Genomic DNA, 115,343 nt, shown 5'->3' with positions numbered 1-115,343 from the left:
GTCGGCGGCTCCAGCTCCGCGCCCAGCCCGACGGCCCGCGCCAGCTCGACCGCCTCCGGCCGCCGGGCCAGCATCGACTCGGCCCCCAGGTCCACCCGGACCCCGCCGACCTCCCCGCCGAGCAGCTTCCCGCCGAGCCGCTCCGACGCCTCCAGCAGCGTCACCCGCGCCTTCGCGGGCTCCCCCGCCGCCCCACCGAGAAACGCGGCCGCGGCCAGCCCCGCGATACCCCCGCCGATCACCACGACCTGTGCTTGCGCCATGCCCCGCAGTCTCGCAGGTCCTTACACCATTGCCTCAATCCGCCCGCTTCGACCGATGCGGCGCCGGTACGAACGCGTCGAGGTCGATGTCCACGGGGAACGGGACGGGCCGCTCCAGCCGGCCCCGGAAGATCCCGGCGGCGGCGTAGGCGGCGGTGGGCTCGTCCAACGCGTTGACGTGCACCACCGGTCGTCCGTCCTCGCCCTCTATCACCCGGTCATGCGGAATCCCGGCCTCGGCGTACTTGCGCACCTTGACGATGCGGTCCCGGTCTGCGGGGGCGGACGGCACGGAGGAGTTCCTGGACGGGGCGCGGCAGGCGCTGCCACCGCCGAGGCGGCCGGGGTGCGGCGGGCGCTGCTGATGGCGCGCAGTCCGTCGTGCGGGTGCGGTCGGATCTACGACGGCGGCTTCGGCGGGCGGCTGCGCGTCGGCGACGGGGTGACGGCGGCGCTGCTGCGGCGGGCGGGCACCGAGGGGACGGCGGGGCAGGCCGGGTAGCGCCTTGTCCGGGCCGCTGCCGAGCCGTGATCGAGTTGCGATCTCCGGGGCGGGTCCGATCCGGCGATTCCGCCGTCCCATGGTCGTGGCATCCCGATCCGGGTGCCGCACAGGGGACTTGGGGAGGATCGATCGTGGTGCGAGGACGGCGCGGAGCAGGGCGCAGAGCGGGGGCGGCGGCGGTGGTGGTCGCCGCCGTGGTGCTGGTCGGGGGGTGCGGCGCCGGCGGCGCCGAGCGTGGTGCGGACAGTGCGGCGGCGGCCAAGCGGGACGCGGCCGCCCCGGCGGCGGGTGCGCCCGCGGTGGGCGCGGCCCCCGCCCAGCCCTCGGCCCCCGCCCAGCCTTCGGCCGCCGAGAAGCCGGGCGGCGCGCCGGCGACCGGCGGAGCGGGGCAGCCGGGCGCCGTCCCGGTGGCCGACACCAGGCTGATCGCCTACACGGCGCAGCTGTCGCTGCGGAGCAAGGACGTGCCCGGGGTGCTGGCGAAGGCGCGCGAGCTGGCGTCCTCGGCCGGGGGCTACATCGGCGCGGAGACGGTGAGCGGCGGGGGCGACGAGAACGCCGGGCAGAGCGGCCAGATCACCGTCAAGGTGCCGTCGGCGGCCTTCCCGCAGACGCTGGACCAGCTCGCCGCGCTCGGCGAGGTGCTGTCGCGCAGGAGCCAGGCGGACGACCTGACCCAGCAGGTGGCGGACGTGTCGAGCCGGGTGCAGACCCAGCAGGCGAGCGTGGACCGGGTGCGGGCGCTGATGGCGCAGGCGAAGTCGCTGGGCGAGATCACCAGCCTGGAGAGCGAGTTGAGCCGGCGCGAGGCGGATCTGGAGTCGCTGCAGAAGCAGCTGAAGGAGCTGTCGGCGCGGACGTCGCTCTCGACCGTCACGCTGGACGTGCGGCGGGAGCCGAAGCCCGTCGACGACCGGCCGGACGCCCCGGCGAAGAAGGACGAGGGCTTCTGGGGGTCGGTCCGCTCCGCGCTGGGCGGCGGCTGGGACGTGCTGGTCGCGGTCGTGCGCGCGGTCGCCGTGGCGATCGCGGCGGTGACGCCGTTCCTGCTGCTGCTCGCCCCGGCGGGGCTGGTGTTCCGGCTGGTCCGGCGGCGCCGGACCGCCGGGCCCGGTACCCCGGTGCCGCCGATGCCCGTCCGTCCGCCCTTCCGGCGGCAGGGCGGCGAGGAGCAGGCCGGGGATCAGGAGCAGGCCGGCCGGGAGGTGCAGGACGACTGACCGGACAGGCGGCGGGCCCCTTCCGCCCGGAAGGGGGCCGCCGCGAAGTCCTGCGCCGGCGTCAGCGCGCGCTGGCCTCGTGCACGAACGCGACCAGCCGGCTGAGCGCGTCCGGGTCCATGCTGGGCAGCACACCGTGGCCGAGGTTGAAGATGTGGCCGCTGCTGCCGAGCGCCTGGGCGGCGTGCAGCACCTCGCGGGCCTTGGTCTCGACGGCCTTGGTGGGCGCGAAGAGCACCGCCGGGTCGAGGTTGCCCTGCAGCCCCTTGCCGGGGCCGACCCGCTCGGCGGCGACGTTCAGCGGCACCCGCCAGTCGACGCCCACGATGTCCGCGCCGGCCTGGCCCATCAGGCCGAGCAGCTCGCCGGTGCCGACGCCGAAGTGGATGCGCGGCACGCCGTAGCCGGCGACCGCGTCGAAGACCTTGGTGCTGGCCGGCATCACCGAGCGGCGGTAGTCGTCGGGGGCGAGCGATCCGACCCAGGAGTCGAAGAGCTGGACGGCGGAAGCGCCGGCCTCGATCTGCACCTTGAGGAAGGCCGAGGTGATGTCGGCGAGGCGGTCGACGAGGGCGGCCCACAGCTCGGGCTGCCCGTACATCATGGCCTTGGTGTTCTCGTGGTTCTTGGACGGGCCGCCCTCGACCAGGTAGCTGGCGAGCGTGTAGGGGGCGCCGGCGAAGCCGATCAGCGGGGTGGAGCCGAGTTCGTCGACGAGCAGGCCGACCGCTTCGGTGATGTAGGGGACGTCGTCGGGCTCCAGCGGGCGGAGCCGCTTGAGGTCCTCGGCGGTGCGGATCGGGTCGGCGATCACCGGGCCGATGCCGGGCTTGATGTCGACGTCGATGCCGATGGCCTTGAGCGGCACCACGATGTCACTGAAGAAGATCGCCGCGTCCACCTTGTGCCGGCGCACCGGCTGGAGGGTGATCTCCTTGACCAGCTCGGGCCGCATGCAGGACTCCAGCATGGGGATGCCCTCGCGGACCTTCAGGTACTCGGGCAGCGAGCGGCCCGCCTGGCGCATGAACCACACCGGGGTGTGCGGCACCGGCTCGTGCCGGCACGCGCGCAGGAAGGCGGAGTCGTGCGCGGCCCCGCGGCGCGCGGGGGACTGCTGACCGGGGGTGGTACCAGCCTGGGTGGCTGCCGTGGTGTCTGCCGTAGTCTCGCTCACGGTTCAAATCTTCGCACGCGCTCCGGACCGGACTCCCCGGGCGGGCTCGTCGGTTCCTCCAAGATCTGGCCGGTTTGCCGTCCCGGCACGCCGCGCAGGCAGAAGTTACGGCGATTACCCAGGTTTTCGACCTAGTCTTCGGGTCATGGCAGCGGTCGGCGGGCACCCCGCACAGGGTGGCGGAACAGGTGGCGGAACGAATCGGGAGGCGGCGCCGAGTGAGTTCCGTGCCGCGGTCGAGGCCCTGACAGGGGCGCGGCTGCGCCCCGAGCTCGAACTCTCCCCCGCCCCGGCGCCGCGCCGGCTCGCCCCGCACGCCTTCGCGCTGACCGCCTCGGTGGAGGTGGACGGCGAGGAGCTGGCCGACGGCCGGCTGGTGCTGCTGTACGACCCGGCCGGGCAGGAGGCCTGGAACGGGGACTTCCGCGTGGTGACGATGACCCGGGCGGAGCTGGAGCCCGAGATGGCCGGCGACCCGATGCTCTCGGAGGTCGGCTGGGCCTGGCTGCTGGACGCCCTGCAGACGCACGGCGCCGGGTACGCGGAGCCGTCCGGCACGGTGACCAGGTGCGCCTCGCAGTACTTCGGCGCGCTGGCGGACCGCGCGTCGTCCACCGAGATCGAGATCCGGGCGTCCTGGACGCCGGCCGACGGCCGCTTCGAGCGGCACCTCGCGGCCTGGGGGGACCTGCTCTGCATCAGCGCCGGCCTGCCGCCGGCCGCTCCGGCGCCGCAGCCGCCGGCCGACGTCCCGTCACTCGGTGGGGTGGTCCCGATGCCCGCCCGCCGACGCCCGCGTTCGCACTGACGAGTGGTGTCCGGGCCGGTCGGCCCCCGCGGGCCCGGCGCCACCCCCAGGACTGACGGAGTGTGACTTCGGATCCGCTCTGCGTCAATTAACCGGTCGAAACGGACCGATCTGCGCTGGATCTGATCGATTTTGTGCGATTTCAAGGCATGTCGTAATCAGTCACCTGCGCGATTTGTCCGTATTGTTACTCACTAGATCGTGATCTTTCGCTAAAGCCGGGCACGGTTGCTGCCGAAGCAGACTGTGACCCTTTCCAAACGCGGAACACTCCGACCGCCCCCATCGGGGTTCCGTCCGCCACTCCCCGCAGGAGGCCTGGTGTCGGTCCTTCTTGAGCACCCCGCAAACGTGGTCGCCTATCGGCCGACCAAGCCCACCGCCATGGTGGTCATCGCCGATCCCCGTGTCCGAAACACCGTCACCCGGCACCTCTGGGCGCTCGGCGTCCGCGACGTGATCGAGGTGTCCTCGATCGCCGAGGCCCGCCCCCGGGTCTCCACCCCGCGCGACATCTGCGTCGCCGACGTCCACCTCCCGGACGGCTCCGGACTGACCATCCTGGCCGAGACCCGCGCCGCGGGCTGGCCCAACGGCCTGGCCCTCTCGGCCGCCGACGACATCGGCGCGGTCCGCAGCGCGCTGGCCGGCGGCGTCAAGGGCTACGTGGTCACCGGGACCAGGACCAACGTCGCCATGCCGGGCCGACCCGGCCTGCCGATCGGCGCCGGCGGCCTGGCCGGCCGGATGCGCCGTCCCGGCATGCCGGGCGTGCCGGGTGCGGCCGGTGCGCCGGGCGCCCCCGGGGCCCCCGGTGCGCCGGGCACGCAGCAGGCCGCGTACCGGGAGCTATCCGGCCGCGAGGTCGAGGTGCTGCGCCTGGTCGCCGAGGGCCAGTCCAACAAGGCGATCGGCGTCGCGATGGGCCTCTCCGCGCTCACCGTGAAGAGCCACCTCGCCCGGATCGCCCGCAAGCTGGGCACCGGCGACCGGGCCGGCATGGTCGCGGTCGCCCTGCGCACCGGCATCATCCACTGACCTGTCGGTACGACCGCTGCGGCGGTCCTGGAGGAACGTTCCTCCAGGACCGCCGCAGCCGCTTCCGGCGCCGCACCACGGCGAGCGGCGCCCCCGCCCCGAGCGGGCCGGACACGAGCGGGCACCCCGCCGCGAGCGCCCCGGAGGCGAGCGGGCGGTCATACGGGCATATTCACCGACCCGGTCTGACCAGTCCGACAACACTCCCGGCTGCGAGGTCCGTCGTACCCTTGGTGAGTGACCGACGCCGTAGCAGCCATCCCAGAAGAAGCAGCCCCGGTCCCGCTCCTCGAACCGAAGGAGGGGATCCCGCCAGTCGTGGCGGACGAGCGGGCGCTGGCCGCCGTCGTCGCCGCCTTCGCCGCGGGTACCGGACCGGTTGCCGTCGATGCCGAGCGGGCCTCCGGCTACCGCTACGGCCAGCGGGCCTACCTCATCCAGCTGCGCCGCGCCGGCGCCGGTACCGCGCTGATCGACCCGATCGCCTGCCCCGACCTCAGCGGGCTGGGCGCGGCCCTCGCGGACACCGAATGGGTGGTCCACGCCGCCACCCAGGACCTGCCATGCCTGGCCGAGGTCGGCATGCGGCCCCAGCGCCTCTTCGACACCGAGCTGGCCGGCCGGATCGCCGGGTTCGCCCGGGTCGGCCTCGGGCCGATGACCGAGAGCGTGCTCGGGCTGAGCCTGGCCAAGGAGCACTCCGCGGTCGACTGGTCCACCCGCCCGCTGCCCGAGCCGTGGCTGCGCTACGCCGCTCTGGACGTCGAGGTGCTGGTCGAGCTGCGCGACGCACTCGAACAGGAGCTGGACGCCCAGGGCAAGCTGGACTGGGCGCTGGAGGAGTTCGCCGCGATCGCCGCCGCGCCCCGCCCGGCACCGCGCACCGACCCCTGGCGCCGCACCTCGCAGCTGCACAAGGTCCGCCGGCGCCGCCAGCTGGCCGTGGTGCGCGAACTCTGGCTCACGCGGGACCGCCTCGCGCAGGAGCGGGACGTCTCGCCGGGCCGGGTGCTCCCGGACGCGGCGATCGTCAACGCCGCGCTGGCCATGCCCCTCAACATCGCCGCTCTGCAGGCCGTCCAGGGCTTCGGGCCGCGGGTGCACCGCCGTCAGCTGGAGCAGTGGCTGGCGGCCGTGCAGCGTGGCCGGGAGGTCCCGGAGAACCAGCTGCCGCCGGCCTCCGCGCCGCACGACGGACCGCCGCCGCCGCGCGCCTGGGCCGAGAAGGACCCGGTGGCGGCCGCCCGGCTCTCCGGGGCGCGGGCCGCGGTGAGCGAGCTGGCGGAGGCGCACAACCTGCCGGCCGAGAACCTGATCACCCCGGACCTCGTCCGCCGGGTCTCCTGGGAGCCGCCGGCCGACGCGAGCGCCGCCAACGTGGCCGCCGCGCTGCGCCGGCTCGGCGCCCGGCAGTGGCAGGTCGACCTGGTCGCGCCGGTGGTCGCCGCCGCGTTCGTCAAGGCGGCGACGGAGCCGGGCCCGGCCAGGACCGAGCAGTAGGGCCGAGCCTCGGGCAGGCCCGGGCGACGGGGCCGCGCAGCAGGGCTGAGCAGCAGGACGCGGAAGGGGATGCCGTTTCGACGACGGCATCCCCTTCGTCGTACCCGGACGGGGCGACGTGTCGCGGGACACACGTGGAGATCGGGCCGTCGGGCCTGGGCAGTCTGGTTACCGACCGGTAGCATGGCGGTGAAGCGGCGCCGCTCACGTCCTCTCTGCGACGGACGGCGGCAGCCTGCCCACCTCAACCTGTTGGTCCCTGGGAGGAGAGCCCCCGTGCCTCGTACCGCGAGGGACGTCGTCTTCGTCGATGGCGTCCGCACCCCGTTCGGCAAGGCCGGCCCGAAGGGCATCTACCACGAGACGCGCGCCGACGACCTCGTCGTCAAGTGCATCCGGGAACTCGTGCGCCGTAACCCGAACCTGCCCGTCGAGCGCATCGACGAGGTCGCCGTCGCGGCCACCACGCAGATCGGCGACCAGGGTCTGACGATCGGCCGCACCGCCGCCCTGCTGGCCGGCCTGCCGAAGTCCGTCCCGGGCTACTCGATCGACCGCATGTGCGCCGGCGCGCTGACCGCCGTCACCGCCACCGCCGGCGGCATCGCCTTCGGCGCGTACGACATCGTCGTGGCCGGCGGCGTCGAGCACATGGGCCGCCACCCGATGGGCGAGGGCGTCGACCCGAACCCGCGCTTCGTCTCCGAGAAGCTCGTCGACGAGTCCGCCCTGTTCATGGGCATGACCGCGGAGAACCTGCACGACCGGTTCCCGCACATCACCAAGGAGCGCTGCGACGCCTACGCCGTGCGCTCGCAGGAGAAGGCCGCCAAGGCCTACGCCAACGGCGACATCCAGCCGGACCTGGTGCCGATCTCGATCCGCAACACCAACCCCGCGGTCGGCGAGACCGGCTGGGGCCTGGCCACCGTGGACGAGCCGCTGCGCCCGGGCACCACGATGGAGAGCCTGGCGGGTCTGAAGACCCCGTTCCGCCCGCACGGCAACATCACCGCGGGCAACTCGGCCGGCCTGAACGACGGCGCCACCGCGTCGCTGCTGGCCGCCGAGGACGTCGCCGAGGAGCTCGGCCTCCCGGTCAAGATGCGCCTGGTCTCGTACGCCTTCGCGGGCGTCGAGCCCGAGGTCATGGGCATCGGCCCGGTGCCGGCCACCGAGAAGGCCCTGGCCAAGGCCGGCCTGACGATCGACGACATCCAGGCCTTCGAGGTCAACGAGGCCTTCGCCGTCCAGGTGCTGGCGTTCCTGGACCACTACGGCATCGCGGACGACGACGAGCGGGTCAACCCGTTCGGCGGCGCGATCGCCTTCGGCCACCCGCTGGCCTCCTCCGGCGTGCGCCTGATGAACCAGCTGGCGCGCCGCTTCGAGCAGCGCCCGGACGTCCGCTACGGCCTCACCACGATGTGCATCGGCTTCGGCATGGGCGGCACCATCATCTGGGAGAACCCGCACTTCGAGGGTGGTAAGTGAGCATGAGCACCACTACTGAGCTGCTGCAGCACGGCGCCGAGCTGTTCCCGGGCGAGGTCGTCACCACGGCCCACGTCCGCCACCTGGACCTGCCGCTGCAGGCCGGCAAGCTGGCCCTGATCACCCTGGACAACGGCTTCGACCACACCAAGCCGACCACCTTCGGCCCGGGCTCGCTGCTGAAGCTGTCCGTCGCGCTGGACCAGGTCGAGGCCGAGGCCGCCGAGGGCAAGATCGTCGGTGTCGCCGTCACCGGCAAGCCGTTCATCTTCGCGGTCGGCGCCGACCTCAAGGGCGTCGAGCTGCTCAAGGAGCACGCGGACGCGCTGGCCATCGGCAAGGGCGGCCACGAGGTCTTCAAGCGGATCGCCGCGCTGCCCGTCCCGTCCTTCGCGTTCTACAACGGCGCGGCGATGGGCGGCGGCGTCGAGGTCGGCCTGCACTGCACCTACCGCACCGTCAGCGCGGGCGTCCCGGCGTTCTCGCTGCCGGAGGTCTTCCTGGGCCTCGTCCCCGGCTGGGGCGGCTGCACCATCCTGCCGAACCTGATCGGCCCCTCGAAGGCGATCAAGGTCATCATCGAGAACTCGATGAGCCAGAACAAGCAGCTCAAGGGCAAGGACGTGTTCGAGCTGGGGATCGCCGACGCGATCTTCGAGCCGGCCGACTTCCTGGAGCAGTCGCTGCTGTGGGCCGCCAAGGTCCTCAAGGGCGACGTCGTCGTCGAGCGCGAGGCGATCGACCGCGGCAAGGCCTGGGACGACGCCGTCGCCTGGGGCCGCCTGGTCGCCGACGCCAAGGTGCACGGCGCCGCTCCGGCCGCCTACAAGGCGCTGGACATCATCCAGCAGGTCAAGGACCAGGACCTGCAGGCCGGCTTCGACGCCGAGGACGCGGCCCTGGCCGACCTCATCATGAGCGGCGAGCTGCGCAGCGGCATCTACGCCTTCAACCTGGTGCAGCGCCGGGCCAAGCGCCCGTTCGGTGCCCCGGACAAGTCGCTGGCCCGCCCGGTCAGCAAGGTCGGCATCGTCGGTGCCGGTCTGATGGCCTCCCAGCTGGCGCTGCTCTTCGCCCGCCGGCTGGAGGTGCCGGTGGTCCTCACCGACATCGACCAGGAGCGCATCGACAAGGGCGTCGGCTACGTCCACGCCGAGATCGACAAGCTGCTCGGCAAGGGCCGGATCGGCAACGACAAGGCCAACCGCCTCAAGGGCCTGGTCACCGGCTCGCTCGACAAGGCCGTCGGCTTCGGCGACGCGGACTTCGTGATCGAGGCCGTGTTCGAGGAGATGGGCGTCAAGCAGACCGTCTTCGCCGACCTCGAGAACGTGGTCTCGCCGACCTGTGTGCTGGCGACCAACACCTCCTCGCTGTCGGTCACCGAGATGGCCTCGAAGCTGAAGCACCCCGAGCGGGTCGTCGGCTTCCACTTCTTCAACCCCGTCGCGATCCTGCCGCTGCTGGAGATCGTCCGCGGCGAGCAGACCGACGACGCCTCGCTGGCCACCGCCTTCGGCGTCTCGAAGAAGCTGAAGAAGACCTCGGTGCTGGTCAAGGACGCCCCGGCGTTCGTGGTGAACCGGATCCTGACCCGCTTTATGGGCGAGATCCAGAACATCATCGACGAGGGCACCCCGATCGCCACGGTCGAGAAGGGCGTCGAGCCGCTCGGCCTGCCGATGTCCCCGATCGTGCTGCTGGAGCTGGTCGGCCCGGCCATCGCGCTGCACGTCTCGGAGACCCTCCACGGCGCCTTCCCGGAGCGGTTCACCGTCTCCGAGAACCTCGGCAAGGTGGTCAAGGCCGGCAAGCGCGGCTTCTACACCTGGGTGGACGGCAAGCAGGTCCTCGACCCCGAGGTGCTGGAGCTGCTCTCCTTCGGCGACACCGTGCTGACCGAGGAGCAGGTGCTCAACCGCTCCCTGGAGGCCGTCGCGCAGGAGATCGGCCTGATGCTGGAGGAGGGTGTCGTCGCCGAGGCGCAGGACATCGACCTCTGCATGATCACCGGTGCCGGCTGGCCCTTCCACCTGGGCGGGATCACCCCGTACCTGGACCGTGAGGGCGTCTCGGAGCGGGTGACCGGCAAGCGGTTCCTCGCCCCGGGTGTGGCCTCGGTGCCCGCCTAGCAGTGACGCGAAGAGCCCCGGTGACCTTGGAGGTCACCGGGGCTCTTCCGTATGTGCCGCGTGGGACGGGGTCCGTACGGGGGCGGCTCCGTACGGGCGGGGACGTCCGCGCGGCGAGGGGGCCGTATGGGCCGGGTCCGGGCTCTTCACGGGCCGGGACGTCCGCGCGGGGCGGGACGCCGGGGCTCAGTGCTTGAGGCGGTAGACCACGGTGTCGGCGAAGACGCCGACCATCTCGTAGTGGGTGTCCAGCAGGTTCTCGATCCGCGGGATCTGGGTCGGCTGGTACGGCGCCAGGCCCGAGTCGTCCACCACGACCTCCGGGAGGCCGTTGGCGAGCAGCTCCTTGTCGAAGGTCTGCCAGGCGTTGCTGACGCTGTACTGCTCTCCGACGTTGGGGCTGCTGTCCTTGCCGCCGCTGTAGTTGGTCAGGAAGCCGGCCGTCAGGTAGCGGGTGGCCGGCTTGCGGTCGGCCAGCCAGTACAGCTCCGGGTGCATGCCCCAGACCAGCACGGTGTCCTTCGGCGTGGTCTGCGCGGCGACGGCGGTGGCCACCTCGGTGGTCTGGTTGAGCCGCTCGCCCGGCCAGGCCAGCGCCAGCGCCCAGAACACGGTGGCGGCGGCCGTCGTGTACGCCAGGACGGGCTTCCAGCGGATCGCCGAGGTGGCGACCGCGCCGGTGCCCAGCAGGACCAGCGGGGGCATCAGCTGGAGGTAGTAGTGGCCGAAGAAGTGGAAGCCGACGCTGACCGCGACCACCGAGGAGAGGAGCCAGACCCAGAGGTCGGCGGTGGAGCCGTGCTCCTCCCCCGCGACCGGCAGCGGGCGGTGGCGGTACTTCAGCCAGAGCCTGCGCCCGACCGGCAGCAGGAAGCCCAGGCCGGCCCCGACCAGGATCGCCGAGTTGCCGAGCGCCCGGCCGGTCATCTGCAGCCAGGCTCCGCCGAACGAGGCGTAGTCGCCGCTGCCGGTGACCACCCAGAACAGGAAGCCCTTGGGCTTGGTGAGGATGACCGCGACCAGCGCTATCGGCAGCGTGAAGCCGAAGCCGATCTTGAACAGCGCGGGCGGCCAGCGTACGCCGCGCCGGCGGGCGTCCTGGAACAGCATCCAGAGCACCGGGAGCAGCACCGCGCCGCCGGTCTGCTTGGTCAGCGAGCAGAGTGCCACCGCGATGCCCGCGGCCAGCCAGCGGCGCCGCTCGGCGTACCGGAAGGCCGCCACCATGGCGGGCAGCATGAACACCTCGAAGGTGGCCGCCTGGGTGTCCTCCGGGGAGAGCCCGATGGAGACCAGCAGGTAGAGCAGGCCGGCGCCCGCGCCCGCCCGGTTGCCCCAGCGTCCGCGGGCGATCGAGGCCAGCAGGATCGCGGTGCCCAGGTGCGCGACGACCGCCAGGGTGCGCAGCGGCCAGAGCGAGGCGGAGCCGAAGACGGCGAAGCAGGCCTGGTAGAGCCAGGGAAGCAGCGGGGGCTTCCGGTCGACGACGGTGTCGTAGAGGACACCCCCGTCGGCCAGCATCCGGGCCTGGGTGGCCAGGAAGCCCTCGTCGGGGCTCCAGACCGGCCGGACGAAGGAGGGGATGTGCGTGGTGAGCGCGACCAGGGCCAGCACCGGCACCAGCCTCGCCCAGTAACGCCCTCCTTGCCCGCCGACGGGCATGAGGAGCCCCGTACGGACGCGGTCGGGCAGGCGCTCGGCTAGCCCGGCGAGGCGGGGGCGGGTGGGGGTCGGCACGGAGACAACCTACCGGGCGGGACCGGCGCGGGCAGCGCCGGTCCCGCCTTTCGGTGCGATTATCGGCTCGCCCCCGGGTGGACTGTTGCGAAGTTGTCGCAAACGGACGCCGCGGGAGCGGGCCGGGGTGGCCCGGGGCCGGGCTCAGGCCTCGACGGTGGCCACGTCCAGCTTGGCGAGCCGGGAGACCAGCGCGGTCACCTGGCGGGCGATGTCCGGCGCGTTGAGCCCGATCTCGGCGAGGATCTCGCCCCGGGAGGCGTGGTCCAGGAACTCCTGCGGGATGCCGAAGTCACGCAGCGGGACGTCCACCTCGGCGTCGCGCAGCGCCTGCGCGATCGCGGCGCCGACGCCGCCCACCCGGCCGTTGTCCTCGATCGTGACGACCGCCCGGTGCTCGGCGGCCAGGCCCGGCAGGGCCGCGTCCACCGGCTTGACCCAGCGCGGGTCCACCACGGTCGCGCTGATGCCCTGGGCGGCCAGCAGGTCGGCCACCTCCAGGCTGGTCGGGGCCATCGCGCCGACCGAGACGATCAGCACGTCGGCGCGGCGGCCGTCGGCCGGGCCCGAGCCCTCCGGGGCCTCGCGCAGCACGTCCATGCCGCCGATCCGGCCCACCGCGGCGACGGCCGGGCCGACCGTGCCCTTGGAGTAGCGGACCACCGTCGGGGCGTCCGTGACCTCGACGGCCTCGCGCAGCTGGGCACGGACCTGGTCGGCGTCACGGGGCGCTGCCAGCCGCAGGCCCGGGACGACCTGGAGGATCGACATGTCCCACATGCCGTTGTGCGAGGCGCCGTCGGTGCCGGTGACGCCGGCCCGGTCCAGGACGAAGGTGACGCCCAGCTTGTGCAGGGCGACGTCCATCAGGACCTGGTCGAAGGCGCGGTTGAGGAAGGTCGCGTAGACCGCGAAGACCGGGTGCAGGCCGTTGGTGGCCAGGCCGGCCGCGCTGGTGACGGCGTGCTGCTCGGCGATACCGACGTCGAAGATCCGGTCCGGGAAGGCCTTGGCGAACGGGGCCAGGCCCACCGGGTGGAGCATCGCGGCGGTGATGGCGACGATGTCCTCGCGCTCGTGGCCGAGCGCGACCATCTCCTCGCCGAAGACCGAGGTCCAGTCCTTGCCCGAGCTCTTGACCGGCAGCCCGGTGTCTGGGTGGATCACGCCGACCGCGTGGAAGCGGTCCTCGTCGTTGTTCTCGGCCGCGTGGTAGCCGCGGCCCTTCTCGGTGAGGCAGTGGACGATCACCGGGCCGCCGAAGCCGCGCGCCTTGGTGAGCGCCGACTCCAGGGCGGTGAGGTCGTGGCCGTCGATGGGGCCGATGTACTTGAGGCCGAGGTCCTCGAACATGCCCTGCGGGGCGATGAAGTCCTTCAGGCCCTTCTTGGCGCCGTGCAGCGTGTCGAACAGCTGCTGGCCGACCACCGGGGTGCGCTGCAGGGCGTCCTTGCCCCAGGAGAGGAAGCGCTCGTAGCCCTGGGTGGTGCGCAGCGTCGCGAGGTGGTTGGCGAGGCCGCCGATGGTCGGCGAGTAGGAGCGCTCGTTGTCGTTGACGACGATGACGACCGGCAGGTCCTTGGCGTCGGCGAGGTTGTTGAGCGCCTCCCAGGCCATGCCGCCGGTGAGCGCGCCGTCGCCGATGACCGCGACGACCGGGTCCGTCTTGCCCTTGATCTTGTTGGCCTTGGCCAGGCCGTCCGCGTAGGAGATGACGGTCGAGGCGTGCGAGTTCTCGATCACGTCGTGCTCGGACTCGGCGCGGGACGGGTAGCCGGAGAGGCCGCCGCTCATCTTCAGCCGGGAGAAGTCCTGGCGGCCGGTGAGCAGCTTGTGGACGTAGCTCTGGTGGCCGGTGTCGAAGAGGATGCGGTCGCGCGGCGAGTCGAAGACCCGGTGCAGCGCGATGGTCAGCTCCACGACGCCGAGGTTCGGGCCGAGGTGGCCGCCCGTCTTGGAGACCTCCGTCACCAGGAAGGTCCGGATCTCCTCGGCCAGCGTGGCCAGCTGTCCGGGCGTGAGCCGGTCGAGATCGCGCGGTCCCCGAATGCGGGTCAGCAGGGCCACCCGTTCCTCCTCGTTCAAAGTCGCGGACCGCGGGCGGTCCGACGGGCGTCGCTGCCCGGTGTGCCGGCGCGGTCCGACGAACTCGGTCGGTGCCGACCGGTCGAGTCTAATGTCCACTTACCGGACGCCGAGCGGGGCGCCCACCACCACCCGCCGGCAATCGCCGTACGGGGCGCGCAGACGGCCACGGAGGGTCCCCCGGCGGGTACTCACGGTCGGGCGACGGACGCCTGTACGGATCTGCCGAGCGTCCCGGAGTCGTCCATCTCGCTCATCACCAGCGCCAGCGCGCCCAGCACCTCGGCCCGGCCGCCCAGGGTGCCCGGGACCACCGACAGCTGGCGGGCCGCGCTCGGGATGGCGTAGCGGGCCACCGAATCCCGGATCGGGGCCAGCACCAGCTCGCCGGCCTCGGCGAGATCGCCGCCGAGGATCACCCGGCGGGGATTGAGCAGGTTGCAGAGGGTGGCGACGCCGGTGCCGATCTGCCGGCCCGCGTCGGCGATCACCCGGCGGCAGCCCAGATCGCCCTGGTGCGCCAGCTCGACCACCCGGGGCAGCGAGAGGTCCGGGCCGAGGGTGGTGGAGAGCAGGCCCAGCAGGTAGCGGGAGCCGACGAAGGTCTCCAGACAGCCGCGGTTGCCGCAGCGGCAGACCGGGCCGGCCTCGTCCAGGGTGATGTGCCCGATCTCACCGGCGGTTCCGCCGGGGCCGCGGTAGATCTGACCGTTGACCACCAACCCGGCACCGACACCGCTGGCCACCTTGATGTAGGCGAGGTCGCTCAGGCCGCGTCCCGCGCCCCAGACCAGCTCGCCCAGCGCGCCCAGGTTGGCGTCGTTGTCCACGTGCACGGGCATGCCCAGGCGCTCGGCCAGCTCGCGGCCGGGGGCGATGCCCGTCCAGCCCGGCAGGATCGCGGTGGAGCCGAGCGCGCCGGTCTCCACGTCGATCGGGCCGGGGACCCCGAGCCCCACCCCGATCACCTTGTCCGGGCGGAACCCGGCCTGGGCCAGGAGCCGCTCCACCAGCGCCTCGGCGCGGTCGAACCCCTGGGCGGCGGAGACGTCCACGTCGATCGGGGCGCTCTCCTCGGCGAGCACCCGGTGCGCGAGGTTGCCGACGGCGACCCGGAGGTGGGTGTGGCCGAAGTCGATGCCCACCACGATGCCGGCGTCGCCGCTGAGCGAGACGCTGCGGGCGCGGCGGCCGCCGGAGGAGGTGTCGGCGACCACGACGGTGCCGCTCTCCTTGAGTTCCCGGACGATGTTGGACACGGTGGCCGCGGAGAGCCCGGTGCCGCGGGCGATCTCGGCCTGGGTCAGCGAGCCGGCCATCCGTACCGCCCGGAGCACGCGCTCCAGGTTCGCCCGGTGCAGTGAGGACTGCGAGCCCGGTGTGTCCGTCGACATGATCCACCCTCCCAAGGGCGAGGGAACCCCTCCGCCGGGCGATCCCTTCAACTCCTGAAGCCTAGGCCCTGAAGGGGGTCGGGGGTGCGGCGACGGGCGACGTGGGTGGAACGGCGGGTGACGGGGAGGCGGCGCGAGGGCGTCCGGGTGGCGCGGCGGGTGGCGCGGCGGGGGGCGGACGGCGGGGGTCTGGGAAGCGGGGGTCTGGGAAGCGGCGACGGGCGACGGGAGGGGCGCGTGCGGTGGGGAGGGCAGGTGAGGGGGTGGCGCAGTGTCCGTGCGGGTGAGGTGGGGGGCTTCGACACGCCGGGGCGGGGGCGGCGGTGGGCTGCGGGAAGGCCGGGCAGCTCAGGGGTGCGGTGCGCGGGGTTCGGGGCTCCTGGGGCGGGCCAAAACGGGCCACCCGTACGATGGTGCCCAATCTCACCCGTCCCACCGGCCTCGGACGTGACCCGGCCGGGGGACGCTTCCAGACATGACGGGGCATCAGATGGCAGGGGATCACCCTACGCCGGGGGCAGGCGACACGACCGGCAGCGGTCCGCAGGACAACCGGGGCGTCTCGCTCGGGCGCACGCCCGGCGGCGCGCCCGACCCGGCCGCCATGGCGGACCAGATGACACAGCTCGACGGGGCACCGGTCCCCGGGCAGGGTGGACCGGCCGCGCCGGCCGCGCCCGGCACGCCGCCGGGACAGCCCCCGGCCCAGCAGCCGGGCAATGACTACGCCTACGCGCCCACCGCCGCCGCCTTCCCCGCGCAGGGCACGCCGCCGCCCCCGCCCGGCGCGCCGGTCGGCCCGTACGACCCGGCCCAGCCCCAGTTCGCCGCCCCCAACAGCGGCCAGCAGTACGGCTACACCGCCCCGCCGACCGACGGCGGCGGGACCGGCTACGCCTACCCGCAGCAGCAGGCCGGGTACACCTACCCGGGTGCGCCGGTGGCTCCGGCGCCCAAGCAGCGCAACCCGGTGATGCTCTGGGGCGGCATCATCGGCGGTGTGCTGGCGATCGCCATCGTCGCCGGCCTGATCGTGCTGTTCCAGGGCAGCCCCGACGACCCCGGCGGCAGCAGCACCAGCGCCGGCGGCGTCACCGGCGGCAGCACCACCGACCCCACCGCCACGAACGGCTCGGGCGGTCCCACCGGCGGTGGCGCCGGCAAGGCCGGCGCCTACAACCTCGCCTGGGCCGCCGCCAAGCCGGCCAACGCGACCAGCGGCTCGCAGATGCTCGGCATCTGGGGCGCCGACAAGACCATCGTGCGCGCCGACAGCTACGGCATCCGCGGCCTCAACTCGGCCGACGGCAAGGAGCTGTGGACGATCGCCCCGCCCGCCGGCAGCAAGGAGTTCTGCGCCGCCTCGTACGGCGTGAACTCCAAGCACATCGCCGCGGTCGCGCTCAACACCGGTGACAGCGACTGCTCCACCGTCGGCGCGGTCGACGTCAGCACCGGCAAGCTGCTCTGGACGGCCAAGGTCAGCCAGGACCGGATGTCCTCGCCCACCCTGAGCGTCACCGAGAAGGTCATCGGCATCGGCGGCAACATGGTCGGCGCGGTGAACATCAGCGACGGCTCGCCGGCCTGGCAGTTCCAGCCGCGCGAGAAGGACTGCAGCGTCTACGGCAAGGCGGCCGGCGCCCAGATCGCGGTCAGCGACCGCTGCTACGGCCTCAACACGACCACCAAGTCCCAGCTGGTCCTGGTCGACACGGACACCGGCAAGACCACCAGCGGCGCGCCGATCCCGCTGACCGGCAGCATCGAGCGGGTCGACAAGGTCGTCTCGGACCAGCCGCTGGTGCTGCTGGTCACCAGCGGCCCGAACGGCGACTACATCCTGCCGTTCGACAAGAGCAACAAGCCGATGAACCCGATGTCGGTGAAGGAGCCCGGCGCCGACAGCCTGCGCCTCTCCGGCCAGGCCGACGCGTTCACCCAGAGCGTGGTGAGCGGGACCACGCTGTACGTCCAGACCAACCCGAGCAAGCCGGCCATCAACGCCTACGACCTGACCAGCGGCAAGCGGCTCTGGTCGTCCACCGGCAGTGCCAGCGACGGCATCCGGCTGGTCTCCGGCACCGACAAGGACGGCAAGATCCGCGCCGTGCTGGACATGGGCTACAACAAGGACTCCAAGCTGGTGACGCTCTCGCCGGCCGACGGCTCGGTGAGCGAGCTCGGCAACCTCACCCAGAACAAGGCCGCCGACAGCATGTACGCCAGCTCCACCGAGTACGTGGTGCAGTCCGACGGCTCGCTGTTCGGCTTCTCCCGCAGCTCCGGCTCGGACAGCCCGGTGATCAAGTTCGTCAAGAAGTGACGCGCCGGCCCTGAGGGGCTGACCACCCGTCGGCACGGCCGGGCGGGGCGGGAGCGGGCCCACCGGCCCGCCCCCGCCCCGCCCGGTGGCGTTCCCCCGGGAATTCCCCCCGGCGCGGACGACCGGACATGGGAGGATGCGAGGCATCAAGCCTGACGAAGGAGTCCTGCGAGTGCCCGGCACCAACCTGACGCGTGAGGAGGCCCGCACCCGGGCCGACCTCCTGCACGTGGACGCGTACGACATCGAGCTCGACCTCGGCTCGGCCCGCGAGGGAGGCACCTTCCGGTCCACCACGGTGGTCCGGTTCACCGCGCGCACCCCCGGCGCGGCCACCTTCATCGACCTGGTCGCCCCGAGCGTCCGGGAGATCACGCTCAACGGCGAGCGGCTCGACAACGCCAACTTCGCCGACAGCCGGATCGCGCTGCCGAACCTGGCCGCCGAGAACGAGCTGCGCGTCGTCGCCGACTGCGCCTACACCAACACCGGTGAGGGCCTTCACCGGTTCGTCGACCCGGTCGACGGCGAGACGTACCTGTACACCCAGTTCGAGGTGCCGGACGCCCGCCGGGTCTTCGCCGCCTTCGAACAGCCCGACCTCAAGGCCGCGTTCACCTTCACCGTGACCGCCCCCAAGGGCTGGGTCGTCGTCTCCAACTCCCCCACCCCGGCCCCGGCCGGCGACGGTGACACCCAGGTCTGGAAGTTCGAGCCGACCGGCCGGATCTCCACCTACATCACCGCGCTCGTCGCCGGCCCGTACGTCGGCGTCTTCGACACCTACGAGAACGGCGACCAGAAGGTGCCGCTGGGCGTCTACTGCCGCCCCTCGCTGCGCGAGTTCCTGGACGCCGAGGCGATCTTCGCGGTCACCAAGCAGGGTTTCGACTACTTCCAGGAGAAGTTCGACTACCCGTACCCGTTCGCCAAGTACGACCAGCTGTTCGTCCCGGAGTTCAACGCCGGCGCGATGGAGAACGCGGGCGCCGTCACCCTGCGCGACCAGTACGTGTTCCGGTCCAAGGTGACCGACGCCGCGTACGAGTCGCGGGCCGCGACCATCCTGCACGAGCTCGCCCACATGTGGTTCGGCGACCTCGTCACCATGGAGTGGTGGAACGACCTCTGGCTGAACGAGTCGTTCGCCACCTTCGCCGAGGCCGTCTGCCAGGCCGAGGCACCCGGTTCGCAGTGGCCGCACTCCTGGACCACCTTCGCCAACCAGATGAAGACCTGGGCGTACCGGCAGGACCAGCTGCCGTCCACCCACCCGATCATGGCCGACATCAACGACCTGGAGGACGTCCAGGTCAACTTCGACGGCATCACCTACGCCAAGGGCGCCTCGGTGCTCAAGCAGCTGGTGGCGTACGTCGGCCAGGACGCCTTCTTCCAGGGCGTGCAGGCCTACTTCAAGCAGCACGCCTGGGGCAACACCCGCCTGAGCGACCTGCTCGGCGCCCTGGAGAAGGCCAGCGGACGCGACCTCAAGGCCTGGTCCAAGGCCTGGCTGGAGACGGCCGGCATCAACGTGCTGCGCCCCGCGCTCACCCTCAACACCGACGGCGAGATCGAGTCCTTCGCCGTCCTCCAGGAGGCCCCCGCGCTGCCGGCCGGTGCCAAGGGCGAGGCGGTGCTCCGCCCGCACCGGATCGCCATCGGCCTGTACGAGCTGACGGACGGCTCGCTGGTGCGCACCGACCGGATCGAGCTGGACGTCGACGGCCCGCGCACCGACGTCCCGCAGCTGGTCGGCCGGCACCGCCCGGCCGTCATCCTGCTCAACGACGACGACCTCTCGTACGCCAAGGTCCGTCTGGACGAGGACTCGCTGGCCGTCGTCACCGAGCACCTCGGCGGCTTCACCGACTCGCTGCCGCGCGCCCTGTGCTGGGCCTCCGCCTGGGACATGACCCGCGACGGCGAGCTCGCCACCCGCGACTACCTGGCGCTCGCCGTCTCCGGCCTCGGCCGGGAGTCCGACATCGGCGTCGTCCAGTCGGTGCACCGCCAGGTCAAGCTCGCCCTCGACGCCTACGCCGACCCTGCCTGGCGCGAGCAGGGCCTGGCCCGCTGGGCCGAGGCCGCCGAGGCGCAGCTGCGCGCCGCCGAGCCCGGCAGCGACCACCAGCTGGCCTGGGCCCGCGCACTGGCCTCGGTCGCCCGTACCGACGGTCAGCTCGGCCTGCTCGCCGGCCTGCTGGACGGCTCGGTCGAGCTGAAGGGCCTGGCCGTCGACACCGAGCTGCGCTGGACGCTGCTGGGCCGGCTCTCCGCCACCGGCCGCGCCGACGAGGCCGCCGTCGCGGCCGAGCTGGAGCGTGACAACACGGCCGCCGGCCAGGAGCACGCCGCCACCTGCCGCGCCGCCCGGCCGACCGCCGAGGCCAAGGCGGAGGCCTGGGCCTCCGTGGTGGAGTCGGACAAGCTCACCAACTACGTCCAGGAGGCCGTGATCGCCGGCTTCCAGCAGGCCGACCAGCGTGAGCTGCTGGCGCCGTTCACCGCGAAGTACTTCGCGGCCGTCAAGGGCATCTGGGAGACCCGCAGCCACGAGATCTCGCAGCAGATCATCGTCGGCCTGTACCCGGCCGTCCAGGTCGAGCAGGCCACGCTGGACGCCACCGACGCCTGGCTGGCCTCGGCCGAGCCGGCGCCGGCGCTGCGGCGGCAGGTCATCGAGGCGCGGGCCGGGATCGAGCGCGCGCTGAAGGCCCAGGTGGCCGACCGCGCGGCGGGCGCCCGGGAGCTGGGGCACTGACGCACCGCCGGGGGTCGCGGGTCCGCCTGCGGCCCCCGGTACCCGTGCCCGCTGGGCACGGAGAAACGCCCGAGGGGGCGCCGGACGGTGTCCGGCGCCCCCTCGGGCGATGTACGGGGTGGGTGGAGAGAGCCCCCTCGGCTACTTCTTGCCGCCCTTGCTGCCGTACGGCATCGCGGCCAGGGCGGCGATGATCACGAACGACGCGATCGGGATGAAAACGTACAGGCCGAGGACCTGGGCGACGCTCAGGCCGGCTCCCGGGTCGTCGCCGTCGTCCGGGGTGAGGGCCATGGCGGGCGACGACAGCAGCATCATCAGCGTGACCGTTGCGGTGACCGCACCGGCTCGCAAAGCGTTCCTCTTGTCCACGTCGCCCAACTTACCCGCCGCTTACGTCACCGCGCGCGGCGGGGTCGGCCTTTCGGGCTGCTCCCGCGGGACGCTGCCCCAGCACGGCGGCGAGCGTCGTCGCCGCCGGGTCCGCGGCGATCCCGTCCAGCGTCACCGGGTCCCCCGCGCCGTCGGCGACCGGCAGCCGCCAGTTCGGGTACTGGTCCCAGGTGCCGGGCAGGTTCTGCGGGCGCGGATCGCCCACCAGATCCGGCAGCCAGACGCCCACCAGCTCGGCCGGGGTGGCCCGCAGGAACCGGTACAGCGCCTGCGCGGAGAGCGGCTCGCCCTCGGCCAGCAGACCCAGCCGGGCCAGCTCGGCCCGCCAGTCGGCCCGGTCGGCCGCCGCCTCCGCCTGCTCCTCGCCGAGCGAGCGCGCCAGCAGACCGAGCCGGTGCCGCAGCTCGACGTGCTCGCCGGAGAGCCGGGCCGCCGTACTCGGCAGGTCATGGGTGGTCAGGGTGGCCAGACTGCCCGGCCGCCACCGCTCCGGCGCGAGGATCTCACCCTTGGCCTGCCAGTCCCGCTCGAACCAGAGCACGGACGTACCGAGGATGCCGCGCGCCGCCAGCTCCTCGCGGACGCCCGGCTCCACCGTGCCCAGGTCCTCGCCGATCACCGCCGTCCCCGCCCGGTGCGCCTCCAGGGCCAGCACGCCGAGCATCGCCTCCGCGTCGTAGCGCACGTACGCGCCCTCGGTCGGCGCATGGCCCTCCGGCACCCACCAGAGCCGGAACAGGCCCATCACGTGGTCGATCCTGATCGCCCCCGCGTGCCGGGCGGCCGACCGGAGCAGCTCGGCGTACGGGGCGTACCCGGCCGCGGCGAGCGCGTCCGGACGCCAGGGCGGCAGGCCCCAGTCCTGGCCGTGGGCGTTGAAGGCGTCCGGCGGGGCGCCGACCGAGATCCCGGTGGCGAGGACGTCCTGGAGCGCCCAGGCGTCGGCGCCGTCCGGGTGCGCGCCGACCGCGAGGTCGTGGATCAGGCCGACCGGCATGCCGGCCGTACGGGCCGCCTGCTGGGCGTGGGCGAGCTGCTGGTCCAGCTGCCAGGCGAGCCAGCGGTGGAACTCGACCGCCTCCCGGTGCTCCTCGGCGGCGAGGGTGACGTGCGGGCTCCCCGGGTGGCGCAGCCCCTTCGGCCAGGCGTGCCAGTCGGCGCCGTGCGTCTCGGCGAGAGCGTTCCAGAGGGCGTACCGCTCCAGCCACTCGCCCTCCCGCTCCCGATAGGCGTCGTACGCGGCCTGGCGGCCCGCGCCGCGCGGCACCTCCTGCAGCAGTTCCAGGGCGCGGCGCTTCAGTGCCCAGACCGCGTCCCGGTCGATCAGGCCGTCGTGGCCCAGCACCTCGGCACGCAGCCGCGCGGCCCGGCGGCCCAGCTCCTCGGCCTCCGCGCGCTGCTCGCCCGTCAGGTACGCGTACTCGGGCACCGCTTCGACCCGCAGGTGGACGGGGTCGGCGAAGCGGCGGGAGGAGGGGCGGTAGGGGGACGGGTCGGAGGGCGTCGAGGGGAGGGCGGCGTGGAGCGGGTTGATCTGCACGAACCCGGCACCGAGGCCCGCTCCGGCCCACTGGGCCAGCTCGGCGAGGTCGCCGAGGTCGCCCATGCCCCAGGAGCGGTCGGACAGGACGGAGTACAGCTGTGCGAGGAAGCCCCAGCTGCGGCCGGGCAGCTGCGGCAGCCGCTCGGGTGCGACGATCAGGTGTGCGCGCTGCACCTTCTCCGCTGTCTCCGCTTTCAGGGTGTGCCGCCCCAACGGCAGATCGGCCGGCAGCCAGTGCGAGTGCCCGCGCGGCAGCTCCCAGACCCCGCCGTCCTCCAGCTCGACGCTCAGCCGCACGTCGGCCGGCGCGTCCAGCGCCGTCCTGCGCCCCTGCCGGACGACGACGCACGGCGGCAGCAACCGCGCCCGCTGCCCGGCCCGGTGACGCTCCAGCGCCTCCCGCGCCGCCTCCGGCGTCCCCGCCTCCACCCCCAACGCACCCAGCACCGCCACCAGCGTCCGTGCCCCCGGCTGATACGCCTGGTCCACCCCGTACGCCTGTGCCAACGCCACCAGCTCGGCCGGAGGGGCCGGCGCGTCCTGCGCGGGCACCTCCAGGCCGTCGGCTCCGTCACGGTCGAGATAAGCGGCCACTCGCGGCTCCTGCGATGTCTCGGGAAAGCCCGGTCAGAACAGCCACAGTCCTACCCGCGTAACGGCCCGGTGACCCCGCGCGACACACGGTGAACGGGCGGCCGGGCGCGCGGCCGGCGGCGGGGCTGCGACGCGGACCGGTACGGGATCAGGAGGGCGGCGGCGTGCGGGTCCACGGCTCCGCGGGGTGCGGGGCAGCGGACGGCCGGGACGCCGGACCGGCACGGCGGGAGCGCTTCGGGCCTCGTACCGGGTGTGCGGCCACGGCGGAACGACGGGTGTCCCGGTGGTGACCAGGTGGCCGCCGCGTGAATAGGGAGTGGCGGCCTCAGTCGGCAATAAAACGGACAAACTAGTCATAGCCGTCGACGGCGTTGACACCGGCTGGGCCAACTGGTGGGCTTTGGCGCGATGTGGTCGTTGCCTGGCGAGGAGGCTCCTGTGCAAGCCCGAGTGTCCGTCGCTGCAGGGCGTCGGTTGCGGCAGCAGTTGGAGCAGAGCCCGGCGCTGCGTGACGTGTTGTACCACCCGGCCGCGATCGCGGCGCGTCAGCTGACGGCGCGGACGTGCCGTCAACTGGCCCCCAGGACCGCCGACCGGCTGATCGCCGACCTCAAGGGGACGCAGCCGCTGCTCGCCTCGGTGCGGGCGGAGCGGGCGCTGGCCGAGCGGCCGGGGGCGCCCAGCCGCAGGACGCTGCAGATCGCGGCGACGCTGTCGGCGGCCGCGGTGGTCGGCGGGCTGCTGGTGAGCGGGCCGGTGGCGTACGCGTACGGCCCTGGGCCGGACGTGGTGAGCACGGCGACGCAGACGCCGCTGGGGAGTGTCACCAACCCTCAGGTGTTCCCGCGGCCTCAGGAGCAGAGCGTGGCCGGGAAGCCGGTCGCGGTGCCCTCCGCCGTCACACTGGTGCCCGCGCCGAAGGCGGACCTCGGGGCGGTGGACGCCGTCCACGAGGTGCTGGGCGTGGCGGGGGCGACGTCGGTGACGCCGCAGGAGGACGCCGGAACGCCGGCCGCCGGGTCGTTGGTGGTCTACATCGGCGGGCCCGCCGAGGGGGCGGGCGGCGAGGTGGACCGGGTGCTGCGGGAGCTGACCGCGGCCGCGGGCGGCAAGGACGGTGCCGCGCCGTCCACCGCCGGGATGCCGGCCGGCGGCTACGTGCTGTCGGCGGGCCAGCTGCCGGCGCAGGGCGGCGGGACGTACGGCGTGGTGGTGCTGGCCGGGACGGACGCGGCGGGCACGTTCTACGCGGCGCAGTCGCTGCGCCAGCTGCTGGCCGCGGTGCCGGCCGGCCAGGGGCAGGCGCCGGGCGCGGCGGGCCTGGGGCTGCCGGGGATCACGCTGCGCGACTGGCCGTCGGGCGCCCCGGTGCGCGGCACCGCGGAGGCGTTCTACGGCACGCCGTGGAGCCAGCAGCAGCGGCTCGACCAGCTGGACTTCCTCGGCCGGTCGAAGCAGAACTTCTACCTGTACGCACCGGGCGACGACCCGTACCGGCTCTCCCGCTGGCGGGACGGCTACCCGCAGGCACGGGCCGAGGAGCTGAAGGCGCTGGCCGCCCGGGCCCGGAAGAACCACGTGGGGCTCGGGTACGCGATCGACCCGGGGCAGTCGCTCTGCTTCAGCTCGGCCAAGGACGCGGACGCGCTGGTGGCCAAGCTGGACGGGCTGCGCAAGCTCGGCTTCACCGCGTTCCAGCTGCAGTTCCTGGACGTCTCCTACGACGAGTGGCACTGCAGCGAGGACCGGTCCAAGTACGGCACCGGGCCGGCCGCCGCCGCCAAGGCGCAGGCCGAGCTGGTCTCCAAGGTGCACGACCGGCTGATCGCCAGGAACCCGGGACTGGCCCCGCTCTCCGTGGTGCCGACCGAGTACCACCAGCAGGGCAGCACGCCGTACCGCAAGGCCCTGGCGGCGGCACTGCCGGAGGGCGTGCAGGTGGCGTGGAGCGGGGTCGGCGTGATCCCGGAGAAGATCACGGGCGCTCAGACCGCCGACACCGGCAGCCTGTACGGGCATCCGCTGGTCACCATGGACAACTACCCGGTCAACGACGCCGACCCGGACCGGCTCTTCCTCGGCGCCTACACCGGGCGGGACGCGGAGGTCGCCACCAGGTCGGCCGTCATGCTGACCGGCGCGATGCAGCAGCCCGTCGCCTCCCGGATCGCGCTGTCCACCGCCGGAGACTTCGCCTGGAACCCCGCCGCGTACAAGCCGGAGGAGTCCTGGCAGGCCGCGCTGCGGTCGCTGGCCGGTCCGACCGGCGCGGCGACCACCCCGGCCGGGGCGGCGCTGTCGGCCGTCACGGCGCTCGCCGGCAACAGCTCCTCCTCGCCGCTGTCCAAGCAGGAGTCCGGCTACATCGCCCCGCTGCTGGAGCGGTTCTGGGCGACCGCCGAGCCGAACGCGGGGGCCGCGCCGGACCTCGCCAAGCTGATAGAGGCGGCGGGCCCGCTGCGCGACGCCTTCGCCGCGATGGCCGCCGCGCAGCAGACCCTGGCCGCGACCCCGGCCACCGCGCCGCTGGCCGCCGAGGCCGGCCCCTGGCTGGCACCGCTGCGCGACTACGGCCTCGCCGGCCAGGCCGCGCTGGACATGCTGCTGGCGCAGCGCGGCGGTGACGGCGCGGCCGCCTGGAAGGCCCGGGTGGAGCTGAACAAGCTGCGCGAGCAGCTGGGCCAGAGCCCGGCGACGGTCGGCGCGGGCGTGCTCGGCCCGTTCCTGGAGCGCGCCGTCCGGGCCGCCGACAACTGGGCCGGCGTGGTCGGCGGCGGGATCACCGCGACCAGCACGCTCGGCACCGCGCACGACCACCTGCCGGCGCTGATGACCGACGGCGTGGCCGACACCTTCTACTGGAGCTCGGCGCCGCCGCAGCCGGGCGACTCGGTCGGCCTGGACCTCGGCGGCGGCCGCCCGGTCGGCAGCGTCACCGTGCTGATGGGCTCCTGGGGCAGCGGCCCGGACGGCGGGACCGCGGTGGACGACTACATCCGCGACGGCGTGCTGGAGTACACCACCGGCGAGGGCGGCTGGAAGCAGCTGACGCAGGTGAGGAACCAGAAGAGCGTCACCGCCCAGCTGCCCGCCGGGACGGTGGTCCGCGGGGTGCGGCTGCGCGCCACCGCCGCGCAGAAGACCGCGGTGGCGGTGCGTGAGTTCACCGTGACCGCGCCCGACGAGGCCCCGGCCAGCGTCACCGGCGGTCCGGCCGCGCTGCCCGGCGCCTCGGCCACCGCCGTGCTGGACGGCAACCCGGACACCGCCTACCGGGCGGCCACCGCGCCGACCGCCTCGGACGAGCCGCTCACCGTCGAACTGGGCGCGGCCCGGCCGCTGGACCGGCTGACCATCCTCACCGACCCGAACGTGCGGGCGTCCGCCACCGTCGCGCTGCGCCGCGGGGACGGCACCTGGGTGGAGATCGGCACCGTCCAGCCCGGCTACAACGAGCTGCCGGCCGGCGGCCAGAGCGCGGACGCGTTCCGGCTGGCCTGGAAGCCGGGCGGGGAGCCGCCGGTGGTCAACCAGGTGATCCCCTGGTACGCGGACGTCCCGGCGGCCCGGCTCAGCCTGGCCGACGCGGCGGTGGACGTGGTGACCGGAGCGACCGCACCGGTGCAGGCCCGGGCGATGATCGAGGCGGGCCGCCCGGAGGGGGTGAACGGCGAGCTGCGCACCGAGGTGCCGGCCGTCGCCAAGGGCCTGACCGTGGCCCCGGTGTCCGGGGTGAACGTGCCGCGCGGCGGCCGGGTCGGCGTTCCGCTGCTGGTCAGCGCCGCTCCGGACACGCCGTCCGGGACGTACCAGGTGCCGGTGCTGTTCGTGGCCGGGTCGGCCACCGTCCGGCAGGTGCTCCAGGTGCACGTGGTGCCGCCGACCGGCGGGCCGGACCTGGCCACCACCGCACAGGCGACCTCCTCGGCCGACGAGACGGCGAACTTCCCCGCCTCGGCGGTGGCCGACGGCGACCCGAAGACCCGCTGGTCCTCGCCGGCGAAGGACGACGCCTGGGTCCGGCTGGAGCTGCCGCAGGCCGCCCACCTGGGGTCGGCGGTGCTGCACTGGCAGGCGGCGTACGCCTCCGCGTACAAGATCCAGACCTCGGCGGACGGCGTCGGCTGGACCACCGTGGCGACGGTGGAGGACGGCAAGGGCGGCAACGAGACGGTGCGCTTCGACGCGCCGGGGGCGAAGTTCGTGCGGGTGCAGGGCGTGGCCCGGGCCACCAAGTACGGCTACTCGCTCTGGGGCGTCGAGCTGTACGCCGTCACCCCGGCGGCCCCGCCGGCCGGGCAGACCCCGCCGCCGGTCACCCCGTCCACGCCGCCCGCCACGGCCCCGGCCACCCCGCCGACCGCACCGGCCGCTCCGGGCACGACGCCGCCGAAGCCGTAACGCCCCGTCGCTCGGCGGCGGGCGGGCCCCGGCGACGCCCGGGGCACCACGTCCCGGGGCGGGCGGGCCGGCCACGAACGGCGGGCCGCCGCGCTCCCCGGGGCGGGGTGCGCGGCGGCCCATGAGGCGTACCGATGGTGATGACGGGCAAGCCCTTGTGGAGCGGGGTCAGGCGGAGAGCGGTTCGGGCTGCTCACCGCGGCGGACGGGGGCTGGGTGGGCGGCGTGCGCCCGGCCGAGCGGCACCGTGTGCCCGGCCTCGGTATGGTCGTGATGTTCGTACTCGCCCCACTGCGGGGCGCGCAGCAGGTCGCCGCCGCCGTACGGCTCCAGGTAGGGCCGCCAGCGCGGGTCCCTGATCCCGGTGCCGATGATGCGCCAGGCCAGGCCGCTCGGCGGGGCCGGTGGGCGCTTCATCCGCCAGCCGAGCTCGGTCAGGTGGCGGTCGGCCTTGGTGTGGTTGCAGCGGCGGCAGGCTGCCACCACGTTGTCCCACCGGTGCTGGCCGCCGCGGCTGCGCGGGATGACGTGGTCGACGCTGGTGGCGGCGGCCCCGCAGTAGACGCAACGGCCGTGGTCACGGGCGAACAGCGCCCGGCGGGTGAGCGGGACGGGCCCGCAGAACGGGACCCGGACGAAGCGGGTCAGACGGACGACGGACGGCGCCGGAAGGGCGCTGGTGGCGCTGTGCAGAGTGACTCCCGAATCCTCCAGGCTGACCGCCTTGTGGTTGAGGACCAGGATGAGTGCGCGGCGCATCGATACGACGCCGAGTGGCTCGTAGGACGCGTTGAGGACCAGGACATGCGGCACGGATGCCTCCTTGGACGCCTGCGGCGCGTGGCTCGCGCCGGGACGAGCGGTTGGACCACGCAACGGGTGCGTGATCTCCCCCAGTGTCGCCTTACGCCTTTGTACGGCGCCACCACTCCTGTGTAACGGACCGGGGATGAACTCCGGGTGTGGTTTCTGTCATACCCGGTATGCCCGGGCGTCGGACGGGTTGCACCCGGGTGCCCTTCCGGGGGACGGCTCGGCCGGTCGGAGCAGCCGGAGCGGCGGGCGGTGCGGCGCCGGTCGGGGGCGTTTGCCGGGGGCGACGCGCAGGCGGTTCGGGGGCGGAGCGGGGGCGTGCCGGGTCGTTGACGGGGCGTCCGGACGGTTTCCGCACGCCCGGCGGCGGCGCCTCCCCGCCGGCCCGGGGGCTCCCCTGCGTGTCCGGCGGGTGGTCCGGCGGCCGATAGGCTGGGGCGGACGGTCCGCAGGCCAGGGGCATGCTTCCGCGCCGGCGGGCTGTGCCACACCCCCTGCAGGAAGGTCCCGCACGTGTTCTGGTCCGGTGCCGCCGGCCTCCTCGCCGACGCGTCCACGACGCTCACGACCACGACGACACTCCCGGCCACGTCGGGCTCGGCCGCGCCCCCGAGCCCGTCCCCGAGCCCGACGGCCCCCGGAGTGCCCCAGCTCGACCTCAGAATCCCGACCAGCGCGCAGGAGGTCAGCGACACCACCAGGCAGGCGGCCGGCTGGTTCGACTCGCACTGGCAGGAGTGGCTGGCCGGCGGTGTGCGGATCGTCTTCATCATCGTGCTGGCGCTGGTGCTTCGGGCCGTGGTGCGCAAGCTGATCACCCAGCTGATAGCGCGGATGACCAGGCCGCACGAGAGCGAGGACGAGCCCGGCCGGCTCGGCGGGCTGCTGGCCAACACCGGCGTGGTCAACCCCGAGCGGCGCCAGCAGCGCTCGGAGGCGATCGGCTCGGTGCTGCGCAGCGTCGCGTCGTTCACCATCCTGGGCACGGCCGCGCTGATGGTGCTCGCGGCGCTCGGGGTGAACCTGGCCCCGCTGCTGGCGAGCGCCGGTGTGGCCGGTGTGGCGATCGGTTTCGGCGCCCGAAACCTGGTCACCGACTTCCTCTCCGGGGTCTTCATGATCATGGAGGACCAGTACGGCGTGGGCGACGAGATCGACACCGGGGTGGCCACCGGGACGGTGCTGGAGGTCGGCCTGCGGGTGACCAAGCTGCGCGGGGCCAACGGCGAGATCTGGTACATCCGCAACGGCGAGGTGAAGCGGATCGCCAACATGAGCCAGGGCTGGTCGACCGCCTCGGTGGACGTCCAGATCGGCTACAAGGAGGACCTCGTCCGGGTCGAGGCGCTGATCAAGGAGACGGCGGAGACGCTCGCCAAGGAGGCGCCGTTCGACGAGCTGGTCTGGGCGCCCGTGTCGATCCTGGGCGTGGAGTCGGTGGCGGCGGACTCGGTGGTGCTGCGGGTCGAGGCCCGGACGGCGCCGGGCAAGTCGCTGACGGTGGCGCGGGCGCTGCGGCAGCGGCTGAAGGCCGCGTTCGACCTGGCCGGGATCAAGGTCAAGGAGGAGGTCGTGCCGGCCGGCGCCGCCGCGGGCACGGCCGCCGGGACGGCCGCGGCGGCGGTGGTCCTGACGACGGCCACGGCGCCCGCACCCACCGACGCCGCCCCGCCGTCCGCGCTGGCCGACCCGGCCTCGCCCCGCTACCTGGCGACGGCGCCGATACCGGCACCGGTCAGGCCGGCCGACGACGCCGGCGTCAAGTCGCCCTGACGCCGGGGCGGAACCGCGCCGGCCGCCGGGCCGAGTCGCCTGACGGCCGGCCCGAGTCGCCCTGACGGCCGGCCCGAGTCGCCCTGACGCCGGGGCCGAGTCGCCCTGGCGGCCGCTCCCGGGTCACCCCGACCGCCGGGGAAGCAACCCTAAAACGGATGAAAGCCCCGCCTCCCGGACACCCGGGGGGCGGGGCTTCGTTCCGCCCGGTAACGAGTCGGCATCCACCGCCGTGACGACCATTGACACCCTCCTGACGAGGACCGTACGGTCCTGTCTCAAGCGACTGGAAAGTTTCCTAACAGTTCGCGCCGGGCGGGCCCGGCGGCCGCCGGCGCCCCACCCGGCGACGGCCACCACCTGCAGGAAGAGGAGGATCTTCGCGTGACCAAGACGACCGCCAAGGCCCCCCTCGCCGGCACCCCCAGCCTGCTGCGGGCCATCAACGACCGCGCCGCCCTCGAACTGCTGCTGGAGAACGGCCCGCTCTCCCGCACCCAGATCGGCACCCTGACCGGGCTCTCCAAGCCCACCGCGTCCCAGCTGCTGGCCCGCCTGGAGGCGGCCGGGCTGGTCCTGCCGGTCGGCACCACCGCAGGCGGCCCGGGCCCCAACGCGCAGCTGTACCAGGTGAATCCGGCAGCCGGCCACGTCGCCGGACTGGACGTCACCACCAGCCACGTCCGGGTCGCCGTCGCCGACATCACCGGCACCACGCTGGCCGAGCACGTCGCCCTCACCAAGGGCTGGCCGGCCGCCGAAACCGTCGCCCGGGTCGCCGCCGCGGTCGCCGAGACCGTCCGCGCCGCCGGGCTCCCCGAGGGCAGCCTGCACACCGTGGCGATCGGCGTCGGCGGCGCGCCCGACCCGGTCACCGGCAAGCTCCGCTACGCCTCCCACCTGCCCGGCTGGCACTCGCCGCGGCTGGTGCAGGAGCTCTCGGAGGCGGTCGGCGCCCCGGTGTCGATCGAGAACGACGTGAACCTCGCCGCCGTCGCCGAGCAGGCCTCCGGCGCCGCGCGCGGGTTCGAGGACTTCGTCCTGCTCTGGGCCGGAGAGGGCACCGGCGCCGCGATCGTGATCGCCGGCCGGCTGCACCGCGGCTTCACCGGCGGCGCCGGGGAGGTCGGCTACATGCCGGTGCCCGGCTCACCGGTCGTACGGGACGTGCGCCGCCGCAACTCGGGCGGGTTCCAGGAGCTGGTCGGCGCACCCGCCGTCCGCGCCCTGGCCCGGGAGTACGGGCTCGGCGCGCCCACCGCGGAGGAGTCGCTCGCGAGGGCCCTGGCGACCCCGGGCGCCGGCGACGAGTTCCTCGCCGCGCTGGCCGGCCGGCTCGCCGTCGGGCTGGCCGTCATCGTCGCCGTCGTCGACCCCCAGCTCGTGGTGGTCTCCGGCGGCGTGCCGAGTGCGGGCGGCGAACGGCTGCGCGCACTCGTCGAGGAGGAGCTGGCCAAGATCTCGATCGCCCGGCCGGAAGTCCGCAGCAGTGCCCTGCCCGGTTCGCCCGTCCTGACCGGCGCGCTGCAACGCGCGCTGGCCGCCGCCCGCGAGGCGGTCTTCTCCACCCACTGACGCTCCCCGCGCACCACCCGCCGCACCGCACCTGACACCTCTCCCCCAACCCCCAACGCGGGACCAGAGGCAATGACGCCTGCCCGCGCACCCCCAGGAGGACCTCGAAGTGCTCTCCACCACCTCCCGCAGAGGCCGCCGCACGCTCGCCGCCGTCACCGGCAGCGCCGTCCTGGCCCTGCTCGCCACCGCCTGCACCGGCACCAACGACGCCGGCGGCAACGACGACTCGGCGAGCGGCAAGGACGTCACCATCACCTTCTGGCACGGCTGGAGCCAGGACTCCGAGGTGAAGGCGATCAACGACAACATCGCCGCCTTCGAGAAGGCCCACCCGAACATCCACGTCAAGGCCGTCGGCAACATCGCCGACGACAAGGTGAACCAGGCCCTGCGGGCCGGCGGCGCCGACGCCCCGGACGTGGTCTCCTCCTTCACCACCAACAACGTCGGCATGTTCTGCTCGACCAAGGCCTTCGCCGACCTCAAACCCTTCCTGGAGAAGGACAAGATCGACGCCGCGAAGACCTTCCCGGCAGCCATGCTCAACTACACGCAGTACCAGGGCAACCAGTGCTCCCTGCCGCTGCTCGGCGACGCCTTCGGCCTGTACTACAACAAGGCCGCCTTCGCCGCCGCCGGCATCACCAGCCCGCCGAAGACCTTCAGCGAGTTCGCCGACGCCGCCGCCAAGCTGACCATCGCCGACGGCGACGGCTACAAGCAGCTCGGCTTCATGCCGCTCTACCACGGCTACGAGTCCACCACCGAGCACTTCCTCGGCCAGTACGGCCCCGCCTACTTCGACGGCTCCGGCAAGTCGAGCCTCGCCACCGACCCCAAGGTCGCCTCCATGCTGACCTGGCAGAAGGGCCTGGTCGACAAGCTCGGCGGCTACGACAAGCTGGACAAGTTCCGCTCCGCCTTCGGCGAGGAGTTCAGCGCCAAGAACCCCTTCCACACCGGCCAGGTCGCGATGGCCATCGACGGTGAGTGGCGCACCGCCTCGCTCGCCGAGAACAAGCCCGACTTCGAGTGGGCCACCGCACCGTTCCCGGTGCCGGACGACCAGGCCGCCACCTGGGGCCGCGGCTACCAGACCGGCACCATCGTCGGCATCGCCAGCAGCAGCAAGAAGCAGGCCGCCGCCTGGGAGCTGGTCAAGTACCTGACCACCGACACCGACGCGGTGGTCGGCTTCGCCAACGCGATCCACAACGTGCCGAGCACCTTCGAGGCGCTCAACTCGCCGAAGCTGATCAGCGACGCGAACTTCAAGACGTTCCTGGACATCGCCAAGAACGCGGACTCGGGCACCACCCCGGCGAGCGTCAACGGCGGCGCCTACATCGTCTCGCTGCAGAACCTCGGCTACGCCTACGAGTCCGGCCAGCAGAAGGATCTCGCGGGCGGCCTCGCGGCCACCGCCAAGGAGATCGACGCCGCCATCGCCCAGGCCAAGTAGCCAGGGCACCACGGAGCTCCCATGTCACTCGCGTTCGGCACCCGCAAGGGCACCGGATCGACCGACCCGGCGGCGCCCTCCACGCAGCACCTGCTGCGCCGGAAGCGCCGCCGGGAGGCGGCCCGCACCCTCGCCTTCCTCTCCCCCTGGCTGATCGGCTTCGGCGTCTTCTTCCTGTACCCGCTGATCTCCACCGCCTACTTCTCCCTGATGAAGTACAACGGCTTCACGGCCCCCACCTTCAACGGGCTGAAGAACTGGGACTACGTCTTCAACGACTACCCGTCCTTCTGGCAGGGCCTGCGCAACACGCTCTGGCTCGTCGTCGTCATGGTGGCGCTGCGGGTGACGTTCGGCCTCGGCATCGGGCTGCTCATCACCAAGGTCAAGACCGGCGCCGGCTTCTTCCGCACCGCGTTCTACCTGCCCTACCTGGCACCGCCGGTGGCCGCCACCGTCTCCTTCGCCTTCCTGCTCAACCCCGGCACCGGTCCGGTGAACCACTTCCTCGGGGAGATCGGTCTGCCCCAGCCCGGCTGGTTCGCCGACCCCACCTGGTCCAAGCCCGCGCTCACCATGCTCGCCATGTGGGGCATCGGCGACCTGATGGTCATCTTCATGGCGTCCCTGCTGGACGTCCCGAGGGAGCAGTACGAGGCGGCCGAACTCGACGGTGCCGGCCCGCTCCAGCGGTTCCGGTACGTCACCCTGCCGAACATCTCGCCGATCATCATGTTCGCGGTGGTCACCGGGGTCATCCAGACCATGCAGTACTACACCCAGGCGATCGTCGCCGGGAAGGTCGCCGGCGGCATCGCGGGCAACTCCGGTCAGCAGTTCGAGCCCGGCTTCCCCCAGGGCTCCACCTGGACCCTGCCGCAGATGGTCTACAACCTCGGCTTCCAGCGCTTCAACTACGGCGCGGCCTGCGTCGTCGCCCTGGTGCTGTTCGCCATCTCGATGGCCGTCACCTCGCTCCTGCTGCGCCGCAAGTCCGGCTTCATGGCGAGCGACGACTAGCGGACCAGTGAGGACACGATCATGACTCTCAGCACCACGCTCACCAAGGCCCCCGCGGGCACGTCCGGCACCTCCGGCTCCGGCCGGCCCGGCAGCCCCGCCGCCCGGGCCGCCCGCCGGCGGGCCGCACTCAACTGGGTGGCCGTCCACTCGCTGGCCATCGCCGCCACGCTGTTCTTCCTGCTGCCGTTCGTCTTCGCCTTCCTCACCTCGGTGATGACGGACAACCAGGCCCTCACCACCGACTACTGGCCCGCCTCCTGGGAGTGGGGCAACTACGCCAAGGTCTGGGACACTCCCGGGTTCCTCACCTGGTGGCGCAACACGCTGCTGTACGCCGGCCTCGGCACCGTGCTGACCGTCGTCTCCAGCCTCCCGGTGGCCTACGCGCTCGCCAAGTTCCGCTTCCGGGGCCGCAATCTGGCGCTGATGGCCGTCATCGCGATGATGATGCTGCCGCCGCAGGTCACCGTCATCCCGATGTACCTGTTCTGGTCGAAGCAGATGCACCTCACCGGCTCGCTCTGGCCACTGATCATCCCGATGGCCTTCGGCGACGCGTTCTCGATCTTCCTGCTGCGCCAGTTCCTGCTGACCATCCCCAAGGAGTACATCGAGGCCGCCCGGATCGACGGCTGCGGCGACCTCCGCACCCTGGTGAGGGTCGTGCTGCCGATGGCCAGGCCGGCCATCGCCGCCGTCGCCCTGTTCCAGTTCTTCTACGCCTGGAACGACTACTTCGGCCCGCAGATCTACGCCAGTGAGAACCCGGGCGCCTGGACGCTCTCCTACGGCCTGGAGTCCTTCAAGGGCGCCCACCACACCAACTGGAACCTCACCATGGCCGCCACCCTGCTGGTGATGGCGCCGGTGATCATCCTCTTCTTCTTCGCACAGAAGGCCTTCATCGAAGGCGTGACACTGACAGGGGTCAAGGGCTGATGTCCGCACTCAAGCTGGCCATCGTAGGCGGCGGTTCGACGTACACCCCGGAGCTGATCGACGGCTTCGCCCGGCTGCGGGACACCCTGCCGATCGGCGAGCTGGTGCTCGTCGACCCGGCCGCCGACCGGCTGGAACTGATCGGCGGGCTGGCCCGGCGGATCTTCGCCAAGCAGGGGCACGGCGCGGTCGTGTCGACGACGACCGACGTCGGGGCCGGCGTCGCCGACGCCGACGCGGTGCTGCTGCAACTGCGGGTCGGCGGCCAGGCCGCCCGCAACCAGGACGAGACCTGGCCGCTGGAGTGCGGCTGCGTCGGCCAGGAGACCACCGGCGCGGGCGGCCTCGCCAAGGCACTGCGCACCGTCCCGGTGGTGCTCGACATCGCCGAGAAGGTCCGCCGCACCAACCCCGACGCCTGGATCGTCGACTTCACCAACCCGGTCGGCATCGTCACCCGCGCCCTGCAGGCCGCGGGCCACAAGGCCGTCGGGCTCTGCAACGTCGCCATCGGGTTCCAGCGGCGGTTCGCGGGGCACCTCGGCGTCGACCCCGAGCTGGTCCGGCTCGACCACGTCGGCCTCAACCACCTCACCTGGGAGCGCGGCGTCACCCTGCTCGACGCACCCGGCGCGGCGGGCGGGCGCGAGGTGCTGCCGGAGCTGCTCTCCGGCTTCGGCAAGGAGATCGCCGAGGACCTGCGCCTGCCGCAGCGCGTCATCGAGCGGCTCGGCGTCGTCCCCTCGTACTACCTGCGGTACTTCTACCAGCACGACCTGGTGGTCGAGGAACTGAAGGCCAAGGGCTCGCGGGCCGCGGAGGTCGCCGAGATCGAGCGGCAGCTGCTGGAGCTGTACGCCGACCCCGCCCTGGACACCAAGCCGGAGCTGCTCGGCAAGCGCGGCGGTGCGTTCTACTCCGAGGCCGCGGTCCAGCTCATCGCCGCGCTGCTGGGGACGGGCGGCAGCACGTCCGTCCAGGTGGTGAACACGAGGAACGACGGCGTGCTGCCGTTCCTGCCCGACGACGCGGTCATCGAGGTCCCGGCCGAGGTCGACGCCGCCGGCGTGCGCCCGCTGCCGCAGCGGCCCGTCGAACCGCTCTACGCCGGCCTGATCGCGGGCGTCACCGCCTACGAGCACCTCGCCCTCGACGCCGCCCTGCACGGCGGCCGCGACCGCGTCTTCGACGCCCTGCTCGCCCACCCGCTGGTCGGCCAGATCGAACTCGCCGACCAGCTCACGGACCGGCTGCTCGCCCACAACCGCGAGCACCTCGCCTGGGCGTGACCCGCCCACCGCGTCCGGCCCGCCGCGCGTCCGTCGGCGCCGGCGGGCCGGGCCGCGAGGAGACCGACCATCCCCGGCCGGGGACAACGGCCGGGCCACGTACGAGCCGCGGGGACCAGATGACCCACCAGCCCGAACCACTCCTGCCCGGCGTACTCGCCATCGACGCCGGCAACTCCAAGACCGACGTCGCCCTCATCGGCGCCGACGGCACCGTCCGCGGCACCGCCCGCGGCGGCGGCTTCGCCCCGCAGAAGGTCGGCGGCGCGGCGGCGGTCGCCGGCCTCGCCCCGCTCGTCGAGGAGGCCGCCGCGGCGGCCGGCCTCTCCTTCCGCAGTGGCGTCCTCACCACCCACGTCAGCGCCTGCCTCGCCAACGCCGATCTCCCGGTGGAGGAGGAAGCCCTGCGCACCGCCCTGGAATCCCACCCCTGGGGCGTCACCAGCACCGTCGCCAACGACACCTTCGGCCTCCTCCGGGCCGGCACCGACGGCCCGCGCGGCGTCGCCGTCGTCTGCGGCGCCGGCATCAACTGCGTCGGCCTGCTCCCCGACGGCCGCACCGCCCGCTTCCCCGCCCTCGGCGAACTCACCGGCGACTGGGGCGGCGGCAGCGGCCTCGCCCTCAGCAGCATGTGGCACGCCGTCCGAGCCGAGGACGGCCGCGGCCGGCCCACCGCCCTCGCCCGGGCCATCGCCGAGCACTTCGGCCTGCCGAACACCGGTGCGGTCGCCGAGGCCATCCACCTCGGGCACCTGCCGTGGGCCCGGCTGCACGAGATCGCCCGGGTGCTCTTCGCCGTCGCGGAGACCGGGGACACGGTCGCCCTGGAGCTGGTCGACCGGCAGGCCGACGAGATCACCCGGCTCGCGGTCGTCGCGCTGGCCCGCCTGGACCTGCTGGACGAGCCCACGCCGGTGGTGCTCGGCGGAGGCGTGCTCTCCTCCCGGCAGCCGCTGTTGCTCGACAACCTGACCGCCCGGCTGGCCGCGGCCGCCCCGCTCGCCGAGCCGCGCGTCGTCGTCGCACCGCCGGTCCTGGGCGCGGCGCTGCTGGGCCTCGACCACCTCGGCGCGGGCGACGCCGCGCAGGCGCGGCTGCGGGCGGCCTACGACCCGTCGCGGCGAATGGCGGCGTAGCCCCCCGGCGCGGCGTAGCCCCCGGCGACCCGCGCCCGGCTCCGGGTCGAGCCGCTGCCGAGCCGCTGCCGATCCCCCGGTGGTCCCTTTCCGAGCTCCGCCCCCGCCGGGCCCGCACGCCCGGCGGGGGCGGGAACCGACAGCGCCGCCGCGTGTACGCGGATGCTGCCGTCCGGCCACGCCTCGGGGGACGTGAGCCATGACCACGCAGGCGTCCGGCCGGCAGACGGCTCTGCCGAATCCCTCATTCATCTGATGAGCTGCCCGGCATGGACGACTCACAGGGCGACCGGCGGCGCTGGCTCGTGCTCGCCGTCGGGATGTTCGCGATGACCTCCGGGTGCGCGTTCCAGTTCGGGCTGCCGTACCTGATCCCGGCGCTGCGCGACGAGGGGCTCACGCTCTCGCAGGCCGGTCTGCTGGCCGCCTGCCCGACCGTCGGACTCGTCCTGACGCTCACCGCGTGGGGAGCCGCGGCGGACCGGTTTGGCGAGCGGTGGGTGCTGGCGTCCGGGCTCGGGCTGGGCGGGCTGGTGCTGCTGGGGGCGACGACCGTACGCGGGACGGCCGGGCTGGGGGTGTGCTTCCTGCTGGCGGGCGCAGCCGGGGCGTCGGCGCACGCGTCGAGCGGGCGGCTGATCCTCGGCTGGTTCCCGGCGCGGGAGCGCGGGCTGGCGATGGGGTTGCGGCAGACTTCGCTGCCGCTGGGGGTCGCGGTGGCGGCGCTGCTGCTGCCGCCGCTCGCGGTGCACGGCCGGGCGACGGCGCTGGCGGTGCTGGGCGGGCTGAGCGTGGGGGCGGCGCTGCTGGTGGCCGTGGCGGTGCGGGATCCGGCGCGGGGCGGCGGCCGGGCCGGTGTGCGGGCGGAGAACCCGTACCGGACACCGGTGTTGTGGCGGCTGCACGGTGCGGCGACGCTGCTGGTGGTGCCGCAGTTCACGGTGTCGGTGTTCGCGCTGGTCTTCCTGGTGGACGAGCGCGGGTGGTCGCCGTCGGCGGCCGGGCCGCTGCTGGCCTGCGTCCAGGTGGCCGGGGCGGGCGCGCGGTTGGCGGCCGGGCGCTGGTCGGACGTGGCCGGCAGCCGGGTCGGCCCGATGCGGCGGCTGGCCTGGACGGCGTCCGGGGTGCTGGCGGTGCTCGCGGCGGGCGCGTTCGCGGGGTCGGGGGTGGCGGTGGTGGCCCTGATGGCGGCGGGCGTGGTGACGGTGTCCACGAACGGGCTGTCGTTCACCGCCGTGGCCGAGTACGCCGGTCCGGCCTGGGCGGGCCGGGCCCTGGGGGTGCACACCACCGTGCAGAACGCCGTCGCGGCGTGCGTCGCCCCCACGGTGGGCGCGCTGATCGGGGCGGCCGGGTACGGGTGGGCGTACGCCCTCGCGGTGGCGTTCCCCATGGTGGCGGCGACGCTGGTGCCGTCGCTGCCGGCCGGCTCGCACTCCGCCGGCCCGCCCGCGTACCGACGCACGCTCCGGGCGGGTCGGGCACGTGGCAGGTCGGGCAAGTAGGTCGACAGGCACGGCACGGAGGGCGCAGAGTCGCGGTATGACTCGATCTGCTCTGGTGTCCCTTCCGGCCCGGTACCGCGCCCGGGCAGCGACCGTCGCCGATGCTCCGGCGGTTCATCGGCTGATCACCGCCCGCGCGCGCGAGCTGCTCGGCAGCCCGGAGACCGCGCCCGAGGACGGGCCCGACGGTGTGGCCGCCGACCTCCGACTGCCCGGGCTGGACCCGGCACTAGACACGCTGCTGGTGGAGGACGCGACCGGCGAGATCGTCGGGCGGGCCTGGGTGTACGGGCGGCGGAGCAAGGTGGACGTCCACCCGGCCCACCGGGGCGGGGGGTTGGGCGGCGCACTGCTCGACTGGGCCGAGGGCCGGGCGCGGGAGGCCGGCAGCGAGCGGCTCTCGCAGACGCTGCCGGACGGCGACCGGGCGGCCGCCGGGCTGTTGCGCTCGCGCGGGTACGAGCCGTTCGTCACCGAGTGGTTGCTGGAGATCGCGCTGCCCGCCGCGGCCCGGGTGCCCGCACCCCCGGACGGGGTCACCGTGCGGCCGTTCCGGCCCGGGGACGAGCGCGCCGCGTACCGGCTCACCGAGGACGCGTTCGACGAGTGGCAGCTGCGGCGGAAGCCGTACGAGGAGTGGGCGCTGCGCACGGTCGGGCGGGACACCTTCGCGCCGGAGCTCTCGCCGGTGGCGTTCGCGGGCGGGGAGATGGTCGGCGCGGTGCTGTCACTGGACCGGCCGGGCACCGGCGAGGGCGGCGAGGGCTACGTCGAACGGCTCGCGGTACGACGGGACCACCGCAACCGGGGGATCGCCCGGGTGCTGCTGCACGAGGCCTTCCAGGCGTTCCACCGGCGCGGACGGTCGGCGTGCACGCTGTGGACGCACTCGCAGACCGGCGCGCTCTCGCTGTACCAGCGGGTCGGCATGACGGTACGGCGCAGCTCGTCCGTCTACGGCAAGGCGCTCGGCGGCGCCACGGACGGACGGACGTGAGCGGGCCTCGGGTGAGCCGGGGCCCCGGGTGAGCCGGCCTCAGACCGGCCGGCCGCCGCGGGCGAGCGGTTTTCCGGCGCCGAGGCGGGCGGGGGTGGGGCCTGCCCCGGTGGGGGGCCGGCGGGGTGGGGCTACGGGGTGGGGCGTGGCGGCGCCGGTGGGGTGCGGTCGCGGCGGCGCCCCGTCCGGGCCGGATGGAGTCCGCAAAAACGGGGTCCGGTAAAATCCGCCCCCGGAACCCGGGACGACGGGTTGTTTCGGGGGCGGAGCAGAGCGACATGACGACGGGAAGAGATCAGGACATTTCCGGCATACCCGCCGAGCTGGGTCTGCGCTGTCGCGACCTGCTCGGTGACGTCTCCCGGACCGGACGGCTGCTCCGCCGCGCCGAGTTGGAGAGCCTGCAAGCCCTCGGCGAGCGCGCCGCCGAGGCCGGGCATGGGCTGCGCGAATTGGTCGCGCACTGCCTGGGCACCACCCGGCAGTCCTGGCGGACGCTGCCCGGGATCACCGCCGCCGTGTCCGTCGCCGACCTGCGCCACACCGGTGACGCCGTGCTGGCCGCCACCGACGCCGCGCTCGCAGCACTGGGCGAGGGGCACGAGCGGGCGCAGCGGATGGCGGTGCGCCAGGAGGAGGCGGCGCGGCGGGAGTTCATCGACGATCTGCTGTACGGGCGCAGCGACCTCGGCCTGCTCGCCGAGCACGCCGAACGGTTCGGGCTACGGCTGGCCGGCGGGTACGCCGTGGCCGTGGCGGTCGGCGACGAGCCGTACGCCAACGTCCACCCGCTGGTGCACCGGGTGGAGCGGGAGCTGGTGGGCCGGTTCGGCGAGCGGGCCGTGCTGCTGGCCACCAAGGACGGGCGCATGGTCTGCATCGCCTCCGACAACGACCGCGCCGTGGTGGAGGCTTTCACCGAGCTGACATTGCACCCCGGCGCCGGCTACCACCCGGTGCTGCGGGTGGCGACCGGCCGCCGGCACTCGGGGGCGGGCGGCGTGGTGCACAGCTACGAGGAGGCGCTGGGCGTGCTGGACTACGCGGAACGCCTCTCGCTGCCCGCGCAGCAGTTGAAGGCGGAGGAGCTGTTGGTCTTTCCGGTGCTGATGCGTGACCGGGAGGCCATGGCCGACCTGGTGCGCAGCGTGCTGGGCCCGTTGACCGCGGCCCGGGGCGGCGCCCGGCCGCTGCTGGACACCATCACGGTGCAGGCCGAGACCGGGTACGTGAACGCGGAGGCCGCCCGCCGGCTGGGTCTGAGCGTGCGGACGCTCGGCTACCGGCTGGAGCGGATCCGGGCGCTGACCGGCTACGACACGGCGGACGCCCTGCACCGCTACACCCTGGAGACCGCCGCGATGGGCGCCCGGCTGCTGAACTGGCCCGAACAGGCGCTCTGACCGCCCGTTCCGCCGGCGGGCGGAGGTGGAGGAGACCTGGCGGCGGCCACGCGCTCTCCCCGGGCAGGAAGTTACCCTTCGGTAGCATCTCGGGGACGACAAACGGGCCGAGGGGGCGCGATGGAGCGGCAGCGGACTGCGGTGGTGTCCGGGGGCGGGACCGGGATCGGGCGGGCAATCGCCGCCGAACTGGCCGGGGAGGGCTGCCGGGTGGTGATCCTCGGCCGGCGGGCCGAGGTGCTGGAGAAGGCGGCCGCGGAGATCGGCCCGGGCGTGGTGCCGGTGGCGGCCGATCTGACGGCGGCCGCCGAGGTGGCGGAGGCGGCACGGGCGATCACGGCCTTCGGGCCGGTGGACGTGCTGGTCAACAACGCGGGTGCGGTGATCACCCCGCCCGCCGACGCCGGACTGGCGGCGCTCGCCGACGCCTGGCGGCGCGACCTGGACACCAACCTGCTGACGGCCGTGCTGCTCACCACCGCCCTCGCCGACCACCTCCGCCGCCCCGGCGGCCGGGTGATCCTGATCAGCTCGGCCGCCGCCCAGCGCGGCGGCGCGGGCCCGCACTCGGCCGGCTCGTACGCCGCCGCCAAGGCCGCCCTGCACGGCTGGGCCTTCGGCCTGGCCCGCCAGTTCGGCCCGGACGGCATCACCGTCAACGTCCTGGCGCCCGGCTACGTCGCGGACACCGAGATCTTCGGCGACGGCTGGTCGGAGCAGTTCCACGCCGACAAGGTCGCCGCCACCCTGGTCGGCCGGGCCGGCACTCCCGGGGACGTCGCCGCCGCCGTCTCCTACCTGGCCTCGCCGCGCGCGGGCTACCTCACCGGCCAGATCATCGGCCTCAACGGCGGCGCGGTCCTGGGCCGTTGAGGCGGCCGGACGGCGAACGGCGCTCAGCGGCCGACGGGCGGGCAGCGCTCAGCGGCGCGCCGCCGCCAGCAGGTCGGACACGGTGGCGAACTTGACGCGGGGGCGGCCGGCGGCCTCGCCGAGGCTGCGTTCGGTGCGGTCGATGGCGCGGAGCTGCCGCAGGCCGATGGCGTCCGGGCGGCGGGTGCGGACGAGGCGGGCGAAGTCCTTGGCGGTGCCGGTGGGTTCGGGGAGGGTGCCGGCGGTGGCGTCGTCGAGGAAGGCGTCGACGGTCTCCTGGGCGCAGGCACGGTTGGCGCCGATGCCGCCGGAGGGGCCGCGCTTGGCCCAGCCGACGACGTAGGTGCCGGGCAGCGCGCGGCCGGTGGACGGGTCGAGGACGCGGCTGTCGCGACTCGGGACGGCCGCGCTGCCTTCGTCGAAGGGCAGGCCGGGGACGGGCACACCGCGGTAGCCGATGGACCGCACGACCAGGCCCGCGGCGATCGTGGTCCCGCCCGTCTCGACACCCGTCACGCGGTCCTCGCCGGCGAGCGCGGTGGGCGTGGCAAGGAAGCGCAGCACGATCCGCCGGCCGGGGCGCGGCGGCCGTCCGGTGTCGGCGGTCTCCAGGGGCAGCCCGGCGAGCAGCGCGGCCTTGGAGCCGGGGGCGGCGGCGTCGATGGCGGCCCGGACGTCCGGGTGGTCCTCGACGACCAGCTCGACGCCGGGGAGGTGCCGGAGGGCGAGGAACTCGGGCCGCGTCCAGGCCGCGTCCTCCGGTCCGCGCCGGGCGAGCAGCACCACCTCGCGCACCCGGCTGCCGCGCAGGGCGGCGAGGGCGTGGTCGGCGATGTCGGTGGCGGCGAGGGTGCCGGGGTCGAGGAGGAGGATCCGGGCGACGTCGACGGCGACGTTGCCGTTGCCGATGACGACGACGCGTTCGGCGGTGAGGTCGACGGCGTCGGCGGGCACGGTGGGGTCGGCGTTGTACCAGCCGACGAGGGTGGTGGCGGGTAGGCTGCCGGGGAGGTCCTCGCCGGGGAGGCCGAGCCGGCGGTCGGCGGCGGCACCGACGGCGTAGACCACCGCGTGGTGGTGGGCGGCGAGTTCGGCGTGGCTGAGGTCGCGGCCGATCTCGACGTTGAGGTGGACGGTCAGGCGCGGGTGGTGGAAGACGGACGCGAAGCTCTCGGCGATCCGCTTGGTGGCCTGGTGGTCGGGGGCGACACCGTGCCGGAGCAGGCCGCCGGCGACCGGCAGGCGGTCGATCATGGTGATCTCGGCGCCGGTGGTGCGCAGCAGCGACTGGGCGGTGTAGCTCGCCGAGGGGCCGGTCCCGACGATGGCGATGCGCAGTGTGCCGAGGCCGTTCGGCAGGCTGCGGGGGAAGACGGGCGCGCCCCAGGCGTGGTCGTTCGGGTGGTCGCGGAAGTAGTCGCGGTTGAGGTCACCGAAGACGGCGTCGGGCCCGGCGAGCCGGTCGACGGGGTGGACGGCGTCGACCGGGCAGGCGTCGGCGCAGGCACCGCAGTCGATGCAGGCGGCCGGGTCGATGTACAGCATGTCGGTGCTGCCGAAGTCCGGCTCCCCGGGGGCGGGGTGGATGCAGTTGACCGGGCAGACGGAGACGCAGGAGGCGTCGTTGCAGCAGGTCTGGGTGATCGCGTAGGCCATGGCCGGGGTGGGGTCCTCGCTGCGTGGGGGGTTCGGTCGGGAGCAGGTCAGAGCATGTGGACGCGGCGGTAGACCGCCGCGGAGGCCTTGGTGAGCAGGCCGCACTCGGCGAGGAACGCCATCAGGTGCCGCGAGCTGGTGCGCATCATCGCCTTGCGGTGCTCGTTGGCGCGCACCTCGGCGACCGCCCGCTCGCGGTCGAGGCCGGCGGCGGTGTAGACGCCGGGGTGCACCATGCTGCTGACGATGACGAAGGCGCCGGCGGCGATACCGGTGGCGGCGGCCCGCCGGCGTGCGGGCGAGGCGTGGCGCATCCGCTCACGGATCTGCTGCCGGGCGAACTTCATGTGCCGGGACTCCTCGACCACGTGGATCCGGGAGGTGCCGCGGACGATGTCGAGGACGTTCTCGCCCCGCATCCAGTCGCGCTGCATGACGTCGAGCACCTCCTCGGCCACCAGGATGCCGCCGTAGGCGAGTTCGCCCTTGGCGGTGGCCTTGAAGAGGCGGCCGGCCTGCGCGATCACGCTGTTCGGCCGGTACTGCGGGACGCCCATCTTCTCGCAGGCGCGGGCGAACATGATCGAGTGCCGGCACTCGTCGGCTATCTCGGTGAGGGCGAAGCGGAACCCGGCGTCGGCCGGGTTCTTCAGGTACTGGTCGCGCAGCACCATCTGCTGCAGGATCATCTCGAACCAGATGCCGGTGGTCATGATCGAGCAGACCTCGTGCCGGGTCAGGGTGACCCGCTGCCCCTCGGTCATCTCGTGCCAGAGCCGGGTGCCGTAGAGGGTGCTCCACTCGGGGTTGAGCCCGTACTCGCCCGCGGGGAGCGGGGCGTCCCAGTCGATCTCGGTCGCCGGGTCGTAGGAGAGGGTCGCGGCCGAGTCGAGCAGCCTCTGCGAGACGTCGTCGTCGGCCGGGCTGTGGCCGTGGGCCTTCGTGGTGTGGGCCTTCGTGGTGTGGGCCTTCGGGGTGTGGGCCTCGGTGGTGTGAGCCTCGGTGGGGTGGGCCTTGTGGTGGCCGTGGGTTCCTGTCGCCGAGCCGGTCGCGCCGGTCCGAGCCATGGCTGCCTCCAGGTGCATGCCCTGCGCGGGGTTCCCGCCGACCCCGCTTATTAGACGGAGAGTACAATAAGAGCTCCATGGCGAGAAGCCCTCGCGCACGCCCGCCCCGTCCGCCCCGCGCCCCCGGCCGCACACGGCCCCGCGCCCACCGTGCCCGCCCCGCACCCGCACCTCGCACCCGCCCGCGCCGACGTCCCTGCCCGGCCGAGTCATGACGGCCGAGGGATGATGGCGGGGGCGGGTGCGAGAGGCCCGCCGACGGCCCAGGCGGCGAGAACACACCCGAGGTGCGCAACATGGACAGCCGGAGGTTCCCCTTCGTCGACAGCGCGGCCGGGGTCCTGCTCGACGCGGACGGCAGGATCACCAGCTGGACGCCGGCGGCCGAGCAGCTGCTCGCGCTGCGCGCCGACGAGGTCTGCGGCCGGCCGGCCCGGGAGCTGCTCGCCGACCCGGCGACCTGGCCCGCGCTGCTGGCGGGGCGGACGGCCGACGCCTGGTCCGGGCGGGCCGTGGTGCGGTCGGGGCGGGGCGAGGAGCTGAGGATCGTCTTCCAGGTGCTGCCGCTCGCGGACGGCGGGACCGGCCCGACCAGCGGGACCGGCCCCGACGACGACAACGGTCCGAACGACGACAACGGCCGGAGTGGCGACAACGGCGACGACGGCGCATCCCGGTACTTCGTACTCGCCGCCCCTGCCGGCCTGGTAGCCCAGTGGCGGCAGGACCAGGCCTTCACGCAGGAGCTCTTCCTCCAGGACCGGGTCGGCCTCGCCGTCTTCGACGAGCGGCTGCGGCTGGTCAGGACCAACACCCACCTGCTCCCCTACACCGGCCTCCCGCCGAACCTGAACGGCCACCGCCTGGGCGACTTCCTCCAGCCCGACGACGCCGCGACGGTCGAACGCCACCTCCACGAGGTGCTGGAGACCGGCCGTCCGCTGGTGCTGGCCGAGGAGGTGGTCCGGACGATCGAGGACCCGGGCACCGGCGCGGTGATGGCGGTCTCCGCGTTCCGGCTCCAGGCCCCCGACGGGCACACGATCGGCGTCACCGCGCTGTTCACCGACGTCACCGAACTCCACCGCTCGGGCGAACGCCTGGCCGTGCTGCACCGTGCCACCGCGGCGGTCGGCGGATCGCTCTCCGTCACCGGCACCGCCGAGGAGCTCGCCGCCGTCCTCGCGCCCGGCCTGGCCGACCTGGCCGTGGTCGAGATCGCCGAGGCGGTGTTCAGCGGCGAGGAATCCGCTCCCGACCGCGACGGCCGGCCCGCGCTCCGCCGGACCGCCGTCGCCACCGGGCCCGACGACGTCGCGCCCGACCCGTCCGACCCGTCCGAGGTGCTCGACCCGCCCGGGGGGCCAGGCCCGTCCGAGCAGCCGGACCGGCGTGGCCCGGTCTCCGGCCCGCCCGCCGCCGAATCCCCGACCGCCGAACCCCCGACCGCCGAACCCCCCGCCACCGACGCCCCCGCCCTCCCCCCGGACCTCTCCCCCGCCCTGTCCCCCGCCGCCATGACCGCCCCGCTCCGGGCCCGCGGCGTCCTGCTCGGCCGGGTGACCGTCCGGCGCGCCCCGCACCGCCCGCCGTACGAGCCGGCCGACCTGGACCTGCTGCGCGAGATCGCCGCCCGCGCCGCCCTCGCCCTGGACAACGCCCGCCGCTACACCCGCGAGCGCCGCGCCGCCGTCGGCCTCCAGCGCAGCCTGCTGCCGCCGTCGCAGACCGAGACCGCCGCCGTGAGCACCGCCAGCGTCTACCTGCCCACCGACACCGCCACCGGCATCGGCGGCGACTGGTTCGACGTGATCCCGCTCTCCTCGGCGCGGGTCGCGCTGGTCACGGGGGACGTCGTCGGCCACGGGCTGGAGGCCAGCGCCACCATGGGGCGCCTGCGCACCGCCGTCCGCACCCTCGCGGACCTGGACCTGGAACCGGACGAGCTGCTGGTCCACCTGGACGACCTGGTCTCCCGGCTGCTGGTCGAGACCGACGAACCCGACGCCGAGCCGGACGACGAGCACGGCGGGAGCCCCGGCGGACCGCCGGGCGCAAGGCCGGGCGACAGACCGGGCGGGAGGCCGGGTGACGAGGGGTGGCCCGCCCACCGCCGCGCCGTCGCCTCCGGAGCGACCTGCGTGTACGCGGTCTACGACCCGGTGTCGCGGCGGTGCGCGATCGCCTCCGCCGGCCACCCACCGCCCGCCGTCGCCGCCCCGGACGGCACCGTGGAGTACGTGCCCGTACAGCCGGGCCCGCCGCTGGGCGTCGGCGGTCTGCCTTTCGAGGTGACGGAGGTCGAGCTGGCCCCCGGCAGCCTCCTCGCGCTCTACACCAACGGACTGATCCACGGCCGCGGCGGCGACCTCGACGACGGCATGGACGAACTGCGCCGCCGCCTCGCCCTCCCCGGCGCCGTCACCGCGCCGCTGCCCGAACTCGGCCGCGCGCTCGTCGCCGGCCGCCCCGCGAACGCGCGCGCCGACGACGTCACCCTGCTGCTGGCCCGCACCCGCGCGGTGCCGGCGGAGGCCACCGCCGCCTGGCCGGTGGACGCCGACCCGGCCGCCGTCGCCCTGGTCCGCGAGCGGGCGACGGAGCGGCTGCGCGCCTGGGGGCTGGAGGATCTGGTCTTCACCACCGAACTGGTGCTCAGCGAGCTGGTCACCAACGCGATCCGCTACGCCGGGGGCCCGGTCGAGGTCCGCCTCATCCGCGCCGAGTGCCTGACCTGCGAGGTGTCCGACCCCAGCGCCACCCAGCCCCGTATGCGCCGCGCCCGCCTCACCGACGAGGGCGGCCGCGGCCTCTACCTGGTCGCCCAGCTCACCAGCCGCTGGGGCAGCCGCTACACCCGTCAGGGCAAGACCATCTGGGCCGAGCAGGAGCTGCCCTGAGCTTTCGCGTCTCCACCGTGGAGCAGGGCCCGTCCATCGCCCGATCCGCGATCGGTTTCGCCGGCGCCGACCAGGGCACGTGCAACGACCTCGGGGCGGCACGGCCGACGGGAGCCACGGCCGACGGTCAGCCGATCTTCCAGACCACCTCGGCGGCGGCCTTCTCGTCGCCCTTGTAGGCGACGAAGACCGGCTGGACGGTCTCCGGCACGAGGAAGATCTCGCAGGTCGTGACGGTCTTGCCCGGGGTCAGCTTGCGGGCGGCGTCGCTGCCCTCCTGGCAGGGCGGGAAGTCGACACCCCAGGCCGGCGCGTTCTGGTAGGCGTGCTCGGCGTCCGAGTGCACCGAGAGCTTGGCGGCGTAGGCGCCGATGTCCTCCGGGCCGCCCTTGTGGGTGTAGGTGGCGGTGACGTAGTACGGCGTCTTTCCGGCGAGAAGCCCGATGCCGAGCTTCTCCACCTCGGCCTTGTCGCCCTTGACGACGGAGACCGGGGTGACGCTCACCTGGATCCTGTCGTTCAGGTACCCCGCCACCGTAGCGTCGGCCGGCGACTTCAACGGGAACGGGTCGGCGTACGTTCCCGTGCCCTTCCCGTTCGAGGCCGGCTGCTCGTTGTTGTCCGGCCCGCAGCCGGTCAGCGCCAGGGCCAGCGCGGCGAGCGCGGCCAGCGGTGGCATGGTCCGGCGCAGAGAGTTCGTCAACATGGCGTACACATCCCCCGTTGATCTTGAATCGGAGATCAGCATAGGACACGGCGCCGACCGGATCCGCTTGTCCGGCGGGGAAGGCCGCTGACATGATCCACGCCATGCCCACCTTCTCCGCGCCCGACGGCACCCTGCTCTCCTACCGTGTGCACGGGGAGGGCGAGCCGCTCGTCTGCCTCCCCGGCGGCCCCACGGACTCCGCCTACCTCGGCGAGCTCGGCGGCCTCTCCGCGCACCGCCGGCTGCTCGTACTGGACCCGCGCGGCACCGGCCGGTCCGCGGTGCCGGCCGACCCCTCCTCCTACCGCTGCGACCGCATGGTCGACGACGTCGAGGCGCTCCGCACCCACCTCGGGCTTCCCCGGATCGACCTGCTCGCCCACTGTGCCGGCGCCAACCTGGCGGCCCAGTACGTGGCGCGGCACCCGGAGCACGTCGGCCGGCTCGCCCTGATCACCCCCAGCACCCGGGCCGTCGGCATCGCCATCAGCGGCGAGACCCGGCAGGAGACCGCCCGGCTGCGGGCGGGCGAGCCGTGGTACCCGGCCGCGTCCGCCGCGCTGCAGGCGATCGCCGCGGGCACGGGCAACGACTGGGAGGCCATCGCCCCCTTCGGCTACGGCCGGTGGGACGAGGCGGCGCAACGCCACCAGGTGACCACCCTCCCGACCAACCCGGAGGTGGTCGGCGTCTTCGGCTCGGACGGCGCCTTCGCCCCGGAGGCCACCCGTGCGGCGCTCGCCGCCTGGGAGGGCGCCGTCCTCGTGCTCGCCGGGGAGTTCGACCTCAACAGCCCGCCGCCGGCGATGGCCGAGTTCGCCGCCCTGTTCCCCGGCGCCACGTACGTCGAGCAGCCCGGCGCGGGCCACAACCCCTGGGTGGACGACCCCGGGCGGTTCGTCGCGACCACGGCGGCGTTCCTGAACTGAGGCCTCCCGGCCGGGCGGTGGCGGTCCGACCGTGCTCCGACGGCAGGGGCGGCGGCTCGGGCCGCCGGCACGGGCTCACGGCCGACGCGACCACCCCGCCGGAGGTCGGCCTCGCCTGAGCACCGGCGGCCGGCCTCCGGCTCGAGCGGCACGGTCAGGCCGGGTACGCGGTATCCGCGACCGGCTGTACGAAGACCTGCCCACCCCGGTGGGCCGCCGGCGGCGGCACCGGCGCGGCGAGTGCTCCGGCGAGCACCAGGCCGAGCCCGACCAGGGAGAACACGGCAGTGATCGCCGACTGCACGCCGACCGCCGCAGCGAGCCCGACCTTGCCGTAGAGGGTGTCCGAGCCCAGTGCCATGCCGAGGGCCAGGACCAGCGGCCCCAGCGCCGTGACCAGGCAACCGGCCATGGCCAGGCGGGCGTTGCGCCCCCGGCGGCGGATGAACAGGGCGGCGACGACGGCCCCCGCCAGTGGCACGAGGATCAATATGCCGGTGAAGAGCAGGCTGACGAGGGCGACACTCATCTGATCGGTCATCGGGCTCCATCTCACGGGAATCGGGCACGCTGGGATCCGCGCTCCGCGCGAAAATACCGGGCCGTCAGGCGTGTGCTCACAGCGGGTCGAGCACATCACCCGCGGGAACGACGACGGCTGCCCGCCCCTGGCGGGGGCGGGCAGCCGGTGCGCGGCGTCGTGCGACGCCGTACGGTGCGGGTGGGGTGTCAGTTCTTGAGCGAAGGTTCCCGCAGGCGAACAAACGCCGAAACGGTGCCTCCCACAGCGACTTCCGTCACTGGGGAGGCACCGTTTCGGTGGTACTTCTCTGTGCGCGAGGGGGGAGTTGAACCCCCACGCCCTTTCGGGCACTGGAACCTGAATCCAGCGCGTCTGCCTATTCCGCCACCCGCGCATCTGGGTGATGAGGTAAATCGTAGCCCATGCGCGGGGGTGCTCCGAACCGGTTTCGGCAGGCGGGCGGGGTCAGCCGGCGAGGTGCTCCACGATCCAGTCGATCAGGACTCCGGAGACCAGGCTGTGCGGGTGGTTGTCGTCGTCGAACGCGACCTCGTCCAGGTGTCCGCGCTCGAGGTCGGCGCCGGTGATGGAGAGGTTCAGGTTGACGTCCCACTTCACCGGGTCGAAGTCCAGCGCCGCCGCACTGACCGACGGCACGAAGGCGCCGCTGCGGTACTCGTGGGCGATCTTCGCCTTCAGCGCGTCCGCGACCAGGCCGAAGGACTCCAGGGTGCCACCGGGCGCGCCGTCCAGCGCCGGGACCTCGGTGGTGGTGCTGCGGCGCAGCGCCAGGCCGAGGTGCATGCCGCCGATCGGCTTCTTCTCGCCCTTGTCCGCCTGGAACCGGGCGGTGGCGCTGGCGACCAGTGCCTGCCAGTCGAAGGCCACCTCACCGGCCGGCAGCGGGCGGCCGACGCCGTCACGCCGGCCGTTGGAGACGCCGAGCTTGAGCGGGCGCTGCGGAAAGTTGCCGACGGCGGCGAGGTCCCGCAGGAACTCCCCGCGCAGCTCGCTGGCGGTGGCCACCTCGCCCGAGTACTTGGAGTTCTCCACCCAGGCCCAGAGCAGCTGCTGCGCGGCGGGGCTCCGGATCAGCTCGGCCTGCTTGACGCCGTCGGGCCCGGCGGGGGTGAAGTCCTCGAAGAAGTACGCCATCTGCTGGAGGATCAGCGGGATCCAGGCGCCGTTGTGCGGGGAGTCGTAGGAGAGGTAGGTGGCGGTCTGGTGGTCGGAGTCCTCGGTCTCCATCTTGGCGAGCGCGTAGCGGGTGATGATGCCGCCCATGCTCACCCCGCCGACGGTCAGCGGGATGTCGCTCTTGCGCTCCTGGATCGCCCGGCGGATCGCGGCGATCGCGACCTCGGCGTTGGCCTGGATGTGGGTGTGCCGCCCGGTGAAGCCGAGCACGATCACGTCGAAGCCGCTGCCGAGCAGTTGGTCGAAGAGGCCCTGCTTGTTGCCGTAAGGCGTGTTGAAGTACGCGAACAGCCCGGGGAGGTCGCTCTCGCCGTAGTTGAACCCGTCCGCGAAGATGAAGGGCCGGTTGAGGCCGAACTTCGAGTTGGCGAGGTAGACCGCCGCCTTGCCCGTCGCGACCTGCCCCTTGTACGGAGCACCGGAGAGGTCCCAGGTGACGTCGGGCTCGCGGCCGCCCTCGCCCGGTTCGGCGTCGGAGAGCGGGGTGGAGAACCAGATCTCGGGCTTGAGGGAGCCGGCGAGTTCCGCCAGTTCGTCCCGGGTGGGCTCCGCGCCGCCTTCCCGGAGGGTGAACGCAACGTCGATACGGGGGTCCTGTGCCATGCCTACCGCCTCGGTCGAGTCGAACAGGGGTCATCCGTGCACAGTCAGTGAAGGTAACGGTTCGGTTACTCACTGCACCAGCGCGGGACCGGTACTGGTCGAAAGCCGTTGAGCGGGATCGTTCGTGACCGTAGTTGACCGGTCAGCCGGGGAAGTCGCCGGCCCGGACGGCGGCAATGAAGGAGCGCCAGGCGGAGGCGGGGAAGAGGAGGGCGGGGCCCTGCGGGTCCTTGGAGTCACGCACCGGGACGACGCCTCGGAATCCGGGGGCCACCTCGATGCAGTCGCCGCCGTTGCCGCCGCTGTAGCTGCTCTTGAGCCAGGAGAGCCTGTCGAGCTCGTTCCTCGTCATCCCTGAACCCTTCCAGCGCGTCGGCGATCAGCGCGAGCGAGTCGCCCATCGGGAGCACTTCCCCGCGGAGGCGATCATAGCTTCGCTGGTGGCCCGACACGATCGCCGGAACATCGCTGGGATGCCCACGATCAAGGCTCTCCGAGTAGACCCAGTGCCGGCCGTCAGGCATCTCCAGCAGGACCATCGACTTGTCGATGATGGTCCGCCGGTGCACGAACGGCGCGATCTGGATAAGGACGTTCGGAAGCTTCGCGACAGCCAGAAGGTGCTCCATCTGGCGCCGCATCACTCGTGGGCCACCGAAAACCGTCCGAATGGCACTCTCATCGAGGATGGCCAGGAACAACGGCCCGTCAGGATCCAGGAAGCGCTTCTGCCTACCCAGTCGCGCGAGCGTCCGTTCCTCGATCAGCCCGGGATTCCCCGCGGCGTCGCTGGCCTCGAACACCGCTCTCGCATACTCCGGGCATTGAAGCAGTCCATGAATGACGGAGTGCTGGAAGACCCTGACGGCAACCGCCTCGGCTTCCATGTCCGCATGGTCCCGGAACCAGTCCGGGTGCTCGATCTCCGCATCCCAGTCGACCCGTTCCCAGAGCCGCTTCAGCAGGCCGCCCGTGCTGAGCACCCGGTCCGCGTCCTCCACCGAGTCGATCGGCATCCGGCGCTTGCCGCTCTCGTAGCGGGTGATGTTCGTCCGGTTGCAGTGCAGGAGCTTGCCCAACTCCTCCTGCGTGTAGCCGAGCATCTCCCGGTAGAACCGCAGCTCTTCGCCGAACATCACGGCCGAGCTTGCCGTTGGCCCCTGCTTCGCTCGCCGGTGTGACACGTCGTCTCCCCTCACGTGCTGCACGTGACCGGTACTCCGGATCGGTCGTCACCGTATCTCCGCACCCCGATGATTGACACCGGAACGCAATCCTTTGCTTGCACAGCGTGATTCCGCACGCCTTCCTGCGAGCCCGTTCCGCTCCCCCATCCCCCAGGAGGAAGCCACGCCATGCCCAAGAACTGCGCCAACCGCTGGCCGCTCCACCCCGACCCCCGCCGGCCGCGTGAGTTCGCGGCCCGGCTCGACTCCCGGCCCGGGTCCACCCCGCTCGCGCGCCTGATGCTGCGCGCATACCTGGCCGGGATGCCGAGGGGCGAACGGTACGCGGACATCGCCGAGTTGCTGCTCGGCGAGCTGTTCGCCAACGCGGTCCGGCACAGTGACGCGCCGCCGGACCGGATGGTCGAGATCCGGTTCGCGCTGATCACGGACCGCCTCCGGATCGAGGTCCACGACGCGGGCGGCGGGCGACCGACGGTCCGCCCCTCGTCCGCCGACGACGAGAGCGGACGCGGCCTCCTTCTCGTCAACGAGCTTGCCGAGCGCTGGGGTTGCTGTCCGCGTGCGGGTGGGGTCGGCAAGTTCGTGTGGGCGCTGATCGCCCCGGCTCCGGGCTTCACCGAGCTCGGATTCGGTCAGGCCCCCGACGTCGTCGCCGTCTGATCGGCGGGCGCCGCCCGGCGCACTTCCCCGCCCCTTCCGCACCACGTTCCCCCCAAGGTGGGGTTTGGCTCAACTGATCGCCCTTCACGCGCCGATACCCCGTCCGACGCAAAGTCCCGGGCGGGGTGGCGGCGCTGAGGGCTGCCACCCCGCCGACCGGCCCCGCCGACCGGCCCCGCCGGCCGCGCCGCACCGCCGGCCGCGCTTTCGGGATCCACCAGGTTGAACGCGATCACCTTGGGTAGCCCCACCAGCACCGAACGTATCCATTGGCAAGGGGACCCGACCATGGCCGATCAGCAGCACACGACACCGGAGACTCCGGCACCGTACGAGGAGGCCGACCTCATCCTCCACGGCGGCGAGATCGTGACCGTCGCCGAGCCGCCCACCGCCGAGGCGGTGGCGGTCAAGGACGGCGTCATCGTCTTCGTCGGCGACCACGCCGAGGCCGTCGACCGCTGGGGCGGCCTCCGGACGAAGGTGCGCGACCTCGAAGGCCGGGCGCTGCTCCCCGGGTTCATCGACGCCCACGGCCACCTCGGCGGCATCGGCCTCCAGGCCACCATCGCCAATCTGCTGGCCGCTCCGGACGGCGACGTCACCACCATCGCCTCGCTGCAGCAGAAGCTGCGCGACTGGGCGGACACCGACGTCGGGCAGGAGTCGGAGTGGATCGTCGGGTTCGGCTACGACGACGCGATGCTGGCGGAGAAGCAGCACCCCACCCGGAAGGACCTGGACGAGGTCTCCACCTCCCGGCCGGTGCTGGCGATCCACCAGTCCTTCCACCTCGGGGCGGTCAACAGCCTCGGGCTGGAGGCGCTCGGCTACGACTCGAACCGCAAGGATCCGGAGGGCGGGGTCATCCGCCGGTGGGAGGACGTCATCGCCGAGCCCCACGGCGAGCCGAACGGGGTACTGGAGGAGGCGGCGTTCTCCCCCGCCTCGGACACCGCGTTGGCGGGCCTCCCGATGGCCGCGCAGCTCGGGCTGTTCGGCAAGGGCGCGGCATCGGCGGCCGCGTTCGGCTTCACCACCGTCCAGGAGGGCGGCGCCACCCTGACGAACCTGGGCGCGTTGCGGGAGATCGCCGCCGCCGTGCCGTTCGAGATCGACGTCGTCGCCTACGCGCGCGCCGACCAGGCCACGGCCGCCCTGGAGAAGGACCCGGGCACGGACCCGGTCGGCGCGAGCCCGGAGTACGTCAACGGCGTGCGGGCGGCGGGCGTGAAGATGTTCCTCGACGGTTCGCCGCAGGGGCGCACGGCCTGGCTCAGCAAGCCGTACAAGACGCCGCCGGGGAACGAGCCGGACGACTACTGCGGCTACCCGGCCGTCAAGGACGACGCCGTCGTTCTCAGGCAGGTGCTCACGGCGTACGCCAAGGGCTGGCAGGTGCTCGCGCACGTCAACGGGGACGCCTCGATCGACCAGTTCATCGGCGCGGTCAGGGCCGCCACGGCGGAGGCCGGGCCGGGCGACCGGCGCACGGTCGCGATCCACGCGCAGACCGCCCGCGAGGACCAGATCAACGAGTTCGCGCTGCTCCGGATCATCCCGTCGTTCTTCTCCATGCACACGTTCTACTGGGGCGACTGGTACCGGAAGACCGTCCTCGGCGAGGAGCGGGCCGCGAACATCTCCCCGGCGCGCTGGGCGCTCGACCGGCGCATGGCCTACACCTCGCACCACGACGCCCCGGTGGCGCTGCCCAACTCGATCGCCATCCTGTCCAGCCAGGTCACCCGCCGCACCCGCACCGACAAGGTCGTCCTCGGGCCGGAGCAGTGCGTGTCCGCCCTGGACGCCGTCCGCTCGATCACCATCAACGCCGCCCAGCAGTACGACGAGCAGGACCGCAAGGGCAGCATCGAGGTCGGCAAGCTCGCCGACCTGGTGATCCTCAGCGCCAACCCGGTGACGGTCGACCCGGAGGAGATCCAGCACATCGAGGTCGCCGAGACCCTCAAGGCCGGCCGGACCGTCCACCCCGCGACCGCCGCACGCACCGTCAACCCCACGCCCGTGCCGGACCGGACTCCGCCGCTCGACCACGAGTGGCACTGCAACTGCTGACCCGCACCCCGGGGGTGGCGGCACCGGGGGCCGCCACCCCGCCGTGCGCCCTCAGTCGTCGCCCTTGATCTTCTTCATGGTCAGGTGGGAGTCGACCCTCGCCACGGCCGGCAGCCCCATGAGCCTGCCGGTGAGGAAGCTCTCGTAGGCGGCGTGGTCCGCCACCGCGACGCGGACGAAGTAGTCGGGGCGGCCGAAGAGCCGGCGGAACTCGACGACCTCCTCGTACGAGGTCACCACCGCCTCGAACTCTTCGACGGTCTGGAGGTCGTTGACGCCGATCTCGACCGCGACCACCACCTCGAAGCCGCGGCCGGCCGCCGCCGGGTCGATCCGGGCCCGGTAGCCGGCGATGATCCCCGCGTCCTCCAGACGCTTGACCCGGCGCAGGCAGGGCGGCGGCGTGAGGCCGACCCGCTTGGCCAGCTCCACGTTGGTCAGCCGGCCGTCCTGGCGCAGGTGGAACAAGATTTCACGATCAATGCCGTCCAGTGTTTCTTTGTTACTCATCGGGCGACTCCAAGGCAATAATTGGAAACCATATTACCAGGAATTCATCCTAGAATTTCTCCTATGGACTCCTCACCCGCCGGGACGCTCACCCGCCCCGATGCACCGCTCCGGTCCGACCCCGCCCCCACCCCGGCACCCCGGGCCGACCTGGTCGCGGCGTTCGGGGACTCCAGCTCGGTGGGCCTGGGGCTGTTCCCGCTGGGCATCGCGTTCGGCGTTCTCGTCGTCCACGCGGGCCTGGACTGGTGGTGGGCCACCGCGTTCACCGCGCTGGTCTACGCCGGCTCGCTGGAATTCCTGCTCGTGGGGCTCGTCGTCGCCGTCGCCCCGCTCGCGCAGATCGCCCTGACGGCCCTCCTGGTGAACTTCCGGCACGTCTTCTACGCGCTGTCCTTCCCCCTGCACCGGGTGAAGGGACGGCTCGGCAAGGCCTACAGCACCTTCGGCATGACGGACGAGGCCTACGCCCTGACCACCGGCGAGGGGGCCCGGTCCTGGACCGGCCGGCGCATCATCTGGCTCCAGGTGCTCTGCCAGGCCTACTGGGTGGCCGGTGCCACGGCCGGCGCGCTGTTCGGGGCGCTGGCCCCCGCCCGGCTCGTCGGGCTGGACTTCGCACTGACCGCACTGTTCGTCGTCCTGGCCGTCGACGCCTACCGGGCCCGGCGCGACATCCCCACCCCGGCCCTGGCCCTGGTCTGTGCACTGGCCGCGCGCTTCGTCCTCCCCGGCCAGATGCTGCTCGCCGCGACGGGACTGTTCACCGCCGGGCTGCTGGCCCGCCACGCCGTCGCGAAACGACGCACCGCCGCACCCGGCCCGACCCCGAAGGACCCGGCCCGTGCCTGACACGCCCTACCTGCTCGCCGCCATCGGCGTCTCGACCGCCGTCACCTGGGGCCTGCGCGCGCTCCCCTTCGCCGCTCTCGCCCCGCTCCGGGCCAGCGCCACGCTCCACTACCTGAGCGCGCGCATGCCGGTCGGCGTCATGGTGATCCTCACCGTCTACTCCCTGCGCGACCTCCCCCTCACCAGCCCGCCCTACGCCGCGCCCACCGTCCTCGCCCTGGCCGCCACGCTCGGCCTGCACCTGTGGCGGCGCAACGCCGTGCTGAGCATCCTGGGCGGCACCGCGGTGCACGTCGCCCTCGCCAGCACGGCGTTCGCCCACCCCTGACCGGCGGGCGCGCCACGACCGTTACTTGGCCGCCGCCTCCAGGGTGGCGCGCCACAGCGGGCTGTCGACGTAGTGGTTGTCGTACTGCTCGGAGGAGTCCTTGATCTCCTGCGGGCTCGCCTCACCGCGCATCACCCGGCCGAGCAGGCGCAGGTAGTCGAAGCGGGGCATGCCGGGCGTGAAGGTGAACAGCACGTCGGCCTCGGAGCCGGGTGCGGCGGCGAAGGCGTGCGGGGTGTGCGGGGGGACGAGCAGGAAGTCGCCCTCGTGCAGCGTCTTCACCTCGTCGTCCACCAGCACCTGGAGGGCGCCGCCGATGACGAAGAACAGCTCCGAGGCGCGGGTGTGGAAGTGGGCGGGGGCGCCGACCGCGCCCTTGGCGAAGGTGGAGCGGTAGCTGGTGATCGGGCTGCCGTCGGTGCCGCAGTCGGCGAGCAGGGTCATGACGCTGCTCGGGTCGCTGGTGGTCTCGGCCTCGGCGGCGCGGGTCAGGACGGGCTTCAGCGCGGCGGTGTTCGTGCTGGTGTTCACAGTGTTCTCCCTGGTCTTGCGGCTGCTCCGGCACTCCGCCGTGGCCTTGTGTCTACGACTCTAGGCGCCGGAACGACCCGCTCTATGGTGCAGTTATTTGCAGAAATGATGGGTCAATTTGTGGTCCGTGTCCGGCCGGTACCGCCACGCCCGCCAGGGCCGTGGGGGCGCCGCCCGGACACGCGGGCGGCACGTCAGGCGAGCGTGGCGAGGAACTCGCGGACGGCCCCGCGGTTTCCTCCGTGGTGATGTGGTCCGGCGTCGGCAGGTGGCGCGAGCGTCTGCTCAGCGGTCGAGCTCGATGGCGTTCTTGGCCCGCTCGACCGACTCCTCTGCCGCCGGGCCGCCGGGGTTCTCGGTGGCGAGCGCCTGGTTGAGGGCGACGAAGGGGCGCATCCGCTCCTCGTACCGCTCGTACGCCGCACGGTGGCCCTCGCCGGCGGCCCGGGCGTGGCCGAGTTCGTCGGCCAGCAGGTAGGCGCCGACCAGGGCGAGGCTGGTGCCCTGACCGGAGAGCGGCGAGGCGCAGTAGCCGGCGTCGCCGAGCAGGACGGTCCGGCCGGTGGACCAGTGGTCGAGGTGGATCTGGGCCATCGCGTCGGCGTAGAAGTCGGGGGCGCGGTGCAGCGCCTCCAGCATCCGGGGCGTCTCCCAGCACAGCGCCGCCATCCGCTCGGCGACCAGCTGCCTGGTCCGCTCGGTGTCCCGGACGGCGGGGTCCTGGTTGCCGTAGCCGAAGACGATCCTCAGCTCGCTGTTGCCGCGCACCGGGTAGATGCCGTAGCCGGCGTCGCCGTCGCGGTGCCAGACCTGCCAGTCCTCCAGGTCGAGGAAGTTGTCGGCACTGAAGATGGCGAGGTGGGTGCCGAGGTGGTGCAGGAACTGCTCCTCCGGGCCGAAGGCCAGCGTGCGGACCCGGGAGTGCAGGCCGTCGGCGCCGACCACCAGGTCGAAGGTGCGGGGCCCGCCGTGGGCGAAGGTGACGTGGACGCCGTGCTCGTCCTCGCGGAGGGCGGTGACGGTGTCGCCGTGGATGAACTCGACGTCACCGGCCGTGTGTTCGTGCAGGATCGCGACGAGGTCCTCGCGGAGCAGCTCGACGTCGTCGCTGTCCAGCCGGCCGCTGCTGAAGGTGGCCTCGACGGAGCGGTGCACCTCCTTGCCGTCGGGGTCGAGGACGGACATGCCACGCATCCGGGTGCGGACGGCGCGGACCTGCCCGGTCAGGCCCATCCGCTCGATCACGCCGAGGGCGACACCCCGGATGTCGACCGCCTGGCCGCCGCCGCGCAGGGTGGGGGCGATCTCGACGACGGTCGGGGCGAAGCCCTGGCGGTGCAGCCAGAACGCGAGTGCGTTGCCGGCGATGCCTCCGCCGGAGATGAGGACGGTCTTCATGTGAGTCTCCCCCGTTGCCGTGCCGGTACGGCGGCCACTGTGCGGCCGTCTCCGGACTGCTGCGCCCGGGCCGGCGTGTCTGTACGCTGTAAGCATGATGAATGTACGACGTAAATTCAGGCCGCCGCAAGATCCACATCAACGCCGAAGGGTCTCATCTGAGCTAGTACAGAAGGCTCGTGACAGCCATCCGCGCTGGTGGCGTCTGATCTAGTACAGGACCGACAGTGGCGAAAAAAATATCTTCCAAGGAGTTCGGCAGCATGGCACCGGAGACGGACCCGCCCTTCCAGCGCATCGCCGCCGACCTGCGGCGGCGCATCACCACCGGGGAGCTGGCCCCCGGCGAGCGCCTGCCCTCGACCCGGCGGATCGCGCAGGACTGGGGCGTCGCCCTGGCCACCGCCACCAAGGCGCTCACCGTGCTGCGCCTGGAGGGCCTGGTGGAGGCCCTCCCGCGCGTCGGCACCATCGTGGCGAGCCCCACCCCGGGCCCCGCCCAGGCGCCCGCCCCGACTTTCGCCCACGCCTCCACCAGGCCGACCCAACCCGCTCCTCCCGAGGGTGAGTTGAGCCGGGATCGGATCATCCGGGCGGCCCTGGAGCTGGCCGACGCCGAGGGGCTGGCCACGCTCTCGATGCGCGCCGTCGCGGCCCGGCTCGGGGTCTCCGCGATGTCCCCGTACCGCCACGTCACCAGCAAGGAGGAGCTGGTCCTGCTGGCGGCCGACGCGGCCTTCGGCGATGGCACCTACCCCGCCGAACCGCCCGCCGGCTGGCGGGCCCGCCTGGAGCTGGGCGCCCGGACGCTGTGGGCGGTGTTCCGCCGTCACCCCTGGCTGGCCCAGATCAGCCCGGTCACCCGGCCGCTGCTGCTGCCCAACCTGATGACGCACGCCGAGTGGTCGCTCTCCGCGCTGGACGGCCACGGCCTCTCCACGCCGGACGTGCTGCAGATCCATGTGCTGCTGTACAGCTACGTCGAGGGCATCGCCGTCCACCTGGAGCGGGAGGCCCAGGCCCGGGCCGCAACCGGCGTCGACGAGGACCAGTGGATGGACGGCCAGCTCCCCACCCTCCGCGCGCTCGCCGCCTCGGGCCGGTTCCCGGTGTTCAGCCGGCTGGTGGCGGAGCTGCCGGACGGCTACGACATGGAGCTGGACGCCCTGTTCGAGTTCGGCCTGGCCAACCTGCTGGACGGGCTGGCCCCGCGCATGGATCGCAGTGCGCCGGTGAGCGCCCGGCCGCCGGGAGGGACGATCCGCTAGGGGCAAGCCCTAACCGGCCCGCCCCCGGAAGGTCCGCCGGTACTCGCGCGGCGCCACGCCCACCCGGGAGACAAAGGCGGGCCGCAGCGACACCGCCGAGCCGAAGCCGCAGCGGACGGCGACGGCGTCCACCGGCAGGTCCGTCTCCTCCAGCAGGCGTTGGGCGGCGAGCACCCGCTGCTCCAGCAGCCAGCGCAGCGGCGTCGTGCCGGTCGCCTCGACGAATCGGCGGGCGAAGGAGCGTTCCGACATCAGCGCCACCCCGGCCATCCGGCGGACCGTCCACGGGGTGTCCAGCGCGGCCAGGATCTCGGCGCGGGCGCGGGCCAGCGTGTCGTCCACGGCGTCGTCCGGGACCGGGGAGGGGATGAACTGGGCCTGGCCGCCGGTCCGGAAGGGCGCGGTGACCATGGCGCGGGCGATGGTGGCGGCGGCCTGCTGGCCGTGGGCGGCGCGGACCAGGTGCAGGCAGAGGTCGATCCCGGCCGCCACCCCGGCGGACGTCCAGAGGTCGCCCTCACCGGTGAACAGCACCTCCGGGCGGACCTCCACCTCCGGGAAGCGGCGGGCCAGTTCGCCGGCGAGCGCCCAGTGTGTGGTGGCGGTGCGGCCGTCCAGCAGACCGGCCTCGGCGAGGACGAACGCGCCCGCGCAGAGCGAGGCGATGGTGACGCCCCGCTCGTGCGCGGCGCGCAGCGCGGCGAGGACGGCCGGGTCGCGCGGCTCGTTCATCTCCATCCCCGGCACGATGATCAGATCGCACTCCGGCAGCGCCTCCAGCCCGAAGTCCGGGACCCGCTCCAGCCCGCCGCCCAACCGCACCCGCGACCCCTCCGGCCCGCAGACCCGCAGCTCGAAGCGCGGCAGCCCGGGGCGGGTCAGCCGGTTCGACCACACCTCCCCGATCACGGCGTAGTCGAACGCCCGGACACCCTCGAAGATCAGGCAACCCACAATCCGCATGGCAGAAAACTATCGATGGGTGGCGGCAGCGCCCATCACGAAGGGCCCCCGGGGCGCAGCACGATGGACGCATGACGAACACCAGCGCCTTCGACGCCCCCCTCACCCTCGACCCCGACGCCGTCCTCGTCGTCATCGACGTCCAGAAGGGCTTCGAGGACTACGCGTTCTGGGGCGAGCGCGACAACCCCGGGGCCGAGCGGCGGATCGGCGAGCTCATCGACGCCTGGGAGAGCACCGGACGGCCGATCGTGACGGTGCAGCACGCCTCCAAGGGCGGCCCACTCGTGCCGGGCATCCCGGGGTACGAGCTCAAGGACTTCGTGGCGGCGGCCAAGTCCGACCTGCACATCACCAAGCAGGTCAACAGCGCCTTCTACGGCACGCCCGACCTGCACGCCTGGCTCCAGGAGCGGGGCGCCCGGCAGGTGGTCATCGTCGGGATCATCACCAACGTCTGCAACGAGACCACGGCCCGGATGGCCGGCAACCTCGGCTACGACGCGATCTTCCCGGCCGACGCGATGCACGCCTTCGACATGACGGGTCCCGACGGCGTCACCGTCCCCGCCGCCGAACTCGCCCGCGCCACCAGCACGGTGCTGCACGCGATGCGGTTCGCCAAGGTGGTCACCACCGAGGCCGTGGTGGCGGCGGCGAACGCCGCCCGGCCCGCGGTGATCGGCTGACCCCGCGGATCAGTGCAGGAGCGGGGCGTAGGGGTTGCCCTCCTCCGCGTTGAGCAGCACGAGGTCGCGGCCCGGCCCGGGCCCGGTGGCCACTGACCGGAGCCGGGCCAGCGCCTCGGCGTCGGTGGGGAGTGCGAGCCCGAGGGCGGCGGCCGCCGCGTCCCGCTCGTCGAGCAGGCCCGGCTCGTCCTCCAGGTACCACCCGGCCGCCTCGGCGCTCTCCTCGGCGGTGAACCCCGGGCAGTCCCGCCACCACGGGACGGCCAGCAACAGCCGCAGCAGCTCCGGGAGTCCGACCGCCACCACCGCGGCGCCGCCCTCGGAGTCGGCGTAGAGCACGGGCCGTTCCTCCCCGCCCTCCCCGCAGAAGAAGTAGGTGCCGCCGGCGCCGTCCCCGGCGATCGGCTCCAGCCGGTCACCGGAGGCGAGCACGACCTCCTCCACGTGCTCGGTGCCGCCGAGGTCGAAGTCCGCCGTGCAGCGCAGGAAGTCCTCGGCGGCCGCGGTGTCCCGGACGGCGGCGAGCAGTGAGTGCGACATGCCCGCCAGCGTAGGTGCCGTGTCCGACAGGCCGGCACCGGCCGCCCCGCCGACGCGGCGTTCAGGCCGCCCGCTCGGCCAGGAACGCCTCCCAGGTCCGGCGGCCCGTCTCGGCGCCCCTGAGGGTCAGGTTGTCGCCCGCCCGGTAGGCGCGGCCGACCTTGCCGGGGACGCGGACCGGCAGCATCGGCCGGCTCTTGCCGCGCGCCTTGAGGTAGCTGCGGACCAGCTCGCCCATCGGGTAGACCGTCGGCCCGGCCAGGTCGGGGACGTGCCCGGCCGGCGCGTCCAGCGCCAGCTCCACCAGCCGCGCCGCCACCTCGCGCGCGTCGACCGGCTGCCAGCGGATCCCGCCCGGGGCCGGGACCACCGGCAGCCTGGCCATCCCCGCCGCCACCTTCAGCGCCAGGTCGTGGAACTGGGCGGCCCGCAGCGTGGTGTACGGCAGACCGGAGTCGGCGACGGCCTGCTCGGCGCCCAGCTTGGAGCGGAAGTAGCCGAGCGGCAGCCGGTCCGCCCCGATCACCGAGATGTAGACGAGGTGCTCCACCCCGGCCCGCTGCGCGGCGCGTACGAGGTTCCGGGTGGCCTCGTCGTCCCCCTTGGCGCCGCCGGCGAGGTGCAGCACGGTCGAGACGCCGGCCACCGCCTCCTCGATCCCTTCGCCCTTGAGCAGGTCACCGGCCATGTACGCGACGCCGTCCGCGGCCGGTCGCGCGCTGCGGGTGAGCACCCGGACGTCGCGGCCGGCGGCCCGCAGCAGCGGGAGGACGTGGCCGCCGAGGGTACCGGTGCCGCCGGTCACCAGGATGGGAGCGTTCGTCATGATCGTCTCCTATTCGTCCCGGCCGGAAGTTGATCTCCCGGCCACAGCCGTTAGTTTCGTGGTTCTGCAGCTTCGTGGTTCTGCAGCTATGACCCGCGGCGACGAAGGAATGTGACACGGTGGACGAGAAAGTTTTGCCGGCCGGCTTCTCGGGCGAACGCCGGGCCGAGGACCGGGCCGGGCTGTTCGAGGAGCACCGGCCGCATCTGCGCGCGGTGGCGTACCGGATGCTCGGCTCGATCAGCGAGTCCGAGGATGCCGTCCAGGAGGCCTGGCTGCGGTACGACCGCACCGACACGAACGACGTGGAGAACCTCGGCGGCTGGCTGACCACGGTGGTCAGCCGTGTCTGCCTGAACCTGCTGCGCTCGCGCGAGCAGCGGCGCGAGGACTCGCTGGAGTCGCGCATCCCCGATCCGCTGATCGCCCGCGAGGGCGTGATCGACCCGGAGCAGGAGGTGCTGCTGGCCGACTCGGTCGGGCTGGCGCTGATGGTGGTACTGGAGTCGCTGTCGCCGGCCGAGCGGGTGGCGTTCGTGCTGCACGACCTGTTCGCGGTGCCGTTCGAGGAGATCGCCCCGCTGATCGAGAAGACCGCGGCCGCCACCCGGCAGCTGGCCAGCCGGGCCCGCCGCAAGGTGCAGGGGCAGGCGCCCGCGCCCGACCGGGACCTCGCCCGGCAGCGGGTGGCCGTCGACGCCTTCTTCGCCGCCACCCGCACCGGCGACCTGGACGCCCTGCTCGCCGTGCTCGACCCCGACGTGGTGCTGCGCGCCGACGGCGGGGTCGGCCGGGCCCGTCTCCGGACGGTGGTGCTCACCGGCGCCGAGATGGTGGCGAGCCAGGCGGTCACGTACCGCTCGCTCGCGCCGTACGCCCGCCCGGCGCTGATCAACGGCGCCGCCGGAGTCGTGGTGATCGGCGCCAACGGCAAGCCGGCCTCGATCATGGCGTTCACCGTGGTGGACGGCACGATCGTGGCGATCGACGTCCTGACCGACCCGGAGCGGCTGAACGCGCTCGACCTGGCCGCTTTCCAGGAGTAGCCGCGTTCCCGGAGTGCCGCGTTCCCGGAGTGACCGGGAGCGGAACGCGAACCGCCCCCGCACGGCAGCCGTGCGGGGGCGGTCGTCGTCGAGCGGCGGGGCTCAGCCCTTCTTCGACAGGAAGTCGTAGGCGCCGGCGGCGACGTCGTCCAGGTACGGACCGGCCTGGAACTTCGGCTCGCGGTCGTGCTGGCCGATGGAGACGTTGCTGACCAGGACGGGCTTGCCGTCCTTGGTGGTCACCCAGCCGCCACCGCTGGAGCCGCCGGTCATGGTGCAGCCGATGGCGAGCATCGGCGGACGGGTCGGGTCCCAGGACATGCGGCTCGGCTTGCCGCTGTCGCAGCGGTGCAGCTCGTTGCCGTCGTACGGGGGCGCGGCGGGGTAGCCGTACTCGGTGATGCTCAGCTGGTCACGCGGGGCGTTGAACCAGACGGGCAGCGCGCCGCCGACCGTCTCCTCCAGCGACTTTCCGGTGTCCTTGTTCGCCTTGACCTTGACGATCGCGAAGTCGTACTGCGTCGCCGCGGAGCCGGTCTGGCCACCCTCCGCCTTCCACACCGGGGAGGTGACGTACTGCGTCGCCGTCCAGGTGCCGAACGGGGCGAGCTGCGACATGTCGGCCGCCTTGCCGCCGCTGCCCGAGCCGTTGCTGTTGAACGCGGGGATGAAGGTGACGTTGGACCAGGGCGAACCGCCCTTGCCCTGGTGGACGCAGTGGCCGGCGGTCCAGACGAGGTTGCTCTTGCCCGGGTGCGCCGGGTCGGCCACCACGGTGCCGGAGCAGACGCGGTTGAACTCCTTCGTCCCCGGCTCGGCGAACATGATCTTTCCGTACGCCGCGACGTTCTTGGTGTACGGGTGCGGAACCGGCTGCGCGTTGACGGTCTTCGGCTCCGGGTCGTTGCCGTTGTCACCGGGCTGCTGCGGCGCCTGGGCCGGAGGCTGCGCGGGAGCCTGGGAGGCCGGGGGCTGTTGCGGCGCCTGGGAGGCCGGCGGCACGGGGGCCTGGGAGGCCGGCGGTGCGGGCGCCTGGGAGGCCGGCTGCTGCGTGTTCGACGGCTTCGGCGCGGGCTGCGACGGCTGGCCGGCCGGCGGCTTGGACGCCGGAGCCGAGGTGGCCGGCGGCTTGGAGGCAGGAGCCTGCGAGGCCGGAGCCGAGGTGGCCGGCGCCTGCGAGGCGGCCGGTGCCTGGGAGGCCGGGGCGGGCGGCGCGGCGGGCGGCGCGAGGTCGTCCGGCTTGGCGTGGAGGAGCCTGTCGAGGGTCCAGTACCCCTCGACGGCGGCCGGGAGCGCGTAGTCCTTCGCCCACTTCTCCCAGTCCTCGAACTTCCACTTCTTCAGGTCTTCGAGATTGGTGGGCAGCGCGGCGGCCGCGGCACTGACCGCCGCGCCGGCGTCCGCCGAACTGTTGTCCGGCCCGCACGCCGACGTGGTGGCGAGCAGGGCCAGCGTGAGCGCGGACGCACCGGCGGCGGCCCGGGCACGCCGCATGGATATACGTGGTGATGACATGAACTCTTGTTCCCCCTGTGTGAAAACGCACGGTGCCGTCCGAGCGGCGCCGTGGTGCGCGGGGGAGTATTCCACTGCCCGTCAGGCACGGATGCATCCGCCCCCCGTCACCGCCCGACGGCGCCGTCCAGCTGCTCGCGGATGATGTCGGCGTGGCCGGCGTGCCGGCCGGTCTCCTCGATCATGTGGACCAGCAGCCAACGCATCGACGGCGCTGGGGCGTTGGGCCGCAGCGAGCGGACGCCCGGGCGGTCCAGGTCACCGGCCGCGGCCGTGATGACCTCGTTGGCCCGGGCGATCGCCTCGCGGTAGGCGGCGACCGACCCGGCCACCGTCTCGTCGCCGGGCGAGGGGGCGTCGTCGTCCCAGGGCTCGACGTCGTCGCCGCGGTAGGCCCAGAGGAACCAGTTGAGTTCGACCGCCGTGAGGTGCCGGACCAGCCAGAGCAGGCTGGTGCCGGAGGCGACGCCGGGGCGGCGGGCGTCCTCGTCGGAGAGGCCGTCCGTCTTGCCGAGGACGGCCTCTCGCAGGTAGTCGAGGAAGGTGAGCAGGGTGGTCGGCTCGTCGGCGTTGAGGCCGGGCGGGCGGACGTCGGAGCGCTTGCGCGCGACACTGTTCTCGGTCACGCCCGCCAGCCTAGCCACGACCCCCTGACTGACGTCGCGTCACCAACCCTGCCCGTGCAGCCATTTTGCGAGGTGGCGGGAGCAGTCGTCGACCGACTCCCGCCAGGTGTGGCCGGCGCCGTCGCCGGCCTCGTCGCTGACGTGCTTGACCAGCCGGACGGGCACCCCCGCCCGGTGGGCGACGGCGGCGAGCGCGTAGCCCTCCATGTCGACCAGGTCGGCGTGCTCCGCCAGCCGGTCGCGGGCGGCGGAGGAGGAGACGAAGAGGTCGCCGGTGGCCAGGATCGGGCCCTCACCCTTGCCGACCACCAGCGGGGCGCCGTAGGTGCGGCCGGTGAGCTCGAACAGGGCCGGGCTGTCCAGGTCGTGCTGGATCACCTGGGTGACCGTGTGGGTGCCCTCCCAGCCGGGCCGCAGCGCGCCGGCGGTGCCGAGGTTGAGGATTTCGGACGGGTGCTCGCCCTGGGCCAGCACGGTGGCCAGCGCGGCGGCCGCGTTGACCTTCCCTATTCCGGTGAGCAGCACCGGCAGCCGGTCACCGAGGTGGGCCGCCTCCTCCCGGACGGCGACGACGACGAGCGGGCGGTCGGCGGAGATCGTTCCCATCAGACGCATACCGCCATGGTACGGACGAGCGCCCGTCCGACCGCCGATCACACACAACCGGACCCCTCCCCTCCGGCTGTCCGGGGAACCGCATAGGGTGCATCCCGCGTCGACCCGATCGCCGCCCGCCCCGCATCCGGGGGCCCGGCAGTGCTCGGCGACAGTGCTTCGGACCGGTGCTCGGGGAGAGTGCCCGCGGAGAGTGCCCTTCGGACGGCACTCGGAGATGCTCAAGATCGGCGCAAGTCGGGTGTGGCCGCGGGGAGCGACGGCCATACTGCTGGCAACGGCCGGGCCCCGGACGACGGGCCGGGCCACAGGGGAGGGTGGGGCAGGTGGCGACACCAGTACGTACGGAGGGGCCGGGCACGGTGGTGCCGGCGCGGCCGGGCGGCGCGGCCACCGGCCGCGGCCCGGTGGCCGGGATCGGCCGGGCCGCCCGCACGGCACCGGGCCGGCTGCGGCTGGCCGGGGCACTGCTCGTGGTGGTCACCGTCGCGTTCGGCGCGCTCACCGCCTGGCAGGTCAACTCCCGGGCGCAGGAGGCGGAGCGGGTGGTCTCGCACCGCCAGCCGCTGAGCCAGGCGGCCGCCGACATCCACCGTTCGCTGGCCGACGCGGACACCACGGCCGCCACCGGCTTCCTGCTGGCGGGTGCCGAGCCGAAGTCCGTCCGGGACCGCTACGAACAGGACCTCGCGACGGCCTCCCGGCTGATCGCCGAGGCTGCCGCGCGCACCACCGCCTCCTCCCCCGCCCAGGGCTGGCTCGCCACGCTCAACCAGCAGGTGCCGGTCTACGCCGGCCTGGTGGAGAGCGCCCGGGCCGACAACCGGCAGGGCTTCCCGCTCGGCGGCGCCTACCTGCGGTACGCCTCCGACCAGATGCGCACGGTGCTGCTGCCGGCCGCCGCGCAGCTCAGCGCCGCCGAGAACGAGGAGCTGGCGGCCGACTACGCCGAGGCCCGGTCGGTGCCGTGGGCCGCGTACGGGCTGGGCGTGCTGGCCTTGGCGGCGCTGGTCTGCGTGCAGGTCGTGCTCTTCCGCCGGACCAACCGGGTCTTCAACATCGGGCTGCTCGGGGCGACCGCGGCCGTGCTGGCCGGCGTGCTCTGGCTGACCGTCGCCGGGACGGGCGCCGACTCCGCCCTGCGTGACAGCGAGCGCAACGGCGCGGCCCCGCTGCGGGCCCTGAACGCGGCCCGGGTCGACGTGCTGACCGCCCGGCTGGCGGAGAACCTGCACTTCGTCGCCCGCGGCTCCTCCACCAAGTACGCCGAGCTCTGGACCAAGACCACCGAGCACATGACCGGCTCGGACGGCGCCGCGGGGGCGCAGACCGGCACCCTGCCGGACGCCCTGCGGCTCGCCCCGGCGGACGCCCGGGCCGCCATCGCCGACGCGCAGCAGCAGTACCGGCAGTGGCGCGACCGGCACGTCGCGGCGAGCAAGCTGGAGAACGTCGACGCCGACTACCAGGGCGCACTGGACGCCACGGTGACGGTCAAGGAGGCGGACGTGCCGAAGACCGCCGACGCCTCGTTCAACGCCGCCGACCAGCGGCTCGCGCAGGCCGCCGACACCGAACAGAAGCAGTTCGAGCGGGCGGCCGAGGGCACCGACGGGGATCTGCGCACCGCCGCCGCGGCGGTGGCGGTGCTGGCCCTGGTGGCGGCCGCCGCGGCGGTCCGCGGCCTCGGCCGGCGACTGGCCGAGTACCGGTAGAGGGGGGACGGACACCATGGGCAAGGGAACGGTACGGGCCCGGGCGGTGGCGGCGGTCGCGCTGCTGGCGTCCTGCGCGGCGGCGCTCGGCACGGGCGGCCCCCAGGGCGCGGCGCTGCCGGCCACCGCGACGCTCCAACCGGCGCAGGCGCCGCAGCAGGAGCAGGCCGGCACCGACTGCGACACCAACCAGAGCGTGCCGCCGAGCAGCGAGGACGGCCCGGCGGTGAAGGCGATCAAGGCCAAGCGGAGCCTGGTCATCGGCGTCGACCAGAACAGCTACCGCTGGGGCTCCCGCAACCCCAACACGGGCCAGATCGAGGGCTTCGACATCGACCTCGCCAAGGCCATCGGCACGGCGATCATGGGCGACCCGGACAAGGTGACGCTCAAGGCCGTGCCCACCGCGGAGCGGATCGGCTTCATCCAGGAGGGCCGGGTCGACCTGATCGTCCGGACCATGACGATCACCTGTGACCGCCTGCAGCAGGTCGCCTTCTCCAAGCCGTACTTCAAGACCAGCCAGCGCGTCGTGGTGCCCAAGGCGTCCCCCGCGAAGAGCATCGACGAGGCGGTGGACGGCAAGACCGTCTGCGCCGCGTCGAGCTCCTCGGCCGAGGACGAGCTGAAGGCCCGCCCGAAGGTCGGGAAGATCGTCTCGGTGGAGAACCACCTCGACTGCCTGGTGCTGATGCAGCTCGGCAAGGTCGACGCGACCATGACCGACGACGGCCTCGCGGCCAGCCAGGCCGCCCAGGACCAGACCGTCCGGGTGGTGGACGGCGAGGTCCGGCCCGCGGTGATGGGCATCGCGATGCTCAAGAACAGCACCGACCTGACGGCCCGGGTGAACCAGGTGCTCGCCGACTACCACACGAGCGGCGCCTGGCAGGCGGGCTACGACCGCTGGCTCAAGCCGTACATGCTGAACGACGCCGACCACTACTGGCCGGCGCAGCGCTGACCCGCGTGGCCCGCACCGGCCCCGGCCCTGACGGCCCCCTGACGACCGGGCCCGGTCCGGGCGCGAGATCGCAGGCTAGGGTCGGGGCGGACCGGCCCACGGCACGGGCCGGGGGACCACGGGCCGGCAGCACCGCCGGCCGGGGGACCACCGGCCCGACGCGGACCGGGGCAACGCAGGACAGCACGGCGACGACGCAGGACACGCAGGACAGACGCACGACAGAGAAGACCAGGACAGCGAAGGAGACACGGCGTTGGCAGCTTCGGCCGGCCCGGCACTGAGCCGGGAGGAGGTGGACCGCGCGCTGGCGCGCCTCGGCGCCGAGCGCGACGCGGTCGAGTCGGCACTGCTCTCGCTCCAGGACCACCCGGGCCTGCGGCTGCTCGACGGCGCCGGGCTGGTCGGCCGCACCCACGAGCGCTGGTCCGTCGCCGGGCAGGGCCTGCCGCTGCTCTGGGCCCTGTTCGACCGCTACTCGGAGGCGCTGGCCTCGGCCCGCGCGGTCCGCGCCCGCAAGGCCAAGCCCGGCTCGGCCGAACTCGCCGAGCTCAGCGAGCTGCTGACCGGCGAGGCGGTCACCGTGCCCGGCGGCGCCGTCCCGGACGGCCCGCAGTTGCTCGGCGCGCCCGCCAAGCTGGTCGAGCGGGTCAGCCTGGACGAGCTGATGACCCGGATGAACGCGTGGTACGCCACCGTGTTGGAGGTGGTCAGCGCCGCCGACGCCGTCTGGTCGGCGCTGCCCGCCCGGATCGACCTGCTGCTGGCCGAGCTGCGCCGGGTGCAGACGCTGGCCGGCTCACTCGGCGTGCACGCCGGCAGCCACCCGCTCGGCGACGACCTGGCCGGGCTGGAAGCCGATCTGACGGAGCTGCGGACCGAGGTGCGCAGCGACCCGTTGGCGCTCTGGCGGCCGGCCCGGGTGCCGGCCCAGCGCGGCACCCGCCCGGACGGCACCGCGCTGGCCACACCTTCCGGGGTGGTGGACACCGAGCGCTTCGACCGGGCCGGGCGGGCGCTGGACGGCGTCCGGGTCGAGCTGGAGGACCTGCTGCGGCTGCGCGACGACGCCGAGGAGCGGCTGCAGGGCGTCGGCGACCTGCTGCAACGGGCCGACGCCACCCTGGCCGAGGCCCGCCGGGCGCGCGGCGAGGTGCTGGCGAAGATAGCCGCCACCGAGGTGCCGGCGGTGCCCGGGCCGGCCTCGGCGCTGCGCGAACGGATCGTGCTGGCCCTGGAGTTGCGCCAGAGCGGCCAGTGGCACCGGCTGGCGCCGCTGCTGGACGCGCTGGAGGACGCGGCCGCCAAGGAGCTGGCCCGGGCCCGGCAGTCGCTCACCGAGGTGACCCAGCCGCTGGCCGTCCGGGCGGAGCTGCGCGGGCGGCTGGACGCGTACAAGGCGATGGCGGCACGGCTGCGTGTCGCCGAGGACCCGGAAGTGATCGAGCGGTACGAGAAGGCGCGCTGGCTGCTCTGGAGCGCGCCGTGCGACCTGCGGGCGGCGGCCGCGGCCGTGGGCCGCTTCCAGCAGTCGCTGCGGCCGGCCCAGGCCGAGCCGCCCGGCGGTGGGCCGGTCGGCGGTGGGCCTGCCGGACGCGGGCAGCCCGGCAGCGGACCGGTCGACGGACAGGCACAGGAACAGGGACTGGGGGGCTGAGGTTCATGGGCGAGGCGTGCGTACGGCCGGACTGCACCGGCGACGGGACGATCGACGCGGACGGCTACTGCACCGAGTGCGGGCTCGCACCGGCAGGCACGGTCTCCGTCAAAACCGGTCCCGCGACCGGTCCCGCAGCCGGCGCCGGGCCGGGGCCGGTCACCGGCACGGCGGCCCCGGCCGCCGCAGCGGGCCCCGGCTCGCCCTGCCCGCGCGACTGCGCCGGCACCATCGACGACGACGGCTACTGCGACGAGTGCGGCCTGACCGCCCCCGGTGGTGACACCGGGCTCACCCAGCCGTACGTCCCCTCCGCCCGGGTCTCGCCGGACTCCGTGCGCTCCGCCCGGACCGGCTCCTCCCGCTCGATGTCCGGCCGCTCCCGCTCGCACCGCTCCACCCGGACGGGCAGCGGCCGTTCGGTCTCGGCGCGCAGCAGCCGCGGCAGCGTCAGCTCGGGCACCCGCCACCGGCTCGGCGCCGGCCTGGTGACGGTGCCGACCGTCCCGTCGGCCGACCCGGCGCAGGCGGTGCTGGCCGACCCGGAGGTGCCGGAGCGCAAGCGGTTCTGTTCCAAGTGCGAGGCCCCGGTGGGCCGCGAGAAGAACGGCCTGCCGGGGCGCCCTGACGGCTTCTGCACCAAGTGCGGCACGCCGTACTCGTTCACGCCCAAACTGCGCCGGGGGGATCTGGTCGGCGGGCAGTACGAGGTGGTCGGCTGCCTGGCGCACGGCGGGCTCGGCTGGATCTACCTGGCGGTGGACCGGCGGGTCAACGATAAGTGGGTGGTCCTGAAGGGCCTGCTGGACACCGGGGACGAGGACGCGCTCGCGGTGGCCGTCGCCGAGCGGCGGTTCCTGGCCGAGGTGGACCACCCGAACATCGTCCGCATCATCAACTTCGCCGAGCACCCGGACCTGCGCACCGGCGCCACCGACGGCTACATCGTGATGGAGTACGTCGGCGGCAAGTCGCTCAAGGACATCGCCAACGAGCGCCGCACCCCGGACGGCCGGCGCGAGCCGCTGCCGGTGGAGCAGGCGATCGCGTACGCACTGGACGCGCTGCCCGCGCTCGGGTACCTGCACGGCCGGGGCCTGATCTACTGCGACTTCAAGATCGACAACGTGATCCAGAGCGGCGACGCGCTCAAGATCATCGACATGGGCGCCGTCCGCCGCCTCGACGACGACGGCCCGATCTACGGCACCATCGGCTACCAGGCGCCCGAGATCGCCACCGACGGCCCCTCCCCCGCCTCCGACCTCTACACCGTCGCCCGCACCCTGGCCGTCCTCACCTTCGACTTCCAGGGCTACAGCACCACCTACCGCGACTCCCTGCCCGGCCCCGAGGCCGTCCCGGTCTTCGCCGCGTACGAGTCGTACTACCGCTTCCTCGTCCGCGCCACCGACCACGACCCGGCCCGCCGGTTCGCCTCCGCCGAGGAGATGGCCGACCAGCTCACCGGCGTGCTGCGGGAGGTCCTGGCACTCCAGGACGGCCGGCCGCGGCCCTCGCTCTCCACCCTGTTCGGCCCCGAGCTGCGGGTCGTCGACACCGAGCTGGTGCAGCCGACCGTCCGGCCCGGCGAGCTGCGGATCACCGCGCTGGACCCGGCCGCCGCCGCGCTCGCACTGCCCGTCCCCCGGGTCGACCCGGCCGACCCCAACGCCGGCTTCCTGGCCACCCTGCTCGCCGCCGACCCGACGGAGGCGCTCACCGCCCTGGCCGGCGCGCCCGCCGACTCCGTCGAGCGCCGGCTGCGCGAGCTGCGCGCCCACCTCGAACTCGGCCACCACGCCACCGCCGAGGAGGCGCTGGCCTCGCTGGAGCAGAACCACCCGGACGACTGGCGGGTGGTCTGGTACCGCGGCCTGACCGCCCTGGCCGGCGCGGCCACCGGCACGGCCTCCCGCCCGGCGGCCTCCGGTGACGTGGCCTCCGGTGAGGCGGCGTCCGGTGAGGCGGCATCCGGTGACGGGGTGCCCGGCGAGAGCGCGCTGCGTGCCGCCGCCGAGGCCTTCGACGCCGTCTACGACGCGTTCCCCGGCGAGAGCGCCCCGAAGCTGGCCCTCGCCATCTGCGCCGAACTCCTCGGCGACGGCGGCGACGCGGCCGAGCTCTACCGGCTGGTGTGGAGCACCGACCACGCCTACCTGAGCGCCGCCTTCGGGCTGGCCCGGGTCCGCCTCGCCGACGGCGACCGGGCGGGCGCGGTCACCGCGCTGGAGTCCGTCCCGGCCACCTCCAGCCAGTTCACCGCCGCCCGGATCGCCGCCGTCCGGGCCCGGCTGCGCGAACGGCCCGCCACCGACCCGCTCGGCACCGACCTCGGCGCCGGCTCCGAGCAGCTGACCGCGCTGCGCCTGGACGACCGCCGCCGCGAGGAGCTCTCCGTCGAGGTGCTCAGCGCCGCTCTCGGCTGGGTCACGGCGGGCTCCGCCGGCGAGACCGGCCTCGGCCGGACGACCGGTGAGGTCACCGTGCTGGGACGGCCTGCCGTCGAACGGGAACTGCGGTTCGCGCTGGAGCAGTCCTACCGGGTACTCGCCCGGTTGGCCGACCGGGCCGAGACCAGGATCGAGATGGTGGAGCGGGCCAACCGTGCCCGCCCCAGGACGTGGGTGTAACCAATGCCGCAGCAGACCGTGTGCCAGAGCTGTTCCGAGCCGCTGGACCTGGAGGACGTGTATTGCGGCTCCTGCGGGGCGGGCAGGGACGGCAGTCCGGCCCCGGGCGCGATGCCCGCGAGCTGGTCCGCCGCCCGGGGCACCGCCGGCGCGGAGCACTCGCCGACCGTGCCGGACGCGCCCGCCGCCCCGGCCGTTCCGGCCCAGGGCGGCCCCGGCTGCGTCCACTGCGGCCTGCCGCAGGTCGCCGCCGACGGCTACTGCGAGGCCTGCGGGGGCGCGCAGCCGCGCCCGCGCGACCACATGGAGAGGTCGCTGGCCGGCGTCGCCGGGGTCAGCGACCGCGGCGTACGCCACCACCGCAACGAGGACTCGTTCACCGTCGCCGCGTCCTCGCTGCCCGGCGGCGAACCGGTCGTGGTGGCCGTGGTCTGCGACGGGGTCTCCTCCTCCGAGCGGCCCGACGAGGCCTCCGAGACCGCCGTCGACGCCGCCTCCGAGTCGCTGCTCACCGCGCTGGAGGCCGGCCGCGAGCCCAACGCGGCGATGCGCCAGGCCGTCGCCGACGCGGCCGCCGCCGTCGCCGCCCTCGCCGAGGACGGCGCCTCGCCGCACCGGCCCGACCTCAACGCGCCCGCCTGCACCTTCGTCAGCGCGATCGCCGCGGGCGGCCGGGTCACCATCGGCTGGGTCGGCGACACCCGGGCGTACTGGATCCCGGACGACCGGGTCGCCGCCGAGCCGTTCCGGCTCACCCAGGACGACTCCTGGGCCGCCCGGATGGTCGAGGCCGGCCTGATGGGCGAGGCCGAGGCCTACGCGGACCCCCGCGCCCACGCCATCACCGGCTGGCTCGGCGCGGACGCCGAGGAGGTCGTCCCGCACACCCTGGACTTCACGCCGCACGTCCCCGGCGTGCTGCTGATCTGCACCGACGGCCTCTGGAACTACGCCGAGGCCGCCACCGACCTCGCCCACTACGTCCGCCAGGACGCCCGGACCGAGCCGCTCGCGGCCGCCCAGAACCTGGTGAAGTTCGCGGTCGCGGCCGGCGGGCACGACAACATCACCGTCGCCGTGCTGCCGATCGACCCGCCGACCGGGCTGGCCGGCGCCGGGCGGGCGGACGACGCGGCCGGCGAGGACGCCCGCACCGCCACCGCGCTGGACCTGCCGGTGATCCGGCCGGCCGGGATCGGCGACGACGACGAGGACCACGACCCGACGCTGCCGGACCTGCCGGTGATCGGCTCTCCCGCGGCCCCGCTGCCGCCGGCCCCGCCCGCGCCTCCCGCTGTGCCTCCCGCCGTGCCTCCGCAGCCGCCGCACCCGCCGGTGGGCTGACGCCCGCCCGCGCCCACCCCACCGACCGTACGCACCAACCGACCACCCGACGGGAGCCACCGGCCCATGGCAACACTGGCTAAGCCGAACCTGCCCAGGTTCGACGTGGAGATCTTCCAGAACGAGTTCCTCGCCGACGGCGCCCGCGAGGTGAACGCCATCGTCACCGTCACCTCGACCGGCGGCGGCACCTCCGGCGGCCGTCCGCTCGGGGTGTCCGACGCGGGCCCGCTGGGCGCGGGCGCCCAGTCCGCCGCCGTGGTGATCATGGTGGACTGCTCCGGCTCGATGGACTACCCCGCCAGCAAGATGCGCGGCGCCCGCGAGGCCACCGCCGCCGCCATCGACACCGTCCGCGACGGCGTCGCCTTCGCGGTCGTCGCCGGCACCCACGAGGCCAGGGACATCTACCCCGGCGACGGCACCCTCGCCATCGCCTCGGACGCCACCCGCGCCCGGGCCAAGGAGGCGCTGCGCCGCCTCACCGCGGCCGGCGGCACCGCGATGGGCAGCTGGCTCGCCAAGGCCGACAAGCTGTTCCTGACCCGCCGCGACATCGCCATCCGGCACGCCATCCTGCTCACCGACGGCAACAACGAGCACGAGTCGGCGGCCGACCTGGACCGCGCCATCGAGCGGGTCTCCGGCCACTTCACCGCCGACTGCCGCGGCGTCGGCACCGACTGGCGGGTGGACGAGCTGCGGAAGATCTCCTCCGCGCTGCTCGGCACCGTCGACATCGTCGCCGAACCGTCCGGTCTCGCCGAGGACTTCCGCGCGATGATGGAGGGCGCGATGGGTAAGCAGGTCGCCGACGTCGCGCTGCGGATCTGGACGCCGGCCAACGCGGTGGTGAAGTTCGTCAAGCAGGTCGCCCCCGCGGTGGAGGACCTCACCGGCCGCCGCGCCGAGGCCGGCCCGCGGGCCGGCGACTACCCCACCGGCTCCTGGGGCGACGAGAGCCGCGACTACCACGTCTGCGTCGAGGTCCCGGCCGCCGCCGTCGGCAACGAGATGCTCGCCGCCCGGGTCAGCCTCGTCCTGCCGCCGCAGACCGGCAGCACGCCCGAGGTGCTCTCCCAGGGCCTGGTCAAGGCCGTCTGGACCGACGACCTGGCCTCGTCCACCCGGATCAGCCCGCAGGTCGCCCACTACACCGGGCAGGCCGAGCTGGCCTCGTCCATCCAGGAGGGCCTGGAGGCGCACCGGGCCGGGGACGTCGACCGCGCGACCGCCAAGCTCGGCGCCGCCGTCCGGATCGCCCACGCGACCGGCAACGAGGGCACGTTCAAGCTGCTGCAGAAGGTGGTCGACGTGGTCGACCCGAAGGAGGGTACGGTTCGGTTCCGTAAGAACGTGAGCGAGGCCGACTCGATGACCCTCGAGACCCGGTCGACCAAGACCGTCCGTGTGAAGAAGTGACCGCTGAAGAATCCGACCGGGCCGGGGCCCGGTCGGACGCTGCCCCAGCTGGCTGGAATTGAGGGGGACCTGATGCCGATCTGCCCGAGGGGGCATGAGTCGCAGGCCGAGGACTGGTGCGACTTCTGCGGCTTCCCGATGACACCGCCACCGCCCCTCCCGCCGCCGCCCGGCACGCTCCCGGGCGCGCCCGGGGCACCGGGGCACGGCCCGCACGGCGGCCACCCCGGCCTGCCCGGGCACCCCCCGCAGGGCGGGGCGCCGTTCGGCGGGCAGGTGCCGGGTGCGGTCTCGCCCGGAGCCGTACAGCCGGGTGCCGTACAGCCCGGGGCCGTGCCGCCGGCCGGCCGGGGCTTCCCGGACCTCACCGAGGGCCTGGTGCTCTGCCCGATCTGCCGGAGCCCGCAGACCGGGCGGTTCTGCGAGGAGTGCGGGTACGACTACGACCTCTCCACGCCCTCGCGCCGCCAGCCCCCCGCCGCCGGTGCGCCGGTGCCCGGGCCCGTCCAGGCGCCGGCCCCGCTGAACATCCCGGCGGCCTACGGCGGCCCGCAGCCTCCGGAGCAGCCGTTCCCGCCGGCCCCGCCGCAGCACCAGCAGGTTCAGCAGGGCCAGCCGCAGCACCAGCAGGTTCAGCAGGGCCAGCAGGGCCAGCAGCCGCAGCAGGCCGGTGCGCCGTCCGGTTACGGCTACCCGCCCGCGGCCGGCTCGCCGTACCAGGAAGCGCCCTACCAGGAGCCCGCGTACCCGGCCGAGCCGGCGTACCAGGAGCCCGCGTACCAGGAGCCGGCACCGCGCGAGGACTCCGGTCCGGTCTACGCCCAGCCGGGCCCGACCGGCCGCGGCGGGGAGTTCGGCACCTCGTTCAACCTGGCCCCGCCGGTGCCCCCGCAGGCCCAGCAGCAGCACCAGCAGCCCCAGTCCGGTCAGCCCGGCCAGGCCCCCCAGCAGCCGGAGCCGGTCCGGTCCAACTGGATCGCCGTGGTCGCGGCCGACCGCGACTACTTCACCGACATGATGGCCCGCAGCGGCCCGGAGGCGGCGGGCCTGTTCTTCCCGCCGTACTGCCCCGAGCGGCGCATCCCGCTGACCGGCCGCGGCCAGCTGCGGATCGGCCGGCGCAGCCAGCACCGCGGCACCGTGCCGGAGATCGACCTCTCCGTCCCGCCGGAGGACCCGGGCGCCTCGCACCAGCACGCGCTGTTGGCCGAACAGGCCGACGGGAGCTGGGTGCTGGTCGACCAGGACTCCACCAACGGCACCACGGTGAACGGCGGTGGCGAGCCGATCACCCCGCACACCGCGATCCCGCTGAACGACGGCGACCGGATCCACATCGGGGCGTGGACCACCATCACCCTGCACCGGGCCTGAGGCCCGCCGGACGAACGAGCCGGACGAACGGGCCGGACGAACGGGCCGGAAACGAGCCGGAACGGACCGGCCGGCCAACGGGCCCGGGCCGGGCCGAACGGGCGTCAGACCCCGTTCGGCCCGGCCCGGTTCCGATCCCATAAACGATCTTCAAATCGCGCTCAGATCCCTCCCCAACGCCCCCCGTTACCCGTAGTCTCAGGCCCCATGACTGCAGCAATATCCGCTGACGGAATCCGTCAGCGGTACGGGGATGTGCAAGCCGTCGACGGGGTCTCACTCACCGTCGAGGCCGGCGAGTTCTACGGGATCCTGGGGCCGAACGGCGCCGGGAAGACCACCACACTGGAGATCCTGGAAGGGATCCGCAAGCCCGACGAGGGCCGGATCGAGCTGCTGGGCATGGCGCCCTGGCCGCGCAATCCGAAACTGCTGCCGAGGATCGGCGTGCAGTTCCAGGCCTCGGCCTTCTTCAACAAGCTGACGGCGCGGGAGACGATCCGCACCTTCGGCTCCTTCTACGGCGTCGGTCCCAAGCGGGCCGACGCGATGCTGGAACGGGTCGGCCTGACCGAGTCGGCCGGGGTGATGACCGACAAGATGTCCGGCGGCCAGGCCCAGCGCCTCTCGATCGCCTGCGCCCTGGTCCACGAGCCGGAGCTGGTCTTCCTGGACGAGCCCACCACCGGCCTCGACCCGCAGGCCCGCCGCAACCTCTGGGACCTCCTGCGGGCCATCAACGCCGAGGGCCGCACGGTCGTCCTGACCACCCACTACCTGGACGAGGCCGAGGTGCTCTGCGACCGCGTCTCGGTCATGGACCACGGGAAGATCCTGCGGACCGGTGCCCCGGCCACGCTGGTCCGCGAGATCGACGACACCGTACGGATCAGCGTCGAGTCCGGCCAGCTGAACGCCGAGCGGGCCCGCGAACTGCTGGCCGCCGCCGGCGCCGAGGTCGGCACCGTGGACGACGACGGCGTCTCGCTCGCCGTCTCCACCCGCCTCCCCGCCCCGGTGCTCTCCGTGCTGGCCGAGCAGAACGCCCTGCGCGGCCTCGAGGTGCGCGGCGCCACCCTGGAGGACGTCTTCCTCCAGCTCACCGGACGGGAGTACCGCGCATGACCGCCGACCCCACCCAGGCCGACCCCGCCCGGGCCGGCGGCACCCAGGCCGACGGCACCGGGACCGGGGTCCCGGCCCAGCGGAAGCCCGGGACCCCCTCCGCGCCCGCCGGGCAGCCGGAGCGCGAGCGGGTGAGCGCCTTCGTGAGCCTCTCCCGGGTCATGCTGGTCGCCTTCTTCCGGGACAAGGCCGCCGTCTTCTTCGTGCTCCTCTTCCCGCTGATGTTCCTGATGCTCTTCGGCACGCTGCTCAAGGGCGCCGGCAGCCCGCACGCCAAGGTGGAGCAGGTCGGCGCCGTCCAGCTGCTGGACTCGGTGCAGGGCGACGGCCGGGCCGAGCTGGAGAAGGTCCTGACCCTCAGCAGGAGCGACAACGAGGCCTCCTCGCTGGAGAAGGTCCGCAAGGGCGACCTGGACGCGCTGATCAAGCAGGGCCCGGACGGCAGGATCGAGCTGCGCTTCAGCGCCGCCGACCAGGTCCGCGCCGGCACCGTCCAGGGCATCGTCAACTCGGTGGTCCAGCAGGCCAACCAGGCCGCCACCGGCAAGCCGCCCGCCTTCGTCCTGGACGCGACCCGGGTCGAGGACAAGTCGCTCAAGCCGATCCAGTTCCTCACCCCCGGTCTGCTCGGCTGGGCGGTGGCCACCGGCGCCGTGTTCAGCGCCTCGCTGACCCTGGTGTCCTGGCGGCAGAAGAAGGTGCTGCGGCGGCTGCGGCTGGCCCCGGTGAGCGCCGGGTCGATCGTGGCCTCCCGGATCGCCGTCTCGGTGCTGACGGCGCTGACCCAGACCGCCATCTTCCTGGCGATCGCCACCACGCCGTACTTCGGGCTCAAGCTCACCGGCAACTGGTGGCTGATCGTCCCGCTGGTGGTCTGCGCGACCATCGCCTTCATGTCGATCGGCCTGCTGGCCGGGGCCGTCGCCAAGACCGAGGAGGCGGCCAACGGCATCTCGCAGATCATCGTGCTGCCGATGTCGTTCCTGTCGGGTTCGTTCTTCCCCACCGACGACATGCCGTCCTGGCTGAAGGCGATCTCCAACGCGCTGCCGCTCAAGCACCTGGTCACCGCCGCCCAGTCGGTGCTCTCCAAGGGCGGCGGCGTGATGGACGCCCTGCCGGCCATGGGCGGGCTGCTGGTGTTCGCCGCCGTCGTCACCGCCATCGCCTGGCGGTTCTTCCGCTGGGAGGACGCGTAGCCGCACGGCGGTACCCGCGGGGTCGTACACCGGGAGTCCTGGTCCTCAGGTCCCGGTGTACGGCCCCGGCGGCGTCTGCGACCATGGTCGGGTGACAGAGATCCGGCGTGGCACGCTCAGCGAGGAGACCTTCTTCGACCAGGTCGGCGGCGAGCCGACCTTCCGGCGGCTGGTGCACCGGTTCTACCAGGGCGTCGCCGAGGACGAGCTGCTGCGCCCGATGTACCCCGAGGAGGACCTAGGCCCCGCCGAGGAGCGCCTCACGCTGTTCCTGATGCAGTACTGGGGCGGCCCGCGCACCTACAGCGAGCAGCGCGGCCACCCGCGGCTGCGGATGCGGCACGTGCCGTTCAAGGTGGACCGCGCGGCGCACGACGCCTGGCTGAGACACATGCGGGCGGCGGTGGACGAGCTGGCGCTGCCGGCCGACGCTGAGCGCCAGCTCTGGGACTACCTCACCTACGCCGCCGCCTCGATGGTCAACACCGAGGGCTGAGCCGGCCCCGCGGTCCTGGTCGGACTCCCGCCCGGCGGCGACGGGACTCCGGCTCCCGAGCCCTAACGGACCGGGCTTAGCCCCAGCCCCGCGCCGGGCGCGGCCGCCGTGCGGACCGCCACCGACCCGGCCGGGGCGCTCAACCGCAGCCAGCCGCCGGCCCGGTGCACGGTCAGCGGGGCGCCCGGCTTCAGGAAGCCGATCACCAGGGCCGCGTGCGCGGCGCGCAGCGGCAGCTCGGGCAGCGCGGTCACCGGCCGGGACCAGATCTCGTCGGCCAGCGCGTCCAGCACCGCCCTGGTCCGGTGGTGCGCCGGGACGGCCTCACTGCGCTCGCGGAACTCCCGCACACCGGCCATCAGTTCGGGGTACACCTCGGCCACCGGCGGCTCGCCGATCAGCTGCCAGCCGGTGCGCGGCGGCAGCAGGCCGGCCCAGGCGGGGCCGGTGACGGCGGCGGGCAGGGCCGCGGTGTCGGCCCCGTCGTCCAGGCCGTCCAGCAGCCGGCCCGCCGAGACGGTGCGGTCGGTGGGCGCGCCGAGCGCGGTCAGCCGCGCGGTGCGGATCGCCAGCGCGCCGGAACTGCCCAACGGCAGCCGCCCGAAGACCGCCAGCACACCCGATCCGTCCGCCGCGGGCACCGCCTGCAGCCGCACCGCCGCCGCCTTGTCGAAGCGGAGCAGCCGGACCAGGAAGGCGGCGAGGTCGGCGGCCTCCCCGGCGTCGGCGAGGGCGAGGGGGGCGGTACCGGTCAACGCGTGTCAGCTCGAATCCGTGTGTCGGTGGTTGGTCGTACGCCCGGCCGGACCGGGCGGCCCGATCAGGCCGGAGCCGGGGCCGGGCGGCCCGGGCTCAGGCCGCCGCGCCGACCGGCTCCGCGTCCAGGCTGTGGCCGTCCTTGCCGTGGTCGTCGGTGTAGCGGCCGAGGAACTCCCGCTCCACCTCGCTGATCCGGCGCGGCCGGCCCTCGGCGAGGTCGTAGGGCACGACCACGGTGGACGCCCGGACGTAGACCGTCTCGGTGCCGTCCTCGGCGCTGTCCTTGATCTCGTACGCGACCGTCAGCGAGGCGACGCCGATCTTGGTCACCCAGGTCTCGATGGTGACCGGCTCGGGCCGGTGCACCAGCGGCCGCTTGTAGTCGATCTCGTGGCGCGCCACCACCGAACCGCCCGCGAACTCCCCGGCACCGGCCGCGGCGGCCTGGGTGAACATGAAGTCGATCCGGGCCTCCTCCAGGTAGCGCAGGAAGACGACGTTGTTGACGTGCCCGAAGGCGTCCATGTCGGACCAACGCAGCGGACAGGCGTAGATGTGGCGTGCCACGGGTGTTCTCCTCGACGTCAGGTGACCCGCCGCGCGGTGGTGGCGGTGGGCCGCGGCCCGGCAGGCCGCCCCGGAGGGCAGTCTGCCGGGCCGTTGTGACAGCTGGGTGTCAGCCCCGGGTCAGCTTCTTGTAGGTGGCCCGGTGCGGACGGGCGGCGTCGGCGCCCAGCCGCTCGATCTTGTTCTTCTCGTACGACTCGAAGTTGCCCTCGAACCAGAACCACTTGCTCTCGCCCTCGTAGGCGAGGATGTGGGTGGCCACTCGGTCCAGGAACCAGCGGTCGTGGGAGATGACCACGGCGCAGCCGGGGAACTCCAGCAGCGCGTTCTCCAGCGAGGAGAGGGTCTCGACGTCGAGGTCGTTGGTGGGCTCGTCGAGGAGCAGCAGGTTGCCGCCCTGCTTGAGGGTGAGCGCCAGGTTGAGGCGGTTGCGCTCACCACCGGAGAGCACGCCGGCCGGCTTCTGCTGGTCCGGGCCCTTGAAGCCGAACGCCGAGACGTAGGCGCGGGACGGCATCTCGACCTGGCCGACGTTGATCCAGTCCAGGCCGTCGGAGACGACCTCCCAGAGCGTCTTCTTCGGGTCGATGTTGGCGCGGGTCTGGTCGACGTAGCTGATCTTGACCGTGTCGCCGACCCTGACCTTGCCGGAGTCCGGGGTCTCCAGGTCCTGCAGCATCTTGAACAGCGTGGTCTTGCCGGCGCCGTTCGGGCCGATGATGCCGACGATGCCGTTGCGCGGCAGGGTGAAGCTGAGGTCGTCGATCAGGATCTTCTCGCCGAAGGCCTTGTTGAGGTTCTCCACCTCGATGACGACGCTGCCCAGACGCGGGCCCGGCGGGATCTGGATCTCCTCGAAGTCCAGCTTCCGCATCTTGTCGGCCTCGGCCGCCATCTCCTCGTAGCGGGCCAGACGGGCCTTGGACTTCGCCTGGCGGCCCTTGGCGTTGGAGCGGACCCACTCCAGCTCTTCCTTGAGCCGCTTGGCGCGCTTGGCGTCCTTCTGGCCCTCGACCTTGAGCCGGGACTGCTTGCTCTCCAGGTAGGTGGAGTAGTTGCCCTCGTAACCGATCGCGCGGCCGCGGTCGAGCTCCAGGATCCAGCCGGCCACGTTGTCCAGGAAGTACCGGTCGTGGGTGACGGCGACGACGGTGCCGGCGTACTTGGCCAGGTGCTGCTCCAGCCAGTTCACCGACTCGGCGTCCAGGTGGTTGGTGGGCTCGTCGAGCAGCAGCAGGTCGGGGGCCTCCAGCAGCAGCTTGCAGAGCGCCACGCGGCGCTTCTCGCCACCGGAGAGCTTGGTGACGGCCCAGTCGCCGGGCGGGCAGCCCAGCGCGTCCATGGCCTGCTCCAGCTGGGCGTCGAGGTCCCAGGCGTTGGCGTGGTCCAGGTCCTCCTGGAGCTTGCCCATCTCGTCGAGCAGCGCGTCCGAGTAGTCGGTGGCCATCAGCTCGGCGATCTCGTTGAAGCGGTTGAGCTTCGCCTTGATCTCCTTGACGCCGTCCTCGACGTTCTCGAGGACCGTCTTGGTCTCGTCCAGCGGCGGCTCCTGGAGCAGCATGCCGACGGTGTACCCGGGCGAGAGGAAGGCGTCACCGTTGGAGGGCTGCTCCAGGCCGGCCATCATCTTCAGCACGGTGGACTTGCCGGCGCCGTTGGGGCCGACAACGCCGATCTTCGCCCCGGGGAGGAAGCTGAGCGTCACGTCGTCAAGGATGACCTTGTCTCCGTGCGCCTTGCGCACCTTGCGCATCGTGTAGATGTATTCCGCCACGTGAGATCGCTCCGGCGTCGTCGGGAGTAATTCGGCTTGCAGCCTTCCATTGTGCCGCACCCGGCCCCGAGACCCGAACCGACTGCCGTGCCCCACCGGGGTATCAGGCCGGTCGCTCCCTTCTCCTCCCCCGCCCGGCTCCCGCCGCACCCCCCGCACGCAGCCGGAACGCGACTCGGCCCGGCTCCCCGCAAAGGATGCGGGGAGCCGGGCCGGAGTCCTTCAGGCCCTCAGGAGCTCAGGACCTCGGTGCGCTGCTGCCTCAGGCGGCGCTGCGACCGTGACGGCCGCGACGGCGCAGGACGAAGACCGCGGCACCGCCGGCCACGACCAGACCGCCGGCGACGGCGGCGAGCACCGGGGTGGCGTCGTTACCACCGGTCTGGGCCAGACCACCGGTGGTGCCGGGGGCCGGGCTGGTGGCGGCCGGAGCCGGCTTGGCAGCGGTGGTGGTGGCGCCGGCCGACGGCGTACCGGCCGGAGCCGGGGTGGTGGCGGCCGGGGTGGTCGGGGCGGCCGACGGGGTGCCGGTCGGCGTGGTCACGCTGGTGACCTTGCAGTCCAGGATGCCCTTGAACTCCTTGGTGAAGCCGTTCGGGCCGGTGACGGTGATGTCGTAGGCGGCGTCCTCCGCGACCGGGACGACCACGCTCTCGACCTTGCCCGGCTGGACGGTGACCTTCTTGCCCGGCGTCACCGTGACGTCGGCCGCCTCGTCGCCGCCGTTGGCGACGGAGACGCGGACGCCGTTGGCGTCGCACTCGACCTGGGCGGTGCTGTCCACCAGCGCACCCTTGCCCTGCTTCCAGGTGGCCTTGGCGGCGTCGGAGACGCTGAGCTTGGTGGAGCCGGCCAGGATCATGGTCTGGCTGTGCTTCGCCGGGGTGTAGCCCTTGCTGAGGAAGACGCGGCCGCTGGGCACGACGGTCTCGGCGTTGGCCGTCACGGTGGCCGCGCCGTCCGGGGTGCCGGCCGGGACGTCCAGGAACAGCTGGGTGTCCTTGGCGACCGGGCCGGTCAGGCCGGTGACCGGCTTGCCGTCCTTGTCGACCAGCTTCACCTTGCCCGCGGCGTCACCGGCGACCGCCAGCTTCACCTCGGAGGCGCTGGAGTTGATGGTGAACGGACCGAGCTTGTTGCCCGGCTTGCCCGACACCGAGTCCGGCGTGAGGCTCAGCGAGGGCTTGGGCTCAGCGGCGATGCCCTTGTTCTTGTCGCTGACCAGGTAGTCGCGCAGCTGCTTGGCCTGCGAGTCCTTCGGGATGGCGTTCTTGCCGTCCGAGAACTTCCAGATCGCGGCCTGGGTGCCGGCGGCAGCATCCTCCTTGGTGAGCTGACCGTCGACGCCGGCGTCCTTGGCCAGCTTCACGAGGTCGGTCACCTGCGGGTAGGAGTTCTCCAGGATCCAGCGGATCTTGGCGGCGTCCTGAGCCTTCTCCTTCGCGCCGAGCGAGCTCGACTTCCAGTCGGACTCCTGGTACTCGACCCCGCTGGTGATGTTCACCGGGTGGTCGATGTCGATGCAGTACGTCTGGATCGAGCCGTTCGGCGTCTTGAGGGTGAACAGACCACCCTGGAGGCCGTGGCCGTCGACGGCGATCTCCTCGGCCTCCATGGTCGGCTGGATCACTGCCGTGACACCCGCGCCTGGTGCGTCGGCCGCAACCGCCGCACCCGCCGCGAACAGGCTTCCGCCCAGCGCAATGCTGGTCGTGAGCATGACAGTGGTTATGCGCGGAAGACTCCGCCCCTGCCTCTGGAACATCTGGGATCCCTCCGGGCCGGGCCATGCCGATGGGCAGCCCGCCTTGCATTGCCGCGCCCCCTGTGGCGCCGCTGCATGTGTGTGAACCAGACGAATCCTATTGAGCCCCGGGGGCGCGCAAACCCCCATGCGAAATCAGGACCATTCCGTATCTGGATCGTTATCAACCATCCCATCATCCACACAAACTGACGATCTGCCAGAAAGCCCGAACTCTCGGTTAACCGATCCGGGATTGCGCATGTGGGCTCAACAACCGTCTCGATCAACATATTTGTCGACAGTTGAGATCCCTGCTGGTCAGATCAAGGCCATCTGCTCTTCACCTCCGGTCGACATGCCGTCCACCTCCTCGCCGGCCACCACGGCCACCCCCGAACCCGCCGGCGGGGCCTCGGCCGGCGCCAACGCCGAGACCTTCCGCGCATGCAGTGCGTCTGCGATCCACCCGGGCACCGCCTCGTCGAGCACCTCCCCACCGCCACCCGGCGGCTCACCCCGCACCCCCGCCGCCCATGTGAAGGCCGCAGTACCACGACTGAGATCGTGTCCGACCGATCGGGCGTCGATCTCGACCCGGCTGCGCCTGGCCTCGCCGTCCGTCCACTCACGCACCCTCAGCCGACCGCTCACCACCACCGGATCGCCCTTCGACAGCGAGCCGATCAGATGACCCGCCAGCGCCCGCCACGCCGTCACCGTCACCCACTGCGTCTCGCCGTCCACCCACCCCTCCTTCTGCCGGTCGTAACGCCGCTCCGTCGACGCCAGCCGGAAGTTCGCCACCGGCACTCCGGCGGCCGTCCGCGCGTAGGTCACCTCGGTCGCGACATTGCCGATCACCGTCACCTGAGTCCCGTTCACAGAACACGCTCCGTTCTCTCCGATGCACCGTACGGAATCAACCGGTGCGAGTTGAGAGTGCAGTTCCGGGGAAATCCGGACCAGTGAGATCGGAAATCCTGTGGACAACTCGGCCCTGTGGAAAACCGGCGTCACTCACAGGGGTGAATTTCGGCCTTGCGGTACTACTTCCAGCCCCTCTTCTGCGCGGTCATGACAACAAACGACCCGCTTCCCGCCCCGTCGGGACACCCCCAAGGGTGGCCCGGCCGGCCGTCCGCCCACGTCATCCGACCGAACGAACCCGAATACGGCCCCCCACCCGCGGTGACGGTCGTGCTTTCTCCGTGCCGAATCCATAACGGGTGAGGCGGCAGCCCCGTAACGACTGCACAACGTCCGGCGCCGAAGACCGTCAGACCGCTGCACGCACGGCCTTCACCTGCGATTATCGGACCGCTCCACCGAAGCCGACACACCCGCGACGGTGTTGTTACACCCGGCCGAGGAACTGGGCACCCTTATCCTGTCCCCGACAGGGCAAGGGTCCGCCAACCCCCACCCCCACCCTCAGGTACGGGGCCGGACAGCGGGCGCCACACGCGCTCGTCGCCCGATCCCGGCAACGGTCACGCCCCCCAGGGCGCCGCCCGTCCCGCCCCCATAGCTCAGCGGATAGAGCACCCGCCTTCTAAGCGGTAGGTCGCAGGTTCGAATCCTGCTGGGGGCACCCACGCGCGAATTCCCGCAGGCCACCACGCCGGTGGGGCCTATGCCGGCCCGGCCGCCGGGAAAAGCACGCACACCGACCGCACATAACCCGTGACAATGCGTGTCGTCGCCGCGTCGGAAACGACCCCATGGGAAACACCGGCACCGGCCGACCGCACCACGCGGACGGGTCGGGCTCGAACGGAAACCCGCGGGCCAATCCGGCACCGCCCCCGGCCCGGGCCGGCAGTGCCGACGAGCTCCGGGGCACGCCCCGCGGACGCACGCCCACGGTCCGCGCCCACCCCGGCCGCACGCCACACCCGACCGACCCGGCCCCGGCCCCGTCCGCGCCACGACCGCACGCCGGCCCCGGCCGGGTCCGCACTACGACGCGGGCCGGCTCCCCGAGGCCACCAGCCCCGCCAGGTAGGCGTCCAGCAGCTCCGCCTGCCGTGCGGGCGGGAACTCCGCCGGGGCGAACAGGGCCTGCACGACCAGCCCCAGCACGAAGGCCTGCGCCCCCGCCGCGAGCTGAGCCGCATCCACGCCCGCAGGCAGTTCGCCGAGCCGCTGCGCGGCCGCCACGTACCCGCTCAGCGCCTCCCGCGCCCGGGCGTACCGCGCGGCGTGCGCGTCCGCCAGCTCCGGGTCGGCCAGCGCGACGTCCCAGGAGCCGACCCAGATCCGGTTGCCGGCCGTGGCCGGTCCGTCCAGCGGGAGGATGTCGAGCAGCGCCGCCCGCAGCCGGGCCAGCCCGGCCGGCGGCGGCGCACTGCCGTCGGCGGGCGCGGCGCGGCGCGGGCGTTCGAGGGAGCGCCGGTCCAGCTCGTCGAGCGCGTAGGCCACCAGGGCCCGCTTGTTGGGGAAGTAGTGCGTCAGCAACCCGGTCGAGGCACCCATTTCGGCGGCCACCGCGCGCAGCGTCAGCCCCTCGAAGCCGCGGGAGGAGAGCACCCGCCAGACCGCCTCGGAGACTTCCAGGCGTCGGGCGTCATGGTCTCCACGGGCGGGCGTCATGGGGGCTATCCTACATACCAAACGTTTGTTATGTATGTAGGGTCCACCCCGGACCGCCCGCCTGGGCCACCGCCCCGGACCGCTTCCTCGAAAGGCCCTGCCCATGTTCACCGTCGCGCTCGCCGACAACGCCGTGCTCTGCCCGCTGGAACCGTGGCAGGCCCCCGAGTTCCTCGCCCACATGGACCGCGCCCGCGCCCACACCGATCCGTGGATCGGCTGGGCCGGCCACTCCACCGACCTGGACTCGGCCCGCGCGACCCTCCAGCGCTACGCCGACCGGCAGGCCGCCGACGCCGGCCGGATCTTCGGCATCCGGGTCGACGGCACCCTGGTCGGCGGCGTGATGTTCCCGCAGTTCGACGCCGCCGCCGGCAACTGCGAGATCGGGGTCTGGACGGAGCCCGCCGGCGAGGGCCGGGGCCTGGTGGCCGCCGCCGTCCGCCACCTGATCGACTACGCCTTCACCACCCGGGGCATGCACCGGATCGAGTGGTACACCAGCCCGGCCAACCTCCGCAGCCGGGCGCTCGCCCAGCGGCTGGGCATGAAGCTGGACGGCACGATGCGGGAGCACTACCCGCACAACGGCGTCCGGCACGACAAGGAGGTCTGGTCGCTCCTCGCCCACGAGTGGAAGCCCTCCGCCTGACCCGGCCCACCCCGCCTGCCCGTCCCGCCTGCCCGTCCACCCGGCCCCGCCACCCCGGCCCACGGTGGCACCCCCGGACCGACAGCGCGGACGCGGCAGGGGCCCGGCGGACCGAAGTCCACCGGGCCCACGCCGACCGGCCCCCCGACCGGCCGGGCTCAGGCAGCCAGCACCTGCCGCTCGACGGCCGGCTCCTCCGCCGGACGCCGCGGCAGCCGCAGCGCGAGCACCACGACCAGCGCCATCACCCCGGCCGCCGAGAGGAAGACCACGTCCACCGCATCGACGAAGCCCTGCACCGCGTGTTCCCGGGCCGCACCGGTCATCCGGCCGACCGCGCCGAGCGGGGTGCCGGGCTCGCCGCGCTCGAAGACCCGGGCGAGCAGGGTGCCGAAGAGCGCCGCCCCCAGCGCGTTGCCGAGCGTCTGGAAGAACCGGATGCCGGTGGTGGCGACACCCAACTGGTGTGACGGAGCGGCGTCCTGGACGACGGTGATGAGCCGGCCGATCAACTGGCCGAGGCCGACGCCGAGCAGCCCCAGCTCGGCCCGCACCAGCCAGAGCGAGGTGTCCGGGCCGCTCTGCCCGAGCAGCAGCAGCGCGACGGTGGCGCAGGCCCCACCGGCGGCCAGGAGCGTCCTGTCCTGGACGCCGCGCGCGGTCAGCCGGTTGACCGCCATGCCGACGACCGTCATTCCGGTAGCCATCGGGATCAGGTAGAGGCTGGCCGAGGTCGCGGCCACGCCGCGGGCGACCTGCAGGTACAGCATCACGTACATGATCGCGCCCATCAGCCCCATGCCGACCAGCCCCTGCACCGCGAAGCCGATCCGGATCTCCGGGACGCGGAAGAGCGAGAGCGGCAGCACCGGCTCCGCGGCGGTGGCCTGGCGCCGGAGGAACAGGCCGAGGGAGGCCACGACGGCAGCGGCCAGCGCGAGGATCTGCGGGGAGGTCCAGGCGTAGTCCTTGCCGCCCCACTCGGTCAGCAGCAGCAGCGAGGTGGCGAACGCCGCGGCGAGCGTGGCGCCGGCGAAGTCCAGGCCGCGGCGTCCGGCGCCCTTCGGGAGCTTGAGCACGAGGGCGGCGCCGACCAGGACGAGCAGGCCGAGCGGCAGGTTGACGTAGAAGATCCAGCGCCAGTCGAGGTGGTCCGCGAGGAGAGCGCCGATCAGCGGGCCGAGGGCCATGCCGGCGCCGGCGACGATGCCGCCCAGGCCGCCCCCGCCGCCCTTCTTCCCGCCCTCCGGGCCCTTGAGCTGGGCGATCACCACCATGGTCACGCTCATCAGCCCGCCGCCGCCGATCCCCTGGACGGCCCGGAAGGCGATCAGCTGCTCCATCGACTGCGCCGCCCCGCAGAGCGCCGAGCCGAACAGGAAGGTGCCGACGGCCGCGAGCAGCACCCGCTTGGCGCCGTGGAGGTCGCAGAGCTTGCCGTAGAGCGGCAGCAGTGCGGTGGCGGCCAGGGCGAACGCGCTGACCAGCCAGGGCAGCCGGTCGACGCCGTGGACGGGGTCGAGGTCCCGGACGATCGGCACGGTGGCCGCCGACACGATGTTCGTGTCGAGCACGGCCAGGATCATCGTGATCAGGCAGAGCAGCATGCCCAGCTTGCGCTGAGGCTCTGTCATCAGAGCCGCTGACGGCGCGGTGGCGGTCATCGGAAGTCCCCCCGGGGTAGCGGAATTCGGGCGATCGAGCAGGAGCCGGGCCGCACCGGGGAGGCCCGGCCCGGCGGCACGGCACCACCATGACAGTCTTTTTTGACCCGGTCAATTCTTCGTCCCGACCAATCTTCTGACTGAACCAATCTTCTGACCCAGCACATATTCCGACCTGGTACATGTTTGATCCTGGTACAGTCGCGCTCATGGTGAAGAGCACTGGGGCCGGCGCCCACGACGGGCTGAGCCTGCGCGAGCGCAAGAAGCGGCAGACGGCCATGCGGATCTGGCACAGTGCCGTCGCCCTGTTCGCCGAGCGGGGCTTCGACGAGGTGTCGGTGGCCGAGATCGCCGCCGCCGCCGACGTCTCGAAGATGACCGTCTTCAACTACTTCCCGTCCAAGGAAGACCTGGTCATGGCGCCGATGGAGCAGCACACCGACGAGCCCGCCAGGGTGGTGCGCGAGCGCGCCCCCGGCACCTCGGTGGTGGCCGCGCTGCGCACCCACTTCCTGGCCGCACTGGCCGAGTTCGACCCGGCCACCGGCCTCAACGACCACCGGTTCACCGTCGACGTGGTGCGGCTGATCCACCGGACCCCCGCGCTGGCCCTGCGCGCGACCACCGCGTTCGGCCACGCGGCGAACGAGCTGCTGGCCGCCGAGCTGCTGGCCGAGGACCCGGCGGGCGACCGGCTCCTCGCCCAAGCGGCGGCCGCCCAACTGCTCGGCGTCCGGACGACGTTGACCAGCGAGAACCAGCGCCGGATGATGGCCGGCGAGCGGGCCGCCGAGGTGCTGCCGGAGGCCGTCGAGAATGCGAGGCGCGCCTTCGACCTGGTCGAGCACGGCCTCGGCGACTACGGCACCCGCACGCCCGGGGCCCCCGCCTGAGACCTGCCTGAGACCTGCCCGTGGCCCCTGCCCGAGACCCGCGTCGGGGCCCCTGCCCGAGACCCGCGTCGGGGCCCCGCCCGCGCCGCCTGAGAGAGTGTCCGCACCACGATCTCCGGAGGTGCGCATGGACCAGCCGCTGCTCACGCGGGACCGCTCCCCGCTGCCCACCCACGTCGACGGCCTCCGCGCCCACGTCGGCGAGGACGGCGTCGCCGTGCTGAAGTTCACCCGGCCGGCCCGGCGCAACGCCATCACCCTGGCGATCTGGCAGGCGCTGCCCGAGGTGCTGCTCCGGATCGCCGAACAGCCCGGTGTCCGCGCCCTCCTGGTCACCGGCGCGGGCGGCACCTTCAGTGCCGGCGCGGACATCGCCGAGTTGTCCGAGGTCTACGCCGATCCGGACCACGCCGACGCCTACCACGCCTCCAACGTCGCCGCCGAGGAGGCGCTGGCGGACTTCCCGCACCCGACGATCGCGGTGGTGCACGGCGCCTGCGTCGGCGGCGGCTGTCAGCTGGCGGTCGCCTGCGACCTCCGGTGGGTCGCCGACGACGCGCGGATGGGCATCACCCCGGCCAAGCTCGGGGTGGTCTACCCGGCCGTCCCCACCCTGCGGCTGGCCAGGCTGGTGGGGCCCTCCCGGGCCAAGCTCCTGCTGTTCTCCGGCGAGCTGCTGACGGGAGTGCGCGCCTCGGCGATCGGCCTCGCCGACCGGGTCCTGCCCGCCGCCGAACTGGACGCCGACGCCCTGGAGTTCGCCCGGCTGCTGACGCGGCGCTCGCCGCAGACGATCGGTGCGGTGAAGGCGGCGCTGGGCGGCGCGCCGGAGGAGGCCGCCGCGGCGCTGCGGCCGTGGGAGATCCGCTCCCGGGAGGCCCCGGACGTGCGCGAGGGCCTCGCCGCGTTCCTGGAGGGCCGCCCGCCCCGGTTCTGATCGCTCCCACCCGGACCACTACGATCACCCGGTCGAAGATCCAGCCGAGCCGCCGGGAGCGCCCACCGCGATGACCACTCCGACGAGCACCACCCTCTGGGCCCGCCGGGTCACCGACGGCGTCGAGCCCAAGAACGTGATCATCGCGATGCTGCCGCTGCTCGGCGCCCTGCGCTACGGCTGGCGGGGCCTCGGCTGGGCACTGTTCGCGGCGCTGTTCGCCGCCGTCGTCCCGACCCTGTTCATCCGGCGCGGCGTCCGCAAGGGAACGCTGGAGGACCGCCACGTCGGCCACCGGCAGCGGCGGCTCACGGTGTTCCCGTTCATCATGGGGTCGGTGCTGACCAGCTTCGCGGTGATGGTCCGGCTGGACGCGCCGGCCGACCTGACCGCGATGGTGCTGGCGATGTTCGCCTCGCTGGTGCCGATCCTGGTGATCACCGTCTGGTGGAAGGTCTCCGTCCACACCGCCGTGGCGAGCGGCGCGGTGGTCTGCCTGGCGATCGCGCTCGGCCCGTGGTGGCTGGTGCTCGCCCCGCTGGTGGCCCTGATCGGCTGGTCCCGGGTGGTGCTGCGGGACCACACCACCGCGCAGACGATCGCCGGCGCGGTGGTGGGCGCCCTCACCGCCGGGCTCACCTTCTGGGCGGCCCGCTGACGCCGGCCGCGGGTCAGCGGATCGGCATCCCGGAGATCGCCCGGGCGATCACCAGCCGCTGGATCTCGCTGGTGCCCTCGAAGATCGAGTAGATCGCGCTGTCCCGGTGCATCCGCTCCACCGGGTACTCGCGGGTGAACCCGTTGCCGCCGAGGATCTGCATCGCCTGCGCGGTGACCCACTTGGCGGTCTCGCCCGCGTAGAGCTTGGACATCGAGCCCTCGGCCGCGGTGAACGGCTGGTTGTTGGCCGCCATCCAGGACGCCCGCCAGACCAGCAGCCGGGCCGCGTCGATCCGGGTCTTCATGTCGGCCAGCTGGAAGGCCACGCCCTGGTTGTCGATGATCGGCCGGCCGAACTGCACCCGGGTCCTGGCGTAGTCGAGGGCCACCTCGTACGCGGCCCGGGCGATGCCGATCGCCTGCGCGCCGACGGCCGGGCGGGAGGCCTCGAAGGTGGCCATCGCGGCGTTCTTGCCCTTTCCGCTCCGGGTGCCCTCACGGGCCCGGGCCAGCCGCTCGTCGAGCTTCTCCTTGCCGCCGAGCAGGCAGTGACCGGGCACCCGGACGGAGTCCAGCACCACCTCGGCGGTGTGCGAGGCGCGGATGCCGTGCTTCTTGAACTTCTGGCCCTGGCTCAGCCCCGGGGTGCCCGGCGGCACCACGAAGGAGGCCTGCCCGCGCGAGCCGAGCGCGGGGTCGACGGTGGCGACCACGACGTGGACGGCGGCGATCCCGCCGTTGGTGGCCCAGGTCTTGGTGCCGTTCAGCACCCACTCGCCGGTGGCCTCGTCGTGGACGGCGCGGGTGCGCAGCGCTGAGACGTCGGAGCCGGCGTCCGGCTCGGACGAGCAGAACGCCGCCACCTTGACGTCGTCCGGGGTGCCGAACATCTGCGGCGCCCAGGTGCCGATCTGCTCCTCGGTGCCGTTGGCGAGCACCGCGACGGCGGCCAGCGTGGTGCCGACGATGGACAGGCCGATGCCGGCGTCGCCCCAGAACAGCTCCTCCATGGCGATCGGGATACCGACGCCGGAGGGGTCGAAGTACTGCTGGGCGTAGAAGTCCAGGGAGTAGATGCCGAGCTTGGCGGCCTCCTGGATGACCGGCCAGGGGGTCTCCTCCCGCTCGTCCCACTCGGCCGCGGCCGGGCGCATGACGTCGGCGGCAAAGCCGTGCAGCCAGTCGCGTACGGCGAGCTGGTCCGCGCCCGGGTCCAGCGAGAACGTGCCCATGATGCATACCTCCGATGAAGAGCCGGCTGCCGGGAGGCGGCCCGCCGCCGGCAGCTGCCGGCGCGGCCACGCCGGGTGTTACCCCCGGTAACATCGAGGGAGTCTGCTACTGATTGGTAACTGATGTCAACGGCCCGAACGAGGAGCAGCGCATGTCCCCAGAGCCCCGCCGCGAGCAGCTGCTCAACGCCGCCGACCGGGTGATCCAGCGGGACGGCCCGGCCGCCAGCATGAACGCCATCGCCGCCGAGGCCGGGATCACCAAGCCCATCCTGTACCGCCACTTCGGCGACCGGAACGGCCTGATCGGGGCGCTGACCGAGCGCCACACCAGCGGCCTGCTGGCCGCCGTCCGGGCCGCGCTCAGCGAGCCGCTGGAGCGCCGCGACCGGGTCGAGCACGTACTGGACACCTACCTGGCCGGGATCGAGGCCCGCCCGCAGGTCTACCGGCTGCTCACGCACCCCGAGCCCGGAGACCCGAGCGGTGTCGGCCACGCGCTCGCCCCGGCACTGCGGCAGATCGCGGAGGAGATCACCCGGGCCGTCGAGAGTCAGGTCGACCTCGGCGCGGACCGCGAACTCCTCGCCGAGGCCTGGGGCCGCGGCATCACCGGCATGGTGCTGGCGGCCGGCGACTGGTGGCTGGAGTCGAGACCGTGCTCGCGCACCCGGATGGTCCAGGCGCTCGCCGACCTGCTCTGGGGCCGGCTCGCGGCCGCCGCCGACCTGCCCACCGCCGCCCTCCCCGCCCCGGCCGCCGAGCCGCCGCCGGCCTGAACCCCGCCCCGGCCGCCGAGCCGCCGCCGGCCTGAACCCCGCCCCGGCCGACGCCGAACCCGGCCCGAACTCTTGTGCAGTACACGGCGATCCGGGCATCATCGGGCCCCACCCCCCGGCCCGCGAGCCTCGGCCCGCGAGATCCTGTGAGGTCCCGATGCGTCTGCGCCGCACCGCCGTTGCCCTCCTGCTCGCCGCCACCACCGCCGTCACCACGCCGCTCGCCGCCAACCCGGCCGCGGCCCGGGCGGCGCCGCACCGGGCGGAGTTCCCCACCGGGACGGCCACCGCCCCCGACGGCCGCACCAGTCTCACCGACGACTCCGGCCGCCGGCTCCAGCTGCGCGGCTTCAACCTCGACAAGTACGCCGAGGCCACCGAGCAGGACGTCAGGTCCCTCGCGGAGCAGGGCTTCACGCTGATCCGGGTGCCCGTCTCCTGGACCAGGCTGGAGCCCGGGCGGGGCCGCCTCGACCCAGCCGAACTGGCCCGTCTGCACCGGCTGCTCGGCTGGGCCGACCGGTACGGCGTGCTGGCCCTGGTCGACTTCCACCAGGACGTCTACGGGCCGAAGTTCGGCGGCGGCGACCGCGGCATTCCGCTCTGGGCCACCCGCGACGACGGCCTGCCGTTCACCCCGGACCCGGACGACTGGTTCGCCGGCTACTTCCAGCCCGCCGTCCAGGCCGCCTTCCGTCACCTCTACGACGACCCCGACCTGCGCGCCTGGCAGGCCGACTTCTACACCCGGCTGGCCCGCGAACTGCGCGGCCACCGCTCCCTGTTGGGCTACGACCTGTTCAACGAGCCGTTCGGCCCGGTGGACGGCGACCCGACCGACCCGGCGGTGCTCGCCGCCGCCTCCGCCGCCCTCGAACAGGGCCGGCTCGCCGACATGTACCGCCGCCTGATCCGGGCCGTGCGCCAAGTGGACACCCACGCCTGGCTGTTCGTCGAACCGACCGTCCTGGTCGGCCAGGGCGTGCCCACCCGGCTGCCCGGCTTCACCGACCCGCGCCGGGGCGGCCCCCGGCTCGGCTACGCGCCGCACTTCTACGACACCGCGGTCGAGTCCGGCGCCGACTGGGACGAGAGCGGCGGCTTCGTCGAGCGGTACACCGCCGCGATCACCGCCTACCCGGCCGCCCAGCGGCTGCCGGTCCTGGTCGGCGAGTGGGGGCCGCCCGACTCCCGCAGGCCGGGCAACACCCGGCTGGTCCGCCGGCAGGTCGCGGCCATGGACGGCTTCGCCGCCGGCTGGGCGATGTGGTACTGGTGCCGGGGCAACGGCGGCTACTGCGCACTCGACCCGGCCGGCCGGCCCGCCCCCGGCGACGAACCGGTCTTCGGCCCCTATCCGACGGCGGTCGCCGGGACGGACGCGGCCACCACCGCGACGGCCGCCGGCCACACTGTCCGCTGGACCGCCGACGGCACCGGCCACGCCACCGAACTGGCCCTGCCCGCCGCCGCGTTCCCCACCGGCGTGCGGGTCACCGTCACCCCGGCCGGCGCGCGGGTCGACCTCGACCAGCCGGCCGGGGACCAGGCCGGCACCGCCCGGATCCGCCTCCCGCACACCCGCCCGGGCACCCCGGTCACCGTCACCGTCACACCCCGCTAGACCCCGACGGGGCCCCGTCGGCCCTCGTCGGACCCGTCGGACCCCGGGTGGCCCGCCGTGCGCGGGCCACCCTCCGAGGGCACTACGCCAGACCGCGGCGCGCCAGCAGCGGGCCGGTCTGCGGGTCTCGCCCGACCACCGCGCGGAAGGAGTCCAGCGCGTCCCGGCTGTCCCCACGCGACAGCAGCTCACGGCGGAACACCTCGCCGCTCTCCCGCACGCTCCGGCCGTTGGTCCCGAACCACTGCACCGTCTCGGCGTCCAGCACCTCCGACCAGATGTACGCGTAGTAGCCCGCGCTGTAGCCGCCCGAGAAGATGTGCGAGAAGTACGCCGTCCGGTAGCGCGGCGGGATCGCCGCCACCGCCACACCCGCCTTGGCCAGCGCCGCCGCCTCGAACTCCTCGGCGTCCGCGACCTCCTGGCCGGCCGGCAGGGTGTGCCAGGCCCAGTCCAGGAGGGTCGCCGCCAGGTACTCGACGGTGCGGAAGCCCTGTCCGAAGCCCTCCGCCGCGGCCATCCGCTCGACCGACCCGGCGGGCAGCGGCTCACCCGTCACGTGGTGCCTGGCGTAGTTGGCCAGCACCTCCGGCCGGACCATCCACATCTCGTTGACCTGCGAGGGGAACTCGACGAAGTCCCGCGGCACGGCGGTGCCCGCGAAGTACGGGTAGCGGACGTCCGAGAAGAGCCCGTGCAGGGCGTGCCCGAACTCGTGGAACAGCGTGCGGACCTCGTCCCAGGAGAGCAGCACCGGCTCCCCGGCCGCCGGCTTGGCGACGTTCAGGTTGTTGAACACCACCGGCCGCTTCCCCAGCAGCCGCGACTGGGTGACCAGCTCGTCCATCCAGGCCCCGCCGCGCTTGGACGCCCGGGCGTGGAAGTCCCCGAGGAAGAGCCCCAGCGAGCCGCCGTCCTCCTCGAACACCTCGAAGACCCGCACGTCCGGGTGGTAGGCGACGAGGTCCGGCCGCTCGGTGAAGGTCACCCCGTACGCCAGGTTGGCGGCGAAGAAGACGCCGTCCCGCAGCACCCGCTCCAGCTCGAAGTACGGGCGCAGCGCCGCCGCGTCCACCTGGTACGAGGCCTGCCGGACCTGCTCCGAGTAGTACGCCCAGTCGTGCGCGGCGATCTCCTCGATCCCGTCGGCGGCGGCCAGCTTGGCCAGCTCCTGCGCCTCCCGGCGGGCGTTGGCCACGGCCGGCGGCACCAGCCGGGCCAGCAGCCCGTCCACCGCCCCGACGCTGCCCGCCGTCTCGTCCGCCACCACGTACGCGGCGTGCGTGTCGTACCCGAGCAGCCGGGCCCGCTCGGCGCGCAGCGCGGCCATCCGGATCGCCAGCGGGCCGTTGGACTCGATCGCGCGGCCCAGCGAGGCCGCCAGCAGACGCTCGCGCACCGAGCGGTCGGTGAGGAAGGCCAGCTCGGACTGGTTGGAGAAGTTCTTCAGGCTGAGCACGTACTTGCCGTCGTGCCCGAGCGCCCGGCCGTTCTCGGCGGCGGCGGCGATCGCGTCCGGCGAGAGCCCGGCCAGCTCCTCGGCGGAGTCCAGCACCAGCGCACGGGCCTTCGAGTCGGCCGCCACGTTCTGCCGGAACTCCGAGGAGGCGGTGGCCAGTTCGGCGTTCAGCGCGCGCAGCCGCTGCTGCTCGGCGGCGCCCAGCCGGGCCCCGGCCCGGACGAAGGCGGTGTGCCACCGCTCCAGCAGCCGCAGCGACTCGGCGTCCAGGTCCAGCCCGGCGCGCCGCCCGTGCAGCTCCTCGATCCGGGCGAACAGCGCGGCGTCCAGCAGGATCGCGTCGCTGTGCGCCGCCAGCCTCGGGCTGATCTCGGCGTCCACCCGGTCCACCAGCGGCGAGGTGTCCGCGGAGGACTGGTTGTCGAAGACGGCCCGCACCCGCCGCAGCAGCGCCCCCGAGCGCTCCAGCGCGGCCACCGTGTTGTCGAAGGCCGGCGGCGCCGGATCGGCCGTGATCGCGGCGATCTCGGCGAGCTGGTCGGCCATCCCGCGCTCGAACGCGGGCAGGTAGTGCTCTTCCCGGATCTCGGCGAAGGGCGGCAGTTCGTAGACCAGGGTGCTGGGTTCGAAGAAGGGGTTCTCGGTCATTTCGCCGACCCTACGCGGTGTCACCGGCGCTGCCTACGGCCCCCGGCCGCTCGGCGGCGCACCGCCCGGGGACCAGCGCGCCACCCGGCGCGCGCGCCGTCCGGACCGCATTGTCGTACCCACCGGCTACCGTCGAGGTCCCTGCCCGTCCGTCCGAGAGGAGGAGCCCCCATGGCACCCCGGATCGCCCTCGTCCCCGACCCGCACGGCCCCGGCGGCCGGCTCCAGCCCCTCGACGACGCCGGAGCCCCGCTCGGCCCGCCCAGCGCCGCCCCCGACCTCGCCGCCGCCGTCGCCGCCGCCGAGCGGGCCGGCACCGTGCGCTGGGTCTGGGCGGCCGCCGACAGCGCCTACGCCCCGCTGCTCCCCCGGCTGCCCGACCGGCTCGCCCGCTGCCACGACCTACGGCTGACCGAGGCGCTGCTGCTGGCCCACGAGGGCCGGTTCGGCGCGCCGCGCTCGCTCGGCGCCGCCTGGGCCCGGCTCCGCGGCCTGCCCGTCCCGGCCGACCTGCCCGAACCCGGCTCCGCCGAGTACGACGACGGGCAGGACACCCTGTTCGCCCCGGACCGGCTGCAACTGCCGCCCGGTGCCGACCCGCTGGCCGCCGTCGTCGCCGTCCACGCCGAGCAGCAGCGCCGGCTGGCCGCGATCACCGACCCGGGCGCGCGCTCCCGGTTCCGGCTGCTGGTCGCCGCCGAGTCGGCCGGCGCGCTGGTCGCCGCCGAGATGGCGTACGACGGCCTGCCGTGGCGCGCCGACATCCACGACCGGCTGCTCACCGAGCTGCTCGGCCCCCGCCCCACCGTCCCCGGCAGCCGGCCCAGACTGCTCGCCGAGCTGGCCGCCGAACTCCAACAGGCCCTCGGCGGGCGCCCCTTCAACCCCGACTCGCACAGCCAGGTGCTGCGCGCCTTCGCCGACCGCGGCATCCAGCTCGGCTCCACCCGGTCCTGGGAGCTGAAGGGGGTCGACCACCCGGCCGCGAAGCTGATGGTCCGCTACAAGGAGCTCTCCCGGATCCACGCCGCGCACGGCTGGGCCTGGCAGGACGCCTGGGCCCGCGGCGGCCGGTTCCGCCCCGAGTACGTGGTCGGCGGCGTGGTCTCCGGCCGCTGGGCCAGCCGGGGCGGCGGAGCCCTGCAGATCCCCCGCATCCTGCGCCGCGCCGTGGTCGCCGACCCGGGCTGGCTGCTGGTCGTCGCCGACGCCGCCCAACTGGAGCCGCGCGTCCTCGCCGCCCTCTCCGAGGACGCCGGCCTGGCCCGCACCGCCGCCGGCGGCGACCTCTACGAGGCGCTGGCCGCCTCCGCCTTCCAGGGGGACCGCGACAAGGCCAAGCTCGGCCTGCTCGGCGCCATGTACGGGCAGACCAGCGGCGACATCGGCCCGCTGCTCGCCACCCTGCGCCGCCGCTACCCGGCCGCCATGGGCTACGTCGAGGCGGCCGCCCGCACCGGCGAGGACGGCGGCGTGGTCGCCTCCCGGCTGGGCCGGGTCTGCCCCCCGCCCTCCGCCGACTGGCTCGACCTCACCGAGGCCCCGGAGACGGCCGGGGACGCCGGCGGCCGCTCGGCCCGCGCCCGGGGCCGCTTCACCCGCAACTTCGTGATCCAGGCCAGCGCCGCCGACTGGGCGCTCGCCCTCCTCGCGGCGCTGCGCCGCCGGCTGGGCGCCCTGCCGGTGGCGGATCCGGCCGACCGGCCGCACCTGGTCTTCTTCCAGCACGACGAGGTGATCGTGCACACCCCGGCCAACCAGGCCGACGAGGTGGCCGCCGCCGTCGCCGCCTCCGCCGACGAGGCCCGGCAGCTGGTCTTCGGGGACACCCCGGTCCGGTTCCCGCTCAGCACCGCCGTGGTGGACTGCTACGCCGACGCCAAGTAGCGGCCGCAGCTCGCGGCCGCTCAGAGCTTGCGGAAGGTCCGCGCCTCCTCGGCCGCCGCCACCACCTCGGCCAGCGCCGCCCCGGTGGAGGCGGTGACCGCCGCCGAGACCGCGCCCTCCACGAAGGGCGCGTCCACCAGCACCACCCCGGGCCGCGGCTCGTCCTCCAGCACCGTGACGGCGGTCAGCACCGAGCTGCCGAGGTCCGGCAGCACCACCACACCCGCCCCGCCGTCCGCCTCCGTGACGGCCCGGGCGATCAGGTCGTAGCTGGTGCCGATCCCGCCCTCCTCCGTGCCGGCCGCCACCACCACCCGCACCGCGTCCGAGGCGAGTTCCCCCAACAACTGCTTCAGCCCGGCGGCCAGCTGCGCGCTGTGCGAGACCAGGACGATGCCCACGTAGTCGCTCATACGCCGACCCTACGGCGGCCCCGCTGCTCCGCACGAGTGACCCGGGCCCCGTGTCGCGCCCGGTGCCGCCGACCCCGCCCCAGGCCCATCGGCCACCCACCGCACGCCCCGGCCCCGCCCGAACCCCGCCCCACCCCGGGACACGCCGCCCCTCACCGTACCCCGTGCCGCCGCCCCCCATCTGGCGTAGCGTCGGGTCAGCATCGTCTGCCGAGGGAGCGAAGCGCCGTGAAGAAGCTGATCAACACCCCGGAGAGCGTCCTGGAGGACGCGCTGGCCGGATTCGCCGCCGCCCACCCGGAGTTGACGGTGGACCTCGCGAACCGGGTGATCACCCGGGCCCTCCGCCCGCCGGCCTCGAAGGTCGCGCTGGTCTCCGGCGGCGGCTCCGGCCACGAGCCGCTGCACGGCGGCTTCGTCGGCCGCGGGATGCTGGACGCCGCCTGCCCGGGCGAGATCTTCACCTCCCCGGTGCCGGACCAGATGCTGGCCGCCGCCAAGGCCGTGGACTCCGGCGCGGGCGTGGTCTTCCTGGTGAAGAACTACACCGGTGACGTGATGAACTTCGAGCTGGCCGCCGAACTCGCCGCCGAGGAGGGCCTGGAGGTCCGCACCGTGCTGGTCGACGACGACGTCGCGGTCGAGGACTCGACGTGGACGGCCGGCCGCCGCGGCACCGGCGCGACCGTGCTGGTGGAGAAGATCGCCGGCGCGCTGGCCGAGCGCGGCGCCACGCTGGACGACGTGGCCGCGATGGGCCGGCGGGTGAACGCCGCCTCCCGTTCCTTCGCGATCGCACTGACCGCCGCGACCGTCCCGGCCGCCGGCAAGCCCGGCTTCGACCTGCCGGAGGACGAGATCGAGGTCGGCGTCGGCATCCACGGCGAGCCCGGCCGCCGCCGCGAGAAGCTGCGCCCGGCCCGCGAGCTGGCCGCCGAGGTGGTGGAGACGATCCTCGCCGACCACCACCTGACCGCCGGCGACGAGGTGATCGCCCTGGTGAACGGTCTCGGCGGCACCCCGCTGCTGGAGCTGTACATCGTCTTCGGCGAGGTGGCCGCACGGCTGGCCGAGCGCGGCATCACGGTGGCCCGCAACCTGGTCGGCAACTACGTCACCAGCCTGGACATGGCGGGCTTCTCGCTCACCCTGGCCAAGGCCGACGGCGAGCTGCTGGAGCTGTGGGACGCCCCGGTGGACACCCCCGCCCTCAAGCGGGCCTGAGAAGAGGGACGGACATGGACTTCGACACCCCGCTCGCCGAGGCCTGGGTGCGCGCGATCGCCGCCGCCGTGGAGAAGGAGCAGCAGCGGCTCACCGAGCTGGACTCCGCGATCGGCGACGGCGACCACGGCAGCAATCTGCAGCGCGGTTTCACCGCCGTGCTGGCCGCTCTGGACGGCCTCGACCCGGCGGGCCCGGGGGCGGTGCTGACCAAGGCCGGTACGACGCTGATCTCCAAGGTCGGCGGCGCCTCCGGGCCGCTGTACGGGAAGGCCTTCCGTGCCCTCGGCTCCGCCCTGCCCGCCCCGGCCGGCCCGGCCGCGTTCGGCGACGCGCTGGCGGCCGGACTCCAGGCGGTGCGGGACCTCGGCAGGGCCGAGCCGGGCGACAAGACCATCGTGGACGCCTGGACCCCGGCACTGGCCGCCTACCGGGCCGCGGTGGCGGCGGGCGCCGGCCTGCCGCAGGCGGCCGGGGCGGCGGCGGACGCGGCCGAGCAGGGCGCGCTCGCCACCGTGCCGCTCCAGGCCCGCAAGGGCCGCGCCTCCTACCTGGGCCCGCGCAGCGTCGGCCACCAGGATCCGGGCGCGACCTCGACGGCCCTGGTCTTCCGTGCCCTCGCCGAGGTCACCGCGGCTCAGAGCTGATCGGTCCGGGTGATCAGAAGCAGCAGGGCGTCGTCCCGCAGCTCCCCGCCGGTGTGCTCCAGCAGGTCGGCGTAGACCCGGCCGACGGCCGCCTCCAGCTCCGTGGCGGAGCGGGCCGCGCCCCGTACCAGCGGGCCGACCCGCTGCGCCAGCGGGTAGAACTCGCCGTTCCGGCGGTGTTTGGCCTCGATCACGCCGTCGGTGCAGAGCACCAGCACGTCGTCCTGGCCGAACGGCTGGTCCCAGCTGGTCGGCTCGCCGGCGGCCAGCCGGCCGAGTCCGAGCGGCACCCACGGATCGGGCGCGTCGAGGACGTGCACCCCGCCGTCCGGGTCCACCCGGATCGGCGGGACGTGCCCGTACTGGAGCAGCTCCATCACCCCGGGCGTGCGGAACTCCGCGAACAGCGCGGTGGTGAACTCCCCGGCCGGCGCGTGCCGCTCGACGCTGGCCTCGATCCGGGCGGCCACCCCGCGCAGCCCGGCCTCGTCGTACGCGGCCTCGCGGAAGGCGCCGAGCACCACGGCGGCGGTCTGCACGGCTCCCAGGCCCTTGCCGCGGACGTCCCCGACCGCCACCCGGGTGCCGTGCGGGGTCTCCAGGACGGAGTAGAGGTCCCCGCCGATCCGCGAGGCGTCGGCGGCGGAGACGTACCGGACCGCGAGGCGCAGCGGTCCGACGACCGGGCCGGGCAGCCGCAGCAGCGCCCGCTGGGCGGCCTCGGCGACGGAGCTGACGGCCGCGAAGGCCGCGGCCCGGCGCATCCTGAGGTGGGCGACCCAGGCGGAGAACAGGGTGAGCAGCAGGTAGCTGACCATCGCGCCGTAGAGGAAGCGCTCGTCGTTGACGTTGTCGACCTCGTCGTAGTGGCTGAGGCCGAACACCGCGAAGAGACCGAGCAGGCAGACCATCAGCAGTTCGACGGGCCGCAGGGTGAGTGCGGCGATGGTGGGGACGACCGTCATCAGCGGCGCGAGGTAGCGGTCCTTGCCGGATAGGAGGTCCGCGAGTCCGACCAGCCCGATCGCGATCAGCGCCGGGGTCGCCCGGCGCCAGAACGGCACGTCCTGGAGGTCGGCGGCGAGCAGCGCGCCGCGCCGCCGGCCCGGCGACAGTCCCACGGCGGTCGGGACCGCGGGCGACTGGGCTCGGCGGATGGGGAACACATATCGAACATAACGGACGATCAGCCACCTCACCCCCGCACCCCGGGGCCGGCCCCGCCCACCCGAGCCGCACTGGGCCAATCGGTACCGAAATGGCCGCTTTGTCATACAGTGCGACTAAAAGCAGCTCGCGAGGGAGGCCATCACCGGTGTCCGGATACCGCAACACCCCCCGCATCTCCGATCCGCCGGCGCGGGCGGCGGCACGTCCCGGCCAATGGCTCCGGATCTTCCTGGTCGGCCTACTGCTCTGGGTCGCCACCGTCGCCGTCACCTTCCTGACCGGCAACAGCAACCTGGTGCCGACGATCGTGCTGCTCGGCAGCTTCCTCGTGCCGGCCACGATGGTGGTCTGGGCGTACGAGCGCTACGCCGCCGACCTGGGCGCGGACCGGATCCTCGCCTGCTTCGGCATCGGCGGCATCATCGGCGTACTCGGCGCCTCGGTGCTGGAGACGTACCTGCTCTCCCCCTCGGCCTGGACGTACCTCGGCGTCGGCCTGATCGAGGAGGCGGTCAAGCTCGCCGCCCTGGTCGTGATCTGCCGGCACCTACGGGTCGGCGGCCTGCGCTACGGGCTGGTGCTGGGCGCCACGGTCGGCGCCGGCTTCGCCGCCTTCGAGAGCGCCGGCTACGCGTTCAACGCGGTGCTCAGCATCCAGGGCCTCTCGCTCAGGAACCTGGTCGAGACGGAGATCCTGCGCGGCGTCCTGGCACCGGTCGGACACATCCTGTGGACGGCGATCCTCGGCGGGGTGCTCTTCCGCGAGCGGCGCGGCGGCCACTTCCGCTTCACCCCTCCGGTCGCGCTCACCTACCTCGGCGTCGCCCTCCTGCACGCGCTCTGGGACTCGACGAGCGGCATCGCGGTCTGGCTGGTCGCGAGGACCACCACCGGCGACCGGCAGCGCGCCCTGTTCGACCTCGGCTACATGCCGGACCCGACCGGCGAGCAGGTCCACCTCTACACGCTCTACGACACCCTGGGGCTGGTCGTGGTCGCGCTGGGCGGCCTCCTCTGGCTGCGGCTGCTGATCCGCCGCGAGCGCGCCACGATCCCGGCCCAGCTCCCGGCCGCCCCCGCCTGAACGACCCCCGCAGGACCGCACACTGCGCCCGAATCCGCCCGCCGCCCGGCGCGGATTCGGGCGCAACGTGTTCGGACGCATACGCTCTGCTCTCGGACCGCGTCCGCGCCGCCGGGCGGCCGGATGCGATCCGCGCCACATCACCCCCTTCCCTGAGTCATACCCCGCAGGGGTATGGTGTTATCAGACGAACAGCCCGGGCACGTGCCCGCGGCGGTACAGACCTCCCGGAGGCTCCGATGTCCAGCACCATCACCTACACCGTGACCGGCATGAGCTGCGGCCACTGCGAGAGCTCGGTCAGCAAGGAGCTCTCCGCGCTGACCGGCGTCACCGAGGTGGCGGCCGACGCCAAGGCCGGCACCGTGACGGTCCTCTCGACGGCCGAGCTGGACGACGAGCAGGTCCGCGCGGCCGTCGACGAGGCCGGCTACGAGCTGGTCGGCCGGTCCGTCTGAGCCTCGCGGCCCTCGAAGACAGACCACACGGCGGGGCCCGCACCCCGCGGCCCCCGCCGTACGCTCTGACCAAGGAGCTGACCAGCATGAGCACCACCTCCACCCCGGGCGTGGCGGCCCTGCGGGAGCGCGTCGAGCTGTCCATCGGCGGCATGACCTGCGCCTCGTGCGCCGCCCGGATCGAGAAGAAGCTCAACCGGATGGAAGGCGTCGAGGCCACCGTCAACTACGCCACCGAGAAGGCCCGGGTCGACTTCGGGCCCGGGGTGGACGTGGCCGACCTGATCGCCACCATCGAGCAGACCGGTTACACCGCCGAACTCCCCCCGCCGCCCGCCACCACCCCCGAGGCCGCGGCCGCCGGGGCCGGCACGACGCCCGAACAGCCCCCCGCCGACCCCCTGCTGGACCGCCTGCTGGTCAGCGCCGTACTCAGCGTCCCGGTGGTCATGCTGTCGATGATCCCGTCGATGCAGTTCACCAACTGGCAGTGGCTGGCCTTCGCGCTCACCGGCCCCGTGGTCGTCTACGGCGGGCTGCCGTTCCACCGCGCCGCCTGGACCAACCTCAAGCACGGCGCCGCGACCATGGACACCCTGGTCTCGCTCGGCACCCTGGCCGCCTTCGGCTGGTCGTTCTGGGCCCTGTTCTGGGGCGACGCGGGCATGGCCGGCATGCGGCACTCGTTCTCACTCTCGGTCGGCGCCACCGACGCCTCGTCCACCCTGTACCTGGAGACGGCCGCCGCCGTCACCGTGCTGATCCTGCTCGGCCGCTACCTGGAGGCACGCTCCAAGCGGCGGGCCGGCGCCGCCCTGCACGCCCTGCTCGACCTCGGCGCCAAGGACGTCTCCGTCCTCCAGGACGGCGGGGGCGGACGCGAGGTCCGGCTGCCGGTGGACCGGCTGACCGTCGGGATGCGCTTCGTGGTCCGCCCGGGCGAGAAGATCGCCACCGACGGCGTGGTCGTCGAGGGCGCCTCGGCCGTGGACGCCTCGATGCTGACCGGCGAGTCCGTACCGGCCGAGGTCGCGGTGGGCGACGCCGTCACCGGTGCCACCGTCAACGCCGGCGGCCGGCTGGTGGTCGAGGCCACCCGGGTCGGCGCCGACACCCGGCTCGCCCGGATGGCCCAGCTGGTGGAGGACGCGCAGAACGGCAAGGCCGCCGCCCAGCGGCTGGCCGACCGGATCTCCGCCGTCTTCGTTCCGGTGGTCATCCTGATCGCGCTCGGCACCCTGGTCGGCTGGCTGCTGGTCTCCGACAACCCCACCGAGGCGTTCACCGCCGCCGTCGCCGTGCTGATCATCGCCTGCCCGTGCGCCCTGGGCCTGGCCACCCCGACCGCCCTGCTGGTCGGCACCGGCCGCGGCGCCCAGCTCGGCATCCTGATCAAGGGCCCGGAGGTGCTGGAGACCACCCGCAAGGTGGACACCGTCGTCCTGGACAAGACCGGCACCGTCACCACCGGCCGGATGACCCTGCTCGCCGTCCACACCGCCGAGGGCACCACCGAGACCGAGGCGCTGCGCCTGGCCGGCGCCCTGGAGCACGCCTCCGAGCACCCGATCGCCCGCGCCGTCGCCACCGCCGCCGCCGACCGGACGGGCGAACTGCCCGGCGTGGAGGGCTTCGAGAACCTCCCCGGCCTCGGCGTCCGGGGCACCGTCGAGGGCCGCGCCGTGGTCGCCGGCCGCGCCGCCCTGCTGGCCGACCGCGCGCTGCCCCTCCCGCCGGCGCTGGCCCGGGCCGAGGCGGGCGCCGAGGCCGGCGGGCGGACCGTCGTCGCCGTCGGCTGGGACGGCGAAGCGCGCGCCGTCCTGGAGGTCGCCGACGCCGTCAAGCCCACCAGTGCCGAGGCCATCGCCCGGCTGCGCGCCCTCGGGCTGACCCCGATGCTGCTCACCGGCGACAACGCCGCCGTGGCCCGGGCGGTGGCGGCCGAGGTCGGCATCAAGCCGGACGACGTGATCGCCGAGGTGCTGCCCCAGGACAAGGTCGCCACCGTGCAGCGCCTCCAGGCCGAGGGCCGTGTCGTGGCCATGGTCGGCGACGGCGTCAACGACGCGGCCGCCCTCGCCCAGGCCGACCTGGGCCTGGCCATGGGCACCGGCACCGACGCCGCCATCGAGGCCGGCGACCTCACCCTCGTCCGCGGAGACCTGCTCGCCGCCGCCGACGCCATCCGGCTCTCCCGCCGGACCCTGGCCACCATCAAGGGCAACCTCTTCTGGGCCTTCGGCTACAACGTCGCCGCCCTGCCGCTGGCCGCCGCCGGACTGCTCAACCCGATGATCGCGGGCGCCGCCATGGCCTTCTCCTCGCTCTTCGTGGTCACCAACAGCCTCCGGCTGCGCCGCTTCCGGGCCGCCTGAGACCGATGTGTAAGGGCCCGGACCGAGCTCGGTCCGGGCCCTTACACGTCCACGCCTCCGCTCAACGACCGAGCAGCTCGCCGCCGTTGCAGTGCAGGATCTCTCCGGTGACGAAGCCGGCCTCCGGCGAGGCCAGGAAGTAGACCGCCGCCGCCACCTCGCCGGCCTCCCCGATCCGGCCGAGCAGCGTCCTGGCCGCCCGCCGGGATACCTCGGCCTCGTCCAGCCGCGGGCCGAAGAACTCGGTGCCCGCGACCGTGCCCGGGGCGACGATGTTGGCGGTGATGCCCGAGGTACCGAGCTGGGCGGCCAGGAAGTGGTTCCAGGCGTGCAGCGACGCCTTGGCGGCCCCGTACGAGCCGGCGCCGCGCAGGGCGGCGATCGAGCTGACGGTGACGACCCGGCCGGAGCCCGGGGTGAGCCGGTCCCGGATGGACTCGGTGAGCAGCACCACGGTCAGCACGTTGCGCTCGAAGTCGCCGCGCCAGCGGGCCAGCAGGGCGTGCGGACCGCCGCCGATCACGGTCTCCCGGCTGCCGGCGTTGTTCACCAGCACGTCGATCCGCTCGGGCAGTTCACCGAGCGCCGCCTCGACGGCGTCCGGGTCGGCGAGGTCGCAGACCAGCGGGGTGACGTTCGGGCCGAGGTCGGCCGCGGCCTGTTCGAGCACCGCCCGCCGGCGGCCGACGATCACGACCTGTTCGCCCGCCTCGGCGAACCGGCGGGCCACCTCGTACCCGATCCCGGTGCCACCGCCGGTGACAACGACGTTCCTGGCCATCTGCGCGCTCCCTCCCCAGTTCCGCCGCCACGCTGCGAGGGTGCGGGACGGTCCGTACCGGAATGCCACGATTCCTATCACGCTCGGTTGCCGTCACTGTGGGGAGGGTGACGTTCCCGCCGGCGGAAGGTGTGGTATGGGCCCGGTACGACGCGCACACGGAGCGTGGCGAGAGGCAGGTCACACACCCCGGGCGTAACTTCTCGCACCCTGATACGTCTTAGGTTGGTAGTGCGGCAGTTTTTTCGGTGGGCGGGGACGTGGCGAACGGCTTCACGTCTCCGCGCGGACACCGACTGCCGCCGACGGGGCTCCGGCGGGCCCCGGGACGGTCGCCGACCTGTCGGCGGCCTTCGCGCACGGCGCCGGGGAGTGGCGGGTCTGGGACGCTTTGAGCGGCCGTCCCGGGCTGCGGCCGCCCCCGGAGTCGTGCGCCGTACGTTTCCACCCTCGCGGGTGACGGCGAAGGGCCCGGCCGCACGGTGCGGCCGGGCCCTTCCTGGTCCTGCGTCAGCGGGTGCCGGAGCCTCAGCGGGCGCCGAGCTCCACGTAGTCGCGGATCGCGGTGCCGGTGTAGATCTGGCGCGGACGGCCGATCCGGCTGGTCGGGTCGTTGATCATCTCGTGCCAGTGGGCGATCCAGCCCGGCAGCCGGCCGAGCGCGAACAGCACGGTGAACATGCTGGTCGGGAAGCCCATGGCGCGGTAGATCAGGCCGGTGTAGAAGTCCACGTTCGGGTAGAGCTTGCGCGAGACGAAGAAGTCGTCCTTCAGCGCGTGCTCCTCCAGCTTGAGCGCGATGTCGAGCAGCTCGTCGGACTTGCCGAGCTGGCCGAGCACCTCGTGCGCCAGCAGCTTGACCTGCGCGGCGCGCGGGTCGAACGCCTTGTACACGCGGTGGCCGAAGCCCATGAGCTTGACGCCGTCCTCGCGGTTCTTCACCTTGCGGATGAACGCGTCGACGTCGCCGCCGTCCTTCTGGATGCTCTCCAGCATCTCCAGGACGGCCTGGTTGGCGCCGCCGTGCAGCGGGCCCCAGAGCGCCGAGATACCGGCCGAGATCGAGGCGAACTGGTTGGCGTGGCTGGAGCCGACCAGGCGGACCGTGGAGGTCGAGCAGTTCTGCTCGTGGTCCGCGTGCAGGATCAGCAGCTTGTCCAGGGCGTTGACGATGACCGGGTTGAGCTCGTAGTCCTCGGCGGGCACCGCGAAGGTCATCCGCAGGAAGTTCTCGACGTAGCTCAGGTCGTTGCGCGGGTAGACGAACGGCTGGCCGACCGACTTCTTGTACGCGTAGGCCGCGATCGTCGGCAGCTTCGCCAGCAGGCGGACCGTCGACAGGTGGCGCTGGCCGGCGTCGAACGGGTTGTGGCTGTCCTGGTAGAAGGTGGACAGCGCGCCGACCACGGACGACAGCATCGCCATCGGGTGGGCGTCCCGCGGGAAGCCCTGGTAGAAGCGCTTGACGTCCTCGTGCAGCAGGGTGTGCTGGGTGATCTCGCGGTTGAACTCCGACAGCTGGTCGGCCGTCGGCAGCTCGCCGTTGATCAGCAGGTACGCGGTCTCGATGAAGCTGCCCTGCTCGGCGAGCTGCTCGATCGGGTAGCCGCGGTAGCGCAGGATGCCGTTGTCGCCGTCCACGAAGGTGATCGCGGACTTGTACGCGGCGGTGTTACCGAAGCCGTTGTCCAGGGTGACCAGGCCGGTCTGCGGGAGCAGCTTCGAGATGTCGAAGCCGGCGTTGCCCGCAGTGCTCTCGACGACGGGGTACTCGTACTCGCCGTCCTGGTACCGCAGTACTACCGAGTTGTCGCTCACGTCTTCCTCACCGACGAAATGAATCCTCTTCCAAGGTGCCCTGACTGTCTCTACCATCCCCCATCTGGCGGACAGCCGCGCACCCGGGGTGGCCCGAAAGGGACCGCCCCTACAAAACCTGCCGCCGCAGCCGGTACGAACCGGACAAGATCGGCACCACACCAGGCTCTGCCGTAAATCTCTTCACGTCAAGAGAACAATAGAGGCAACCATCCGTTGGAGAATCATCCAGTGGCCAGCCGATGGTCCAGCGCGGCATGCCTCCTACCTGCGCTGACGGTTCGAACGGCCTGGGCGATCGCCTTCCGTGACCCCACGAGCACCACGAGTTTCCTCGCCCTGGTCACAGCGGTGTAGAGCAGATTCCGCTGGAGCATCGTCCATGCGGACGTGGTGACCGGAATCACCACCACCGGATACTCGCTCCCCTGAGACCGATGGATCGTCACCGCGTACGCGTGCGCCAACTCGTCCAGCTCGTCGAAGTCGTACGGCACCTCCTCGTCCTCGTCGGTGAGCACGGTCAGCCGCTGGTCGTCCACGCTGAGCGAGGTCACCACTCCCACGGTGCCGTTGAAGACCCCGTTCCGCCCCTTGTCATAGTTGTTCCTGATCTGCGTGACCTTGTCCCCCACCCGGAACGTCCGCCCGCCGAACCGCCGCTCCGCCAGCCCCTCCCGGGCCGGCGACACCGCCGCCTGCAACAGCGTGTTCAGGTTCCCCGCGCCCGCGGGGCCCCGGTGCATCGGCGCCAGCACCTGGACGTCCCGCCGCGCGTCGAAGCCGAACCGCTGCGGGATCCGCCGCGCCACCACGTCCACCGTCAGCCCGGCCGCCCGCTCGGCGTCGTCCTCCACGAACAGGAAGAAGTCCGCCAGCCCCTCCGTCATCGGCGGCAGCCCCTCGTTGATCCGGTGCGCGTTGGTCACCACCCCCGACTGCTGGGCCTGCCGGAAGATCCTGGTCAGCCGCACCGACGGGATCGGCCCGCCCTCCGCGAGCAGGTCCCGCAGCACCTCGCCGGCGCCCACCGACGGCAGCTGGTCCACATCCCCCACGAACAGCAGGTGCGCCCCCGGCGCCACCGCCTTGACCAGCTTGTTCGCCAGGATGAGGTCCAGCATCGACGCCTCGTCCACCACCACCAGATCGGCGTCCAACGGCCGGTCCCGGTCGTACGCGGCGTCCCCGCCCGGCCGCAGCTCCAGCAGCCGGTGCACCGTCGACGCCTCCACCCCGGTCAGCTCCGCAAGCCGCTTCGCCGCCCGCCCGGTCGGCGCCGCCAGCACCACCTTGGCCCGCTTCGCCAGCGCCAGCGTCACGATCGACTTCACCGTGAACGACTTGCCGCACCCGGGACCGCCGGTCAGCACCGCGACCTTCTCGGTCAGCGCCAGCCGCACCGACTGCTCCTGCTCCGGGGCCAGCTCCGTGCCCGTCCGCTTCGCCAGCCAGCCCAGTGCCGCCGGCCAGTCCACGTCCGCGAACCACGGCATCCGGTCCGACTCCGCCCGCAACAGCCGCAAGAGCTGGTTGGAGAGCGAGATCTCCGCCCGGTGGAACGGCACCAGGTACACCGCGGTGATCGGCTCGCCGCCCTCTCCCGGCACCGACTCCCGCACCACCCCCTCCGCGGCCACCAGCTCCGCCAGGCAGTCGATCACCAGCCCCACGTCCACCTGGAGCAGCTTCACCCCGTCCGCGATCAACCGCTCCTCCGGCAGGTAGCAGTGCCCCTGGTCGCTGCTCTGCGACAGCGCGTACTGCAGCCCCGCCTTCACCCGCTCCGGACTGTCGTGCGGAATCCCCACCGCCTGCGCGATCCGGTCCGCCGTCAGGAAGCCGATACCCCAGACGTCCGACGCCAGCCGGTACGGCTCGTTCTTCACCACCCCGATCGAACCGTCCCCGTACTGCTTGTAGATCCGCACCGCCAGGGAGGTGGAGACGCCGACCCCCTGGAGGAAGACCATCACCTCCTTGATGGACTTCTGCTCCTCCCACGCCACCGCGATCTTCTTGGTCCGCTTCGGCCCCAGCCCCGGCACCTCGATCAGCCGGCCCGGCTCGTGCTCGATCACCTCCAGGGTGTCCACCCCGAACCGCTCCACGATCCGCTCGGCGAACCGCGGCCCGATCCCCTTGATCAACCCCGAGCCGAGATAGCGCTGGATGCCCTGGATCGTCGCAGGCAGCACCGTTGTGTAGTTCTCCACCACGAACTGCTTGCCGTACTGCGGATGCGACCCCCACCGCCCGTGCAGCCGCAGCGACTCCCCCGGCTGCGCACCCAGCAGCGCGCCCACCACCGTCAGCAGGTCGTTGCTGTCGCGCCCGGTGTCCACCCGGGCGACCGTGTAGCCGGTCTCCTCGTTGGCGTACGTGATCCGCTCCAGGACGCCCTCGACCTGGGCGAGCTGACGCGGCGGGCCCACCGGACCCGCCGGCGCCTGCTGAGTCTGCCTGGCCACCCGGCCCCCTCTACCAGTACGGGTGCAGTTCCGCTACGCACCGTACCGCCCGGGTGCGACACCGGGCGCCCTGGTGCCAGGCTGGTAGACGCAGAGGGGGACCCTCCGTCCTGCCCGCGCCCCAACGCGACAGGCATCGCCCGAGGAGCAGTGCCGCCATGCTCACCACCTCCTTCGCCCCCGGCTCGCCCAACTGGCTCGACCTCACCAGCCCGGACACCGCCGCCTCCGTCACCTTCTACACCACCGTTTTCGGCTGGACCTTCGCCTCCACCGGCCCGGAGGCCGGCGGCTACGGCCTCTTCCAGCAGGACGGCCGCACCGTCGCCGCCCTCGCCCCGCACCGTGCCGCCGCCGACCCGGCCGAAGGGACCACCCGCCCCGGCTGGACGATCTACTTCCGCACCCTCGACGCCGACCGGACCGCCGAACTCGTCGAGGCCGCCGGCGGCACGGTCCGCCTCGCCCCGTTCAGTGTCTTCACCGACGGCCGGACGGCCGGTTGCACCGACCCCGCCGGCGCCGAGTTCGCCGTCTGGGAGCCCCGCGAAACCCCCGGTCTGGACGCCGTCACCGAACCCGGCACCTTCTGCTGGGCCGAGTGCTACAGCGTCGACGCCGAGGCGGCCAAGGCCTTCTACCGCGCCGTCTTCTCCTGGCAGGAGCAGGACGTCCCGCTCGGCGAGGTGATGTACACCGTCCTCACCCCGGCCGGCGGCGGCACGGACGACGCGCACGGCGGCATCATGCAGCTCGGCCCCGAACAGACCGCCGCCGGCACCACCTCGCACTGGCTCCCCTACATCGAGGTCCCGAGCGTGGACGCCGCCGTCGCCCTCGCCGAACAGCTCGGCGCGACCGTCCGGATCCCCGCCATGGACGTCCACGGCGTCGGCCGGCTCGCCCAGCTGATCGACCCGCACGACGCCGTCTTCGCCGTCATCACCAGCGCGGCGGAGGGTGGGTGACGCCGGGTCATCCGCCGGAAGGGCTCTTGGGGGGCCTGGAGGGCTGCTGTGGGGCACAGCCGGGCCCGCGGAGAGGTAGGGGAGCGGGGCAGGGGGTTGGTCGGGCTTCCAGGGGGCCGCCTAGGCTGTGATCATGACCGACCTGACGATCCGCCGGGCCACCGCCGACGACCTTCCGGCGATAGTGGCCATGCTCGCCGACGACGCCCTGGGCGCCACCCGCGAGAGCCCCGACGACCTCACCCCGTACCGCGACGCCTTCGCCCGCATCGACGCCGACCCGCACCAGCACCTGGTCGTCGCCGAACGCGCCGGCCGGACCATCGGCACCCTCCAGCTGACCGTCGTCCCCGGCCTCTCGCGCAAGGGTTCCACCCGGACCATCATCGAAGCGGTCCGGATCCACGCCGACGAGCGCGGCAGCGGCCTCGGCACCGAGCTGATCCTCTGGGCCGTCGACCGCTCCCGCGAACTCGACGCCGACCTCGTCCAGCTCACCTCCGACGCGACCCGCACCGACGCCCACCGCTTCTACGAGCGCCTCGGATTCGTCGCCTCGCACGTCGGCTTCAAACTCGCGCTGTAATTCCCGGAACACCGTTGTCCCGGAAACGCAAAGAACCCCCACCCGGATCCCGGGTAGGGGTTCTTTGTGAATGATTGTTCGGCGGCGTCCTACTCTCCCACAGGGTCCCCCCTGCAGTACCATCGGCGCTGTGAGGCTTAGCTTCCGGGTT

92 protein-coding genes, 2 tRNA genes, 1 rRNA gene and 1 pseudogene (1 of these 96 running past the window's edge) are annotated in these 115,343 nt (G+C 73.4%); 55 read left to right on the top strand and 41 right to left on the bottom strand.

The window, feature by feature from the left end; genetic code table 11:
* Positions 1–263, bottom strand: the 5' end (the start) of a protein-coding gene (gene hemG, locus ACZ3YO_RS27440) for a protoporphyrinogen oxidase (protein WP_465574206.1). Its footprint begins 1,174 nt before the window's first position; only the first 263 of its 1,437 coding nucleotides appear in the window; the start codon lies at positions 261–263; the stop codon falls past the left edge of the window.
* Positions 264–297: 34 nt separating this feature from the next.
* Positions 298–540, bottom strand: a pseudogene (locus ACZ3YO_RS27435) (Uma2 family endonuclease); the annotation flags it as partial.
* 87 nt (positions 541–627) lie between these two features.
* On the opposite strand from ACZ3YO_RS27435, the gene ACZ3YO_RS27430 reads away from it, so the two are divergent.
* Entirely contained in the window at positions 628–765 is a 138-nt protein-coding gene (locus tag ACZ3YO_RS27430) for a 2-thiouracil desulfurase family protein (protein WP_465574203.1), read from the top strand.
* A 134-nt stretch (positions 766–899) separates the two neighbouring features.
* Positions 900–1,988, top strand: coding sequence for a DUF4349 domain-containing protein (locus ACZ3YO_RS27425; protein ID WP_465574201.1), 1,089 nt, complete (start codon positions 900–902; stop codon positions 1,986–1,988).
* Between the two features lie 61 nt (positions 1,989–2,049).
* Here the strand turns inward: ACZ3YO_RS27425 and hemE are convergent, their stop codons facing one another.
* A complete protein-coding gene (gene hemE / locus ACZ3YO_RS27420; protein WP_465547535.1) occupies positions 2,050–3,063 on the bottom strand; it encodes a uroporphyrinogen decarboxylase in 1,014 nt (337 codons plus the stop codon).
* Positions 3,064–3,310: 247 nt separating this feature from the next.
* Here hemE and ACZ3YO_RS27415 point away from each other — a divergent pair, with 247 nt between their 5' ends.
* From ACZ3YO_RS27415 to ACZ3YO_RS27395, 5 genes are all read left to right on the top strand, one after another.
* On the top strand, positions 3,311–3,973 hold the full coding sequence (locus tag ACZ3YO_RS27415; RefSeq protein WP_465547477.1) for a DUF3000 domain-containing protein: 663 nt from the start codon (positions 3,311–3,313) through the stop codon (positions 3,971–3,973).
* Between the two features lie 321 nt (positions 3,974–4,294).
* On the top strand, positions 4,295–5,011 hold the full coding sequence (locus tag ACZ3YO_RS27410) for a LuxR C-terminal-related transcriptional regulator (RefSeq protein WP_405361588.1): 717 nt from the start codon (positions 4,295–4,297) through the stop codon (positions 5,009–5,011).
* A gap of 237 nt (positions 5,012–5,248) precedes the next feature.
* Positions 5,249–6,511, top strand: coding sequence for an HRDC domain-containing protein (locus tag ACZ3YO_RS27405; RefSeq protein WP_465574196.1), 1,263 nt, complete (start codon positions 5,249–5,251; stop codon positions 6,509–6,511).
* A 276-nt stretch (positions 6,512–6,787) separates the two neighbouring features.
* On the top strand, positions 6,788–8,005 hold the full coding sequence (locus ACZ3YO_RS27400; protein ID WP_396320554.1) for a thiolase family protein: 1,218 nt from the start codon (positions 6,788–6,790) through the stop codon (positions 8,003–8,005).
* A gap of 2 nt (positions 8,006–8,007) precedes the next feature.
* The gene (locus ACZ3YO_RS27395; RefSeq protein WP_465574192.1) at positions 8,008–10,137 is read left to right on the top strand and encodes a 3-hydroxyacyl-CoA dehydrogenase NAD-binding domain-containing protein; all 2,130 of its coding nucleotides are present in this window, start codon (positions 8,008–8,010) and stop codon (positions 10,135–10,137) included.
* Positions 10,138–10,323: 186 nt separating this feature from the next.
* On the opposite strand, the gene ACZ3YO_RS27390 is transcribed toward ACZ3YO_RS27395, so the two are convergent.
* The 3 genes from ACZ3YO_RS27390 to ACZ3YO_RS27380 all read right to left on the bottom strand — a co-directional run bounded on the left by ACZ3YO_RS27390 (position 10,324) and on the right by ACZ3YO_RS27380 (position 15,353).
* The gene (locus ACZ3YO_RS27390; RefSeq protein ID WP_465574189.1) at positions 10,324–11,874 is read right to left on the bottom strand and encodes an ArnT family glycosyltransferase; all 1,551 of its coding nucleotides are present in this window, start codon (positions 11,872–11,874) and stop codon (positions 10,324–10,326) included.
* 144 nt (positions 11,875–12,018) lie between these two features.
* Positions 12,019–13,941, bottom strand: coding sequence for a 1-deoxy-D-xylulose-5-phosphate synthase (gene dxs / locus ACZ3YO_RS27385; protein WP_465574187.1), 1,923 nt, complete (start codon positions 13,939–13,941; stop codon positions 12,019–12,021).
* Positions 13,942–14,150: 209 nt separating this feature from the next.
* Positions 14,151–15,353: an ROK family transcriptional regulator gene (locus ACZ3YO_RS27380; RefSeq protein ID WP_465574183.1), complete on the bottom strand. Its 1,203-nt coding sequence runs from the start codon at positions 15,351–15,353 to the stop codon at positions 14,151–14,153.
* 490 nt (positions 15,354–15,843) lie between these two features.
* On the opposite strand from ACZ3YO_RS27380, the gene ACZ3YO_RS27375 reads away from it, so the two are divergent.
* Both ACZ3YO_RS27375 and pepN read left to right on the top strand, forming a co-directional pair.
* Positions 15,844–17,679, top strand: coding sequence for an outer membrane protein assembly factor BamB family protein (locus ACZ3YO_RS27375; protein ID WP_465574180.1), 1,836 nt, complete (start codon positions 15,844–15,846; stop codon positions 17,677–17,679).
* A gap of 172 nt (positions 17,680–17,851) precedes the next feature.
* Complete coding sequence (gene pepN / locus ACZ3YO_RS27370; protein WP_465574177.1) at positions 17,852–20,443, top strand: aminopeptidase N; 2,592 nt, start codon at positions 17,852–17,854, stop codon at positions 20,441–20,443.
* A 141-nt stretch (positions 20,444–20,584) separates the two neighbouring features.
* On the opposite strand, the gene ACZ3YO_RS27365 is transcribed toward pepN, so the two are convergent.
* Both ACZ3YO_RS27365 and malQ read right to left on the bottom strand, forming a co-directional pair.
* The gene (locus ACZ3YO_RS27365; protein WP_396325053.1) at positions 20,585–20,815 is read right to left on the bottom strand and encodes a hypothetical protein; all 231 of its coding nucleotides are present in this window, start codon (positions 20,813–20,815) and stop codon (positions 20,585–20,587) included.
* 10 nt (positions 20,816–20,825) lie between these two features.
* On the bottom strand, positions 20,826–22,931 hold the full coding sequence (gene malQ / locus ACZ3YO_RS27360; RefSeq protein WP_465574320.1) for a 4-alpha-glucanotransferase: 2,106 nt from the start codon (positions 22,929–22,931) through the stop codon (positions 20,826–20,828).
* Between the two features lie 495 nt (positions 22,932–23,426).
* On the opposite strand from malQ, the gene ACZ3YO_RS27355 reads away from it, so the two are divergent.
* Positions 23,427–27,377, top strand: coding sequence for a beta-N-acetylglucosaminidase domain-containing protein (locus ACZ3YO_RS27355; protein ID WP_465574174.1), 3,951 nt, complete (start codon positions 23,427–23,429; stop codon positions 27,375–27,377).
* A 168-nt stretch (positions 27,378–27,545) separates the two neighbouring features.
* Here the strand turns inward: ACZ3YO_RS27355 and ACZ3YO_RS27350 are convergent, their stop codons facing one another.
* Positions 27,546–28,190 carry an HNH endonuclease gene (locus tag ACZ3YO_RS27350; RefSeq protein WP_396325051.1) on the bottom strand — a complete coding sequence of 215 codons (645 nt, stop codon included), beginning with the start codon at positions 28,188–28,190 and terminating at the stop codon, positions 27,546–27,548.
* Between the two features lie 642 nt (positions 28,191–28,832).
* Between ACZ3YO_RS27350 and ACZ3YO_RS27345 the strand changes: the two genes are divergently transcribed.
* From ACZ3YO_RS27345 to ACZ3YO_RS27295, 11 genes are all read left to right on the top strand, one after another.
* Positions 28,833–29,963: a mechanosensitive ion channel family protein gene (locus ACZ3YO_RS27345; RefSeq protein WP_465574317.1), complete on the top strand. Its 1,131-nt coding sequence runs from the start codon at positions 28,833–28,835 to the stop codon at positions 29,961–29,963.
* 384 nt (positions 29,964–30,347) lie between these two features.
* Positions 30,348–31,538 (top strand): ROK family transcriptional regulator, encoded by a 1,191-nt coding sequence (locus ACZ3YO_RS27340; RefSeq protein ID WP_465574170.1) that lies wholly within the window; start codon positions 30,348–30,350, stop codon positions 31,536–31,538.
* Positions 31,539–31,647: 109 nt separating this feature from the next.
* Positions 31,648–33,003 (top strand): ABC transporter substrate-binding protein, encoded by a 1,356-nt coding sequence (locus tag ACZ3YO_RS27335; protein ID WP_465574167.1) that lies wholly within the window; start codon positions 31,648–31,650, stop codon positions 33,001–33,003.
* Between the two features lie 21 nt (positions 33,004–33,024).
* Complete coding sequence (locus tag ACZ3YO_RS27330) at positions 33,025–34,023, top strand: carbohydrate ABC transporter permease (RefSeq protein ID WP_465574164.1); 999 nt, start codon at positions 33,025–33,027, stop codon at positions 34,021–34,023.
* Positions 34,024–34,044: 21 nt separating this feature from the next.
* Positions 34,045–34,965 carry a carbohydrate ABC transporter permease gene (locus ACZ3YO_RS27325; RefSeq protein WP_465574161.1) on the top strand — a complete coding sequence of 307 codons (921 nt, stop codon included), beginning with the start codon at positions 34,045–34,047 and terminating at the stop codon, positions 34,963–34,965.
* Positions 34,965–36,254: a 6-phospho-beta-glucosidase gene (locus ACZ3YO_RS27320; protein WP_465574158.1), complete on the top strand. Its 1,290-nt coding sequence runs from the start codon at positions 34,965–34,967 to the stop codon at positions 36,252–36,254. The genes ACZ3YO_RS27325 and ACZ3YO_RS27320 overlap by 1 nt, the downstream gene beginning before the upstream one ends.
* 119 nt (positions 36,255–36,373) lie before the next feature.
* Positions 36,374–37,393: an N-acetylglucosamine kinase gene (locus ACZ3YO_RS27315; protein WP_465574156.1), complete on the top strand. Its 1,020-nt coding sequence runs from the start codon at positions 36,374–36,376 to the stop codon at positions 37,391–37,393.
* Positions 37,394–37,662: 269 nt separating this feature from the next.
* Positions 37,663–38,898: an MFS transporter gene (locus tag ACZ3YO_RS27310; RefSeq protein ID WP_465574154.1), complete on the top strand. Its 1,236-nt coding sequence runs from the start codon at positions 37,663–37,665 to the stop codon at positions 38,896–38,898.
* A 37-nt stretch (positions 38,899–38,935) separates the two neighbouring features.
* A complete protein-coding gene (locus ACZ3YO_RS27305; protein ID WP_465574151.1) occupies positions 38,936–39,895 on the top strand; it encodes a GNAT family N-acetyltransferase in 960 nt (319 codons plus the stop codon).
* Positions 39,896–40,173: 278 nt separating this feature from the next.
* Positions 40,174–41,298, top strand: a complete 1,125-nt coding sequence (locus ACZ3YO_RS27300) for a PucR family transcriptional regulator (protein WP_465574148.1) — start codon at positions 40,174–40,176, stop codon at positions 41,296–41,298.
* A gap of 120 nt (positions 41,299–41,418) precedes the next feature.
* Positions 41,419–42,171 (top strand): SDR family NAD(P)-dependent oxidoreductase, encoded by a 753-nt coding sequence (locus tag ACZ3YO_RS27295; protein WP_465574146.1) that lies wholly within the window; start codon positions 41,419–41,421, stop codon positions 42,169–42,171.
* A 48-nt stretch (positions 42,172–42,219) separates the two neighbouring features.
* Here the strand turns inward: ACZ3YO_RS27295 and ACZ3YO_RS27290 are convergent, their stop codons facing one another.
* Both ACZ3YO_RS27290 and ACZ3YO_RS27285 read right to left on the bottom strand, forming a co-directional pair.
* Positions 42,220–43,827: an FAD-dependent oxidoreductase gene (locus ACZ3YO_RS27290; protein WP_465574143.1), complete on the bottom strand. Its 1,608-nt coding sequence runs from the start codon at positions 43,825–43,827 to the stop codon at positions 42,220–42,222.
* Positions 43,828–43,874: 47 nt separating this feature from the next.
* Complete coding sequence (locus tag ACZ3YO_RS27285) at positions 43,875–44,894, bottom strand: AurF N-oxygenase family protein (protein WP_465574141.1); 1,020 nt, start codon at positions 44,892–44,894, stop codon at positions 43,875–43,877.
* A 296-nt stretch (positions 44,895–45,190) separates the two neighbouring features.
* Here ACZ3YO_RS27285 and ACZ3YO_RS27280 point away from each other — a divergent pair, with 296 nt between their 5' ends.
* Positions 45,191–47,794 carry an ATP-binding SpoIIE family protein phosphatase gene (locus ACZ3YO_RS27280; protein ID WP_465574139.1) on the top strand — a complete coding sequence of 868 codons (2,604 nt, stop codon included), beginning with the start codon at positions 45,191–45,193 and terminating at the stop codon, positions 47,792–47,794.
* 127 nt (positions 47,795–47,921) lie between these two features.
* Here ACZ3YO_RS27280 and ACZ3YO_RS27275 read toward each other — a convergent pair whose 3' ends face one another.
* Positions 47,922–48,500 carry a hypothetical protein gene (locus ACZ3YO_RS27275; RefSeq protein WP_465574136.1) on the bottom strand — a complete coding sequence of 193 codons (579 nt, stop codon included), beginning with the start codon at positions 48,498–48,500 and terminating at the stop codon, positions 47,922–47,924.
* 104 nt (positions 48,501–48,604) lie between these two features.
* Between ACZ3YO_RS27275 and ACZ3YO_RS27270 the strand changes: the two genes are divergently transcribed.
* Positions 48,605–49,432: an alpha/beta fold hydrolase gene (locus tag ACZ3YO_RS27270; RefSeq protein WP_465574133.1), complete on the top strand. Its 828-nt coding sequence runs from the start codon at positions 48,605–48,607 to the stop codon at positions 49,430–49,432.
* A 154-nt stretch (positions 49,433–49,586) separates the two neighbouring features.
* Here ACZ3YO_RS27270 and ACZ3YO_RS27265 read toward each other — a convergent pair whose 3' ends face one another.
* The 5 genes from ACZ3YO_RS27265 to ACZ3YO_RS27245 form a co-directional block, all read right to left on the bottom strand.
* The gene (locus tag ACZ3YO_RS27265) at positions 49,587–49,973 is read right to left on the bottom strand and encodes a hypothetical protein (protein WP_465574131.1); all 387 of its coding nucleotides are present in this window, start codon (positions 49,971–49,973) and stop codon (positions 49,587–49,589) included.
* A gap of 292 nt (positions 49,974–50,265) precedes the next feature.
* Positions 50,266–50,349 (bottom strand) — tRNA-Leu (locus tag ACZ3YO_RS27260).
* 71 nt (positions 50,350–50,420) lie between these two features.
* Positions 50,421–51,755 carry a lipase family protein gene (locus tag ACZ3YO_RS27255; protein WP_465574128.1) on the bottom strand — a complete coding sequence of 445 codons (1,335 nt, stop codon included), beginning with the start codon at positions 51,753–51,755 and terminating at the stop codon, positions 50,421–50,423.
* A gap of 142 nt (positions 51,756–51,897) precedes the next feature.
* Positions 51,898–52,029, bottom strand: coding sequence for a DUF397 domain-containing protein (locus ACZ3YO_RS27250; protein WP_465574125.1), 132 nt, complete (start codon positions 52,027–52,029; stop codon positions 51,898–51,900).
* Positions 51,992–52,891 carry a helix-turn-helix domain-containing protein gene (locus ACZ3YO_RS27245; protein WP_465574122.1) on the bottom strand — a complete coding sequence of 300 codons (900 nt, stop codon included), beginning with the start codon at positions 52,889–52,891 and terminating at the stop codon, positions 51,992–51,994. Before ACZ3YO_RS27245 ends, ACZ3YO_RS27250 begins: the two co-directional genes overlap by 38 nt.
* Before the next feature lie 219 nt (positions 52,892–53,110).
* Between ACZ3YO_RS27245 and ACZ3YO_RS27240 the strand changes: the two genes are divergently transcribed.
* Together ACZ3YO_RS27240 and ACZ3YO_RS27235 are read left to right on the top strand one after the other, a co-directional pair.
* Complete coding sequence (locus tag ACZ3YO_RS27240) at positions 53,111–53,605, top strand: ATP-binding protein (protein ID WP_465574119.1); 495 nt, start codon at positions 53,111–53,113, stop codon at positions 53,603–53,605.
* Positions 53,606–53,893: 288 nt separating this feature from the next.
* Entirely contained in the window at positions 53,894–55,684 is a 1,791-nt protein-coding gene (locus ACZ3YO_RS27235; RefSeq protein ID WP_465574116.1) for an amidohydrolase, read from the top strand.
* A gap of 51 nt (positions 55,685–55,735) precedes the next feature.
* On the opposite strand, the gene ACZ3YO_RS27230 is transcribed toward ACZ3YO_RS27235, so the two are convergent.
* A complete protein-coding gene (locus ACZ3YO_RS27230; protein ID WP_465574113.1) occupies positions 55,736–56,194 on the bottom strand; it encodes an Lrp/AsnC family transcriptional regulator in 459 nt (152 codons plus the stop codon).
* A gap of 63 nt (positions 56,195–56,257) precedes the next feature.
* Here ACZ3YO_RS27230 and ACZ3YO_RS27225 point away from each other — a divergent pair, with 63 nt between their 5' ends.
* Positions 56,258–57,046 carry an AzlC family ABC transporter permease gene (locus tag ACZ3YO_RS27225; RefSeq protein WP_465574110.1) on the top strand — a complete coding sequence of 263 codons (789 nt, stop codon included), beginning with the start codon at positions 56,258–56,260 and terminating at the stop codon, positions 57,044–57,046.
* Positions 57,039–57,374, top strand: a complete 336-nt coding sequence (locus ACZ3YO_RS27220; RefSeq protein WP_465574107.1) for a branched-chain amino acid transporter permease — start codon at positions 57,039–57,041, stop codon at positions 57,372–57,374. Before ACZ3YO_RS27225 ends, ACZ3YO_RS27220 begins: the two co-directional genes overlap by 8 nt.
* Before the next feature lie 21 nt (positions 57,375–57,395).
* Here ACZ3YO_RS27220 and ACZ3YO_RS27215 read toward each other — a convergent pair whose 3' ends face one another.
* Together ACZ3YO_RS27215 and ACZ3YO_RS27210 are read right to left on the bottom strand one after the other, a co-directional pair.
* Positions 57,396–57,905, bottom strand: a complete 510-nt coding sequence (locus tag ACZ3YO_RS27215) for a cupin domain-containing protein (protein WP_396325026.1) — start codon at positions 57,903–57,905, stop codon at positions 57,396–57,398.
* 285 nt (positions 57,906–58,190) lie between these two features.
* Positions 58,191–59,303, bottom strand: coding sequence for an FAD-dependent monooxygenase (locus ACZ3YO_RS27210; RefSeq protein ID WP_465574104.1), 1,113 nt, complete (start codon positions 59,301–59,303; stop codon positions 58,191–58,193).
* Positions 59,304–59,566: 263 nt separating this feature from the next.
* Between ACZ3YO_RS27210 and ACZ3YO_RS27205 the strand changes: the two genes are divergently transcribed.
* A complete protein-coding gene (locus ACZ3YO_RS27205; protein ID WP_465574101.1) occupies positions 59,567–60,571 on the top strand; it encodes a TetR/AcrR family transcriptional regulator C-terminal domain-containing protein in 1,005 nt (334 codons plus the stop codon).
* 9 nt (positions 60,572–60,580) lie between these two features.
* On the opposite strand, the gene ACZ3YO_RS27200 is transcribed toward ACZ3YO_RS27205, so the two are convergent.
* Complete coding sequence (locus ACZ3YO_RS27200) at positions 60,581–61,534, bottom strand: GlxA family transcriptional regulator (RefSeq protein ID WP_465547443.1); 954 nt, start codon at positions 61,532–61,534, stop codon at positions 60,581–60,583.
* A 71-nt stretch (positions 61,535–61,605) separates the two neighbouring features.
* Here ACZ3YO_RS27200 and ACZ3YO_RS27195 point away from each other — a divergent pair, with 71 nt between their 5' ends.
* On the top strand, positions 61,606–62,223 hold the full coding sequence (locus ACZ3YO_RS27195; protein WP_465574098.1) for a cysteine hydrolase family protein: 618 nt from the start codon (positions 61,606–61,608) through the stop codon (positions 62,221–62,223).
* A gap of 9 nt (positions 62,224–62,232) precedes the next feature.
* Here the strand turns inward: ACZ3YO_RS27195 and ACZ3YO_RS27190 are convergent, their stop codons facing one another.
* Both ACZ3YO_RS27190 and ACZ3YO_RS27185 read right to left on the bottom strand, forming a co-directional pair.
* Positions 62,233–62,763, bottom strand: a complete 531-nt coding sequence (locus ACZ3YO_RS27190) for a hypothetical protein (RefSeq protein WP_465574095.1) — start codon at positions 62,761–62,763, stop codon at positions 62,233–62,235.
* Positions 62,764–62,824: 61 nt separating this feature from the next.
* Positions 62,825–63,589: an SDR family oxidoreductase gene (locus tag ACZ3YO_RS27185; RefSeq protein WP_465574092.1), complete on the bottom strand. Its 765-nt coding sequence runs from the start codon at positions 63,587–63,589 to the stop codon at positions 62,825–62,827.
* Positions 63,590–63,723: 134 nt separating this feature from the next.
* On the opposite strand from ACZ3YO_RS27185, the gene sigJ reads away from it, so the two are divergent.
* Positions 63,724–64,635, top strand: a complete 912-nt coding sequence (gene sigJ / locus ACZ3YO_RS27180; protein WP_465574314.1) for an RNA polymerase sigma factor SigJ — start codon at positions 63,724–63,726, stop codon at positions 64,633–64,635.
* A 102-nt stretch (positions 64,636–64,737) separates the two neighbouring features.
* Here sigJ and ACZ3YO_RS27175 read toward each other — a convergent pair whose 3' ends face one another.
* The 3 genes from ACZ3YO_RS27175 to ACZ3YO_RS27165 form a co-directional block, all read right to left on the bottom strand.
* Positions 64,738–66,150, bottom strand: a complete 1,413-nt coding sequence (locus tag ACZ3YO_RS27175) for a trypsin-like serine peptidase (protein WP_465574090.1) — start codon at positions 66,148–66,150, stop codon at positions 64,738–64,740.
* A gap of 107 nt (positions 66,151–66,257) precedes the next feature.
* Positions 66,258–66,776: a DinB family protein gene (locus tag ACZ3YO_RS27170; RefSeq protein ID WP_465547438.1), complete on the bottom strand. Its 519-nt coding sequence runs from the start codon at positions 66,774–66,776 to the stop codon at positions 66,258–66,260.
* A 39-nt stretch (positions 66,777–66,815) separates the two neighbouring features.
* Positions 66,816–67,391 carry a nucleosidase gene (locus ACZ3YO_RS27165; RefSeq protein ID WP_396325016.1) on the bottom strand — a complete coding sequence of 192 codons (576 nt, stop codon included), beginning with the start codon at positions 67,389–67,391 and terminating at the stop codon, positions 66,816–66,818.
* A 326-nt stretch (positions 67,392–67,717) separates the two neighbouring features.
* On the opposite strand from ACZ3YO_RS27165, the gene ACZ3YO_RS27160 reads away from it, so the two are divergent.
* The 10 genes from ACZ3YO_RS27160 to ACZ3YO_RS27115 all read left to right on the top strand — a co-directional run bounded on the left by ACZ3YO_RS27160 (position 67,718) and on the right by ACZ3YO_RS27115 (position 81,320).
* Entirely contained in the window at positions 67,718–69,106 is a 1,389-nt protein-coding gene (locus ACZ3YO_RS27160; protein ID WP_465574086.1) for a hypothetical protein, read from the top strand.
* A 16-nt stretch (positions 69,107–69,122) separates the two neighbouring features.
* Complete coding sequence (locus ACZ3YO_RS27155; protein WP_465574084.1) at positions 69,123–70,070, top strand: glutamate ABC transporter substrate-binding protein; 948 nt, start codon at positions 69,123–69,125, stop codon at positions 70,068–70,070.
* A 256-nt stretch (positions 70,071–70,326) separates the two neighbouring features.
* A complete protein-coding gene (locus ACZ3YO_RS27150; protein WP_465574081.1) occupies positions 70,327–71,727 on the top strand; it encodes a hypothetical protein in 1,401 nt (466 codons plus the stop codon).
* A gap of 5 nt (positions 71,728–71,732) precedes the next feature.
* On the top strand, positions 71,733–74,360 hold the full coding sequence (locus ACZ3YO_RS27145) for a serine/threonine-protein kinase (RefSeq protein ID WP_465574079.1): 2,628 nt from the start codon (positions 71,733–71,735) through the stop codon (positions 74,358–74,360).
* 3 nt (positions 74,361–74,363) lie between these two features.
* A complete protein-coding gene (locus tag ACZ3YO_RS27140; RefSeq protein ID WP_465574076.1) occupies positions 74,364–75,704 on the top strand; it encodes a PP2C family protein-serine/threonine phosphatase in 1,341 nt (446 codons plus the stop codon).
* 66 nt (positions 75,705–75,770) lie between these two features.
* Complete coding sequence (locus ACZ3YO_RS27135) at positions 75,771–77,126, top strand: vWA domain-containing protein (protein ID WP_396325010.1); 1,356 nt, start codon at positions 75,771–75,773, stop codon at positions 77,124–77,126.
* Positions 77,127–77,198: 72 nt separating this feature from the next.
* Entirely contained in the window at positions 77,199–78,500 is a 1,302-nt protein-coding gene (locus ACZ3YO_RS27130; protein ID WP_465574072.1) for an FHA domain-containing protein, read from the top strand.
* Between the two features lie 207 nt (positions 78,501–78,707).
* Positions 78,708–79,625: an ABC transporter ATP-binding protein gene (locus ACZ3YO_RS27125; protein ID WP_396325008.1), complete on the top strand. Its 918-nt coding sequence runs from the start codon at positions 78,708–78,710 to the stop codon at positions 79,623–79,625.
* Positions 79,622–80,824, top strand: coding sequence for an ABC transporter permease (locus tag ACZ3YO_RS27120; RefSeq protein ID WP_465574069.1), 1,203 nt, complete (start codon positions 79,622–79,624; stop codon positions 80,822–80,824). Before ACZ3YO_RS27125 ends, ACZ3YO_RS27120 begins: the two co-directional genes overlap by 4 nt.
* Before the next feature lie 91 nt (positions 80,825–80,915).
* Complete coding sequence (locus ACZ3YO_RS27115; protein WP_396325006.1) at positions 80,916–81,320, top strand: globin; 405 nt, start codon at positions 80,916–80,918, stop codon at positions 81,318–81,320.
* 62 nt (positions 81,321–81,382) lie between these two features.
* Here the strand turns inward: ACZ3YO_RS27115 and ACZ3YO_RS27110 are convergent, their stop codons facing one another.
* The 5 genes from ACZ3YO_RS27110 to ACZ3YO_RS27090 form a co-directional block, all read right to left on the bottom strand.
* Complete coding sequence (locus ACZ3YO_RS27110; RefSeq protein ID WP_465574066.1) at positions 81,383–82,075, bottom strand: DUF8185 domain-containing protein; 693 nt, start codon at positions 82,073–82,075, stop codon at positions 81,383–81,385.
* A 97-nt stretch (positions 82,076–82,172) separates the two neighbouring features.
* Positions 82,173–82,646, bottom strand: a complete 474-nt coding sequence (locus tag ACZ3YO_RS27105; protein ID WP_465574064.1) for an acyl-CoA thioesterase — start codon at positions 82,644–82,646, stop codon at positions 82,173–82,175.
* A 109-nt stretch (positions 82,647–82,755) separates the two neighbouring features.
* Positions 82,756–84,420, bottom strand: a complete 1,665-nt coding sequence (gene ettA / locus ACZ3YO_RS27100; RefSeq protein WP_465574061.1) for an energy-dependent translational throttle protein EttA — start codon at positions 84,418–84,420, stop codon at positions 82,756–82,758.
* 262 nt (positions 84,421–84,682) lie between these two features.
* The gene (locus tag ACZ3YO_RS27095) at positions 84,683–86,140 is read right to left on the bottom strand and encodes a Cys-Gln thioester bond-forming surface protein (RefSeq protein WP_465574058.1); all 1,458 of its coding nucleotides are present in this window, start codon (positions 86,138–86,140) and stop codon (positions 84,683–84,685) included.
* A 345-nt stretch (positions 86,141–86,485) separates the two neighbouring features.
* The gene (locus tag ACZ3YO_RS27090) at positions 86,486–87,034 is read right to left on the bottom strand and encodes a single-stranded DNA-binding protein (protein ID WP_465574055.1); all 549 of its coding nucleotides are present in this window, start codon (positions 87,032–87,034) and stop codon (positions 86,486–86,488) included.
* A gap of 651 nt (positions 87,035–87,685) precedes the next feature.
* Between ACZ3YO_RS27090 and ACZ3YO_RS27085 the strand changes: the two genes are divergently transcribed.
* Positions 87,686–87,758 (top strand) — tRNA-Arg (locus tag ACZ3YO_RS27085).
* Positions 87,759–88,126: 368 nt separating this feature from the next.
* Here ACZ3YO_RS27085 and ACZ3YO_RS27080 read toward each other — a convergent pair.
* On the bottom strand, positions 88,127–88,759 hold the full coding sequence (locus ACZ3YO_RS27080; RefSeq protein WP_465574053.1) for a TetR/AcrR family transcriptional regulator: 633 nt from the start codon (positions 88,757–88,759) through the stop codon (positions 88,127–88,129).
* A gap of 103 nt (positions 88,760–88,862) precedes the next feature.
* Between ACZ3YO_RS27080 and ACZ3YO_RS27075 the strand changes: the two genes are divergently transcribed.
* Positions 88,863–89,411, top strand: coding sequence for a GNAT family N-acetyltransferase (locus ACZ3YO_RS27075; protein ID WP_465574050.1), 549 nt, complete (start codon positions 88,863–88,865; stop codon positions 89,409–89,411).
* A 158-nt stretch (positions 89,412–89,569) separates the two neighbouring features.
* On the opposite strand, the gene ACZ3YO_RS27070 is transcribed toward ACZ3YO_RS27075, so the two are convergent.
* Positions 89,570–91,045, bottom strand: coding sequence for an MFS transporter (locus tag ACZ3YO_RS27070; RefSeq protein ID WP_465574048.1), 1,476 nt, complete (start codon positions 91,043–91,045; stop codon positions 89,570–89,572).
* A 239-nt stretch (positions 91,046–91,284) separates the two neighbouring features.
* On the opposite strand from ACZ3YO_RS27070, the gene ACZ3YO_RS27065 reads away from it, so the two are divergent.
* The 3 genes from ACZ3YO_RS27065 to ACZ3YO_RS27055 all read left to right on the top strand — a co-directional run bounded on the left by ACZ3YO_RS27065 (position 91,285) and on the right by ACZ3YO_RS27055 (position 93,566).
* Positions 91,285–91,971, top strand: a complete 687-nt coding sequence (locus tag ACZ3YO_RS27065) for a TetR family transcriptional regulator (RefSeq protein ID WP_465574045.1) — start codon at positions 91,285–91,287, stop codon at positions 91,969–91,971.
* Between the two features lie 127 nt (positions 91,972–92,098).
* Positions 92,099–92,908 (top strand): enoyl-CoA hydratase/isomerase family protein, encoded by an 810-nt coding sequence (locus tag ACZ3YO_RS27060; protein ID WP_465574043.1) that lies wholly within the window; start codon positions 92,099–92,101, stop codon positions 92,906–92,908.
* 70 nt (positions 92,909–92,978) lie between these two features.
* Complete coding sequence (locus ACZ3YO_RS27055; RefSeq protein ID WP_465574040.1) at positions 92,979–93,566, top strand: phosphatase PAP2 family protein; 588 nt, start codon at positions 92,979–92,981, stop codon at positions 93,564–93,566.
* A 13-nt stretch (positions 93,567–93,579) separates the two neighbouring features.
* Here the strand turns inward: ACZ3YO_RS27055 and ACZ3YO_RS27050 are convergent, their stop codons facing one another.
* Positions 93,580–94,800, bottom strand: a complete 1,221-nt coding sequence (locus ACZ3YO_RS27050; RefSeq protein ID WP_465547421.1) for an acyl-CoA dehydrogenase family protein — start codon at positions 94,798–94,800, stop codon at positions 93,580–93,582.
* A 152-nt stretch (positions 94,801–94,952) separates the two neighbouring features.
* Between ACZ3YO_RS27050 and ACZ3YO_RS27045 the strand changes: the two genes are divergently transcribed.
* A complete protein-coding gene (locus ACZ3YO_RS27045) occupies positions 94,953–95,579 on the top strand; it encodes a TetR/AcrR family transcriptional regulator (protein ID WP_465574037.1) in 627 nt (208 codons plus the stop codon).
* 157 nt (positions 95,580–95,736) lie between these two features.
* Positions 95,737–97,203 (top strand): cellulase family glycosylhydrolase, encoded by a 1,467-nt coding sequence (locus ACZ3YO_RS27040; RefSeq protein WP_465574034.1) that lies wholly within the window; start codon positions 95,737–95,739, stop codon positions 97,201–97,203.
* Positions 97,204–97,285: 82 nt separating this feature from the next.
* Here ACZ3YO_RS27040 and ACZ3YO_RS27035 read toward each other — a convergent pair whose 3' ends face one another.
* Positions 97,286–99,310 (bottom strand): M3 family metallopeptidase, encoded by a 2,025-nt coding sequence (locus ACZ3YO_RS27035; protein ID WP_465574032.1) that lies wholly within the window; start codon positions 99,308–99,310, stop codon positions 97,286–97,288.
* Positions 99,311–99,481: 171 nt separating this feature from the next.
* Here ACZ3YO_RS27035 and ACZ3YO_RS27030 point away from each other — a divergent pair, with 171 nt between their 5' ends.
* Positions 99,482–101,197, top strand: coding sequence for a bifunctional 3'-5' exonuclease/DNA polymerase (locus ACZ3YO_RS27030; RefSeq protein WP_465574029.1), 1,716 nt, complete (start codon positions 99,482–99,484; stop codon positions 101,195–101,197).
* Positions 101,198–101,217: 20 nt separating this feature from the next.
* On the opposite strand, the gene dhaM is transcribed toward ACZ3YO_RS27030, so the two are convergent.
* Positions 101,218–101,610 carry a dihydroxyacetone kinase phosphoryl donor subunit DhaM gene (gene dhaM / locus ACZ3YO_RS27025; protein ID WP_405361533.1) on the bottom strand — a complete coding sequence of 131 codons (393 nt, stop codon included), beginning with the start codon at positions 101,608–101,610 and terminating at the stop codon, positions 101,218–101,220.
* Between the two features lie 228 nt (positions 101,611–101,838).
* On the opposite strand from dhaM, the gene dhaK reads away from it, so the two are divergent.
* Entirely contained in the window at positions 101,839–102,834 is a 996-nt protein-coding gene (dhaK, locus tag ACZ3YO_RS27020; protein ID WP_465574026.1) for a dihydroxyacetone kinase subunit DhaK, read from the top strand.
* A gap of 14 nt (positions 102,835–102,848) precedes the next feature.
* Positions 102,849–103,481 carry a dihydroxyacetone kinase subunit DhaL gene (dhaL, locus tag ACZ3YO_RS27015; protein WP_465574023.1) on the top strand — a complete coding sequence of 211 codons (633 nt, stop codon included), beginning with the start codon at positions 102,849–102,851 and terminating at the stop codon, positions 103,479–103,481.
* Here the strand turns inward: dhaL and ACZ3YO_RS27010 are convergent.
* Positions 103,472–104,602: a PP2C family protein-serine/threonine phosphatase gene (locus ACZ3YO_RS27010; protein WP_465574020.1), complete on the bottom strand. Its 1,131-nt coding sequence runs from the start codon at positions 104,600–104,602 to the stop codon at positions 103,472–103,474. The genes dhaL and ACZ3YO_RS27010 overlap by 10 nt on opposite strands.
* 146 nt (positions 104,603–104,748) lie before the next feature.
* Between ACZ3YO_RS27010 and ACZ3YO_RS27005 the strand changes: the two genes are divergently transcribed.
* The 3 genes from ACZ3YO_RS27005 to ACZ3YO_RS26995 all read left to right on the top strand — a co-directional run bounded on the left by ACZ3YO_RS27005 (position 104,749) and on the right by ACZ3YO_RS26995 (position 108,568).
* Positions 104,749–105,735 carry a PrsW family intramembrane metalloprotease gene (locus ACZ3YO_RS27005; protein WP_465574312.1) on the top strand — a complete coding sequence of 329 codons (987 nt, stop codon included), beginning with the start codon at positions 104,749–104,751 and terminating at the stop codon, positions 105,733–105,735.
* Between the two features lie 239 nt (positions 105,736–105,974).
* Positions 105,975–106,193 (top strand): heavy-metal-associated domain-containing protein, encoded by a 219-nt coding sequence (locus tag ACZ3YO_RS27000; RefSeq protein ID WP_465574018.1) that lies wholly within the window; start codon positions 105,975–105,977, stop codon positions 106,191–106,193.
* A gap of 86 nt (positions 106,194–106,279) precedes the next feature.
* A complete protein-coding gene (locus ACZ3YO_RS26995; RefSeq protein ID WP_465574015.1) occupies positions 106,280–108,568 on the top strand; it encodes a heavy metal translocating P-type ATPase in 2,289 nt (762 codons plus the stop codon).
* A gap of 61 nt (positions 108,569–108,629) precedes the next feature.
* On the opposite strand, the gene ACZ3YO_RS26990 is transcribed toward ACZ3YO_RS26995, so the two are convergent.
* The 3 genes from ACZ3YO_RS26990 to recD2 form a co-directional block, all read right to left on the bottom strand.
* Positions 108,630–109,349: an SDR family NAD(P)-dependent oxidoreductase gene (locus tag ACZ3YO_RS26990; protein ID WP_405361525.1), complete on the bottom strand. Its 720-nt coding sequence runs from the start codon at positions 109,347–109,349 to the stop codon at positions 108,630–108,632.
* A 528-nt stretch (positions 109,350–109,877) separates the two neighbouring features.
* Complete coding sequence (locus ACZ3YO_RS26985; protein WP_465574011.1) at positions 109,878–111,167, bottom strand: citrate synthase; 1,290 nt, start codon at positions 111,165–111,167, stop codon at positions 109,878–109,880.
* A 224-nt stretch (positions 111,168–111,391) separates the two neighbouring features.
* A complete protein-coding gene (gene recD2, locus ACZ3YO_RS26980; protein WP_465574008.1) occupies positions 111,392–113,638 on the bottom strand; it encodes an SF1B family DNA helicase RecD2 in 2,247 nt (748 codons plus the stop codon).
* A 158-nt stretch (positions 113,639–113,796) separates the two neighbouring features.
* On the opposite strand from recD2, the gene ACZ3YO_RS26975 reads away from it, so the two are divergent.
* Together ACZ3YO_RS26975 and ACZ3YO_RS26970 are read left to right on the top strand one after the other, a co-directional pair.
* Positions 113,797–114,606, top strand: a complete 810-nt coding sequence (locus ACZ3YO_RS26975) for a VOC family protein (protein ID WP_465574005.1) — start codon at positions 113,797–113,799, stop codon at positions 114,604–114,606.
* Between the two features lie 133 nt (positions 114,607–114,739).
* On the top strand, positions 114,740–115,192 hold the full coding sequence (locus tag ACZ3YO_RS26970) for a GNAT family N-acetyltransferase (protein ID WP_465574002.1): 453 nt from the start codon (positions 114,740–114,742) through the stop codon (positions 115,190–115,192).
* A gap of 76 nt (positions 115,193–115,268) precedes the next feature.
* Here ACZ3YO_RS26970 and rrf read toward each other — a convergent pair.
* Positions 115,269–115,343 (bottom strand): 5S ribosomal RNA (rrf, locus tag ACZ3YO_RS26965); the annotation flags it as partial.

It is taken from the genome of Kitasatospora sp. NPDC022785 (assembly GCF_055561295.1).
This window is presented reverse-complemented; position numbering and strand designations above follow the sequence as displayed.

Bases quoted from the DNA above. Each gene is read 5' to 3' on its own strand.
- ACZ3YO_RS27430 (WP_465574203.1), top strand. From the start codon at position 628: ATGGCGCGCAGTCCGTCGTGCGGGTGCGGTCGGATCTACGACGGCGGC.
- ACZ3YO_RS27415 (WP_465547477.1), top strand. From the start codon at position 3,311: ATGGCAGCGGTCGGCGGGCACCCCGCACAGGGTGGCGGAACAGGTGGC.
- ACZ3YO_RS27395 (WP_465574192.1), top strand. From the start codon at position 8,008: ATGAGCACCACTACTGAGCTGCTGCAGCACGGCGCCGAGCTGTTCCCG.
- ACZ3YO_RS27380 (WP_465574183.1), bottom strand. From the start codon at position 15,353: ATGTCGACGGACACACCGGGCTCGCAGTCCTCACTGCACCGGGCGAAC.
- ACZ3YO_RS27375 (WP_465574180.1), top strand. From the start codon at position 15,844: ATGGCAGGGGATCACCCTACGCCGGGGGCAGGCGACACGACCGGCAGC.
- ACZ3YO_RS27330 (WP_465574164.1), top strand. From the start codon at position 33,025: ATGTCACTCGCGTTCGGCACCCGCAAGGGCACCGGATCGACCGACCCG.
- ACZ3YO_RS27325 (WP_465574161.1), top strand. From the start codon at position 34,045: ATGACTCTCAGCACCACGCTCACCAAGGCCCCCGCGGGCACGTCCGGC.
- ACZ3YO_RS27320 (WP_465574158.1), top strand. From the start codon at position 34,965: ATGTCCGCACTCAAGCTGGCCATCGTAGGCGGCGGTTCGACGTACACC.
- ACZ3YO_RS27315 (WP_465574156.1), top strand. From the start codon at position 36,374: ATGACCCACCAGCCCGAACCACTCCTGCCCGGCGTACTCGCCATCGAC.
- ACZ3YO_RS27310 (WP_465574154.1), top strand. From the start codon at position 37,663: ATGGACGACTCACAGGGCGACCGGCGGCGCTGGCTCGTGCTCGCCGTC.
- ACZ3YO_RS27305 (WP_465574151.1), top strand. From the start codon at position 38,936: ATGACTCGATCTGCTCTGGTGTCCCTTCCGGCCCGGTACCGCGCCCGG.
- ACZ3YO_RS27300 (WP_465574148.1), top strand. From the start codon at position 40,174: ATGACGACGGGAAGAGATCAGGACATTTCCGGCATACCCGCCGAGCTG.
- ACZ3YO_RS27295 (WP_465574146.1), top strand. From the start codon at position 41,419: ATGGAGCGGCAGCGGACTGCGGTGGTGTCCGGGGGCGGGACCGGGATC.
- ACZ3YO_RS27290 (WP_465574143.1), bottom strand. From the start codon at position 43,827: ATGGCCTACGCGATCACCCAGACCTGCTGCAACGACGCCTCCTGCGTC.
- ACZ3YO_RS27285 (WP_465574141.1), bottom strand. From the start codon at position 44,894: ATGGCTCGGACCGGCGCGACCGGCTCGGCGACAGGAACCCACGGCCAC.
- ACZ3YO_RS27280 (WP_465574139.1), top strand. From the start codon at position 45,191: ATGGACAGCCGGAGGTTCCCCTTCGTCGACAGCGCGGCCGGGGTCCTG.
- ACZ3YO_RS27275 (WP_465574136.1), bottom strand. From the start codon at position 48,500: ATGTTGACGAACTCTCTGCGCCGGACCATGCCACCGCTGGCCGCGCTC.
- ACZ3YO_RS27270 (WP_465574133.1), top strand. From the start codon at position 48,605: ATGCCCACCTTCTCCGCGCCCGACGGCACCCTGCTCTCCTACCGTGTG.
- ACZ3YO_RS27265 (WP_465574131.1), bottom strand. From the start codon at position 49,973: ATGACCGATCAGATGAGTGTCGCCCTCGTCAGCCTGCTCTTCACCGGC.
- ACZ3YO_RS27255 (WP_465574128.1), bottom strand. From the start codon at position 51,755: ATGGCACAGGACCCCCGTATCGACGTTGCGTTCACCCTCCGGGAAGGC.
- ACZ3YO_RS27245 (WP_465574122.1), bottom strand. From the start codon at position 52,891: ATGTTCGGCGAAGAGCTGCGGTTCTACCGGGAGATGCTCGGCTACACG.
- ACZ3YO_RS27240 (WP_465574119.1), top strand. From the start codon at position 53,111: ATGCCCAAGAACTGCGCCAACCGCTGGCCGCTCCACCCCGACCCCCGC.
- ACZ3YO_RS27235 (WP_465574116.1), top strand. From the start codon at position 53,894: ATGGCCGATCAGCAGCACACGACACCGGAGACTCCGGCACCGTACGAG.
- ACZ3YO_RS27230 (WP_465574113.1), bottom strand. From the start codon at position 56,194: ATGAGTAACAAAGAAACACTGGACGGCATTGATCGTGAAATCTTGTTC.
- ACZ3YO_RS27225 (WP_465574110.1), top strand. From the start codon at position 56,258: ATGGACTCCTCACCCGCCGGGACGCTCACCCGCCCCGATGCACCGCTC.
- ACZ3YO_RS27210 (WP_465574104.1), bottom strand. From the start codon at position 59,303: ATGAAGACCGTCCTCATCTCCGGCGGAGGCATCGCCGGCAACGCACTC.
- ACZ3YO_RS27205 (WP_465574101.1), top strand. From the start codon at position 59,567: ATGGCACCGGAGACGGACCCGCCCTTCCAGCGCATCGCCGCCGACCTG.
- ACZ3YO_RS27200 (WP_465547443.1), bottom strand. From the start codon at position 61,534: ATGCGGATTGTGGGTTGCCTGATCTTCGAGGGTGTCCGGGCGTTCGAC.
- ACZ3YO_RS27195 (WP_465574098.1), top strand. From the start codon at position 61,606: ATGACGAACACCAGCGCCTTCGACGCCCCCCTCACCCTCGACCCCGAC.
- ACZ3YO_RS27190 (WP_465574095.1), bottom strand. From the start codon at position 62,763: ATGTCGCACTCACTGCTCGCCGCCGTCCGGGACACCGCGGCCGCCGAG.
- ACZ3YO_RS27185 (WP_465574092.1), bottom strand. From the start codon at position 63,589: ATGACGAACGCTCCCATCCTGGTGACCGGCGGCACCGGTACCCTCGGC.
- ACZ3YO_RS27175 (WP_465574090.1), bottom strand. From the start codon at position 66,150: ATGTCATCACCACGTATATCCATGCGGCGTGCCCGGGCCGCCGCCGGT.
- ACZ3YO_RS27165 (WP_396325016.1), bottom strand. From the start codon at position 67,391: ATGCGTCTGATGGGAACGATCTCCGCCGACCGCCCGCTCGTCGTCGTC.
- ACZ3YO_RS27155 (WP_465574084.1), top strand. From the start codon at position 69,123: ATGGGCAAGGGAACGGTACGGGCCCGGGCGGTGGCGGCGGTCGCGCTG.
- ACZ3YO_RS27145 (WP_465574079.1), top strand. From the start codon at position 71,733: ATGGGCGAGGCGTGCGTACGGCCGGACTGCACCGGCGACGGGACGATC.
- ACZ3YO_RS27140 (WP_465574076.1), top strand. From the start codon at position 74,364: ATGCCGCAGCAGACCGTGTGCCAGAGCTGTTCCGAGCCGCTGGACCTG.
- ACZ3YO_RS27135 (WP_396325010.1), top strand. From the start codon at position 75,771: ATGGCAACACTGGCTAAGCCGAACCTGCCCAGGTTCGACGTGGAGATC.
- ACZ3YO_RS27130 (WP_465574072.1), top strand. From the start codon at position 77,199: ATGCCGATCTGCCCGAGGGGGCATGAGTCGCAGGCCGAGGACTGGTGC.
- ACZ3YO_RS27125 (WP_396325008.1), top strand. From the start codon at position 78,708: ATGACTGCAGCAATATCCGCTGACGGAATCCGTCAGCGGTACGGGGAT.
- ACZ3YO_RS27120 (WP_465574069.1), top strand. From the start codon at position 79,622: ATGACCGCCGACCCCACCCAGGCCGACCCCGCCCGGGCCGGCGGCACC.
- ACZ3YO_RS27095 (WP_465574058.1), bottom strand. From the start codon at position 86,140: ATGCTCACGACCAGCATTGCGCTGGGCGGAAGCCTGTTCGCGGCGGGT.
- ACZ3YO_RS27080 (WP_465574053.1), bottom strand. From the start codon at position 88,759: ATGACGCCCGCCCGTGGAGACCATGACGCCCGACGCCTGGAAGTCTCC.
- ACZ3YO_RS27075 (WP_465574050.1), top strand. From the start codon at position 88,863: ATGTTCACCGTCGCGCTCGCCGACAACGCCGTGCTCTGCCCGCTGGAA.
- ACZ3YO_RS27070 (WP_465574048.1), bottom strand. From the start codon at position 91,045: ATGACAGAGCCTCAGCGCAAGCTGGGCATGCTGCTCTGCCTGATCACG.
- ACZ3YO_RS27065 (WP_465574045.1), top strand. From the start codon at position 91,285: ATGGTGAAGAGCACTGGGGCCGGCGCCCACGACGGGCTGAGCCTGCGC.
- ACZ3YO_RS27060 (WP_465574043.1), top strand. From the start codon at position 92,099: ATGGACCAGCCGCTGCTCACGCGGGACCGCTCCCCGCTGCCCACCCAC.
- ACZ3YO_RS27055 (WP_465574040.1), top strand. From the start codon at position 92,979: ATGACCACTCCGACGAGCACCACCCTCTGGGCCCGCCGGGTCACCGAC.
- ACZ3YO_RS27050 (WP_465547421.1), bottom strand. From the start codon at position 94,800: ATGGGCACGTTCTCGCTGGACCCGGGCGCGGACCAGCTCGCCGTACGC.
- ACZ3YO_RS27045 (WP_465574037.1), top strand. From the start codon at position 94,953: ATGTCCCCAGAGCCCCGCCGCGAGCAGCTGCTCAACGCCGCCGACCGG.
- ACZ3YO_RS27040 (WP_465574034.1), top strand. From the start codon at position 95,737: ATGCGTCTGCGCCGCACCGCCGTTGCCCTCCTGCTCGCCGCCACCACC.
- ACZ3YO_RS27035 (WP_465574032.1), bottom strand. From the start codon at position 99,310: ATGACCGAGAACCCCTTCTTCGAACCCAGCACCCTGGTCTACGAACTG.
- ACZ3YO_RS27030 (WP_465574029.1), top strand. From the start codon at position 99,482: ATGGCACCCCGGATCGCCCTCGTCCCCGACCCGCACGGCCCCGGCGGC.
- dhaM (WP_405361533.1), bottom strand. From the start codon at position 101,610: ATGAGCGACTACGTGGGCATCGTCCTGGTCTCGCACAGCGCGCAGCTG.
- dhaL (WP_465574023.1), top strand. From the start codon at position 102,849: ATGGACTTCGACACCCCGCTCGCCGAGGCCTGGGTGCGCGCGATCGCC.
- ACZ3YO_RS27000 (WP_465574018.1), top strand. From the start codon at position 105,975: ATGTCCAGCACCATCACCTACACCGTGACCGGCATGAGCTGCGGCCAC.
- ACZ3YO_RS26995 (WP_465574015.1), top strand. From the start codon at position 106,280: ATGAGCACCACCTCCACCCCGGGCGTGGCGGCCCTGCGGGAGCGCGTC.
- ACZ3YO_RS26990 (WP_405361525.1), bottom strand. From the start codon at position 109,349: ATGGCCAGGAACGTCGTTGTCACCGGCGGTGGCACCGGGATCGGGTAC.
- ACZ3YO_RS26975 (WP_465574005.1), top strand. From the start codon at position 113,797: ATGCTCACCACCTCCTTCGCCCCCGGCTCGCCCAACTGGCTCGACCTC.
- ACZ3YO_RS26970 (WP_465574002.1), top strand. From the start codon at position 114,740: ATGACCGACCTGACGATCCGCCGGGCCACCGCCGACGACCTTCCGGCG.